Genomic DNA, 115343 nt, shown 5'->3' on the forward strand with positions numbered 1-115343 from the left:
TGCTCTTCAAAATATCCCCAGATTTGTTCATCACTTAATGTTAAAACCTCTGGGTCAAACCAAGAAACAGCTTCACTAACTTGTGCATATAAAGAACTAGCTCTGGCATATAAAGCTTGGTAAGCTGTATTTGTAGTGTCTTGATCATTTTTTAAATGAGAATAGACATATAATGTTTCCACTTTTCGATAGACATCTAAAACGTATTCTAACGCAGCTAGAAAAGCTTCTGCACCATTCCCTAAGGTACCTTTAAATGATTCTGCTTGATTTAGCTCTTCTATCAACTGATTATACGCAACATCAAAAGCAGCATCATCTTTAAAAATTTTGGTTAAATCCCAAGTCAATGGAGTTGGAACTTCATCACGTGTTGGTAATTGTTTAATTTCGCTCATAGTTTACTCTCCTTTAAGAAACGTTTTACTCATTATACTATCATAATTTAACACGTGTGACTAAAAAAATGTTGTTTTTTCACTTTTTTTAGCCAATGAATGAGCTTTTCAGGATCTTCTCTTAGGAAAATACTAGTTATTAGGTACTTATTGTTTACTTTAATTAACACATAACATTCTTGTAACCATCTCAATAAGTTATTTCCCACAATTTTAAAAAGCTTTTTTAAGCCAATATTCGGCAGTGGCTGCCAAACAAAGTTCCCTTCTTCCAAAAAAATAGCTTCCAAGATACGCCATAGTTCCTGTTTGGTCACTAAACGCTCTTCTTCGGTTTTTAGTGCTTCCCAAACAAGCATTTTTAAATGAATATCTTCTTCAGAAGAAGGTATTAGCTTCAATCCAGGATAGTAAAACCAAGGAGGTAACTGGAGAAGGTGACAACCTTTCGTGTATAAAAAGCTTTGTGTTCTAAGCAACTGAGCATTTCTGTAACCAAGTTGTTGCGTCAATTTTTGATAATAATCATGCATCAATTGGCCAGTGTGCCGTCTATCTGGCAGTAAATTTAAATTAGCGGTCGGTAGTCGGAAGATTTCTAGTAATTGTTTTTCGTAAAAATCCCATGATTGTTTTCTTCTATAAAATTGTTGACATTGACTCTCTTCAATATGACAAAGTAATTCTATTCGTTCTTGCTTCTTATTGGCCGACCATAAATAAAATCCCAAGGACTCCGAAAAGTAAAGAAATTGTTTCGTTAATTGCGTGAGCTTGTCTTTAGGCACTAATCGTTCACCTAAAATCCAAACAACTTGATAGCCATGAGTTTGATAAGTCTCCGTCCGTTCTACCAAACGTTTAATTGGCAATGGACTACATTGAATTTCAATGGCTATCTTCCCAATGAGTAAATCTGGGCGTTGCTTCAAGGTGGGTAAGTATGCCTCAACTTGGAAGGACAGCTTTTCGCGTAAACACTTTTCCGCAAAAAGCTGCTTCAAGCGGAGGTGTTCTTCTGTTTCAGCTTCTGCTTCGTACCAACAACTATTCTTTTTACGATGAGCAAAATGGGGTATTTTAATGGGGCCTGCCTTCAAAATGACCGATTGATGACACATTGGACACACAAAAGCTTGTTCGCTTCGTATCTGTGTTAATTCATCAATCGAGCAATCGATTAAAGAAAATAATTCTTGGTTGTCTGCCGTTAAAGCTGTTAACATGATTTTCACCTCTCATAAATAAACTACGCAAAGTTTCTTAATTTTCATCCAAAAAAAAAGCAAAAACTCGAAAGTTTTTGCTTTTTTGCTTAATCATTAAAGTAATAACGTGTTAATTCCAATGCACTGCGTTCCATAATACAAGTGCCATATTCGACTAAAGTATCCTGAGTGACAGTTGTTTTATGAGCAAATTCTAAAATCTGTGCAATTTCATTGTCAACATTTGTTTTTTCTAATTCATCGGTTAAGAACAAAACTTGTAAGTAATAACGATCGTTGTACGTGTATAAGTTAGTCAAAACAGATTGCATGAAGACTTCTTTGGATAATTGGATCATCGCTTCAAAATTATCTAATTCAAAGATTACATTTCTGTTTGTTTCATCTGTGGCTTCCATCTCGTCAAGTTCATCGGCGGCTGCTTTGTCTGCTTCAATTTGTTTGCGAATCAATTCGCTAACATCTGCATTGACTTCGCTCAGACCTTCTAAGGAAGACAAGTCGTCCATAGCGACATTTTTACTAATAAACAGTTCTAAACCATCGTTTTTAGGCAAGACTTGGAAAGTGACTGCTTCACTGCCTTGGAACTCATCTTCGACATCAACTTCTTCTAAAATACTATAAAAGAAATTTTCAACATCTTTGTGGTTTCCTAGTAAGTCAAGAAAAGTAATCCCTCTATCCGCCAGGTCTTCGTTGCCAATTAACACACGAATCGTATTTTCATTAATATGTTCCATTTCCATAGCGCTACACCTCTCTTTGCTTCAATCAGGAAACTTCTTACGTTCATTGTAGCGAAAACTACACAAAAGTAAAGTGGAAAGTCTGTAAATCCTCGAAAACTAGCGAACGTTTTATAAACTTTGAATTTTTTTAACGATTGGTTTTTCGCTCCTTCTACCTCTTCATCTTAACGCAGTCTCTCCAAAAAAGATACTATTTTTCCTTGACCACGTTCTGCCAAATCAAATGAATACAAGTTCTAAATATGTATTAAAAAGCCAGAGATAAAAATCCCTGGCCCTAAATTCATATGAATCGTTCTTTATTACAATTAACAAATAAAGAACAAAATTTTATATTTTTTATAAACCTGCCATTAATTGTGCTTGGCGCAATTCCAGTTGTCGAACATCTCTTGGTAAGAATCGGCGAATTTCATCTTCGTTAAAACCGACTTGTAATCTTTTCTCATCAATCATAATTGGCCGACGCAACAATCCAGGGTTTTCTTGAACCAACTCTAATAAATCTTGAAGTGGAAGCTCGTCCAAATCCATATTTAATTTTTGGAAAACTTTAGAGCGAGTAGAGATAATCTCTTCTGTTCCATCTTCTGTCATGATTAAAATTGCTTTTAATTCCTCAATATTTAAAGGTTCAGAAAAAATATTTCTTTCTTTAAAAGGAATTTCGTGCTCTTGCAACCAGGCTCTAGCCTTACGACATGACGTGCAACTTGGGGAAGTATAAAGTGTCAACATTGTGCATCACTCCTTTTCGCGAATCATCGCGTTTCTGAAACAGGGAACTTTACTGTTCCTCTATTTAAAACCAGTATACCTAATTTCTAATAAAAATACTAGGGGTTTTTAAACATTTTTTATTAACTTTGTTTATTTTTCCTTCATTACATCCGTGTAAAATTAGGGTTAATTTTTATGAAATTTTATGGATATTCGTTATGATTCTGTAAAAAAGTAATACAGTTTTCTATTTTTATGGTTGCTGTTATAATTTACTTCTCTTGGTGATTTTTTCAAGAAGTTCCCATGTATTTTTTTCTAATAAAATGTATAATAGAACTATTCACTATCTTAAGTCTAAAGTCAGGTGGTTATTTAATGAAAACAATTTTTTCTGGTATTCAGCCCAGTGGTACTCCGACAATCGGAAATTACATTGGTGCAATGAAACAATTTATCGAATTACAAAATGAATACAATTGTTATTTTTGTATTGTGGATGAACATGCCATTACCGTTCCCCAAGAACCGCAAAAGCTACGCCAGCAAATTCGTAGTTTAGCAGCTCTTTACCTAGCGGTTGGTTTAGACCCACAAAAAGCAACAATTTTCATACAGTCTGAAGTTAGTGCCCATGCAGAAGCTGGTTGGATCATTCAGTGCAATACTTCTATTGGTGAGTTAGAGCGAATGACACAATTTAAAGATAAATCGCAAAAAAATGGTCGTGCTGGCGTAAGCGCTGGTCTTTTAACATACCCTCCATTAATGGTTGGTGATATCGTGTTGTACAACGCTGACTTAGTGCCAGTCGGAGATGATCAAAAACAACACTTAGAATTAACACGTGATTTTGTGGAACGCTTCAACAAACGTTACGCCCAAAAAAATCAAGAAATTTTAACGATTCCTGAAGTAAAAATCGCTGAGCAAGGTAGTCGAATTATGAGCTTACAAGAACCAACGAAAAAGATGAGTAAGTCCGATACAAATGTGAAGGGCTTTATTTCAATGCTTGATGAGCCAGCAGTGATTCGCAAAAAAATCCGCTCTGCTGTAACTGATTCAACTGGTGTAATTGAATATAATAAAGAAGAAAAGCCTGGTATTACTAACTTACTAAATATTTATTCTGCTGCGACAGGTCAAACTGTTGAGGAACTTGTTCAAGCATACGAAGGCAAAGGCTATGGAGACTTCAAAGCAGATTTAGCAGAAGCAGTAGTTGCCTTATTAGAACCTATTCAAGTGCGCTACCAAGAGCTTCTAGCTTCAGAAGAATTAGATATGATTTTAGATGAGGGCGCAGAAAACGCTCGCCTGGTAGCCAACAAAACACTTCAACGAATGAAAAATGCTGTTGGTTTGGGAAGAAAAGTTCGGCGCTAACTAAACATAATAAAAACCCGCGAAGTTTTATTCGCGGGTTTTTTATGTTCTAAATTGAGCATCGTACAAGCGACGATAGTGGCCTCTTTGCGCGTACAAAGTTTCATGTGTTCCATCTTCTAAAATTCCTTGGTCACTCACTACGATTATTCGATCAGCATGTTTAATCGTTGCCAGTCTGTGGGCAATAATTAATGTTGTTCGCCCGTCAGCTAACGAGTTTAATGACTCTTGAATCACTTGCTCTGTTTCTGTATCTAATGCAGAAGTCGCTTCATCTAGAATTAAAATCGGCGGGTTCTTCAAGAACATTCGCGCAATTGCCACTCGCTGCTTTTGACCGCCCGATAATTTCACGCCACGTTCGCCAATAATTGTGTCCAAGCCATCTGGCATTAGCTGAATTACATGTTCTAAATGTGCTAATTTCACCGCTTGTTGAATGTCTATTTCTGTAGCATTTAAATTCCCATAAGCAATATTTTCTCGTAATGTTCCAGGGAATAAAAACACATCTTGTTGAACAATTCCAATCTGCTTACGTAATGAAGCCAAGGTCATTTTCTGGATATTTCTACCGTCAATCGTAATTTCACCACTACTGACTTCATAAAAACGAGGCAACAGATTGCACAAGGTCGTTTTTCCTGAACCACTTTGTCCAACGAAAGCAACGGTTTCACCAGGTTGAATTTTTAAATTGATATGGTCTAAAACTTTTGTGCCATCTTCATAAGCAAATGAAACATCCTTATAGGCAATCGTTCCTTCTAAATGTGAAACAGCAACAGCTCCTGGCAAATCTTTGATGGACGGTTGTTTGTCCATTTCTTCCGTAAAACGTTTAAAGCCAGCAAATCCTTTGGGATAGCTTTCAATCATATTGTTGACTTTTTCAATCGGCCGAATAAAAATATTGGCTAATAAAATAAATCCTACAAACTGACCTTCTGTAATTTCTCCTTTAATTGTATAATACGCACCAAAAATTAATGAAAATAAATTTATCAGACGAATTAATAAGTAATTATAGGCGGAACTGACACCCATCACCTTATAAAAATATAATTTCGATTTTCGATACATTTGATTTAAATAATTAAACTGTTTTCGTTCAAACGGTTCATTTGCAAAAGATTGCGTGACACGTATCCCACTTACTGACGCTTCAATCCCAGCATTAAATTCACCTAAATTATCGTAAATATCCGTATTCGCTTTTGTCATTTTTTTATTAAAATAGCCTAGCGCAATCGTGATAAATGGCAATAAAATAAACGTAGCGATGGCTAATTTCACGTGAATGGTTAACATTAATAAAAAAGAACCTGCTAACGTCATAATCGTAATAAAGACGTCTTCTGGACCATGATGCGCCACTTCCGAAATTTCAAAAAGATCAGTGGTCAAACGGCTCATTAATTTCCCTGTTTTTTGATTATCATAATACTCAAACGGTTGTGTTTGCAGATGTTGATATAATTCTTCACGCATATCTGTTTCAATATTCACGCCTAACATATGACCAAAATAAACCACAATAAATTGTAAAAACGTATTGATTATATAAAATGCAAATAAGCCCGCACTAGCTAATGCAATGAGGCGAAAATCTCCTTTTGGCATAATCTTATCAATTACTTGGTTGACTGCTACTGGAAAAGCCAACTCTAACAGCCCCGCAAAAACGGCACACCCAAAATCCAAAATAAATAATCGACGATACGGCCGATAATACCCAAAAAAACGCTTTAACATAACTCCCTAACTCTCCCCCTTCATTCTCATTCATTATACGGAAAAAGACTGTCTCTTGCAAAATTCTAACTTCTATCAGAACATGTGTTATTTAAGTAACTTTGACTCAAAATCATTTTCACAAACTTTTCATTATCAGAATATTTTTTCATTTATCGTTTCCATTTTTTCGGTAAAAATAACTATAATTGTCTTTTCCCGCAAGGCTTTGATTTCTGTACAAAACCTTGAAATACAGTGAAAAATACTCTATTTATTTGTGAAAATATCGGCTACAATATAACATATGAAAAGTTTTGTAAAAAAGTTAAGAGGTGCACTTGTTAAATGAGAACCATTGTTTTTGATGTTGATGACACGCTGTACGATCAGCAACAACCCTTTCGAAATGCGATGACTAAAATTTTCCCAAACGTTGCGACAGAGGATATGCATGAATTGTATCTTCGTTTTAGACACCACAGCGATGAAACGTTTCCGAAAGTTTTAGCCAATGAATGGTCCCTAGATTTCATGCGGTTTTTCCGGATGAATGAAACATTAAAGGATCTAAACTATCCAGGAATTTCACAAGAAGAAGGAAAAATTTTCCAACAAGTTTATGAAGAAGAATTGGATAATATTACGATGCATCCAGAAGTTACTAAGCTTCTTGATACTTTACAAGAGAAAGAAATTCCGATGGGGATTATTACAAATGGTCCAACAGACCATCAATTTAAAAAAGTTAAACAATTGAATATTGAAAAATGGGTTCCAAGCCAAAATATCATTATTTCTCAAAGTACGGGTTTTCAAAAACCTGAAAAGGAAATTTTTGATTTAGCCTGTAATCAATTTTGTATGGAACCTGAACATACTTTATATGTTGGTGATAGTTATGACAATGATATTGTAGGCGCACGTAATGGTGGCTGGCATTCTCTTTGGTTTAACCACCGCTCTCGTGAACTACCAAGTTGCCAACCTGCATCACACCTTGCAGAAGTCACTTGTTTCACCGAACTTTGTCCGACTGTGGAGAAATTATTTAATCTTTAAAAAAAAGCCGCTCTTCAAATTGAAGAACGGCTTTTTTTTATTTATTTTTTTGTTTTTTCAGACGTAAAATGATGAACAGGCAGATTATCAGTAAAAGGATCAATAAACCGATTAAGAGATAAATAAGTTTAGATTCCGTTTTTTTGACGGTTACATCTTTCTCATTAAATGTTTTTGCTTCCTCTTTTGAGATCGTAAATTCTTTCGTAAATTGCCATTTTTTTCCTGAGCCTTCCACAGTCATTGCCAATACATACGTCCCAGCTTCCATTTCATTTTCTTCATAAGGAATAGGGAAATTAAAAATTGAATTGGGCGCCATTTGCATATCTTCTTGTTCTTTCTCTAAAATAACGTTATTTGTTTTCTTATTTTTAACATTTGCCGTTACTTTCATTGATTGAAGATAGGCTGCTTCATGGTTTAACAGTGTTGCAGAAATAACACTGCGCGCATTTCTTTGTGTCGGTTCAACTTTCTCTAAAGACAATTCTGGTTGTACAACTGTTTCATTTTCTCGAAGTAAAACAGCTACTGTATAGGCATAGCGATTTTCAATTGCTAAGCCGTTTGTATTTTCTTTTTGCTTGTCTTTCGTTTCATCGACTTTTTCACTAAACGTGATCCCGCCCGCTAGTTGCCCTGAAAACTCTTCTTTAGGCATCTTCACTCGCAATTCAACTGCTTTTTCACTTTTAGCAGGCAATTCAACACTCTCACCGCCGTCTTTCAGTTGAATGATTTCTGATAAATCTGCTGGTGCAGATTTATCTAAAGCTGTCAACGACTCACCATATTCAATCACTCCGTTGCTGTTTGTTGTGGCCGACTTCACACTAACATCAATCACTAAATTTTCATCTGTACTATTGGCCGCTCGAACTTTCAAAATTTGTTCTTGGTCTGGTTTCATCATTAAATCAAAATATGTTTTTGTTTTATCTATTTGGTTTTCTGGAATTTCTGTTTCAACACTAAATCGTAATTCTGCTGCTGAGGTTTCAATCCCAAAAGCAAAGAAATAAAAACTTAGGATCATCAGAATAAAATATCTATTTTTCATTTCGCTCTACACTCCATTTCTATGTAAAGGAGAAAGGCTGAGTTCCCCTCTTCCTTTCTCAAAAAAGGTTCTTTTTATACTGGCGTATTAGCTAATGTCCAAGTAATTGTTGTTTTGTAGGCATCGTTTAATTTAACTGATTTACCTGGCACTTTTAATTGAACATCTTTCATTACTTGACGGCCGTCAACTTCAGCAATTGAACTAGCATTGCCGTATAAGTATGACCATTTCCCAGCACCTTGATCTGTTGCGGCTACCATCACGTTATGACTTTCACCAACTGTACCAAAAGTTACGCTCGCTAAACTTGTTGGTGCAGCGCTTTGTCCTGCTGTCACAGCTGAAGCGTTTTGAAAGACAATTTCAGTTCCTTCAAGTGTCTGACCTTTTGTAGCAGAAGTAAATGCAGAATTTTGTTTTGCAGATAAAGTCCAGCCTTCTAAAGTTCCACGATTATCTGTAATTTGAGCAAATAATGGACCCGTTTTTTCAACATTATTTTTATCTTTTAAAACTTGTGCTGATGCAAAATAGATTTCATCTTTTGTGCTGATGATATTTTCACCAAAGTTTAAACTTGAAGCATAGTCCAAGGTTAAGGGGCCTGTAGAACCTTCATCAACTGGTTTGTCAGGATTTACTGGGTCGATAGGTGTCACAGGATCTTTGCCGTCTTTGTCTTCTGGATCCACTACAGGATTTTTGCTGTTAGGATCTTTTTCATCTGGTGCTTTAAATTTTACAATAGCATCTGTGTCGCGATTAGCCACTTCCTCTGCTTGAACTGGTAGTGTGCCTACCGCGATGGTTGCTAAAATTAAGCTGCTTGCGATGGTCATTTTTTTCATGTTAGTGCTCCTTCTCTTCTATTGTTATAGTTTCAATAATTATACGCTTGGTAAATCAGCGATTGTCCATGTTAAAACAGTTTTGTATTGAACAGCATCTTTTGGTGTTGCTCCTGGTACAGTTAATGTGATCGCTGTATTTTTATCTACGCTTTCACCGTCAACTTCCACTTTTTCAATCCCACCGAACGCACTAAGCCAAGTTCCAGAACCTTGACCTTCAGCGGCAGACATCACATTTGATGAATCGCCAGCTACTAAAGTTACTTCATGCGCAGTTGGTGTGACTGCTTTGGAATTAGACACTGCTTTGTTTTGACTTAATTTAATTTCTGAACCGTCTAAAACTTTATTTAATGTTTCTTTTGTCGCTGTTAATTGTGTTTCTTGTTTAACTGTTAAGGCCCAACCGGCATTCGTTCCGCGTTTGTCGGAAATTTGTACATAATTTGGTTTAGGATTAGTCAAATCAGGACCAGAACCGTCTGCCAAGAAAAAGTATTGTGGATTTGCATAATATTTTTCATCTTTATTTGAAATTTTATTTTTGCCAAAGTCTAAACTAGAAGCATAATCGATACTTAGTGGACCAGTTGTTCCTTCATTTGGCTTATTGCCTGTGTCTGGTGTCGTTGGGTCAAAGGGTTCAACAGGTTTTTCGGTATCTGGATTCACTGGATCGACTGGTTTGTTGATAGAGGCATCCGGTGTAAATTCAACGATAGCATTTGATTCATAGTTTTTTTCTTCTGCATTCACTTCTGGTGCAATAGCTACGCCTAAAGTGATAGCTGGGATTGTTGATAAGATAATTTTTTTCATTTTATTGTTCCTTCTTTCTTTTTTTTAAAATAAAACTAGCCATAAAGATGACTATTATTCCGAGATAATTAAACATTTGTTGCTGTTTAGTACCAGTTCGAGGTAAGAAGCCTGAGCCTTTTTGATCAACCGTTTTACTTGTTGAATGCTTCAATGATTCTCCACTCACTGCTGGTATTGCTTCCGACTGCTTGGGGAAACGCTGTGGTATCTTACCATCTGGTTTTTCTTTGTTGGCTGGTGGTTCATACTCGCCATAAAAAGAAACTTCTGCATTTGTCGGATAGGCATTTGTTTCAGCAAATACATCAACTGATGAAATCAATCCTAATAGCAATACACCGCTAACTATTTTTTTGATAAGACTCACCCCCTATTTTGCACTGCCATCAGGTACGTCCATCAAGTGCCAAGTTAGTTTTGCTTCGTATTCTTCTGCTTTGGCCGTCCCTCCAGGAACAGATAATAACAACTCTTGGTCATTTTCTTTCCATTGATCAGAAATATTTGTTTCTTGATGTCCATTGGCTTGGTTGTGAACAAGAATCGATTGGCCTTCTGGAATGTCCTGTAAGCGATGGTTGGTTCTAAATTTTAAAATATTCGGCAACGTAGCACCTGATTCAGATTTGAAATCTGAAGTAACGGTTAGTGCAAGCGACCAATTATTCCCCGTTTGACGAGTATCCCGTATCACTAATGGTTGATCCATGGAAACAATTGGATATTGGGTCGTGCTACTAGCGATTTGCAGCTCATTCCCAAAGGAAATCGCTGTGGGTACCGTTTTGAACCTGACAGAGCCAACCACAGTGACTGTTAGCGCTAATTCGTCAATCTTGTAGCCTTTATCATAGACTTCCACGACCAACTGCTGTTTTCCATAAGTTAGTTCTGGTAATAACAAGGCTTTTTCCTTAAATGTTTTAGAATTAGTGGTTGTTTCATCTGCTAATTTCTGGATTTCTTGACCCTCTTTTTTGACAATAAATTGTAATCTATTCCCAGCATCGACATCTTGCCAATAAAAAGGCAGGGCTGTTTTTTGAAAGTCATCAATATCGATTGTTTTTTCCATCGACTTTTCTATACGCTCTTTTGACCAAGATAGTTTCGTTTCACTTAAGAAAACTTCTTTGACAGGTTGGACGACTGTTCCAGAAAAGTTCCCTAAGTATGCTTTATCTGTTGATTCCCAGATATAAGAAACGCCTTCATGAGCTTTGGGTAAATTCCATTCAAACAGTCCTTTTGTAGCATCGTAACTTCCATAAGGGCTAATCGTCAGCGGTGGAAATAGTTGACCATCACGAGATACCACCTTATTTTTTAATTGCAGTGGTTTCCCAGCAATATAATCGACAGAAGATAAGATAATCATTTGATTAGATACATCTAGCCCTGTAATGGCCGTTAAGCCTTTTAACGGACTGATATCTGAAATTTGATTTTCTCCCACATCTAAAACTGTTAGATTGAGTGTTTTCTCTAACGGTGACAAGGAAGAAATTTGATTGTTTCTTGCATACAGTACACGCAGATTAGGAACAGTGCTTAAAGCTTCCAGACTAGCAATCGTTTGATTCATAATACTCAACTCTTCTAGACGTGGCTTATTCGCCAAGGGCGCAATTGTTTTTAATTGATTATTTTCCACATAAAGACGGAGTAGGTTATTTGCTTCCGTAAGCCCATCTAAAGTAGCAATCTGATTATTGGCAGCCCAAATGGTTTCTAAATTACGAAGAGAACGAAGCGGGTCGAAGGAAGTTACTCGATTATTCGGCGTGATTTTTGACGGATGATCTGTCGTATTTTGGATACTTAAATTTTTTAAAGCAGCCATTCCTTCAAGTCCATTTAATGTCGTTAATTGATTGTTCTCAACATACAAGCCTTCTAAATTAATTAATCCTGCTTGACCTAACGGACTAAGATCAGCTATTTTATTGTTTCTCATATATAAAAAACGTAATAGCTTAAATTCACCTTTAGCAAAAGGACTCAAATCTGTTACATTGAGTGAATCTTGAAAAGATAATTCTTCTAAGTTTCTTAGGTATTGAACTCCTTCCACATTAGAAACAACGACATTTTCTAAAATAACTTTATTCAGTTTATCCAATTCTGCTTGGGTGACAGTATTAGAGATCCGAGATTTGCTTAACTGTTTTCTGATATTTTCCGCAAAGGCTGGATCAGGAAATAGTGTACTGATAGGCGTCGCTTTATCTAAGACAGCACCTGCGTATAATTGGGGCATCATCAGTTGTGCTTCCGTTATCGCTAGTGCTTCATTTGGCGGCTCTTCACTTGTTTCAACAGTCGTTAACTCTTCTGATTGGGGAATCTCCGAACTACTGGTTGCTGAATTTTGCTCTTCTGCCGATGAAGTTTCTGGAATCTTTTCTTCTGAAACAGATGAAACATTTTCTTCACTGGAGGATGCGATTGTTTCGGTCGTTTCGGCGAAAGTTGTTACAGGAAGTAATAAACTATTAGCCAAAAGTAAGGCACTAACTGCGGAGATGCACATTTTTTTCATAAACTTCACCTCCTGATATTTTCTTAATTATAGTGAATATCAACTGAAAATGGGTTCAATTACGACAAACTGTCCAAATTAATTTGTATAGACAAGACAAAGAGCGCCAAATAGGGTTTTCTACCCCTATTTGGCGCTCTTTGTCGCTAAACACAACCAGAATGTATTATGACAAATTCTCAATTATGCCTAGTTTTCTTTTATTTCTTTTAAACTATCCTCTATTTTTTCCAATTGCCCAGCAAAAAATTCTTGTTTGGCTTTTGGTAAAAACAATGTGATAGATAAGAGGATTTGTTCTTTAAAGATTGACCAATCTGCGAATATTTCTTCATTGGTTAAAATCATTTCTATTTTTTCTGCTATTTTTTTCCAGAGGATCATTCGCCAGTTATTTTCACCCACTTCATATTCTTTAAACATGCTTAATACATGAAGAATATGGGGAACATTTTGGCTGACAATCGCCGCAAATAAAAAATCAATAATTACTTGCTCGATAATTTCTAGCGAGCGAATATCAATAATTTCCCGCTCATTGACAGATTGTAGTACACGAAAAAGTAACGAAGTTGGAAACGGCTGCAAGCCAACGTTTTTTTGTAATGCTAAAAATTTCAAATTAAAAATAGTATACACATCGGCATTAATTAATCGTTCCAGAATCTGATTTTCTAATGCAATAATCTCTTCTTTTGTCACAACTGTTTGAGGGTTAAAAAGATATTCCAACGCCAACATCGAATACATTACTTCTTGCTTTCCTAAAGCAAAAGACGATTTCTCATAATACGCCCGATAATCTGCAACGATTCGACTACTTTCTTGAAAATTTTTACTAAAGATTGCTTGATTAAACTGCTCCTTAGCTAAAACTGTTTTGGACATTGGCGTTAATTTTTCTGTCATTTCCATCGGCGAAATAGACAAGATTTCGACAATAATGGCTAAATCCGAAATACGCAATTCACTATTTCCTTGGACAAAGCGTTGATAACTTCGACTAGAAACACCATTTTCATCAAAGACACGCAGAGGAATATTTTTTCCTTTACGAATCCGTTCAATTTCTTCACCTAGCGGCCGATATTCCATATATTCTTTTTGTTTCAAACGAATTACTCCATTTCTCTTTAAATAAGATAGCAACTAAGTTGAACGGCTATTCTCCAATGCTTAAAATTGTGCGAATATCTTCTTCCGTCATTTTCGCTAATTGCTCTTCATTTCCTTGAATCACTTTTTGGAACAGCTCGCGTTTTTCTTGCTGTAAGGAATTCATTTTTTCTTCAACCGTTCCTTCTGCAATCATCCGCCACACTTCAACAACCTTTTTTTGTCCCATGCGGTGTGCCCGACCAGCCGCTTGTTCTTCGACTGCGGGATTCCACCATAAATCGTATAAAATAACTGTATCTGCACCAGTTAAATTTAGTCCAGTTCCCCCTGCTTTCAATGAAATTAAGAAGACATCTTTTTCTCCTTCATTGAAGGCATTCGCCATCGTTAACCGATCTTGAGGCTTCGTACTTCCTCGTAAATAGAACGTCTCTAAACCTAATTCATTCAATTCTTTTTCTAAGATAGAAAGCATACTTGTGAACTGAGAAAATAATAGGACACGACGATTGTTTTCTTTGGCAGCCACTAAAAAGTCTTTGACTTGTTCCACTTTGCCAGAACCTCCCGTGTAATCCTCAATAAACAAACGTGGATCGCAACAGATTTGTCGTAAACGGGTCAAGCCTGCTAAAATACTCATGCGATTTTTCTTGAAGGTCGCCTGATCCATTTGACTGACATCTGCTTGCATTTGTTTTAGATAGGCCAAATAAACCGTTTTTTGTTCTTCTGTTAAGACACTGTACATATTATTTTCAATTTTTTCTGGTAAGTCTGCGAGCACCGTTTTCTTGTCTCGTCGTAAAATGAATGGTTGAATCATTTTGGCAATTTCTTCCGGCTTAATTTCTCGAAAGGCTTTTTTGCCTGGGAACAATCCCGGTAAGATCATTTGAAAAATTGACCACAGTTCATCTAAATTATTTTCAATTGGTGTGCCACTTAATGCAAAACGTTGCGGTACTTTTAAACTTTTTAAGGCTTGCGCCGTTTTAGTTCCACTATTTTTAACCATTTGGGCCTCATCTAAAATCAAATAGCCGACACGCATTTCCTGATAAAGCTGAACATCTTGTCGCATACTTGCATAAGAAGTAATCAGAATATCTTCGGTGCTATTTTGTAAAAGCGCTGCTCGTTCTTGGCGGTTGCCAGAAACCACTTGAACATTTAAGGTTGGCGCAAAACGTTTGACTTCGGCTAACCAGTTATAGGTTAAACTTGCAGGTGCGACAATCAAAGCTGTCCCTTTCAAGCGCTCTTCTTCTTTTTCCGAAAGTAAATAGGTAATGGTTTGCAGTGTCTTCCCTAAACCCATTTCATCAGCTAAAATACCGCCAAATTGATAATGGCTAAGCATTTTCAGCCATTTATAACCTGTTTCTTGGTAATGGCGTAACGTTGCTTGTAAGGTTTTGGGGACTTGCGCTTCAAAGTTTTCTGGATGCGTTAAATCCGTGACCATTTTTTTAAAGGAATCTGAAAAATGTGCCCGCTCGTTGTCTTCTAATAAACTTTCGATCATGAGGCCTTGGTTTTTGGGCACATGAATAACATTGTCTTCTTGATGCATATTTTTTCGCAGCTTCGTTAAAATTGCACTTGTATGGAAAAATTCCTCTGAATCAAAAGCAAGAATTTCACCACTTTTTAACGTATAAAAAGCATCATTACGTAGCAGACTAGTCAATACTGCATCGATTTCGGTCTCATCAATGCCAGTGACATCAAACCGAATATCTAACCAAGAATCCCCTTCCGCAACTTCAATCGTTGGTTGATGATGCTGGGCATCTAAATACAATTCCCGTAATTTCCGTCCCATCCGAACTTCTCCTAATTGACGGAAAGCTGGAACTTCGGCTTTAAAGAAATAATACAAGGACTCTCCAGCAGGTAAGACTTTTTCAAAGCCTGTGGTTGTTTGCTGATAGGCAAACTGTTGAAATTGTTGCTTAATTGCTGTTTCTTTTGCTTTATCTCGAACGATTTCTTGATTGACTTCAGGTAATTGAGCATATTTCGGGTTTGTCGAGAAAATGACTTCTCCATAGTGATAGTCAATTCGAGCATTAATCCGACCTTTAATTTTCTTAAAAATAAAGACTGCTTTTAAAGGATGATGGACGACTAATTCTTCAACTGATTCTTCAACAGACACTCGACCAATTTTTTCCAATAATGGTAACACTTCACTAAATAAATCAGAAACTGTTTCTTTTTCATAAATAATTGACGGCTCTTCCAAGCGTTTCATTAATTGAAGTAACGTGGTGTAGATGGCTTCCTGCTCTTCTGTTAGTAAATAAACCGTTTGATCCGCAATCGCCCAGTGATAGTGGGCTAGAAACGTTGTAATAGGATTTTGAATAGTTAATTTGAAGCTTTGTTCCTCGGTTTTTTGCACTGTAAACGTAAGTGGCAAACTGGTTTCTTTGAACGTTAGATAGCGATACTTATGAGTTTGATTGGTCAATATAAACTGACCCGTTCGATTCATTTTTTCAACTAACGATTGACTGCGATCAATTGGTAATAATAGATAACGTTTGTCGATTTTCCCTTTAACTTGAATACCGTTTGCACCTAATAATTGGCTGGTATGATAAATTGCCGCAAGTTCTGTTAAAATTTCTTGAATCTCCATTGAAAAAGAATCATGTAGCAAGGTAAATTGGTGTTGTTTATTCACCATAAAGGTCATTTCTTTTTCATATGCTTGTAAAAAATCACCAATATTTTTCACAATATATGTTTTAGGTTTGGTGCCTTCCAAACCAATTTTTAAAGAAAGACCAATCGTTGATAATTCTGGATAGTAATTATTCGTTTCAATCACATCTAAATGAAATTCTAAACGTAAAGGCTGCAAGGGAACTTCGGCAGAAGCTTTGCTTAATTTGGCAAAGCCTTTGGTAAACATTTCAGCTGTTGATCGATTTGTTTTCTCAAAACTGACTGTTTGATTCGTTTGAATAATTCTTGACACGCCTCGTTGTTTCAGTGCCAGTTCAACTGCCACTGTATGCTTGCAATAGCCATGTTCCATCCAATATTGACATTCACAAACATCTTGTTCTTTGGCGGTACCATCCAATTCAACAAGATAAAGTTCTTCCCCTAAAACCTCAGACAACCAGATCCTTTTTTCTGGATTTTGAACGATAGATAAGACCCGGCCTTCTTGCATATATTCGCGCCCTTGTTCAACGATTCGCTCTGGAATACTCCATTTCATCGACTCACCTCCTCTTCTACTAAGCTAGCTGATAGTGAACGGTACTTTGACCATTCCCATTGCTTTTTATTTGTAATTGTTGTGGAATTCGTGCTTTTAATTCGCCAATATGACTAATAATCCCAATCATGCGGCCTTCATTTTCAATCGTTTCTAACGCCTCCATTGCCATTTCCAATGCTTCTTCATCTAAGGAACCAAAGCCTTCATCAATAAACAACGCATCAATTAAGACTCCGCCTGCTTGTTCTTGAATCACTTCTGCTAAAGAAAGTGCCAAAGCTAACGCTGCTATAAAACTTTCCCCGCCTGATAACGTGTGAGCGCTGCGCACCGTCCCTGAATTGTCATCATAAATATTGATTTCTAGCCCCGTTTGATTCCGATAACTACCTGCTTCGTGATTCAATTCAAATTGATAACGACTATTGGTCAGGCGGTCTAAACGCTGATTAGCGACTGTCAGCACTCTTTCTAAATACGTTTGTAACATATACCGTTCAAAACTAATTTTTTTAGGATTATTGCCATTCACCGTATCTGCCAACTGTTGTAGTGCAGCAACTTCCTCAAACTTGTCTTCAATTGTTGTTCTTTGCACATTAATTTCTTGAACCAACTGTTGGTTGTTCAGCATTTTTTCATGCAGTTGATAGTATTTTTTTTCTTGTTCTTCAATTTGTTGTGTTATTTGTTCAATTTCTGTGGTGATTAAAGATAATTCTGGGAACGTATCACTAGATAATTTTTTCTCAATTTCAGCGAGTTGGATAGTCAGTTGGGTTTGCTCTTGTTCAAATAAAGAAATTTGTTCTTGCTGACTTTCTAGTGTCGGTACCTCTTTCAGCCACTCCGTCAATTGGTCCTCTGTCACGCCTTGTTCCGTTAAAACTGCCTTTAACTGACTCTCAAGTTGTGCGACTGTTTGTTGAAGTGTTTGTTGTTCTTTCTCCAAATGCGTCAACGTACTTTCAAGGATCATTTCTTCTTTCTTCAAGGTTTCTCCTTGTGTCGTCACGTTTTCTTTTTGACGTTCAAATGCAGAGAGTTCTTCTTGAAGCAAAGCTTGTCGTTTAGTCATTTCTTCGTATGTGACGGTTGCATCCAATAATTGGCTAGCAATCATTTGCTGCTGGATAGTGATTCTTTCCAGACTTTGTTGCATTGTTTCTACTTGTTGTCGGAGCACTTCAAAGCGTTGAGAATTTTCAGCTACTTGTTCTTCTAGTTCCGCCAGACGGTCCTTTTCGACTGAAATTTCCGTTAGTTTTTGTGCTATTTGTTGTTTTTCTTTAGCTAATTGCGACTCAACTTCCGCAATTTCTGCAGGTGTTACTTGTGAAAAAGTTAGTCCTGTTAACGGCAACTGCAAGTCAGCAAACTGCGCTGCTAATTGTTCTTGTTCCTCAGTATACGCAGCTTCCTGTTCTTGTAATTGGCTTTCTTTCTGTTGCTTTTCCGCCCCTAATGCAGAGAGCGTTTCAGTAAATCGTTGAACCGTTTTTTCAACTTCCGTTAATTCCCGTTCCGCTTGATCAATCTCTTCTAAGGAAACTTCTTGATGAGTTTGTTGTTTTGGATGTTCTAAAGAGCCACAAACTGGGCAAGGTTCCCCCTCTTCAAGTAACAAGCTTAATCGTTGGATTTGTAAAGAGGCCCATTGACTTTTCTTTGTCTGCAACTTCGCTTCTTCGACGCTTTTTTGTTGCTGTTCAACAGCAAACCGTTGTGTCAACTCGTGCAATTCCCCTTGGTTTTGACTAATTTTTTGCCAAGCTTTTTGATTTTTTTGCCAACGTTCTACAAAATTTTGCCAATGATCTGCTACACTAGAACATTCAAAATTTGCTTTTTCAAGTGTTCCTTCTTGTTCAATAAATTGTTTGGCTGTCGCCACTTTATCCGCTAATGTTATTTTTTCCTGTTGGCAAGATTCATACTCTTTTTGAATGGCTTGATAATTGGCTTGTTCTGCTATTTGTTGTTGGGCTAACTGTTCATATTCTTGGTATTGTGGTAATTGACGTTGAATCGTTTGAAGACGTTCTTGTTTTTCAGCAATCAATGGTTGTTGTTCTTCCAACTCACTCATGATTGCTTGCCAATCTGTCAATGCTTGTTGCGTTTCCATAAGAGCTTGTTGTTTGGACTTTGTTTCTTGCTCTTTTTGTTGTTTTTCGCTTCGTTTTTCAAAGACTTTTTCAGCTAAAGATTGCTGTTTTTGGCTCCATTTTAATTGCTGAATCTGTTCCTTTAACCGCTCAATGACGGTTTCCTGTTCAGCTTGTTTTGCTTTCTTTTCCAGTAATTCTTCTTTTTGCTGTTGCAAGTTTTGCCGTTCTTCAATGGCATAACGAACTTGCTCTTTTGCTTGTTTGGCTTGTTTTAAGGTTGCAATTTGTTCTCTTTCAACTAATAGTTGTTGCTGAGCCTCTTGTTGTTGGCTTTCTAATAATTGAAGTTTTTCAAAAAGTGTCATTGTCGGTTCAGGTTCTTCTGACCAATGCAACTGTTCTGTTTTCAGTTCAATTTTTTGCTGGGTTTCTTGAATCTCTTGATTGGCAATTTTTAAGCGTTCTTTTAAATTTTCGCTGAACAACTGATACAATTCTGTTCCGAATAAATTACGCAAAACCTTTTCTTTTTCATCACTTTTAGCAATTAAAAAAGTCCGAAACTCTCCTTGTGGTAACAATACAATTTGAGCAAATTGATTGGCATTCAAATGCAATAATTCTTGAATGAGTTCGTCCACTTCACGTCTTTTAGAATAGGCTCGTAGTTCTTTCCCTTGAGCATCTTTGACAATTAAAGAAATTTTGGCACTTTGTTTACGGACTCCTGTGCCACGTTTTTTAAAAAGTTCTTGTTCGGGAAGGCGGTTCAGTTCATAGAGAAACTCGTTATGTTTAAAAAGCAAAGTAACTTCAGTGGCTTCTGAGGGGTCAGCAAATGTGGAACGCATTTCTTTGCCTAAACGTAATTTCCCAGAACTTTCACCAAACAAAGCATAGCTCATTCCATCAAAAATCGTTGTTTTCCCAGACCCTGTTTTTCCACTAATTAGAAAAAGTGAAGAATCTTCAAACTTCGTAAAATCAATGGTTTCATTAATATACGGTCCGAAGTTTTTCAATGTTAAAGATAATGGTTTCATCCTATTACTTCCCTCTTTCTAATTGATTAAGTGTACTCAGTTCTTCTTGGACCCATTGTGCTTGTTGTTCTGTCAAGGACTCTCCTGTCACATCGTTAAAAAAGTCATGCAGATGTTCTTCTGGTGAACGTTGTTCTATTTGTACCACTTTTTTCTGATTTCCGTTGCTTGTTTCTCGACCATTCAAACGTTCCAGCCCAATAATTTTGGGGTAAATTTTTCGCAATTGATTCATCATGTTGGGGATAATCGCTCGGTCGGTTAATTGGACATGTAAATAATTTTCCCGATTCACTTCTTGATAAAAAGCGGGATCTGTTAACTGCTGAAACGAGCCCGTCAATTGTTGAATGTCTCGCAATGGTTTCAAAGCACGGAATTGAAAATGAACTTCAGCTTCTGTTTCAACAAGCCAAACACCCTTTTCTTGTGTCATTTCTGATAAAGAAAATTTTACAGGCGAGCCACTGTATCGAGCATTAGGTGCCTGCAACGCATTTTTTCCATGTAAGTGGCCCAACGCGACGTAATCAAAAGGCTCTAACAAAGCCGTCGGTACAACATCCAAACCACCCACTGTTAATTTTGTTTCAGAATCAGTTTTTTCACTGCCAGCGACAAAAAAATGACTAACTAACACCTGTTTTTTGTTGGGAAGAAAAGATTCCTGCATTTTCGCGACAACTTTTTCCATCGCCGCCTGAATCGTTCGAATCGTTTCATCTTCAAAATATAAGCGAGCCGCAATCGGTTCAAAATAAGGCAACAAATAAAATTGGGTATTGTCGATTTCAATTGGTTGAAAGGCTTGTTCTAAACGCGTATTCAAATGAAATTGCGTTTGGTTAAACCAAGGGCCTCCTGTTTCTAAACGAGTGCTGCTATCATGGTTTCCCGAAATAGCTAACACGGGTAAATGCTCTTTGAGATTCATTTGAATCATCATTTCATTAAAAATCTCGACTGCTTCAACCGCTGGAACAGAGCGATCATACAAATCTCCAGCGATCACAACAGCATCCACTTGCTCTTCTTTCGCAATTGCTAAGATTTGTTTAAAGGCTTCCCTTTGTTCTGCCAATAAATCAAAACCATGTAATTTTTTGCCAATATGCCAATCTGCTGTATGTAAAAATTTCATTTTTTCACCGCCTAAAAAAGTCCTTCTTATTATTATAACAAATTTCTGGTATTTTTTAAGAAAATCGGACAGAAGAATTAGATTTTTAACAAACTTTTTTCTTAACACAAGAAAAAAGACAGGGAGCATCATCTTTTGATGAGACTACCTGCCAGTAACATTCCTATTTTGTAGCGGTTTGTTTTATTCTTTTTCTGTTGATTCATATTTAAAAGTTGGATCAATTTCTTTATCTAACTGATCAAATGCTTCTTGCATCCGACGTTCCACTTCAGCTAAACCGTCTTTATCCATTTTTTTAATATCGCTAATATCGATTGGCTCCCCAAAACGAACCGTTACTTTTTTACGTTTAAACAACTCTTTTAAAGTTAACGGACCTTGATAAACAGATGGCACGATAGGTACTCGCCCCATTTTAGCAATCAAGGCTACCCCACCTTTTAATTCTGAGGAATGACGCGTGCCACTGGGGAACATAATCAAACTTAAATCAGAATTTTTTAAAATTTTGACAGGTGTTTTAATCGCGCTGGGACCGGGCTTCTCACGATCCACTGGAAACGCATTCGCATGTTTTAAAATGAAACGTAAAACAGGATTTTTAAACAACTCTTTTTTTGCCATAAAACTAAACTTCTTAGGACTGCCAGCAACAGCTAAATACAGCGGTTCCCACCATGTTCGATGCGGCGCAACTAAGACATAGTTTTGGTCTTTTGGTAATTTTTCTTTATTTTCATAATGTGCATTTCCATTAATCACAAATAAAATGACGCGAACCACGCCACGCATAAATGTAAAAAACATAATTTTCTTCCTTTCTTCTCTCCGCTTTCTAGTATGCCGAAAGCTCTACCTTTTGACAAGCTTTTTTTACGTCTATCAATTAGAGAAATAACATGTCCCTACTAATCTAGGGAACAGATTTTGTCATACGGGTTTAAAAGTAGTATAATACATGAACAATCAGATGAAAAGTTGGAGGTTCTTAATCTATGTTATTATCCGGCGAACGGATTGATCAATTATATGCGGATGATATTCAAATTATTCAAAGCAAAGAAGTCTTTTCTTTTTCCATTGATGCAGTCTTATTGGCTAATTTTCCGCAACTACCAAAAAAAGGCAAGATTGTCGATTTGTGTGCTGGCAATGGCGCGGTCGGCCTCTTCGTTAGTCGGAAAACAGCTGCAAAGATCGACCAAATCGAATTACAACCTCGTTTGGCAGATATGGGTCAACGAAGTATTCTATTAAATAAATTGGAAAAACAAGTAACGATGTATGAACGTGATTTAAAACAAGCGACAGAGGTCATCAAAAAAGATTCTGTCGATTTAGTACTATGTAATCCCCCATACTTTAAAGAACGACCAACTAGCCAAAAAAATCCAAACCCGCATTTAGCGATTGCCCGTCATGAAATTCACACGTCTCTTCAAGAAGTGGTCACTGTGTCAGCGGATTTATTAAAAACAAATGGTCGCCTCGCAATGGTTCATCGACCTGATCGTTTCCTTGATATTTTACATGCCATGGAAAACGCCAATATTGCGCCGAAAAAAGCTCGGTTTGTTTATCCGAAGCCAGGCAAAGAAGCCAATGTTTTACTAATTGAAGGCATTAAACAAGGCAAAAAAGACGGTTTTCGTGTGTTACCACCTCTTTTTACATACAATGAAAAGAACGAATACGAAGCTGAAATGAAGGCTATGCTGTATGGAGAATAAGAAATCCCATTATTTTTATGTTTTACTTTGCCAAGATGGTTCCTTTTACGGTGGCTATACAACTGAGCCAGAACGTCGATTAACCGAACATAATAGCGGAACTGGTGCAAAATATACACGATTAGCCAAACGACGGCCAGTCAAAATGATTCATACAGAGAAATTTGAAACACGTAGCGCGGCCACTAAAGCCGAAGCCGCCTTTAAAAAATTAACGCGCAAACAAAAAGAGCAGTATTTAAAAACCTTTCATTAAATGACAACAAGCAAAAAGAAACAGCCATCATTTCATTGATGAAATGATGGCTGTTTCTTTCTCTTTTTAAACTAAGTTCTCGACAAAATGAATAACCATTTCGGCTGATTTTTTCCCAGCTTCATCGATGAATTCGTCAAAGCTTTGAGTTGCTTCGCCATCTGCTGTATCACTCATTGCCCGTACAACTAAGAATGGAATATTGAACTGTGAAGCCGCTTGGCCAATTGCTGCGCCTTCCATTTCGCAAGCTAGGGCTTCAGGAAACTCTTTCTTAATTTTGGCGATTTTCTCAGCGCTATCCACAAAAGTATCTCCAGTAACAATCAATCCTTTACGAATAGCTAAACCAGTTTTTTCAGCGGCTTTCGCAATTTCCATCCGCAAGTATTCACTTGTTTCAAAATACAAAGGCACACCACCAGGCAATTGTCCATAGGCATAACCAAAACCAGTGACATCAACATCAAAGTAAGCTAATTTGTCTGCAATGACTAAATCGCCGACTTTTAGTCCTTCACCGATACCACCAGCAGAACCTGTATTAATCACCATATTTACGCCATATTGATGAATCAATAAAGTCGTGGTCACAGCTGAGGCCACTTTACCAATTCCTGAACGAACCACAATCACCTCGTGTCTTCCTAACGAACCAGAAACAAATAAAGCGCCTGCTCGTTCCCATGACATCGTGTCTGTCAATTTTTCTTTTAGAATTTTGACCTCTTGATCCATTGCTCCAATAATTCCAATTTTCATAGTGATTCCTCTTTTCTATAAATTCAAAACGATATACGCCACAACGGCTAATAAAATCGCTACAATAATAATTGCCTTGTTTAACCAAGTACTCCGTTCTCGACGCTTCGAGTATTCTCCTACTCGTGACTTGTTGATCGGTTTTTGTTTTTTCTTTTCTTTACGATAAAACGTCGAAATTTCTTTTTCTTTTCGCTTATACGCTTTTTCCGCCAGCTTCTGCTCTTCCTGCTGACGACGTTCCGCTTCTTTTTCTTCTGCTTCTCTGCGTTTGCGAAGCTCTGTCCGAGTGACTAACGGACCTTTGCTCATTGCGTGTCCTCCTTAAACTGTCTCTGCAGTAAATACAATTCCCAGTATTGTATAGCAAAAAGTGTTTTGGCATCACAAATCGTGCCTTTTGCCACCTCTGCTTTGGCTTCAGCTATTGTTAGCTCGTAAAGTTCCAAGATTTCATCTTCATCTTGAGGACGCGGATTTTCGACTTTCTGCAAATCCGTTGCCAAATAGAGAGCCAATTTTTCATTAGCAAATCCTGGTGACAGATACATTGAATTTATGTAGGTGAGCTGACCTGCACGATACCCAGTTTCTTCTTCCAATTCCCGCATAGCCGTCGTTTCCAGTTGGTTTTCTTCTCCAGGATCAATTTTTCCCGCTGGAATTTCTAAAATCACTTGTTCCAAGGGTTTTCTAAATTGTTTAACTAAGACGATTTTTCCTTCTGCGGTTAACGGAATCATAGCTACTGCGCCTGAATGAAAAACCAATTCGCGTTTAGCAGTGCCGCCTGTCGGTAAAGCCACGTCATCCAAAAAAACATCAATAATCTTTCCTTTAAAAATTTCTCGACGTTGAAGTGTTTTTTCTTCGAAGTCCTCATAATTTAACATATCTTTCACCAACCTTTCTTGTTTATCATACCCTAAAATGATAAAAATCGCACCCCTTCTTCTCTAGTTAAACCCTTTTCAAAGAAAAAAATTTATTGCTTTAGAAAAAAATTACATTTTCGAAAAAAAATAGACATAAAAAATTCACAACTTCCTTGTATTATTTAAGCATACCAACAAACAACCCTAACAAAACACTTTTTCATTTTTAACTCCTTTCCCGTCCTACCCCCAATTAGGACGGGTCTTTTTTTGCATTTTATACTTTTTTTCTTAGGATTTCACTAAATCATAAAATACATCTTCCGCTGTATGTCTTTTCTCTCACAGAGTATGCTAAAATAACTATTGTAACGAGAGCTGACTCTTTCGAGGATTAGATAGATAGGAGGAACTATATAAATGAACAAATTAAATACAAAATTACTGATTGGCTATATTCTTTTAGGAGCCTTAATCATTGCTGTCGCTAGAGAATATGGCTTCTTCGCTTTTGTGATTCTGGTAGGCTTTTTAGTATTCGTTCTCTATCGAAAAAAGAAAAATGCCGCCGACAAGAGCGATCAAATGCCTTACTTAACAAAAGATAAAGAAGCCCATTATCGTGAGTTGGGGTTATCTCCACAAGAAATTGATTTTTTCAGAAGTACAATGAGCACAGCCAAAAAACAAATCATACAATTACAAGAAAACATGAATCGTTCAACTAAATTACGGGCGATTGACTTACGTAATGATACAACGAAGGTTTCTAAAGCTCTGTTTAAAGAGTTAGTGAAAGAACCTAAAAAGTTACACTTAGCCAATCACTTTCTCTATACACATTTACCAAATATCGTTGACTTAACAAGTAAGCATTTAGAAATCGAACAACATGAAGTAAAAAACAAACAAACGTATGAAAAATTAGAAGAAAGCGCACAAATCATTGACCAATTGTCAAAATTAGTTAAAAATGATTATGAGGAAATCGTTTCCGATGACTTAGACGATTTAGATGTCGAAATGTCGATCGCTAAAAGCAGCTTGTCGCAAAAAGCTGCAACTGAGGAATCACCTCAAGTAAACGAAGACCAGCAATAATCATTAGGGAGGAAAAAAAATGACTGAGCAACAACCCAAAGAAACAACATCTGTAACCAATACATTGGACGATTTATTAAGTAATCCATTTTCATCAATGGATGAACTAACACCAACGCAACAAAATGAACTATCTGAGTTAAAAGAACAGCAAGCAGCTCCTCGTTTAATTGATAAATTACCACAAGAACGTCAAGCCCAAGCAAAAGAATTAGCTTCAAAAATTGATGTCCAAGATCCACAAGCAGTAATTACCTATGGTTCAAATGCCCAAATCAAACTCGGCGAATTTTCGCAAGCGATGTTAAACCACGTTCAAGCACAAGACATTGGTCCTGTTGGTGATTCACTGACCGATCTAATGTTTCGTTTAAATGAAGCCAATCCCAATGAATTACGTGCTGGCGAAGGCAACTTTATTCAAAAAATGTTAGGTAAAGTCAAACAATCCGTTTACGAAATTACCGCCAAATATCAAAAAATTGGTGCGCAAATTGACAAAATTGCTGTCAAATTAACCCATGAAAAAGATGGTCTTTTAAAAGATAATGCCATGTTAGATCAATTGTATCAAAAAAATAAAGATTATTTTGATGCCTTAAACATCTATATTGCCGCTGGGGAATTAAAAGCAGAAGAACTACGGACGCAAATTATTCCTGAAGCCATGAAAAAAGCGGAAGAATCTGGAGATCAAATGGATGTCCAAATTGTTAATGATTATAACCAATTCCTAGACCGTTTAGAAAAAAGAACCCATGATTTACGCTTGGCTCGTCAAATTACGATTCAACAAGCCCCACAAATTCGTTTAATTCAAAATACTAACCAAGCTTTGGCTGAGAAAATTCAATCATCGGTGAATACGGCGATTCCGTTATGGAAAAACCAAGTAGTCATCGCCTTGACCTTACTCCGTCAAAAAGATGCTGTGACTGCTCAACGTCAAGTCTCTGAAACCACCAATGACTTACTGAAGAAAAATTCAGAAATGCTAAAAATTTCTGCAATTGAAACAGCAAAAGAAAACGAACGTGGCCTAGTCGATATTGAAACATTACAAAAAACACAAAATGATTTAATTGAAACTATCCAAGAAACATTACGTATTCAACAAGAAGGAAAAGAAAAACGCCAAGCTGCCGAAATCGAACTTGGCCATATGGAAGAAGATTTGAAAAATAAATTATTAGAATTAACACAATAAATAACGTCTAGAACAAACTTCTTATAGTACAAGCCTGGGACAAAAATCCAAAGTGATTTTTGTCCCAGGCTTGCTTTTCTTTTTACGCTTGAATATTGTATTTCAGCCACTTAATGATACAATAAAAGAAAACCATGTTTCTTTTTGAAAGGAGGAGCAATTGTGCCACAATTTGCTTCTAAAGCGGAAGAAAAAAATTATTATGAACGCCAAGCTAGCTTAGCAGAGTTTTTAACTTGGTATCATCAACAAGAATTACCTGAATATGAAAAACCCTCTTTAACCGTTGATATGGTTCTTCTTTGTTACAACAAGGAAGCTGATCAATTAAAAGTCTTACTGATTCAACGTAAAGGTCACCCCTTTAGAAACTCATGGGCGCTTCCTGGCGGTTTTGTTAATCGCAACGAATCTACTGAAGATAGTGTTTTAAGAGAAACAAAAGAGGAAACTGGTGTGGTGATTTCTCAAGAAAATATTGAACAATTACACAGCTTTAGTCGCCCAGATCGTGATCCTCGTGGCTGGGTCGTGACAGTCAGCTATTTAGCCTTTATTGGTGAAGAACCTTTAATTGCTGGCGACGATGCCAAAGAAGTCCATTGGTTCAATCTTGAACGGCATGGTCAACATATCACGTTATCTCATGAAGATGTGGAAATTACTTTAGACTTGAAAACAGCGGCCTCTCTTGGTAAAGATACATTAGCCTTCGACCATAGTGAAATTATAATTAAGGCGTTTAATCGTGTTGTTGATAAAATGGAACATGAACCGCAAGTGCTTCAAGTCTTAGGAAAAGATTTCACCATTACGGAAGCCCGTAAAGTTTTTGCGAAGTTCCTCGGCGTTGATTATCGCAGCATTGACCATTCAAATTTTAAAAAAGCCATGACACAATATTTTGAAGAGTTAGGTGAACGTCCCGTTGGCATTGGCCGCCCTTCAAAAATTTACCAATTGAAAACAACAACAGGTTTCTAAGAGGAGGGAATATTTTTTGACTGTTTACTTAAGAAAAGCAGAACCTTCTGATTTGCCTGACATCCTTGCTATCATTGAAGATGGACGCCGCACCTTACAAAAAAGTGGCATTCCCCAATGGCAAAACGGTGATGGCCCGAATCAAGAAATTTTAGCAAAAGATATCGACCAGCAAACTTGCTATATTTTAATGGTTGAGGATACCTTGGCAGGCGTTGGTGTTTTATGTTCGGAGATTGATCCTGCTTATGAAGCGATTTTTAATGGTTCTTGGCAACCTCATTCTCAAACTACGTATACGGCAATTCATCGTGTTGCTTTAAAAAGTTCCTTTCAAGGTCAAGGACTGGCCTTGGTGCTTTTGCGCTCACTGGTTACAGCCGCTCGTTTGCAAGGTGCTACTGATATTCGAATCGATACACATCCACAAAATCTCGCCATGCAGCACCTGATTAAAAAAGCTGGCTTTGTTTATCAAGGTGACGTGATTTTAGATGTTAACGATGGCGAACGTTATGCTTATCAGATGATATTGAAATAAAAAAGTTAGGGATAACTGCCAGATTGACAGCTATCCCTAACTTTTTACATCTTATGAACACTATGAGCGCTTTGAATGCCCTCACAGGCTTCTTTACAAGCTTGATTAATTAATAAATAAGAGGATTCTTTTTGGCGGATTCCTAATTGATATTTCAATTCATCTGTCACTTGGCAAGATTCACTTAATGCCTCTAACCAGAAAAATACTCCTTCTTTATACGTATCTAATCCTTCTAGCAAGATTTTCGTTGCTTCTTTATCATAATACGGCTCTAAATTTTTACGAAACATCATTTCTTCTGTAAAAAAACGATTCACATTATTTCGGCAAAACATATAAGTGTCACGGCCTCTCCGATGTGCAGCCTGATTACAACCGTATTCTTGAACTTCTTTAGAGATGGCTTTGAAAATTTCGTTGTATACTTCAATTCTTTGCATAATTGACAAAATGGTATCTGTATAACTAAACATAACTCCTTGCTCCCTTCCCCTTCTAAGTAACAAAAATTTGCTTGTTACTTTCATTATAAAGGGAATGTTGGGTTTATATCAAATGATACGCTGTTTCCTTGCTAAAATCCTTCGTTTTTTCCTTAGAAGAATAATAAGTAAGCGGATTATTTAATCTGTTATGTTCGGATTTTCTACACTTGGAAAATAAATTATTTTATAAAGCCATTTTCCGTTTTAACTGATGGCAACGGACCGGTCTGTGTATTACCAGGAACACCAATATACGTATTGCCGTTGATGGAAGTCATTTCGTTTTCCTCAGCTGCTTCATCTTGAACGGTATAATCACTTTGATATAAAAATTCACCGTTCGTATGGAAGACATAGCCGTCTTGATCTCGTTCATCTGGCTTTTCTAAATTTAAAGACACACGTAATTGATGACGGACATTTTCAATACTATCTGGATATAGTTCAACCATACTGCGCCCTTCATTACTAAAAGTGCGCCAGTCAAAAGAAAGCTGTTGTTTATCATAATTGGTCCAAGTCAAACCTTCTTTGACTAAATGAGTCAATTCATTGGAATCCACATCAGTTTGAATGTTTCCATTTAACGAATCAATAATGTCCATTATTTTCATGATTGATTGACCAGATTTCAACTTGTCTTCAACTGCTTGAATAATTTCTTGTTGTCGGAATCCACGCATAATATCGTTATCGCTATGTCTTTCACGGGCATAAGATAAAGCTTTCGTACCATCTAAATGCTGTTTCCCTGCATCAAAATGAATGGATCCTGGCCCGTCTTTGGTGACACCATCAAACGCCTGCTTGACATTGACATCTATGCCGCCAACTGCATCAATTAACTTAATAAAAGATAAAAAGTTAAACACAACGTAATGATTGATTGGAATATTCAATAATTTCTCAACTGTGTTAACAGAAGCTGTTGGTCCATCGTAGGTATAGGCGGCTTCAATTCGCTGCATCCCTTGGTAATTTTTCGCATCAATTTGCACAAAACTATCCCGTGGCAAACTTAAATAGGTTATTTTCTTCGTCTTGTTATTCACGGTAATCACCATCATAGCATCAGTCCTAGTTGTGCCTAATTTCCGTTCAATTGTATTGTCTAGCCCCATAATCAAAAACGATTGACTATCTTTATTTTGCGCTTCATTATAATCATTTTTTATGGGAACATAGCCTTTATCAATTGTTTTCTTTAAATAGCTACCCGCTACAGCAAAGTATGCTGAGCCGACTGTGACAAAAACCAAAATGATGACTAAACTAATTAAGCTGATTTTTCGCTTCCTACTCATTGGCTGTACTTCCTCTCTCTTAAAAAGTCTCCACCATCATTACTACTCCTCTAAGCAGACAAGAGACAAGTCTATCTTACCAGTCCCCTTCAAAACTAAACATAGCAGAATTTATATAGGGGTATAACCTAGAGGAAACAAAAAAAAGGGGCTTGTTTGTTTAAAAGCCTCTCTTTTTTGTTATTTATTTTTGTGTTCTTTTTTGAACAATTCCACCATTTTTTGCTGTGGTTTTGGAAAAACATAGTCCGAAAATTGTTGTGCTGCTACCCATCGCTGCGACTCTAGTGTGGCTAATTCGCCTGTATTTCGGCCATAAAAGACTAAGATATGCCATTTTAAATGACTGAAAATGTGAACGACTTCGCCTAAGGCACGTTTTTGCCAGACAACTGTTTCATAGTCCGTAAAAAAGTTGACAGGTTCTTCAGCGACCAAAGGCTCTGTTACAGGCTCTAACTCTAAAGTTAATTGTTTTTCCGTTTCTGCTGGTTGCGCCAGTTTTTGCAATTGTTGAAATTGTTTTTTGCTAATTTCTTCAATCGGAAACAGCCACATATTGGCTAACAAACCGGTTTCAGGGCGTTGTTCTAATAAAAATTCTTGCTTGTTATTTTCAATAATAGTGCCGACATAATACACATCTTTCGGCTTAACTTTTTTTGATTTGACTGGATAAGCGGTCATTTTATCTGCCTGATAGGCCGCACAATATTGCTGAAGCGGACAGCTTTCACACTTAGGTGAAGTTGGGGTACAGACGGCTGAGCCTAGATCCATTAAGGCTTGATTAAAATCCCCTGGACGCTCACGATCGATGATTTTAAGCATCGCCGCTTCAAATACTTTACGACTACTCGCTTTTGCAATATCTGCATCAATTTCAAATAAACGGCTCACTACCCGCATGACGTTACCGTCAATTGCTGGTTCGGGGAGATTAAAGGCAATACTGCCAATCGCACCAGCCGTATAGGGACCGATTCCTTTTAAACTCCGAATATCTTCGATTGTGTCAGGCATTTTCCCACCAAATTCTGAAACAATCTGTTGCGCTGCCACTTTTAAATTACGCGCTCGTGAATAGTAGCCTAACCCTTCCCAAGCTTTCAACAACTTATCATCTGGCGCTTCCGCTAAATCTTGAATCGTCGGAAACCATTCCATAAATCGATAAAAATAATCAATGACTGTATCTACGCGAGTTTGTTGTAGCATAATTTCAGAAATCCAAATACGATATGCATCTGTATTCGCTCGCCAAGGTAAATTGCGTTTTTCTCGTTCATACCAAGCTAAAAAATCTTCCTGGAATGAACTAACTTTTTCGGGACTCCACGCCTCCCAAGGCTCTTTATTCGTCATGTTCTACTTCCTTTTCGCTAATAAATTGCTGAATCAAATCATAGTCAAACCCTTTTTGAAATAAGCTTTGTTTGACTTTTTGGACTTTTTTAGAAAAATCAAATCGCTGATTGGCACGCCATAAACGTTCGCCTTCCTTGTCTAACGCTTGTTGTTCTTGTTCTTCGTCCTTTTCAAAAGCTAAAGATTCCAAAGCTAGATCAATGATTTCATTTGTAAAGCCCTTTTGCATCAGATGCAGACGCGTTTTCTGAAGTGCATCTTTAAAACTTTTAGTTCGATAGCGTTTCATGGCTTTTTCTGCAGTTGCTGTGGCAACATTAAGCTGTTCATCTAACGTATAAAAGGTCAAGCCATGCTGAATATCTTCTTCACTAATGCCTTTTTGCTTTAATTGTTGTGCCACATTTCGTGGTCCTTTATCACTGGTTCGCATAGCTGTCCGTACGTAACTTTCACTAAAAATTGCATCATCCAACAACCGCAGCTCTTCTAAACGTTGAACGATTTTTACTCGATCTTCAGGTACAATTTCTTTCTCTTTTAAATAAGTAAAAATCTCTTTCTTTGAACGTAATTGATAGCTTAAATAATTCATCGCCATTTGTAACCCGACATCATAAGAACTGGCTTTTTTTATTTCTTCTATTAAAGTATCTGATAACTCTTGGCCTTTTAGCAGACGCTGCCGTACTAAAATATCTTCCGAGACACGCAGTTTTTCGCCTGAAGATAGCCAAAGTAGATAAAATTCACCTTTATCTTTACTAATTCGTGTGATTGTTGTCATCTTATTCTCCTGCCCCTCTAAATCAGAACATATATTCTACTATACCATAGAATCCTTGGAAGCCAAATAAATAAAAATGTGCTAAAATGGGAGGAAGTGAAAAATGTGAGATGACTAAAGGATGAAAGAATATGACCCAACAACTAGTAAAAAAAGGCCAACAAATTTCTTTAAAAATTAAACGATTAGGAATTAATGGCGAAGGTATCGGCTATTATAAAAAATTAATTGTTTTCGTTCCTGGGGGGCTACCCAAAGAAGAAGTGACTGCCACGATCACAAATGTTACACCCAAATTTGCTGAAGGAACCCTTCAATCTGTCAAAAAAGCTGCTAAAGATCGCGTGGTCCCTCCTTGTCCTGTCTATGAAACATGTGGCGGCTGCCAACTACAACATTTAGCCTACAAAGCACAATTAGACTTTAAAAAAGATTTATTAAAGCAGGCGCTTAACAAATTTAAGCCAGTCAATTATCAAAACTATGAACTACGAAAAACAATTGGGATGGAGAATCCTTGGAATTATCGAAATAAAGCCCAATTCCAATTACGCCAAATCGATGGCCAAGTAGAAGCTGGTCTCTATCAAGCTGATTCACATCAATTAGTACCGATTGATAACTGTTTGGTCCAACAGCCTGCGACAACCAAGGTGATGAATACATTAGTTGATTTATTGAATGACTTTCAATTACCAATTTATGATGAACGTAAAAATAGTGGTATCTTTCGAACATTAATGGTTCGAGTGGGCATCCAAACTGGCGAAGTCCAAGTAGTGTTCATTACACAATCGAAGAAATTTCCACAAAAAGAAAAAATGGTTCGCGCAATTAATGAACAATTACCAGAAGTTGTTTCTATTATGCAAAATGTCCAAAATAAAAAAACCTCTCTAGTAATGGGTGATGATACCCTTCACTTATGGGGCAAAGAAAGCATTGAAGAACACATTAACGACGTTGTCTTTGATTTATCGCCGCGAGCATTTTTCCAATTGAATCCAGAACAAACGGAAGTTTTATATAATGAAGGAATCAAGGCCTTAGATTTACAACCAAACGAAACTGTTGTTGATGCTTATTGTGGCGTCGGGACCATTGGCTTAAGTTTAGCGAAACAAGCGCATCAAGTTCGTGGTATGGATACCATTCCCGCCGCAATTGACGATGCTAGATTCAATGCAAAACGACTTGGTGTTACGAACACACATTATGCTGTTGGAACAGCTGAAGACTTATTACCTAAATGGTTCAAAGAAGGCTTTAAACCTGATGCCATTGTAGTTGATCCCCCACGGACTGGTTTGGATCGTAAATTATTAACGGCCCTTTTGAAACAACCACCTAAGAAAATGGTGTATATTTCTTGTAATGTATCCACGTTAGCACGTGATTTAGTTCAATTAGCCAAAGTATATCAAGTAGACTATTTACAATCTGTTGATATGTTTCCACAAACCGCTCGTTGTGAAGTTGTCGTAAAATTAACGAGAAAATAAAAAAAGGCACCAAGTTTCACGAAATTCGTGAGACTTGGTGCCTTTAACTAATTAAACAATTATTTACTTAATTAGCTATTTTTTCGTCCGAAGAAGAATGAAACCACAGCAACTAAAATTACTGCCCCAATAATTGATGGCACAATTGCCATACCTGCTACGTGAGGACCCCAGCTACCTAAGATTTTTTCTCCGATAAATGAACCAACTAAACCGGCAACGATATTCGCAATCCAACCCATTGATTGACCTTTGCTTGTAAGCGCGCCAGCGATAGCACCGATAACAGCACCAACGATTAAAACCCATAAAGTATGCATAAAATAATTCCTCCTAAATGCTTTATCTAGCGAATAATTCGCTATGTTACTATTATGAACTACTTTTATTAGATAACAAAATAGTTTGCTTATTTCCATGAAAAAAAAGCAATAATTTCTGATAATTTCATTAAAAAAACTCAGAACAGGAGACCGAAGTGCACTGTTCTGAGCTTTTATTTAAGAAATTGTTGGTCGTTTTACTCGTTCATGTGCGACATCCGCTGCTTGAATCTCTTTATTATTAAAAGGTGTTAAGCGGAATGCCAATTGGAATTCTTCAAACGTAGTTCGGTATTTTTCTAATTGCCACTGGCCACAAGAGTAGCTACCTAGGGCGTTTTGTTTGTAATCGATATTTAAAACAACATACTCACTTTCTTGTAATTCATTGGTATGCTTAGCAACATCTAGCGCTTGTTCTTCAAAATAAGAAACACTAAAATTATATGAATCAGCCGCTGTTGCTACTACCCCTTGGCCGCGATCATCCGTGAATGCGGACCATTTAGTCGCCATGTGGTTGCCATTGGCTTGTGGAACAACATAATTAGTGAACATTTCCGCCACTGTAGCATCATAAACGCCAAGTAAACCAGCTTCTTGTGAATCTACATAGTTTTCTCTCGGCCCTTTACCGAAATATTTTACTTCTGATAGAGACTTGTCTAAATGGAGAGTCACACCCAAACGTGGTAACATATCTGGTGCATTTTCAATTTTACCGGCAGGACTACCTTTTAAGTCGAAGAAAATTTCGCCATTTGGTGCAATTAAATACTGATAGGTACATTGATAATGCCAAGCACTGTTAGTCGTTCCGTTAATTGTTTTTACGATGACTTGGATAAAATCATCAACTTTTTTCCACTCAAAAGAACGGACAATTTCATGCTCTAAATGTAAGAAATATTTCTTCTTCATTTCATCAATAATTTCCATATCATTACTGATCGGTGCCCGCCAAAATGTAAATTTCGGCCCTTTATGCAATAATTTTTTACCATCTCGTGTCACATTCGTTAAGGCACCCTTCACTTTATCAAAATTAATTGAAAAGTTTGGTCCTTCAATGTATAAATGAGGGCCAATTTCCTTTGCCATTAGCGAGCCAACTGGTGTGATCTCAATCCCTGGTGTTGCAATTGGCAATTCAAACTGTGCGGTAGCTAATTCATGACCAGCAGATGCATAGGCGGTCGTTTCTTTCAATTGATATGAAAGAGTTAAATAATAGGCGGCTCCTGCCTTTTTAGGAAAATCTAAATGATAAGGTAAGTGCAGTCTTCCTTCTGCTCTAGCAGCAATTGCTGGCACTGATACTGTCCCTGATTGAATCACTGTTTGATCTTCAGTAATTGTATAAACCAGATTAAAGATAGCCAAGTTTTCAAAGTCAAACCGACTCAATAATGAGAATTCACCTGACAGAACGTCAATAGCGCTAGTTGTAATGGGTTCAATGACTTTTTTGTATTCATACAAGCTAGGAGATGGCGTACGGTCAGGCATCAACATCCCGTCAATACAAAAATCTTTGTTACTTGGATCATCGCCGAAATCGCCGCCATAACGATAATAAACTTCACCGTTATCTGTTACAGATTCAATGCCATGGTCAAACCATTCCCAAATAAAGCCACCTTGTAATTTATCATGAGCATAAAATAGCTCTTGGTATTCTTTTAAATTCCCAGGGCCATTCCCCATCGCATGACAATATTCACATAAAATATGCGGTTTTTTTGAATTTTCAATAATCGTATTCATCAGTAATTCTCTAGTTGGGTGTTCCAACCACGTATACATTGTAGAATAGACATCCGTGACCTCTGCCTCAAAATCACCTTCATAATGAACCAAACGTGTTGGATCCATTTCTTTGGCAATACGGGCCATTTCAATAAAGTTATGACCAAACGCAGATTCATTTCCTAACGACCAAAAGAGAATTGATGGATGATTTTTATCCCGTTGAATCATCCGTACCATTCGAGAAACATAAGCCGTTTCCCATTCTGGATCGTTGCTAATCCAATCATATTCTCCGGTTAATTCAAAGCCGTGACATTCCAAATCAGTTTCATCAATCACATACATTCCATATTCATCGCATAAATCATAGAAATAAGCAGATGCTGGATAATGACTGGTTCGAATGGCATTAATATTAAATTGTTTCATTAAACGAATATCTTTTTCAATTTCTTCACGACTAACCACTCGACCATTTTTCGGATTATAATCATGACGATTCATTCCTTTTAGTTTAATGGCCACACCATTGACTAAGAAAGTCTCACCAGATACATGAATATTTCTGAAACCAACTTTTTGCGGAATAACTTCGACGACTTCCCCTTCAAAAAAAATAGTGATAAATAGTTGATACAAGTATGGTTTCTCCGCTGACCAAGCAGTGACAGACGGCAAACTTGCTGAAAATTCAACCGTACCTTGATTTCCTGCGACAGTCTCTTTAAGAACCGTTTTTCCCTGCTGATCCATCAACTCCAATTGAACTTGTTGTCCTTTGTCTTGCCAAAATTTACCCGTAATTGCCAAGTGTCCATTTTGATACGAATCATCTAAATCGGAAATAATAAAGAAATCTTCCAGCCCATTTTCTGGTACACCGAGTAATTCAACATCACGAAAAATACCACTTAACCACCACATATCTTGATCCTCTAAATACGTACCATCTGACCATTGATAGACTCGCACCGTTAAATCATTTGTTTCACCAATTTTAGCGTAAGGCGTAATGTCAAATTCTGCTTCATTTCGTGCACCTTTACTGTAGCCAACTTCATGGCCGTTCACCCAAACATGATAAGCTGAATCTACGCCACAAAAACGTAAAATGATTTTTTTATCGTGAAATGTTTCATCTATAGCAAATGTCCGTTTGTAAATACCTGTTGGGTTTTCCGTTGGTACATACGGCGGATTAATGGGAAAATTGTACCATAAATCAGAGTAATGCATTTTGCCATATCCTTGGACTTGCCAATTTCCAGGAACAGTGATTTGATCCATTTGGCTTGTATCAAAGTCCGTCGCAAAAAAGTTTTCTGGGCTGTATTCTGGCGCTTCTAAAAAGAGAAAATGCCAGCGTCCGTTTAAATTTTTGTATGCTTGTGTATATTTATTTTCATTTAATAACGCTGTTTCTTTCGAAGGAAAGCTCGAAAAATGTGCTCGTCCAGGCAACCGATTAATACTATCTACTTTATAATTTTCCCAAGTCTTCATAATCCATTTCTCCTTTACCAACTTCATTTTTTTCTTTTGTTTCATATCGTTTCCAACAAATCCAAGCAAAGCCCATAAAGACAATTAACCCAATAATGTTATACGCCAACATGCCCAGTGGACTAGCGGTTCCTTTCGGTAACGTGCCATTGATTTCTTCCATGATTAATTTTGGATCCGGCACAGTTGACATAAAGAATACAAAGATAAAAATGGCTAATAAGAAAATTCCCGCAATTAAGCCAAAGGTTCGATTACCAAAGCGGAAACTTCTCGGCATTGTTTCTTTTTTCCAACGAAGCCCAATATAGGCGATTAACAAGAACAAGACAGGCACTAATGACGTAGAAGCTGTCATATTAATTAACGTTTCTAAAAAGCTATCCATATTTCCAATTCCTAATGCTGGAATGGCAACTAAAATCGTCACAATAATTCCTTGAACTAACAAAGCATTGGTTGGATTTCCCTCTTCGTTCGTTTTCACTAGCCACTTACCGAAGACCCCATCTGGAATTTCTGAGAAAAATACTTTAACTGGTGCTGCCGTCCACAGAGCCAAAGAACCAAGACTTCCGACAAATAAGATAATTCCTACTAAGCGCACCATCATTGCTGCGGGAATATGGAAATACGTACCTAAAATTTTAAAGATATCAAAAATACCATTTGAAAAATTTCCTTTTAAGACGTCCGTTGGCACTACCAAACCTACAGCAACGGCACCAAGAATATACATGATACCGACCGCAATCGTTGCACCAATCATCGTGCGGACAAACGTTTTATTGCCGCCTTTAACATCCTTAATATATACACCGATACTTTCACCACCGCCAACAGCTTGTAAAATCCACGCCATCGTCATGAAAAAAGTCCAATTAAAAGTTGGCATAATTGACGTCGTGGTAAACTCTTGTGCTGGTTCATTGCCAAAACCAAACACGACGACAAAGGCTAAAACCACAAAAGCTACGCCCATAAATAAACGAGCACCACCCGCTAAGCTAGTCACTTTCGAAATCCACGAAACCCCTTTAATACAAACCCATGTCATTAACCAAAATAACAGGATAGAAATCACTGCAATTATTTTAGTACTATGGTTTCCTTGAAAAACGTTTTGACCTAAAAAAGCGTATGAACCATAAATCAATGTATTCGGTAGTAATGAACAGAAGAAAAACAAGTTGACAAAGAAATACGACCAAGCGCCTAAAAATGCCCATTTAGGTCCTAGCACAGATTCCAACCAACTGTGAACACCTGATTCATTTTCAGAATTAGCAGAAGCAAATTCTGCAATCATTAGAATAAATGGTAAAAAGTAAAAAATAGAGCCGAATAAATAGCCTGGAATAGTTGCTAGGCCAATCTGAATACTGTTGTTAACAATGCTGGGAAAGGCAAAAACCGCTGAAAAAGTCATGAGCATCAATGCGACAGAACCTAATCGTTCCCGTGAATGTGTTGCCATTTTACTACATCCTCTCTTTATCAAATTAATTAGTACTCACACATTGTAAAACGCTTACAGTTTTTTAAAAATAAAAAATGTTGCCTATTTCTTGTAAAGATGTTGACTTTTAGAAAGCCTTTACATACTCTTATAAAGAGGTGATAGCATGCAAAATGTTTTTACAAATAATGTCAGCATCCTGATTAATGATCAACCTATTAGCCAAGAATTTCATCTTTATGAAGCTGGCTATGAAAAATGCCGTCCGACAAAACCAACTGAGTTTGCCCCCATTAATTATTGGGTTTTGCATTATTGTAGCGATGGTGAAGGCTATTTTTCAACACCCTTTATGGAAAAACAACACATTACCGCTGGCGATTTGTTTATGATTCCAGCCAATTGTCGCAATATTTATTATCCTAATCGGCAAAATCCTTGGACCTATCATTGGGTTGGTTTTGTTGGAGATCTTTCGTCTCAGTATTTAGAAAAAATAGGCCTGACTACCGAAAATTGTATTTTAAAAGGAACTGTTGATAAGAAATTAGAAAGTTTATTTAAAAATATTTACCAAGAAGCGAAGAAACATAATCATTTTGGCAGTTTAAGTGAAAGCTTTCAATTGTTGAATTATCTAGAGCATCATTCCGTTACACAGCACGAAAATCAAAGCCAACAATTATTTAACCAAATTAAAATGGCTATTCACGAAAATTTTTCAAACAATCTTTCAATTAGTCAATTAGCTTCTGAGTATAACATTGATCGTAGCTATTTATTTAAGCTGTTTCAGCGTTATGAACAAACAAATCCTAGTATTTATGTACAAAACTTAAAATTGCAAAAAGCCTGTTCTCTGTTAAGAAAAAGTTCCTTAACCATCACGGAAATCAGTTTTGAAGCAGGTTTTTCTTCACCTTCTTATTTTTCAAAATTTTTCTTCCAGAAAAAAGAGATGACACCTCGACAATATCGTCAACAGTTTTTGACTTAAAATAAATTGTTGCTTATCTGTAGTTAAAGAAAAAAACAATTTATTTAATAATTAATTAGGGTTTTATTATAGGTGGGAGTGTGATATATAGATTAATCAAAACCAATAAATAATTTACAAGTTTTAGCAAATAAACAATATTGGAGAGAAAAATGAAACATTTTATTAAAGAAAACAAAGGTTTAGCCATCTACAGCTTTTTAATTGTCTTTGCCACTTATGGTATTAAACTATTTAACAATACTTACGCTATTGATACTATGCACTTAATGACTAATTACAGAGGCTATTTAAAACATTGGGTTTCCATTGGTAGACCAGGATTAGTAGCTTTAAAGCTTTTAACATACAACTATGTAAATGTTTATTTTTTAAATTTGTTAGCTATTATTTTCTTTGCTATCGCCACTATCTTGTTGTGCTATTATGTTGATCTTTCAACTAAGCAGATTTATAACAAAAAGTATTTATATATTATCCCAAGTATTTTTCCAACCAGTCAATTATTTAGCGAACAATTTTACTTCGTCCTACAAAATTTTGAATTTTCATTAGGTATCTGTTTGGTTATACTTTCTCTCATTGCTATTTACCATATTCCCAATAAAATTTTTAAATTATTTGGCTTTTTGTTACTGACGTTTACACTTACTATGTACCAATCATTCTTTGTATTTGCGTGTACCTTAATTTTATTCAAGATTTTAATGACATTGTATTTTGCTCAGTTGAATGACCTTAAAATTTCTTTTAAAGACTATGCCTTCAAAATTGGTCATTTTATTCTACTAGCTATTTCATCTCTCGTTCTATCTCAACTAATGGCGATGTTAGCGAAAAAAGTTTTAAACGTTGAAAGCTCCTATCTAGATAATATGATTCTTTGGGGTAAACGTCCCTTGATAGATTCTATCAATGATATTAAAGATTACGCCAAAGAACTATTTTTCCCTACAGTCGGAGACACTTTTTTTACACCGCTGTTTTTGATATGTGTTCTTTTACTGGTCATTGTATTAATTAATATGTCCTATCTAAAACGCAAAAATATTTTCTTCATCTTTATTACCTTGTTAGGTATTCTAATCACTCCACTCATGTTTACAATTTTAGGTGGAAAACGTCCGGCAATTAGAGGTGAAGTACCTAACTTCCCTGCTGTTTTAGCATTATTACTCATCTTTATTATGATTTACTGGGGATACAACTTTGTGCTTAAACATTTATTAGTTGGCATAGTAATTCTCTTTACTTTTATTCAAGTCCGGGAAACAACCAACCTAGAATATTCTGAGTATCTAACAGCGGAAGAAGATTTACGTACTGCGGAAATGATTACAAATAATATTTATTCAATGGAAATTGAGAATCCAGAATCCTATAAACTTTTAATGTATGGAAATCGTTCTCCTCGGAATGTTTCAAATATAAAAGGTGAAACAAACGGTGTCTCATTATTTGAATTCATGCCTAACTCGGTGCATACTAGTTTAAATACTTTACTCTATATGAAAACATTTGGATTAAATTTTAATGATCCTACACCAGAAGATTTTGAAAAACACAAAGCTTTACAAGCAGAAATGAATGTCTGGCCTAGCAAAGATTCTATCCGAGTGGTAGATGATTGTATTGTTGTTAATTTGTCAAAGTAGACAATTAAATTTTATAGATATTTTACTAGCGGTAGTTGTTTTAGCAAAAGACAACTACCGTTTGCTATAAAAAAAGAACCCTTGCAACACAAGGGTTCTCGAACATTCAAAAGTTGAATGAATTATTTTACTGTTACTGAAGCGCCAACTTCTTCTAAAGCAGCTTTTAAAGCTTCTGCTTCTTCTTTAGAAACAGCTTCTTTAACTGGTGCAGGAGCGCCATCAACTACAGCTTTAGCTTCTTTCAAGCCTAAGCCAGTTGCTTCACGAACTGCTTTGATAACTTTAACTTTTTGATCGCCAGCTGCTGTTAATTCAACAGTGAATTCAGTTTGTTCTTCTGCTGCTCCACCTGCTGCTGGTCCAGCTACTGCTACAGGAGCTGCTGCTGATACGTCAAATTTTTCTTCGATAGCTTTAACTAATTCGCTTAGTTCTAAGATAGTTGCTGTTTCTAACTCAGCAACGATGTTTTCAATGTTTAATGCCATTTTGAATTTCCTCCATTTAAATTAAAATTGTTTGTTTTTTATTTGTTTGAATTAGACTGCAATTAAGCAACTTCTTCGTTTTTCTCTGCCACTGCTTTGACAGCGTAAGCCACGTTGCGGACTGGCGCTTGTAATACAGATAATAGCATAGATAGTAAACCTTCGCGGTTTGGTAGTTTTGCCAACGCAGTAATTTGTTCCACTGAAGAAACTTTTCCTTCGATGACGCCACCTTTGATTTCTAATGCTTTTGCATCTTTAGCAAATTCGTCGATGATTTTAGCTGGTGCTACTACATCGTCGTTGCTGAATGCGACAGCAGTTGGGCCTGTAAAGACTTCGTCTAAGCCGTCTAAACCAACTTTTTTAGCTGCACGAGAAAGGATTGAGTTTTTGATGACTTTCATTTCTACGCCTGCATCACGTAATTGTTTACGTAAGTTAGTGACTTCTTCAACTGTTAAACCACGGTAGTCCACGATTACAACTGATGCTGCTGATTCAAATTTCTCAGCGGCTGCTTGAACTAGGGTTTCTTTTTTAGCGATTGCTGCTTCACTCATTTATTTCACCTCCTGATTTTGATGGTGGAGTTGGACTTGGTTTACGATATGTAAAGTAGAAGAATCAAATGAAACTTCGCTCACTTCGTTCGCCAAGTATTGTTTTACATCGGCTTTTTTTCAAAAAGTCGTGTAAAACAACAAAACTCCATGCCACCGTAGACATAGAGGGACCGAATTGTATATAACTCAACAATTGTCCTCGGTAGGAAATTAAGACTTGCGTCACCTACTGTCTTCGGTACAGTTAATTATTAACCTCACTCACTTTACCATAGGGTAAGTGAGTGAGTCAAGAATTTTTTAATTATTTTCTTTCAAATTAGAAAGAAGCTTGGTCAACGTGGATTCCAGGTCCAAATGTTGTTGTTACTGAAATGTTTTTGATGTATTGACCTTTAGCAGTTGATGGTTTAGCTTTCAATAATACGTCGTTAATTGTGTTGAAGTTTTCAACCAATTTTTCGTTATCAAATGAAACTTTACCGATTGGTACGTGGATGTTACCAGCTTTGTCAACGCGGTAAGTTACTTTACCAGCTTTAACTTCTTCAACAGCTTTTGTAACGTCCATTGTTACAGTACCAGTTTTAGGGTTTGGCATTAAACCTTTTGGTCCTAAGACACGGCCTAATTTACCAACTGTAGCCATCATGTCAGGAGTCGCAACAACTACGTCAAAGTCGAACCATCCACCTTGGATTTTTGCAACCATGTCGTCGTCGCCTACGAAATCTGCACCAGCAGCTTCAGCTTCTTTAGCTTTTTCGCCTTTAGCGAATACTAAAACAGTTTGTGTTTTACCAGTTCCGTTTGGAAGCACAACTGCTCCACGGATTTGTTGGTCTGCTTTTTTAGGGTCAACGTTCAATTTGTAAGCAACTTCAACTGTTGCGTCAAATTTCGCGATGTTTGTATCTTTTGCTAAAGCTACTGCTTCTTCAACTGAGTAAGCTTTTGTAGCATCAACTTTTTTCAATGCTTCTTGCATTTTTTTGCTCTTTTTAGCCATTTTGTTTCCTCCTTGATTGTGGTTATAACGGTTGTACCTCCCACGTCTTTCATATCTTTAAATATGAAACGAACTGAGAAGCTACTTCTTTGAGTAAGTGTGGAATAAAAATTATTCTACGATGATACCCATGCTTCGTGCAGTTCCTGCAACCATGCGCATTGCTGCTTCAACGTCAGCGGCGTTTAGGTCTGCCATTTTAAGTTCAGCGATTTCTTTCACTTGATCGCTTGAAACTGTTGCAACTTTAGTTTTGTTTGGTTCACCTGAACCTTTTTCGATTTTTGCAGCTTTTTTCAATAAGACTGCAGCAGGTGGTGTTTTAGTAATGAATGTAAATGAACGATCTTCATATACAGAGATTACTACTGGAATAATCAAGCCTGCTTGGTCAGCTGTACGAGCATTGAATTCTTTAGTGAATCCCATGATGTTGATACCTGCTTGACCTAACGCTGGACCTACTGGTGGAGCTGGTGTTGCTTTCCCCGCAGGAATTTGTAATTTAACGATTTTTTCTACTTTTTTAGCCACGAAAATACCTCCTTAAGTTCTCGTGCGTGGTTAATGGGGTTGAGATTTCCCCTCCCACTCAACGTACATTTAAAACATACCCTATTACTATACAGGATTCCCTTTACTTTTTCAAGATGTTTTTATGATTTCAAGACAATTTTTTTATCCGTTATTTTCTTCATGAAATGCGCATCATGCTCAATCACTAGCATTGCAGGCTTCACAGATAAGATTAGCGCTTCTAATTGTTGATGATTAAACACATCCAAGTAATTAAGGGGTTCATCCCAAATATAAAGCTCTGCTGATTGAGACAATGATTTGGCTACTTCGACTTTTTTCCGTTGCCCCATACTCATTTGTTCAATTCGATTAGTGAAAACGGCACGCTCCATCCCAAGTTTTCGTAAGTTATTTAAAAATTGGGTGTAATCTAACTGATTTTTCTCTGCAAATTCGGATAAAGTTCCTTGATTGTCTTCATAATCTTGGCGCACATAAGAAATGGTTAATTGGTGAGCCAAAGTGGCTTCGCCTTCTGAATCTCCAGAAAAATCCCCCAACAAATACTGAATCAAGCTCGATTTTCCTGAGCCATTTTTTCCTGTTATTCCAACAATTTCTCCCGCGTTTATTGAAAAAGAAAGTGGCGCAAATAGCCAATTTTTCTCGTAGCCTAGACGAAGCTCTTCCACCGTCAATAATGTTTTGTGATGCGTTGGCTGATAATCCATTGACAAAGGATCAATATACTCAAGATCTTTTAATAGTTTTTCTTTTTCTGCTAATTGTGTTTCGGCGCGTTGTTGAATGTGTTTCGAGCGCTTCATTACGCGCGCTGCCCGGGCACCAATGGCTCCTGTATCAAAAATCGCCCCGCTCCCTTTTTCTTTAGCGTTGCCGTACTTATCACCTTCACGGTTCATCGACCATTCCGCTTTTTTACGAGCGGTTTCTTTCAAGCGATTGACTTCTTTTTTGATTTTTTCATTTTCTGCTAGTTCAAAAGCATCTCTTAATTTTTTTTGCTCTTCATAAATAGAAAAATTCCCTTGATACAGCGTCAATTGACTTTTTTCAATCGCCAAAATATGATCAACCACTTCATCAACAAATGCCCGATCGTGGCTGACTAAAATAAACCCGTGTTTCTTTTTTTTCAAATATTCAGCCACTTGTTGTCTGCCAGCTAGATCTAAATGATTTGTTGGCTCGTCAATTAAAGGAAAGGCATTTTCTTCAATAAAAAGAAGACCTAATAAAACTTTCGTCTTTTCGCCGCCTGATAAAGAAGAAAAGGGCCGCCATAAAACTTCAGGATCAACGTTTAAAAGCGTTAATTCTCGTTCTAATTCCCACTGTTCAAAAGAAGTCACCTCTTGTAAGACATAATAAGTGAGCTGTTGTTCTTCTGCAACTGTTTGTGGAAAATAGACGAAATCGACTTGATGAAGAATCTCTCCTTGGTAATCCAACTGCTTTTGTAACAATCTTAATAAGGTTGTTTTCCCACGGCCATTGCGGCCAATCAATCCTAATTTCCAATTGGTATCCATCGTGATATTTGCCTGATCAAAAAGCAATACTTCTTGATTATCATAGGCAAAAGATAGTTGTTTTAGTTCAATTTTCGACATAAATATACCTCCATAAAGCAAAATTGATGCAGCTTTACGGAAATCAGCGGCATCAATCCAAGGTATACAAAAAGACCCGTGGCTGAATTCTTTAAGCTAATTTCCGAAAATCCGCACACTCCACCCGTTATAATCAGGCAAAGTTATACAGTTTCTCTAAAAAATTAACTTAAATTTTCAACGCACGAATCCCTCTTTTCGTCTTTTATTATCTAGAATTTAGCATCTCTTCACTGATTTGTCAACGAAGGCCCCTTGCTTTCATTCTGATAAAAATTTAAATTATTCGCTAAAACACAAGCGATTGCCTAGTTCCCCGCCATTTTTTGTGTTAGACTTCCAATGAAAACATATTCTAATGAAGAAGGTGCTGAAATGGAAGAGTTACGCTTTAATAGTGTTTTTGATATTATCGGACCCGTTATGATTGGTCCAAGCAGTTCTCATACAGCTGGAGCGGCAAGAATTGGAAAAGTGGTTCGCAGTATTTTTGGACAGCAACCTGATAGCGTTGACATTTATTTATATGAGTCTTTTGCCAAAACTTATCGTGGTCACGGAACAGATATCGCCTTAGTTGGCGGCCTTTTAGGTATGGAACCAGATGATGAGCAATTAGCCAATTCTTTGGAAATTGCTTATGAACAAGGAATGGAAGTTTGTTTTATTCCTAAAAGTGAAAAAGCAGACCACCCTAATTCCGTTAAAATTGTGGTTTCTTCTGGCGACCGAAAACTATCTGTGACAGGAATTTCAATTGGTGGTGGAAACATTCAAATTTCTGAATTAAATGGCTTCAAATTGTCTTTAAGTATGGGCACGCCAACATTTATCGTTGTTCATCAAGATGTTCCTGGCATGATTGCTAAGGTGACCAACATCCTTTCAGCTAGCGATATCAATATTAGTACAATGACCGTTACCCGAGAATCTAAAGGGGAAAAAGCGATTATGATTATTGAAGTTGATCAAGCCGAAGTCGGTGACATTGTCATGCAATTAGCTGAAATCCCTCATATATATAGCGTTAACTATTTTGACTAAATGAACGTAAAGGAGTAATACGATGTTTTATTCAATTGAAGATTTGGTAGCTCAAGCGAAAGATTACCCTTCTGTGAGCGAATTAATGATTGCAACAGAAATGGCTCATGGCGGGTATTCTCGTGAACGAATTATTGAAACAATGGAAAAAAATCTAGCCGTTATGAAACAATCCGTCGCTGAAGGAATCGCTGGTGTTACCTCAGTAACAGGGCTAACTGGTGGCGATGCAACCCGCTTAAATGATTACATACATTCAGGCAACTTTTTAAGCGGTGAGACCATTTTACAAGCCGTGCGAAATGCGATTGCTGTTAATGAAGTTAATGCAAAAATGGGCTTGATTTGTGCTACACCAACCGCAGGCAGTGCCGGAGTAGTTTCTGGCGTCTTGTTGGCAGTTATTGACCGCTTAAAGTTAACGCATCAGCAACAATTGGATTTTCTATTTACCGCTGGGGCTTTTGGCTTAGTGATTGCCAATAATGCCTCAATCAGTGGTGCCGAAGGTGGTTGTCAAGCTGAAGTCGGTTCTGCTAGTGCAATGGCAAGTGCCGCTTTAGTTGCGGCTTCTGGCGGTACGCCTGATCAATCTGCTCAAGCTGTAGCCATTACGATAAAAAATATGATGGGTCTCATTTGTGATCCTGTTGCGGGACTTGTTGAAGTTCCTTGCGTGAAGCGAAATGCATTAGGTTCTTCTCAAGCCTTCATCTCAGCTGATATGGCTTTAGCGGGGATTCGAAGTGTCATTCCACCAGACGAAGTCATCCACGCAATGTACCAAGTGGGTCGCCAAATGCCACAAATTTTCAAGGAAACAGCTGAAGGCGGTCTTGCGGTGACACCAACTGCACAACGTTTAAGCAAAGAAATTCTAGAGAAACAAAAATAGAAATAACTATAGCAAGAAGCTTACAGAAAAAAACGTCCATTCGTTTTTTCCGTAAGCTTCTTCTTTAATAACTTGTTCCGCCTAAACCAACCACAGCGACAATTCCATTCATGACATCTTTCATCGTTTCACCCACAAATGAAACAGTTCTACCATCAACGCGTTTAATCATTGGTAACATTTCAATACGATCTGCTTGTGCTGTCGTCACACATTGCAATTTTACAGTTGCTGGTGTTTGCAAGGTATATCGGGGTAATTCAGACAACGCAAAGGAAGTTAACACCTGACTTGTAGTCGCTACGATAGCTTCCCGAACTTGTTGCATGGGTCTATTTTTGATTGCATAACGTCCCAGAGAGTCTTTGGTGGAAACAAAGGGAACTTCGGGCATCATTTTTTCTTGAAAAAGTTGTTCCTCTAAGCCTGATTCACCGATAATTAAACCAACAGGGACACCTAATTCGCTAGCGTAAGCTGCATTAATTGTCGTTTCATTCATCGCTAAGTCGTTTATTTTTAAACCATAAGCAACACTAGCGCTATACCCATGATCCATATTCCCTTTTTGTTTACCAATACCGGCATGATAACCTAAGAAAAAGACTACATCATAGCTACTATCCAAGCCACTCATCATATAATCCATGCGAGGAAAGCCGCTCACTAAGGAAATTCGTTCATCCATTTCTGCCAAGCGCGCATAAGCTAAATTCAATCCACGGCTATGCGAATCGGCAATAGTAATTTCTGTAATTTGTTCATTTTTAGCACTCTTTTGAATCCCTTCAATCAACCAAGCCACATGTTGGTGATATAATTCTCGGAATAAAACGGTGTCCTCTTTTTCCATATCAAATGTCGCAATACCTGCTAATCCTTCAATATCGCATGATACATAAATCTTCATTTGTTCCACTCCTTTGACAATGGCTGAACCAGTGCTTGAATTTTGTCAGCATCTAAATTTTTGATTAATTGAATGACTAATTCTTTCGCCGCTTGGTAATCTTGAAAGTCCACATAGCAATGGGGTGTGTGAGCGTAACGGACAGGAATTCCTACAACAATCGTCGGGGCTCCTTGAACTTGTGTAATCGCCATGCCATTGGTTCCACCACCACTTCGAACAGAAACTTGAACAGGAATTTTGTGTATTTTAGCAATCTCTAGTGCATACTCTTGAAATTCTGGATTCGTAATCATAGAAACATCAAAATAACGTAACATCGGTCCTTTTCCCATTGCTGATTGAATCATCTCTGGCGTTTCTGCCGTATCATCAGCCGGGCAGCCTTCGAAAACAATAGCTAAATCAGGATTGACTTGTTTTGCGGCAATAAGTGCTCCTCTTTCGCCAACTTCTTCTTGTGCAGTTACTGTCGCAACTAACTTGAATGGAAGTGTCTCTTCTTTCAACTCCTCCATGACGTCCACTAAGCAAGCACAGCCAATGCGACAATCAAAAGCTTTTCCTAAAAAAAGATCTGTCTGTTCGTTGTAACAACACGTCACATCTGGAATGACCGGTGCACCAAGATCGATTTTGTACGTTTCAATTACTTCTTCTTTTGAGGTAGCACCAATGTCGATCGTCAAATCAGCAATGGTTAATGGCCGCTGACGTTCCTCTGGTGTCATAAAATGAGGGGGCCGACTAGTAACTACGCCTGGCAGATAGGTGCCTTCCCGGTTACGAATCCGAACTTTTTGTGCAGAAATCGTATTAGGGACCCAGCCACCTAACGGAAGAAAACGCAACAAGCCGTTTTCTTTAATTGCTTGAATCATAAAACCCACTTCGTCACTATGGGCATCAAAAAGCACAACTGGACCTTCACTTAGATTATTTTTCTTCTCAAGATATAAATTTTTAATGGCATCTAGCCGTTGAATAGTAAAATCCGCAGTTGCATGTTGAAGGATTCTAACGACTTCTGTTTCAAAGCCTGAAACACCATTAGCATTTGAAAGTTCCTGAATTAATTGAACAGCTTGACTTTTTTTCATTTTTTCCCAACCTTTACTTGTCACTGATAGAGACTGATTTGTAATAGCCTGAACCTAATGGACCATAGACTAAATTTTGGACAGAATCGGCCACTAAGCGTGCTTCTGTTAATTGATAAAGAGGAACTAGGGGTGCTTCTTCCGCAACCAATTGATCCGCTTTTTGTAATGTTTTCCAACGTTCTTCATATTTATTTGCATAAGTTACGTTTGCTTCTTGAAGCAACTGATCAAAGGTCTTATTAGACCATTTACCAAAATTATTGGAATTTTTTGATTGCAATAGGTTTAAGAAGTCGATTGGATCAGCATATACTGGCGTCCAGCCACCAACCACAATGTCGAAATCTCCGCTGCGACTTTTTTCTAAACGATTATTAAAAGGAACTGGCGAAACATTGACTGTTAAATTTTCTAAATTATCTGCTAAAGCTCCTTGAACATACTCACTGATTTTTTTAGCATTTTCTGTATCCGAACTTAAAATCGTTAGCTCCGCTTTTTCAATTCCTAATTCTTTTTTAGCCGTTTGCCATAACTCTTTCGCTTTTTCTGGTTCACTAGGATTTAAATCTCCTAATTCCTCTGCAAAATCTTTTTGCGTTTCTTGATTAGTGAAACCTGTTGGCACGAAGCCAAGTGCTTTTTTTGAGCCATCATTTAAAACATTTTTAGCTAAACGCTCAGAATTCAATGATAATGCTATTGCTCGACGTGCATTCTTATTTGCCAAAAGATCTTTTTGCGTATTTAATTGGATATAATACGTTCCAGGAATTTCACGAATTTTCAAAGCTGCATTGCCTTGTTCTTGTGCAACAATTTCTCCAGAAATTTTTACAACATCTAATTCTTTCCCTTCGAAAAGATTTTTCCCAGTATTGACTTCTTTAACTACTTGGACATCCACCTTATCTAGCGAAACATTCGCTTGATCCCAATAATTTTTATTCTTCACATAGGACCAAGTATTATTCGTGCCATCCCAACCTTCTAATGTGAAGGCGCCATTGTAAAGTGTTGACTCAGCTGATGTACCATAGTTTTTGCCCGTTTTTTCGACAAATGCTTCATTTAAAGGATAAAAAGCTGGTACCGCCAATAATTGTTGAAAATAACTCATAGGATAGCTTAGCTCTACTTCCAAGGTATGGTCATCAATGGCTGTTACTCCTAACTCTTCTTTAGATTTGCCACCGTCAACAATAGCACGATAATTTTTTAGCCCTTCAAAGTAATACGCTTGCGGGGAAGCTGTTTTTGGGTCCACTGTGCGCTTCCAAGAGTATTCAAAATCATTGGCTGTGATTGGCTCGCCGTTACTCCATTTTGCATCTTTTCGAATCGTAAAAGTATAGCTTAAACCATCATTGGAGGGCTGTACTTTTTCAGTTGCCAATGCTGGTTTCGCTTCTCCTTTTTCGTCAAAGGAGAAAAGTCCCTCTCCTACTTGACTCATTACATCTGCTGCGGTATTATCCATTGCCAACGACACGTCTGCCGTTGATAATTCCGAATCAATCCCGACCCGTAATACCTGTTGTTCTTGCTTTTTGGTTTCTTTCCCAACACTTCCACAGCCCGAGAGAAGTAGAACCATGATTGCTGCCAAAGACAGCCTTTGCTTTGTTGCCCTTTTCATAAAAACACCTCATTTTTTTATTTTTTGATACCTTTTTCCCACAAAATTATTTATAATCTGATAAAGGAGGTTTGCTCATGAACTTAGATTACTTAAAAGAAACGTATCATTTAACGAAAACAGAAAGTCAGATTTTGTATTATTTGGATCAACAAAGTACGAATGCGGCCGATTTGAGTATTCGGGAAGTTGCCAAACACTGCTTTTCTTCGCCTAGTTCCATCATTCGTTTAGCCAAAAAATTAAATTTATCAGGTTATAATGAACTTATTTACAAATTAAAAGAAGCCCATTTTTCTCAGCCAATCCCTTTTGAAACAGCGCCTTCATTTGAAACAACCAACGAGTTTTGTCAACTGCTTGCCAAACACAAGAGTCATTTATTTGTTATTTTAGGTCATGACTTTTCACGACATTTGGCGGCTTACATTAGTGAAGTTTTCAATTTTCATGGCATCCCCAGTATCACAACAGCCTATACTCATTCGATAAATAGTCAAAATAATCAGAATTTTCTTTTCATCATTCTGTCACATTCTGGTGAAGAAAAATACCTAAAAGAAACAGCTCTGCTTGCGAAAGAGAAAAAACATCCTATCATTTCTTTTGTTGGCGCCAAAAATTCAACTCTTGGTCGACTGGCAGATCTCGTTTTTTCAACTGACTCTTACAGCCCGTTTTCAACAAGTGTCGCTCAGCCACAAATGTTTTTTGGCCAAACATTAATCACCTTTGAAGCCTTGATTTGTGCTTATTTAAATCATGAGGATTCCATTCCAATATCTCCTAAAAATAAATAATTTTATTTATTATAGCTGAAAAAAGCTATTTCGCTAGCCAAAGTATAGAAATTCGATTAGCAATTGATCTACTTCAGGATTTTCATGTAATTGACTATGTTGTGCATTTTCTCCTTTAATAATCTGGCTAGTGACTTGAGTTCCTCGCTGTTTTAGCAAGGCGTTGACTGCTAAGGCACTAGATAACGGCACCGTTCCATCACTTAAATCTGTTGCACTTAATTGACCACCAATTAATAAAATGGGCAGTTTTTCTGGAACAACATTAATCATCTCTTGATAATCCAAATAGCGGCTACTTTTTTCTGTGGGGCCGTTTTCTAGTTCCGTTTCGATGGTTTGCTGTTGACTCGTATCAATAAAATCATTGAAGGGTGCTCCAATGCTGACGAATTTTTCAATTTTAGGTAACGATGCGTCTTGCCCATAGGTTCCTAAATAACGTAAGCCACTAACACCGCCCATAGAGTGCCCGACAATATTGGCTTTGTTCACTTGATAATTTTTTTGTAAATAGAGTAATGTGTTTTTTATCCATTCTGTTTGATTCCATTCATTGTTTTTATTATCTTCAAATAGAACTTGAACACTGGGATTCGTCGCTTTGCCACTTAAAGCTCCTCGCTCTTTAACCACGGTCCCATCAGGTTTAACGAGTAGCACTAATTCTTGAGTTGTGGCACCTTGTTTCTCCAAGCGATGCAGTAACGAGCCAAACGAATTTTTAGTTCCTGCGTAACCATGAAAAAAAAGTGTTGGTGTTGTTGTGCGGTTTAACTCAACAGTTGCTTCTTTTGTGGCGGCTTGATTGTCATTCTTCGTGGTTGCCCCAATTTGGCAAGCACTTAATAATAGAACAAGACCCATTAGCAAAGAAAAATAACGATATTTTTGGGCATGTTTCATTTTTTTCATTCCTTTCTGCGATGAACTAAAAAAGGGCTTGGAAAAGAAGTCAGTTGACTGCTTTTCCAGACCCTACAATCTGTATCAATCAGCTGAACAATAGTTTGTCAGCTTGTTTATTAATCAATGTTATCGACTTGTTCAAAGTCTAATTCTGTACTTGTTTCACGACCAAACATATCGATGTTTACTTTTAATTTTTGTTTTTCTTCATCGATTTCTGTCACAACACCTTCAAGACCAGAAAAGGCACCTTCGATAATTTTCACTGTATCGCCTAGCGCTACTTCTAAGTCTGATTGACGGGTGCTCATGCCAATTGAACGTAAAATGTGGTTAATTTCTTCTTGTAATAAAGGAGCGGGTTTACTACCGGCACCATGTGAGCCTACAAAACCAGTTACGCCTGGCGTGTTACGAACAATATACCAAGAATCATCGGTCATAATCATTTCCACTAACACATAACCAGGGAAAGTTTTATGAACGATTTCTTTTTCTTTACCATTTTTGACTTCTTTTTCTGTTTCTTCTGGTACAACGACACGAAAAATATAATCGCCCATCCCCATGCTTTGTGCACGTGATTCAATGTTTGCTTTTACTTTATTTTCATAGCCTGAATAGGTGTGCAATACGTACCAATTTCTTTCAAAAGTTTCCATTACTGATTCGGCTCCTTTAAATGTTTTAGTTTATTTTTTTCGAGCAAATAAAAAAAGCTCAGTTTCCCGAAGCTTTTTCTCGAATACTATTATAGCACCCCTCGTCGGGAAATACTAGAATTAATTATTTTAAAATCCAGCCAAATGCCGTTTGGATAACAGTATCCATGATAAAGAACAATGCTGCAAATAAAATAGATGTTTCAATTACAACTAATGTATCTTTACGCAATTGTTTTTTTGTTGGCCAAGTTACTTGCTTCATCTCATCAGCAACGCTGCGGAAAAATTTCATGTTGATACCCTCCTCTAAATCTATTTCGTTTCTTTATGTAACGTGTATTGATTACAATATTTACAGAATTTATTGATTTCTAAGCGTTCGCCACGTTTACCTTCACTAACGGATTTAGAATAGTTGCGAGAGCCACAAACGGAACAAGCAAGAGCTGCTTTCTTTGTTGCCATGTTCTTCGACCTCCTCTATTCACAAATTTACTTCTTAACAGTACCATTATTCGAAAAAGTTGTCAAAGTTTAATTTACTTTTTAAAGAAGCGCTGTGCCGATTCTTACGTAATTTTTTACCATTATCGCGAATACGTGCTTGATTTCTTTTATAAAATATCTGATTTTTCTTTATTTTCTATTTATTTTAACAAAATTGCTTTTATTCTGAGGTCTCAGCTATTGTTTTCTGCTAAGTTATGATATGATAAATTTATTAAAAATGAACCCTTAGGAGGCCTGTTTATGTTATTAAAATCTGTAGTTATTAAAAAAGATAATTTAACAACCGTCAATGAATCTTGTACTCTAGAAGAAGCTCTTTCTATTTTAGAAGACTCAGGTTACCGTTGTGTCCCAATTTTAGACGAATCTGGAAAAATTTTCCGAGGAAATATCTATAAAATGCATATTTACCGCCATAAAGCAAACGGTGGCGATATGAGTTTACCTGTTACCTATTTGTTAAAAAATGCCACAAAATTTATTTATGTCAACACTTCATTTTTCAAGGTATTTTTTACTATTAAAGAACTACCTTACATTGCTGTTTTAGATGAAAATAATTATTTTTACGGCATTTTAACACACAGCACCTTATTAAATATTTTAGCGCAATCTTGGAATGTAAAACAAGGGAGCTACGTTTTAACAATTGCTTCAGTTGGTCAACAAGGCGACTTAGCAGCCATTTCAAAAATCATTGCCAAATATAGCAGCATCGCCAGCTGTATTACATTGGATGTCGATAGTGAAGAATTTGTTCGTCGCACACTTATTACTTTACCAGCCGGCACAACTGCCGAAACGTGTACAGCCATTGTAGAACATTTAGAGCGGAAAAACTTTAAAGTTGTAGAATTGGAAAATTTAGAAGACGAGTAAAATTTACGACCTTTATCTTAGGATTTAAAGCTAGGGAGGCAAGTCAAAATGACTTACCTCCCTAGCTTATTTTTTAGACTTCTTCACCAATAATTCGAACTTCCGTTTGTAATTCAACATCAAATTTTTCTTTAATCACTTCTTGGATATGTGCAATTAATTCCACATAATCTGTTGCGGTTGCATGATCGATGTTAACAATAAATCCCGCATGCTTTTCGGAAATTTGAGCACCGCCCCATTTTAAGCCTTGTAAGCCAGCGTCTTGGATTAATTTCCCTGTAAAGTGACCAACAGGGCGTTTAAAGACACTGCCACAAGAGGGATACTCTAGCGGTTGCTTCAGTTCACGAAGTTCCGTTAATTCATCCATTTGGGCTTTAATTTCTGCATGGTTTCCTTTTTCTAAAGCAAACGTTGCTTGCAAGACAATACAATGTAATTCTTGAATTTCACTATGACGATAACGGAAATTCAGGTCTTCTTTCGTCATTGTTTGGATAGTTCCATCTGCCAACAGCACTTCTGCAGATTGGAAAACATCTTTAATTTCCCCGCCGTATGCTCCAGCATTCATATAAACAGCACCACCGACACTTCCCGGAATGCCACAAGCAAATTCAAAACCAGTTAAATCAGCTGCTAAGGCTTCGTAGGTTGTATCAATCAGCTTGGCACCAGCATCCACAATCATGGTGGTACCGGCTACTTTGATTTCTTTCATTTCTGTTAGCATAATCACGACATCGCGAATACCGCCATCACGAACAATCAAGTTGCTAGCATTGCCTAATACTAACCATGAAAGTCCTTGTTCTCGGCAATACGCCACAATCTCTTCGACTTCTTTTTTTGTTTTGGGTAAGGCCAACACGTCAGCTGGGCCGCCTGTTTTGGTAAAGGTTACGTTTTTTAATGGTTCATCTACTAATAAAGTAATTTCGTTTAATGTTTCTAACATAGCTTTAGTGTTCACGAAAGTTAGTCCTTTCTTTTCAAAATATCTGTCTTATTCTAGCATGATAGAAAGAAAGTTGCTAGTCCTCTTTAAAGAACATGCCGTTGTTGTTGGCGTAGCATTTCTTCACATAACGCATGACTTTCATAGACTTTTTCTTGTTTTAACTCTTGCTCTTGCGGTTTTTGAATGGCCTGGATGAAAGCAGTAACCATTTGGTAAAAACCTCTTTTTTCCAATGTTGGCGTCCAATCCCCCATCTCTTTTACTTGGTATTCTTCTTCTGTTTGGATGGTCAAATGCGTTAAATTTTCCAAGCGATAAGTACCTGTGGGGCTGGTGACTTCAAAAGTTTCTGTATTGGCCCCAGAGTGTAAATCCATAGAACAAACAATTGTTGTCTGTTCGGTTTCTAATTGTAAAATTGCTCGTTTTAAATGACCGTTTTCTTCCACTAATTTTGACTGCACCACGTGGAGCGGTCCTTCCGCTAAATAAACGGCGGTATCAACGACATGTAAAAATAAATCATACATCATAAAACTTGTTTCTCTCGTTGTATTGATGCGGTTCTTTTTAATAAAAATTGTTTGTTTTTCAGGAATATTTTTCAATACTTCCGTATAAGGGGCAAAACGACGATTGAAGCCAACCATCAGGCGCAGATTTTTGGCTGCTGCCAATGCTTGTAATTCTTTGACTTCAGCAAGCTCTTCACTTAAAGGTTTGTCCACAAAGACGTGAATACCAGCCTGTAATAATTGGCGAACGACTGCACCATGCACTTTTGTGGCTACATGGACAAAACAAGCATCAATCTTTGCTTCAATCAATTCTTCTATGGTCCCAACGGTTTCTGTAAAGCCATACTGATCAGCGATTTTTTGTCGTGTTTCTGGGTTTCTAGTTGCTAATACAAACTCTGCCAAGTGGCGGCATTCACTATAAGTTGGCAAATACGCTTTTTGTGCAATATTTCCTAAACCAATGACTCCAATTTTCATTCGTTTGTCCTCATTTCTGCTCTTTTTACTATTTTATCATAGACTACTTCTTTCCAAAAATCAGTCATTTTCTCTTTTTCTTTTCAAGTATTTAAAACTTCTTTAAAAAGTATTAGAATAGAAGAAAGCACCAAGCGACCTTTTCTTTGGTTCTGGTTTGCACTGAAACGAGCAAAAGCGTTTCTTATTTGAAAGGAGTTTCAACAATGAAATGTATTTCTTGGAATGTCAACGGCTTACGAGCGGTTGTTAAAAAGAATTTTATGGATGTTTTTAATGAATTAGATGCAGATTTTTTCTGTTTACAAGAAACAAAATTACAAGCTGGGCAAATTGATTTAGAACTTCCTGGCTATCATCAGTATTGGAATTATGCCGAAAAAAAAGGCTATTCTGGCACAGCAATTTTCGCTAAAGAAGAAGCGTTAAGTGTTCGCTATGGCTTAGGTATCGAGGCTCTCGATCAAGAAGGCCGCGTGATCACTTTAGAATATCCAGAATTTTTCATGGTCACTTGCTACACACCAAACTCACAAGCTGAACTAAAGCGTTTAGCTTATCGAATGACATGGGAAGATGCTTTTCGTGCCTATTTAAACGAATTAAATCAAGAAAAACCCGTCATTCTTTGCGGTGATTTAAACGTAGCTCATCAAAAGATTGATTTAAAAAATTGGAAAACCAATCAAAAAAATGCGGGGTTCACGCCTGAAGAACGGCAAAAATTTACTGAGTTGTTAGACAGTGGCTTCACTGATACATTCCGTTATTTTTATCCAGAAGCTGAAGGCATCTACTCATGGTGGAGTTATCGCTTTAACGCACGAAAAAATAACGCAGGTTGGCGGATTGACTATTTCGTTGTGTCAGAATCCTTGAATGAACGTTTAGTCAGTGCTAAAATCCATACAGATATTCTTGGTAGTGATCATTGTCCAGTGGAAGTTGTACTTGATTTTTAAGTGTTACTCAACGCGTTGAAAGGAGTTTTTTTAATGAACTTTTACGCTTTTGACTTTGAAACAGCTAGTTATGATAAACATAGTGCCTGTTCCATTGCAATTGTTAAAGTAGAAAATAGTCGGATTGTGGATGAATTTTACACGTTAATCAAACCAGAAACACCTTTTTTCTGGCGAAATACGCAAATTCACGGCATTCATGAATCAGATGTTGTCAATGCGCCCAAATTCCCTGAAGTCTGGCAACAAATTCAGCATTGTTTTCAACCAAATCGGTTAGTGGTCGCTCACAATGCAAGTTTTGATTGTAGTGTTTTGGCTGGCTGTTTAGATTACTATGGCTTAGAACAACCTAATTACCTTTCTTTATGTACAGTCAAAACGAGTCGCAAACTGTTTCCTGAATTTCCTAATCATAAATTAAATACCGTTTGTGAAAACCTCAATATCACTTTAAATAATCATCATGATGCTTTAGAAGATAGCCGAGCTTGTGCCGAAATTCTTTTACAGCAAGAACAACGATTTGGGGTTGAACCTTTAAAAAAATTAGTATTGGTGAAATAATCCAGTTCTTGTTTCCAGCGAAGGCGTTATCTCTTTCAGTGGCTAGTTGGCAGGAGATAACGTCTTTTCTTTTACATAACTTTTCCTCTAGACCAAAAATTTTTCTGAAAGGACGCGATGATGTATTCGATTCTTTACTTATTCACAGACTCTCTTAAAAATACGTGGCGCTCAAAAAACCAATTTAGTACGTTGATTCTTATCTTTATTATTAGTTTTCTGACTTTTTCTGCTCTATTATTGACTTTGTTGTTTTCTCGATGGCTTTCACAAATGATTCTTCTTGATAATTATGCAGTGATTCCTCCCTTGAAAATTTTCAGAGGTTTGGCTGGAATCAGCGCTGGAACACTCTTTTTCTTCCTGATTAGTTATATTTGCCGAACTTTCTTCCTAACTTTTTTAGAGCAAAAAAACGACTTACTGATCTTAGCTCTTTTAGGTACGACAAAATTACAAATTTTAATTAACTATGCCTTACAACCCATCTATTATTTGATTTTTATTTTGCCTTTAGCTGCTTTTCTAGCCAATAAGCTCATTCAACAGTTTATCCATGATTTTTTCAGCGAGGTACCTGGTTTAATGCATATCGATAGCTACATGCAAGGTATCTTTTTACCACTAACAGGAAGCCTATTGTTCATTTGCTGTTGTGTCTTTTTAATTCTTTTTAGGAAACTCAATCGCTTAATCAAAAAAGGTACTTGACTAACTATGCGAAAAAAGTGAGAAATACGTCATCTCGACGTATTTCTCACTTTTTTGAATGACTTAGGTTCTTTAGGTTAATTACTTTTTTCCGCCTCTTTTAAGCCAAGGCTTCAATAATTTCGGTCATTGTTTTTGAACCAAAAATCATTTGTTCTCCATCAATCAGCATTGCTGGAACGCTCATAATTTTCTTTTCTTTTTTCAACTCTGGAAATAGACTAATGTCCACCATTTCTGCTTCCACATGAGGATTAATTGATGCAATACGTTGGCAAGCCGCCACGACATCGGGACAGAAATGACATGTTAGTGAAACAAAGATTTCTATTTTTCTTTTTGGCAATGCAAGTATGTTCTTTTGCAGACTTGCTTCTAACGGCTGCCCCTCGCTGCCGACATTATAAACCGCCAAAACCAACGAGTTTACTTCATGGCCACTAGGAATACCACTAAATTTAATTCCTGTATAGTTTCCTGCCGCATCTAAGAGCACAACGCTAGGCATTTTTTCAATCCCATACAGCAATTCTTTGGCTGGCTCAGTATCTTTCAAAATCGTTTCTAAAGTAATCTTCTGATCCAGACTTGCAAATTCTGTTAAGAATGACTGAAGTTCCAATGATTTTTCATCACTTGCATCCAAAAACTGAAGCAATGTCACTTTTTTGGTTAGTTTAGCGAAAATACCGTTTAATTGTTGGCGCATACTTTCTGGGAACCACTGATGCTTACCAGTAACTTTCGCTGGCTGTTTTTCTTTTGGTTGCTGACTGTTTATTTCAGGGACAGATTGATTAGCTAATCGTTCAGTCATTCGCTTCGTTACAATCGGTTGACCTGCCTGTGTTTTTTGTTCTGTCACGTAACGTTGCGCATGAGTGGCGGCAATTGCACCGTCTGCAACCGCCGTCACAATTTGACGTAATTCTTTTATTCGTAAATCTCCTGCTGCATAAACTCCGGGAATATTGGTTTCCATATTCTCAGTTGTTGGCACATACCCACGGTCTAAGGCAATTTTCCCTTCAAAAATTTCTGTACTTGGTTTATTTCCAGCAAAAACAAACAGACCAAATGTACTGTCTTTTGGTGCTTCATAAACCGTTTCTTCTCCCGTCTGGTTATTGACAAACACAGCTTTTCGGACAAAATCATCTCCCGTAATTTCTTTCACTTCTGTGTTATAAACAATCTTAATTTTCGGGTGATTTTTAGCCGCCTCCGCAGTTAATTTTGCACATGTAAAATCGGGTTCTCGGATAATCATCGTTACTGATTTACCGTAACGTGTCAAATAAACGGCCTCTTCCGCTGCTGCATAACCGCCACCAATCACAAAAATATCTAGGCCTTGGAAAAACTCCCCATCACAAGTAGAACAATAGGCCACGCCGCGTCCTGTAAATTCACTTTCACCAGGGAAACCAATTTTACGAGCAGAGGCCCCTGTCGCAATCAATACTGCATATGCTTGATAGGTTTGACTCGCTGATTGAACAGTTTTTATCGTTTGACTAAAATCAACATCAATAATCTCGTCGTTTGTAAAAGCTACACCGAAGTCTTGTGCTTGAATGCGCATTTCTTCCATTAGTTCTGGACCTGTTGTGTGACGAATCGCTGGATAGTTCACAATTTCAGAAGTCGTCGTTACTTGTCCGCCAATTTTGTCTTTTTCAATAATTAAGGTATCCATCATTGCGCGACCTGCATAGATACCTGCAGATAAAGCAGCTGAGCCGCCACCAATAATAATCAAATCGTAGATTTCTTCTGTCACTTGCTTCTCCTCTTTCTTCTGTGTTTCAGAAAAAGAGCTGAACAAAACATTTTCTCTGTTTTATCCAACTCTTTGACCTCTATTTACAAAGCGAATTTAAATTTTACCAACTAAATCTAAGCTTGGCGCAATTGTTTCTTCTCCTGGTTGCCAATTGGCTGGACAAACTTTATCACCATGTTCTGCTACAAATTGAGAAGCTTCTAATTTACGAACAAGTTCTTCAGCATTACGACCAATACCCATGTCGTTGATTTCATAAGATTTGATGTCCCCTTCTGGACTCACAATAAATGAAGCACGGTAAGCCATTCCAGAAGCTTCATCTAAAACGCCAAAGAAACGAGCAAGTTGACCGTTGGGATCGGCTAACATTGGATATTTAATTTTTCCAATCGTTTCTGTAGCGTCAGCCCATGCTTTATGCACATAATGACTATCTTCTGAAACAGAGTAAACCTCACAATTTAATTCCTGTAAATGCGCATAATGCTCTTGCATATCCCCTAATTCCGTAGGACACACGAAAGAAAAATCAGCTGGATAAAAGAAGAAAATACTCCATTTTCCTAAAATATCTTCTGTTGATACTCGTGTAAATTCACCATCGTGATAGGCATCACATTCAAAGTCAAAAAGTTTTTGATTAATTAAATTCATTGTCGTTCCTCCTCTGTTTTTTTACTCTTTAAGGATAACAGTTTATAATTATTCCGTCAATAGAATAATTATAAATAAAAGAGGTTTTATTAACACATAATACTGTCATATTGAGAATTTTATGATTATCATTCTCAATTAGAAATAGCGAGATAACTTTTTAAATAACATAAAAAAGAAAGCGAATCATTAAAAGAACTTGCTTTTTAATGATTCGCTTTCTTTTTGTGAAGACATTCTTTAACTATCTAAAATAATCGTTTCTTTCTCTTTGGTAATTAAAATAACTCCATCACCAAGAGGAACTAAAGTAGAAGTTAAATCAGGGTGAGCCATGACTACATCTAAAAATTGGTTTAATTTACGATGAATCGCTCGATTTTTTTTCGGTACTTCCTCAGCAGGGTCTAAAATTGTCCCAGCTTGAAATACATCATCCACCATCAAAACGCCGCCAACTGGTAGCAATCGTAAACATTCAGGTAAAAATTCAATGTATTTTGATTTGGCACTATCCATAAAAATAAAGTCATAAGGTCCTTCCAACGTTGGTAGAATCTCAGCTGCTTGTCCTTCTAAAAGAGTGACCTTTTCTTCTAAGTCTAGGCGTTGGTAGGTTTTCTTCGCTTTTTTTATCATTACGTCAAAACGATCAATCGTGGTCACGTGACCATCTTCACCGACAAATTGGGCCATCAAGCTTGAAGAAAAACCAATTGCTGCCCCGATTTCTAAAATATTTTTGGGCTTTAGTTGTCCTAGCAAAAATTGTAGAAAAACTACTGTTTCGTGTGGAATAATCGGCACTCCTGCTTCATTGGCTTCCGCCTCCACTGCCCCTAATTCTCCGGGAAGTTTCTTTTGTTTTGTACGCATATACTCAACCAATTCTGGTTTAACGACTGGTCGATGCATCATTTCGTTTCTCATCACTTTCGCTCCTTTTCGTCCCTTTATTATACGAAGTCCTTGTTCCTATGTAAAGGATTGAAATAGGATTCTTATTATTTGTTTGAAAATAACATGCACATTCTTAACTTCCTAGCTAAGTGCGGATTACTTCTTGTAAGTACATTTTTTCTTTGTTTCTGCTATTTTTTATTAAGTTTTATTCAGAAAACGTCAAAAAGTAGCCCTCAAGAACATACCTATTGATTTTTTCTCGTTATTTCTTATAAAAATATTTCTACATATGTTAATATTTTCCCTTAAATCACTATTAATTCTTGCTATTTCAAGCCCCAAAACAAGCCTATAACCTTGCCAAAATAAGAAACGTCAAATTTTACTACTTTGTCTGTAAAAATTTGATATCACAAAAGAAAGGAAATCTTGTATACTCTTTACAGATAGTGATTTATAGTGAAGCACATAACCAAATTCCCGGACTTGACTTGGTTCAAGTACATATGCAGGCGAGCTATTTGATAGTTCCCTGATAAAAATCGTTTCGACGATTTTGCACATAGCACTACCTTTCTAAAAGCTAAAAATTATTTTTAGCTAGAAAAAAGACAACCGTTTGAAACGGCTGTCTTTTTTTTTAATAAATTAACCCAAGCAAATCTTCTTTTTCGATATTGCCAAAGTATTTTTTAACGTCAATTTGATCAATGGCTTCTTCTAAAGAAGCTTTATCATATTTCACGCCGGTTAAAATATCTTCAACATCTTTAATTTCACCAAGCCCAAAGAAGTCCCCAAAGATTTTAATTTCTTGAATGGCACCATCCGCCACGTTCATTTTCATTTCAATTGAACCAATTGGAAAACGATGGCGACGTTCTAAGTTAAATGCAGGTGATTTACCATAATTCCAATCCCAATTGCGATAGTATTGCTCTGAAATTTTGTTAATAGCCGCCCAGTCTTGATCAGTTAATTCATACGTTTTAACTTGGTCGATCGAATCTACGCCGAAAATTTTCAAAAGAATTTCTTGGCGGAATTCTTCCGTTGTCATCTCTTGTTTATCTTCAGATAAAAATGGTTTAATGTTTGTTACCCGTGAACGAACAGACTTGATACCTTTAGATTCGATTTTATCTTTCCGTACTTTCAATGTATTTACAACTTCATCAATATCACTATCAAACATTAAGGTTCCATGTGCAAACATGCGGCCGTTGGTAGCGTACATCGCATTTCCTGAAAACTTCATATCATTAATCACTAGGTCATTGCGCCCTTTTAATTCGGCACCTTCAACGCCTAAGTCGTGCAATGCTTGGATAATTGGTTGGGTAACTTTCGCAAAATCACGGAAAGAGTTGCCGTCATCTGGCATAATAAAACTAAAATTCAAATTACCATGATCATGATAAACGGCGCCGCCGCCACTTAAGCGACGAACAACATGAATGCCGTGCTCATCTACATATTCTTTGTTAATTTCTTCAATTGTATTTTGGTTACGGCCAATAATGATTGACGGCTCGTTAATGTAAAATAAAAGAATGGGCTCATCTAAAGGCATTTCTGTTAACAAATATGTTTCAATTGCTAAGTTCACTCGTGGGTCATTATTTTCATTCGGTACAAAAATCACAATCGGTTCTCTCCCTTGGTATAGTTACTTTTTTAAATCTCAACTGTTAAATCTGGTTGGGCTAATGTCACTGGAATTTCCGTTCCAGCATAGTTTTGCGCTTCTTCCCGTAGTTGTTCCAATGACCCATGCTGTGGTAAATGGGTCAACATCAATTGTTTGACTTGTGCTGCTTTGGCAATTTCACCCGCTTCTCTTGACGTAAAGTGTGCATGATGTCGTTCATTACCTTCAAATAAGTACGTATCCGCTAAGAATAAATCAGCGTCTTTTGCAAAGTCTTCAAAACTTGCTAAGTAACCAGAGTCTCCTGTAAAGACAAAGACTTTGCCAGTCGCTTTTTCAACAATCCGCATCGCGTAACAAGTGACAGGATGAATCGTTTCCATGAAAGTAATTAAAAATGGTCCTACTGCCAACTCTTCTGCTTCAAAATACTCTTTCCCTTCGGAAACGTTAGGAAGCGTTAGTTCTTTGAAATGCATTTGATCTTGTGTATGGCCATATATTGGCAAAATAGGCGTCGGTTCCAGCGTTGGATAAAGCTGACGATAATATTGTAAAACACCTAAATCTGCGATATGGTCATGATGGTAATGCGACAGAATGACAGCATCTAATTTCAATGGATCTAGATAGTTTTCTAAACGCACTAATGTCGTACTGCCTGCATCAATAAGCAAATGAAAGCCTTCAGATTCTAACAAATAGGAACTCGTTCCTTCTCCTTTGTATGGATAAGCACCTAAACAGCCTAAGACAGTCAATTTCATGTGTGGACAACCTCCTTCAATACGATACTTCCATGTTACCATAAAATAACGGAAAAACGAGGTTAAAACGCTTAAATTTTCACAAAAAGACCAAAGAAAAAACCTGAACCCTTTGTCGAGATAACGAAGGATTCAAGCTTCTTTTTTATTCTTCGGCTAAACCTTTTTCTTCTAAGGCAGTTTGATAAAAACTAGCTAACGATACATAGTTATAAGGAATCACCCATAATAGACCGATACCAATAGCTAAAAAGCCCACAATATACCAACCAATAAAAGAAAATTGTAAACATAAATATTGCCAAAAACGATTTTTCATTAAATATAACGCCTGTTTCAATGCCATCATAATTGGCAGTTCTGGATTATCAAAACGTAGCCACACAGCAAATTGAAAAACGCCACTCACAAATAAACCAATTAAAAAGATCAAGATAGTGGCAACGCCAAATGCTAGGAAAAAGGAAAAATCATTTAAGAAAAAGGCTTGGATTTCCTCTGGTGTAACTGTATTAAACATCAATTTGAAATACAAGGTTGTCCCTGCCCCAAATAAAATTGGTAACAAAAATAACAAACCAATTACACGTTCAAGTACTTTTTGAAGTAGGTTGACCACAAATAGCGGACCATAATATTTTCCTTGAAAAACACTCATTAAAATATTGACCCGCACCTTTTCACCACGCAACACCTTCAAGGCTGCGTAATATAGCGCATAACTTAACGCGAATAAAACAAAAATTTGCAGTAATACTGCGGCAAAACTACTTTGAAAAACTTGATTTTCACCAGAAAATAAATTTTGCACAATCGATGTTAAGAAGCTCTGTAAAACCACTCCTAAGAAAGTTAACCAAGCCATGATCCCCCATTGCCCATCAAGGGCTCTGCGAGCATTGGCACGATGTTGCGAATTTGTTACTAAACTTTTCATTCATTCCATCCTTTCTGAAACTAATAACTAGTCAATTTAGCGACTGTTTCTTTATCTAGACGTTTCACCACTTCTGTGACTAATTTGACTGTGTTGAAATAATCATCTTCATGAATAACTGAGGTATGTGAATGCAGATATCTAACAGGCACCGTGATGGCTAATGATGGAATCCCATTGCGCGTTAAATGCATGCGACCAGCATCCGTACCTCCCCCTGTAATCACTGTATATTGGAAGGGAATGTTATTTTCTTCCGCCACTTGAATAACAAAATCACGTAATTTTTTATGCGGAATCATTGATGCATCATAAATCAAAATTTGTGGCCCTTCACCTAAAACAGAGTCAGCTTCTTTAGGTGTCATTCCTGGTGTGTCACCAGCTGTTCCTGTGTCTAAAGCAAACGCTATGTCTGGATTCACAAGATGCGTACTTGTTTGCGCACCGCGTAGCCCGACTTCTTCTTGCACATCACTGCCTGCAAATAAAATATTGGGGTGCCCTGCTGTCGCTAAATTTTCTAAAACTTTTAATGAAACGGCCGTACCAATTCGGTTATCCCACGCTTTTGCCAATAAAAATTTTGTATCATTCATGCGACGATAGTCAATATATGGTGTCACCATATCCCCTGGATGAATCCCCCATTCTGCAACTTGTTGATCGCTACTTGCACCAATATCAATAAACATATCTGCAATCTCATAGGGTTTGTTACGAACTTCCGCTGTTAACACATGCGGTGGTTTAGACCCAATGACACCATGGTAAACCTTACCAGTCGTAGTTTTAATCTGAACTTGTTGGGCCAACATCACTTGCCCCCACCAACCACCAACGGTTTGAAATTTTAAAAAGCCTTTTTCTGTGATTTGGGTAACCATGAAACCGACTTCATCCATATGCCCAGAAATGTAGACTTTTGGTCCTTCTTTATCACCAACATTTTTTGCAATAATACTGCCAAGGCCATCATATAAAAATTTATCCGCATACGGTGCTGCATACTTTTTAAATAACGAACGTACTTCGTCTTCATTCCCAGCAATCCCTTTAGCACTTGTTAAATCAATTAACATTTTTTCTTCTTTTGCATCCATAAAAATAACTCCCCTCAAAAACCAATTTTATCCATTATACCACGAACTAAAAAAATACTTACAAAAAATAAATTGAGCAACGTTCTCCACTAAAAATAAACGAAAAAACAGCCTGCACGCTCGTTATTCAACGGCAGGTACAGGCTATTTTCATTGTTACGAAGCGTTTCTAGTCCGCTTCAGATAATTGGTACTTGATCCATCTTGCCTTCTTAAAATTGAGGTAAGACCAATGGATTTTGTTGTTGCCAATCTGTCTGATAAAAACGATCATCAATTTGATACGCTAACTTTTTAGACGCAGGTTGTTTCATAAATTCATCTACTTGACGATCAACAGCAAGCCAACCACGCCAACCTAAATGAATCGTGTCCGCCATAAAGTAGCGTTCATTACTACATGTTGAGAAGTCAGCAATGTTAGTAAAGCCTTGCTCTTGAAGTTGATATTTCAGCTTGCGTGCTACTTGTTGCAACATATCTTGTGACAAGCCCGTATAGTCCGACCAACGTTTGTTAACAGGTGGGATTACAAATAAAACATCGACATTTTTTTCTGCTAACTGTTCTAACGCAGCTTGGAAATCACCATATTCTGGAGAAAAACGATAATCCCATTTCTTTTGTGAATGAGCTAATTTCGGTAAAACTGGTTTAATCCGTTGGCGATAAAAGCCGTTACTAATTTCAAATTTATTATTATTAATGGCTTTTGCCGCAATTTTTCCAGCTAGCTGATCTAATTCATTAAAATTATAAGTAGCAGGTAATTGTTTCATATCTTTTTCAACAATTGGTTCTCTGCTAACCATGCCAATTTGGCTAAACAATTCATCTTCACGATTCAAGAAACGGAGATTCATTATAAAATAATCTCGTTGAGAGCGTTGGGGAAGTTGCCCTGCCTGCAGATTTGCCAAGGTTTCCATTAAGACTTTGTCTTTTTGAACAACTGGAAATTTGGTCAAACGTTGTGCTAGATATTGGTCACCGCTGGTTAATTCGGTTAAATTAGCTAACCATTGATAGGTTTGTAATTGTGAATAGTGTGCACCAAAACTATCATTAGGTACACCCTTTTTGACAAACCATTGCGGAGATAAAATAAAGACCGCTTTCTTATTGGCAATCGCATCGCCCATCGAATGAATGACCATTGCTTGGGTTAATGACTGTGTGCCCGCTTCTCCTAGTAAAAACGGTCGGTAGTTCCGTTGATACTTTTCAGAGAGCACACTAGGGTGGAAAGCACTAAATCGACTTAATTCAGAAGAGCCAAAAAAAGGAACATATTTACCAGAAGCCACTGCTTTGTTTTTAATCACATTGCCTTTTAAAACGTTCGGTGCCATTGACGTTGATGCTTCCTTCAACGTTTTTTCGGAAGTTAAATTGATTCTGAACGGTGCAAAAAAGAACACTGCAACCAAGACCGCTGAACAAAGCACTGGACCTAAGATTCTGATTAGTCGTTTTTTTCTAGACATTATTGTAAAGCTTCCACTTGTTGAATGATTTGTTTTGGTGTTCCCCATACTTCACGGTCAAAGTCTGATACAGGAACTTGGATTCCTAATTGTCCTTCAATTTCTACTAATAATTGAACCGTTGCTAAAGAGTCCAATAATCCTTCTTCAAATAATTGAATATCTTGATTGTTCACAACTTCGTCTGTTCCTGTAATATCTTCTAAAATGTTTAATACTGTTTCTTGAATGTTCATTGTAAATTGCCCCTTTATATTTTTATTTTTGTTTATTTAAACCATAGTTTGTCTAAAAATCCTGAGAAAATCAGGAAGCTGACACAAACCGCTTGGAAAGTTAAAAAGACTGCAAATGCATGTGTAAATTTGTTTGATGGTATCTTGTCTTTATGTTTTTTCTTAAAACGTAGCCAAGCATCTGTTACACAAATTAGTGTTGCATGGTAGAGCCCATAAGCGATGTAGAACCACGTTAATCCATGCCAAATGCCCATGATTAAGAACAACGCAAAGTAACCAATATTAGAAGTCACAATCCGACTTTTAAAGACTTTCTTTTTCATTAAGAAAAACATTAAGCGCATGTAAATGTAATCACGGAACCAAAAAGATAAGGTCATGTGCCAACGATTCCAGAATTCTTTAATATTCCAACTTAGGAACGGTTTGTTAAAGTTCATTGGTGTATCATAGCCCATTAAATAACTTGTGCCAACGGCCAGTAAACTATAGCCTGCGAAATCAAAGAATAGATACAAACTGTAATTATACATATAGCCGACTGTCCACCAGGATAAACCACCTTGTGCCAAGGCCATTTTTTCCACATGTGGTAAAAAGACACCACCAAGATAATGACTGATAATAAACTTATATAAAAATCCTAGAAATAAATAAAAAATTCCTTTTTCTAAAAAGTCTAAATATTTCTCCGCACTCGGCGGGTTTTTCAAATCTTTTTCAAAGCGCCGATAACGATCGATGGGTCCTGAAGAAATAGTCGGGAAAAACAAGAGAAACTGAATGTAACGAAACGGATGATATTCTTTCATTACGCCATCCCGTAAATCCATGACCACTTGGACCGCTTTAAAGGTTAAATAAGAAATCCCTAAAAAGCCAAGTAAGGTTGTTTTGCCTGTCATGAAGGGAGAAACTTTCACCCAAACAAGCGGTAATATAGCTAAAAAGACAGCCAGATAAAAGACCCAACCTGCATTTTTATTTTTTCGATAAGCCGCATAGCCCCACGTTAGTAACGTCTGATAAATAACATATACAATCAGAGCGACTCCTTGTTGCCAAAATTCGCCACCAAAACTGATATATAGAAAGACCAGTGTCACGAGCGTTTGGTACCAAGGCCAACGTGTCCCTTTAATGGCTAAAGTTAAAATCATTGGCAACAAGGCCGCAATTAGCAGAACAAAGTAATACGGTGCATTATAGGGAATCATATGAGGAAAATTCATCATGTGGCATTCACCTCATTCATCAACCCTTTCCGATCAATTTTGCCATTACTTGTCAAAGGTAATTGTTCAACATATACAAATTTTTGCGGAATCATATAGTCCATTGTCAACGTGGCTAATTCTTGTTTAATTGCCTTAGTTAATTGAAAATCACTTGAAAATTCATGTGCTTGCGGAACGACATAGGCAATTAATTGTTGGACTTTATTTCCTTGATATTTCGGCACAACGACTGCTTGTTTCACGTAGGAAACATTCGTTAAGTGATGATCCACTTCTTCTAACTCAATGCGGTAGCCATGCAATTTAATTTGAAAATCTAAGCGTCCCTCATACTGCAATAGGTTATCGACTAACTTTCCAGCATCGCCTGTGCGATAAGCTGGTACGCCATCTAATTGGAAAAAAGCTTCAGCTGTTTTCGCAGGATTATTTAGATAGCCTTTGGAAACACTTGGTCCAGCAATGACGATTTCACCAATTTCACCTGCAGGTAATTTTGACATGCCTTCCATAATATAAATTTGCGTATCCTCTTTCACATACCCGATTGGTAAACGTTGAACACTTTTTAAAACTTCTTGAGTGATTTCAATGGCACTAATCGCTACAGTCGCTTCTGTCGGCCCATACGTATTATAAATATGCGCAGTTGGGAAACGAGCGGCTAATTTCTCAGCCGTTGGTTTTGGTAATTCTTCTCCACAGAATAAAAACGTGCGCAGTGCTGGTAGATGTTCACCATCGAAGCTTGGTTCCATTAGACACAATTCAATAAAGGACGGTGTTGAAACCCAGACGTCGATTGTTAATTGTGGCAAACGCGTAAATAATTGTTTAAAATCGTTAATGATTTCATTGGGTAACGGAGTTAATGAGCCGCCTAACGCCAATGCGGGATAAATAGACATCACCGATAAATCAAACGAATAAGGTGCCTGTGCTAAAAAGCGGGCCCCTTCTTCTAAACCAAAATCTTGCAACAACCAATTCGTAAAGCTAACTAAATTATCATGGCTGATTTGCACACCCTTTGGTACGCCAGTTGTCCCTGAAGTGAAAATGATATAGTAATTACTTGCTCCTGTGACAGGTATTAACGCAGGCGCATGCCGGGGTGCATGTATCATCATTTCTGTTAATTCTTCCGCCGTAATTACTGGCACTTCAGTGGCTAACTCAGGCCATTCATGCACAGCAATCACTGCGGTTGGTTTGGCTACGTTTAGAATTAGTTCAATGCGTTCTTTTGGTGTATGTGCATCAATGGGGATATAGCTAAAACCAGCTTTCGATGCGCCTAAAAAACTCACAATCATTTCAAAATCTAATTCTCCGTATACGACAATCGCTGACTTGTCCGTTTTCAGCTCAGCTAAATAAGCGGCTAGATTGTCTGACTTTTCTTTTAACTCTCCATACGTAGAGACTTTTTCTTCGGTTAAATAAACAGGACGTTGGGGTTCTTTACGTGCCCATTCATCAATCGTTTGAATCATATTAATTACTTTTTCCATATATAGCCGCCTCCTTAAAACTCGTTATAAATGAAGGTTCCTCCATTGATATTCTTGTAATGATAAAGATAAATTAATGCAATGACAATGAAAGAATAAAATAACGTTTTACCGATGAATTTAAGACTTTCGTTATTGAGAATTTTCTGAAAAGTTGTTTTCATTATCATTCACCTCCTAAGGTTAATCGCTATCCATTATTTTATGCTATATTTCAGCAAAGTCCATTGAAATTTCTTACAATTTAATAAAAAAACTAACAATTTCGTCACTTCTTAAATTTTCATGATTTTCATAAACGGAACTCTCATAATTTTTTCGCATAAAGAAACTGTAAAAACCGCTTCACAACGGCTTTTACAGTTTTTTAAAAATGGATGTGTCGAATCATCCGCGCATAAATGGCAGACGTTAAAATATAAAAAATTAGATAAACAATTATTAAGATTCCACAAGAAAGATATACTAACAAATATCCTGGACTCTTAATAAATTGGCTTAGCAAATAAATGGCAAAGGTAGTATGCAAAATCCCAATGACCATCGGCGGAAAGAAAATCAAACTATTCTGTCGATAAATTTGCTTAGTTATCGCTTTACTAGAAACACCCATCCGTTTTAAAGTCACGTAATCTTGACGCTCACTTACAGCTGAAAACAGTTGTCGTAACATCAAAATACTGCCCGTAATAAACAACGCTAAAATTGCCACAAACATGGAGACATATAAAGTCAAGCCGTTAATTTTTCGTTCATAGCGTAAAGAGGCGTAGCGATCATTCATATTTAGCCGCCAAGTTTCTGTGACATCATCTTGCGTATTCTTTACCTCTTCGTTAGGCATTTGTTTGGCAAAACCACTCAACTGCTGGTTATTTTTTTCATACTTATACAAAATTGGCGCTTGCCATTCTGTGGCAATCTGTTTATTTACGGCTTCATAAAGTTTTTCACGGCTTTTCGTGTCAACATTTACGGCGTTAATCTGATACTGAATGGAATTTTTTGTCACTTTCTGATAAAGGGCATCGGAAACGACAATCGTTGGTAAGGAATATTGCAATAAAAAATTGCCTAGATAGTTAGGCAGCACTTGTTGCAGTTGTGCCTTCTCCCCTTCAACAAATTGCAGTTTCGATTCATAACGAGACATACCACTTAAAATATTGGTAAAGCTATCCATATAGATAACACTTTGGTCATTTTTTAAATGTAAATCGTTTAAATAAGGATTAATTTTTTGATAGTTGCGGTAGTTGGAGAAAGATAAAACATTAACTGCTTCAATCGTTTCTTGTTCCTCTTGCGCTTGACCAATTCGCAAACTGCGTTCAATTCCAGTAATTTTATAAGAAAGTGTCACTTCATTTTTTATTTTGGTGTCCTTCGCTTCATCAAGAACTTTCTTCAATTTAGGATAGCTTTCCTGTGAAACTAAAAAGTCCACGGGGCCATCACTGTTGACCGTGTGCATACTAATCGTATACACAAAAACCATCACGCCGATCCCACTCAAGGCCGTCGCAATTAACAAGGTCAAACCAGTGAGTGTTTTGCTACTTTTAAATAAGTAGCGTTTGGCATTGCCTAAAGTAATCATGCGTAAATCTTGGTAATACCATTTTTTTCTATGATTAAATAAGCGAATGATAAAATACATGGTATAACGGAAAAATAAATACGTTCCCACCACACATAGACCCAAAATGATAAAAGGCGTCAATGTAATAATCATCGGAATCGAGATATCCAATGAATCATTTAATTGTTTATACACAATACCTGTCGCTAAATTCCGAAAATCAAACGCAATAAAATAACCAGCCAGTAAACAAATAGGTCCTAAAATACCTAGAAACTGCCGCCGTTTCGTTAAACGACTATAATTAATTTGACCAATTTTTTCTTGGTGCATAAGCTGCGACAATGGATAACGATAAATCATCCAAATACTTCTTAAGCAGACAATCAAAATCATAAATGCAAAAGCTACACCGGTTTCAATAACGGAACGCCAAGAAATATAGAAGAAACTGGGGACTTCTAAAAACATAACTTTGGCTAAAATCATTGAAAACAACTTGGTGAAAATCACTCCTAAAATAATTCCATTAATTAGTGAAACAAAGCCTAAAACTAAATTTTCCACTAAAAAAATTAGTGAAACTTGGCTCTTTCTCAAGCCAATTAATCGATACAATCCAATTTCTTGGCTACGTTTTCCTATAAAAAAACGATTTGCTGCCAACATAAAGCCCAAAATAATAATGGTGACTAAGGTACTACCAAGTCCTAAAGATCGCTTAATTTCGATATCACGGCCTGCACCTGCGACAAGAGGCTGGTTGTAAGCAATCGCACGGAAACAATAATAAACGACCGCTGCAAAAGTCATACTAATGTAATAAACCAGATAATTAGGTACATGAGCTTTTAAATTTTTTAATGATAGTTTAAAAATCATTTGCGCGCCCGCCTCCACCAATCGTTGCTTGCATATCTATCACACGATTAAAAAATTCCTTACGTGATCCTTGACGAACAACTTCTGAGAAAATCGCACCGTCTTTAATGAACAAGATGCGATTGCAAAAACTGGCCGTGTACGGGTCATGTGTCACCATCAAAATTGTGGCATCATCATGTAGATTAATTTCAGCTAAATATTTCAACAATTCTGTTGCTGATTTTGAATCCAGTGAGCCAGTTGGTTCATCTGCAAAAATAATTTTAGGGTTCGTAATCAAAGCACGAGCAGCTGCTACCCGTTGTTTTTGTCCCACAGATATCTCTGGTGGATAAGCAGATAAAAGCTCCTGAATCCCCAAAATCGAAGTCACATGTAACAAACGTTTATCCATTTCTTCTAATGAAACTTTTTCTACAGCTAAAGGCAACAGAATATTGTCCTTCACATTTAACGTATCAATTAGGTTAAACGATTGAAAAATAAACCCCATTTCGTTTCTCCGAAAATCACTTAATTGATTATCTCGCATTTTTAAAATATCTTGTCCGGCGATACGCACGATTCCTGCGGTTGGCAAAATAATCGAGGATAAGACATTCAACAGTGTCGATTTCCCAGCACCGCTGGGACCCATAATCCCCACAAATTCGCCTTCATCAACGGTAAACGAAATATTATCTAATACTTCTGTTTTATTATTTAAACGACCATATGTCTTGCTGACATGGTTTACTTCTACAATTTTTTTCATTTTTCTCGCTCCAACGTTTTGTTATTACTCTTATTTTACCAAGAAAAAATCTGAATGAACATCGTTTTATCTTACAATATCGTTCGGTAGTCAAAGAATAATTGGCATTTCGTGAATAAATCCGCAAACAATTATTATTTAATAATTGTTATTTTTTAGTGTTGCTTTTAGCAATTTGGCAAAAAACTCTTTGCTGTTTTTTAATTTGGACAAAGAATTTTTTTCACACAAAAAAATTTGCTCAATCCTTTTCTTCATTTGTTTTCATATTTTTTCAAAACAGCGCAAGCACAATATATAGTGTTTGTCTAGTGATATTTTACTAAAAATACGCAATATATCGATTGAATTTAGCCGAACTTTGTATTAGGATAGTTACTAACGAGATATAAGGAGCTGGATAAAATGATGAAGATTACTGATGAAAAAGCCGAGGATGTTAATCTCTCAACAATTAAAGTCGTCAAACGAGATGGTCGTTTAGTGACTTTCGATGATCAAAAAATATACGATGCTTTGATCAAAGCTGAACAAAAAATACATGACCAAGTCACTCCTTTGACACATCAAAAAGTCCAATCGATTGTTGCCGATGTCAATCGAGAAATTGCCGAACGTTTTACCAATAACGTAAAAATTTATGAAATTCAAAATATTGTGGAACATACTCTGCTATCCAACAATGAATATGCCTTAGCCGAAGAATACATTCATTACAGAACCCAACGTGATTTTGAGCGTAGTAAAGCAACTGATATTAATGTATCTATCGGCAAATTAATTAATAAAGATCAGACTGTCGTGAACGAAAATGCCAACAAAGACAGTGACGTTTTTAATACGCAACGTGATCTAACCGCTGGGATTGTTGGAAAATCAATTGGTTTAAAGATGTTGCCTTCACACGTGGCTAATGCCCATCAAAAAGGCGACATTCATTACCACGATTTAGATTATCATCCATATACGCCCATGACAAACTGCTGTTTAATTGATTTTAAAGGCATGCTAAACAATGGCTTTAAAATTGGGAACGCTGATGTCGAATCACCAAAATCAATTCAAACGGCCACTGCACAAATTTCTCAAATTATTGCCAATGTAGCTTCCAGTCAATATGGTGGTTGCTCTGCCGATCGGATTGATGAATTATTAGCGCCTTTTGCGGAACGTAATTATGAAAAACATTTAGCAGATGCGCAAGAATGGATTGAAGGAGAAGAACGCCAAAAAGCATTCGCTCGGAAGAAAACGAAAAAAGATATTTTTGATGCCATGCAAAGTCTTGAGTATGAAATTAATACTTTATTTACTTCCAATGGACAAACCCCTTTTACTTCTCTGGGATTTGGTTTAGGTACCAACTGGTTTGAGCGAGAAATTCAACGGGCGATTTTACAAATCCGAATTAATGGCTTAGGGATTGAAAAACGAACAGCTATTTTCCCAAAACTGATTTTCACAATTAAACGCGGCGTCAATGCGCAACCTACTGATCCAAACTACGATATTAAACAACTGGCACTGGAATGCGCAACGAAACGCATGTATCCTGATGTTTTAAACTATGATAAAATCGTTGAACTAACAGGTAGTTTTAAGGTACCAATGGGCTGTCGTTCCTTTTTACAAGGCTGGAAAGACGAACAAGGTGAAGAAGTAAATGTTGGCCGAATGAATTTAGGCGTTGTGACCTTGAACTTACCAAGAATCGCTTTAGAAGCGCAAGGAAGCCAAGAAAAGTTCTGGCAAATTTTAAATGAACGTTTGGCGATCGTTAAAGATGCTTTGGTTTATCGGGTTGAACGTGTTAAAGAAGCTAAACCAGCGAATGCACCGATTTTATACATGTATGGTGCATTTGGAAAACGTTTAGCTACACAGGATGCCGTAGATGAACTGTTTAAAAACAAACGTGCCACGGTTTCGCTTGGCTATATTGGCTTGTATGAAGTGGCTTCTGCCTTTTACGGCGGTGCTTGGGAGGACAATCAAGAGGCCAAAAACTTTACACTGGATATTTTAAAAGAACTGAAAAAAAATGCCGACAACTGGGGCAACGAATACGGCTATCATTTTAGTGTCTACTCTACACCGAGCGAAAGCTTGACTGACCGTTTTTGCCGTTTAGATACTGAAAAATTTGGCATCGTCGAAAATATTACAGATAAAGAATATTACACAAATAGTTTCCATTATGATGTACGCAAAAATCCAACGCCTTTTGAAAAACTTGATTTTGAAAAAGATTATCCAAAATACTGTTCTGGTGGTTTTATCCACTACTGTGAATACCCCATGTTACAGCAAAATCCCAAAGCACTTGAAGCTGTCTGGGATTACGCTTATGACAAAGTTGGCTATTTAGGAACCAATACGCCAATTGATCATTGTTATGCCTGTGGTTTTGAAGGGGACTTCCATCCAACTGAACGTGGCTTTGAATGTCCAGAATGTGGCAATCATGATCCTAAGACTTGTGATGTCGTTAAACGGACTTGTGGTTATTTAGGTAACCCGCAAGCTCGCCCAATGGTACATGGTCGTCACAAAGAAATTTCCTCTCGTGTGAAACATTTAAAAAATTAAACTCGATTATTCTATAGAAAGAAGTTTTGCTGATGCGTAATCCGAAACCACAAGAATGGAAAACCGAAGACTACAGCCAAAAAAAGATTGCCGATTACAAAGCGTTCAACTTTGTTGATGGCGAAGGTGTACGCAATAGTTTATATGTGAGTGGCTGTCTCTTTGCTTGTGAAGGTTGTTTTAACAAAGCTGTCCAAAATTTCAATTACGGTACGCCGTTTACAGAATCTTTAATGAATCAAATTATTGAAGATTTGTCCCATGACTATGTCCAAGGTTTGACTCTTTTGGGTGGTGAACCTTTTCTGAATACAGATGTTTGTCTTAGTGTAGTCAAACGTGTGCGGGAAACATTTGGCTCAGCCAAAGATATCTGGTCTTGGTCTGGGTATACCTTTGAAGAACTACTTTTAGAAACGCCTGATAAGCTTGAACTACTCCATTCAATTGACATTTTAGTTGATGGGCGCTTTGAACTGGCAAAACGTAATTTAAATTTACAATTTCGTGGCAGTAGTAATCAACGGATTATTGATGTACCCAAATCACTTGCTGCTGGCAAAGCTGTTATTTGGGAAAAATGTCATGACGCCGAAACGTCTTATGAACAAATCAAAAAATCAATTTAAAAAAGTTAGCCCTTTAGCCATCTCTTGAGGATGTGTCTAAAGGGCTAACTTTTTTCCCATAAAGGTAAAACAATGTTTTCATACGCTAGTGGATCTAAATTCGTTAAAGTAATGCCTAATAAACGGATTCCTTGTTCTAAACCTAAAATATCTTCCCAAATTAAATTCGCTTGATAGAAAAGTTCTTCTTTTTTAGAAATATATTCAGGTAATGTCACACGTTTCGTAATCGTCGTATAGTCAGTATAACGAACTTTCAGGACTACTGTTTTGCCATGCTTTTGCACTCGTTGCAATGCACGCTCAACCCCTGCTGCTAATTGTCTCAATTGAGCCGTAACCTGCTCTTCCGTCGTTAAAGGGGTGCCGTAAGTATGTTCCTTGCCTACCGACTTACGATCTCTAGTCACTTGAACTGGCGCATCATGGATACCGCGGACTTTACGATACAATGAATAACCCATTTTACCGAATAACCGAATCAACGTCATCTCATCTTGCTTGTATAAATCTGCTCCAGTAAAAATCCCTAGTTCATGCATTTTAGGCACTGTTTTTTTCCCGATTCCGTGGAAATCTTCAATCGGTAATGCTTTCAAAAAATCTTCGGCCTCTTCTGGTAAGACAACCGTCAGGCCCTTTGGTTTCTGGAAATCTGATGCTAACTTGGCTAAAAACTTATTGTAACTAACACCTGCCGAGCAAGTTAACTGCAATTCATGCCAAATATCATATTGGATCATTTTCGCAATTTTAATAGCCGACTTACTGTTGACCTTATTTTCAGTTACATCTAAATACGCTTCGTCAATAGATACTGGTTCAATCACATCTGTATAGCGGCGAAAAATTTCACGGATTTCTTGAGAAATTTCACTATATTTCTGATAATTACCTGGCTTAAAAATGGCACTTGGACATAGTTCATACGCCTTTTGAGCACTCATAGCCGAGTGAATACCGTACTGTCGAGCAATATAATTCGCTGTGGTCACCACTCCTTTGCCCCCAGTATCACTTGGATGGCGCGCAATAACTAACGGATGTCCTACTAGCTCTGGATGATCTCGTTCTTCAACTGAAGCAAAAAACGCATCCATATCTATATGTATAATTTTTCTCGACGTATCTTTTTTTAAGGGAAAACGTAATTCGCTCATCATTTTGATTCGCCTCCTCCCTCCATTATATACGAACATCCGTTCTTTTTCAAATTGAAACTTCTTTATTTCAACCAGAAAAAGCTGAAAATCCGTGAAGTTATAAACACAGATTTCCAGCTTTTTAATTAAACAACCAATTGTTTTTGTTGATTATAGTAGCCTTTATAGGCAAGATAAGTTGCAATTACTGAACCAATACTTGTTGCTGATAGCAACATAAAGGTCACCATAATCTGATATTTTATCGCATGGACCGGATCAACGCCCGCAAAAATTAAGCCTGACATCATCCCAGGTAAACTAACAATTCCGACAGTTTTGGCAGAATCAATCGTCGGCGCCATCCCGGTTTTCACACTTTGTTGGATGATTGGTAAAGAGGCGAGTTTGATAGTTGCACCTAATGCTAGTTTCTCCATTACCGCTTGCCGTTGGTTTTGAAAAAGAGTATCTAAATTGCGATAGCATAAACCAATTGCCACCATCGAATTGCTGGCAATCATCCCACTGATAGGAATGATTTGAGAAGGAATAAATTTAATAGAACCAGAAAAAATCAAAATACCAATGGTAATTCCTGTACTACAACCAATTGCAATGAAAGAAATCAAAAAGCCCTTTTGTAATTGCTGGCTGCGTTTTTTTGCATTAAAGGCTGCGTTGGAAACAATCACCAAAACCATGATGAGCGTTAAAATCAGGTTATTGACTTGAAAAACATATTTTAATAAATAGCCGACTGCGACTAATTGAATGACTGCTCGAATCACACTAATAATAATATCTTTGGTAAAACCTAATTTTTCTTTAGTACTAATAATTAATGCGACCACCACTAGCATGGCTGAAAAAAATAAGGATAAATTATTAACTGCTAAATCCATCTGTCGGCGCCACCTTTCCTGCTACAATACGAATCACTTGCTGTGCTTGCTGAATTTCTTCGGTATCATGCGTGACACGAACCAGCGTGACTCCTTGCTCTTTGTTTAATTGGTTTAACAATTGATTGACAATCTGTTTGCTTTCTTCATCTAATCCCGTTGTAACTTCGTCTAATAATAAAACATCTGGTACAAAAATAATGTTTCGTAGCAAAGCAACCCGTTGTCGCTCACCACCAGAGAGTTCGGCTATTTTCTTTTCAAGATAAGCAGCGGGCAATTTCACTTGTTGGAGCAATGCCACGACTTTTTCCTGATTAAACGCTTCTTGTCTGACGGTAAATGGAAATAACAAATTATCATACACGGTTTCACCAAATAAAGTTGGCTGCTGAAAACAATAAGAAACCTTTTGGCGGTATGTTTCGATTGGCATTGTAGTAATTGGCGCTTCTTGATAAAAAATTTCGCCTTCTGTAGGATTTAATAATGAAGATAAAATTTTTAAAAATGTACTTTTCCCGCTACCTGAAGGACCAACAATTGTTGTATTGCTGCCTGTTTCAAATGACAAATCAATATCAGAAAGAATGCTACGACCATTTACTTGATAAGACACGCCTTCTGCTCGCAATAAATTACTCATGTTTCTCTCCTTTTTTAAATGGAATGATATTCTTTATATACTTCTTGTTTTTTTACATTTCTCAATTTGGCCACTTCTTTGATTGCCTCTTTGGAACTCCGTCCCTCTTCCTCCATTAAAACTTGTACATGTTCCTTGAGGGAAATAGCCGGCATTGCTGCTATTGTCTCTTTCTCACCAGCAAATCCGCTAACTAATAAACAACACTCGCCTTTTAGCGTATTTTCTGCTAAATATTCTGTTAGTTCTCCTAAGGTACCTCGTAAATACTCTTCGTGAAGTTTCGTTAATTCTCGACAAATCACAGCGGGGCGTTCTTGACCATAGACTTCAGCAAACGTTGCTACCGTTTTAGCAATCCGATAGGGAGACTCATAAAAAATCTGTGTCGGCCGTTCTTCTTTTAATGCTGATAACACGTCTTTCTGTTCTTTTTTCTTTCTTGGTAAAAAACCATAAAACGTAAATGGCTGTGGTAAAAGACCCGAGGCAATCAAGGCGGTCATTCCTGCCGTAGGTCCTGGCAAGGCAATCACTGCCAGTTCTTCTTCAAGACATGCTGTAACCAATTCATGACCAGGATCACTAATTGAAGGCATACCTGCATCGCTAACTTGGGCAATCGTTTCACCATTCAGCAATCGTGTAATCAGTTGAGGAATTCGCTCTTTGTAATTATGTTCGTGTAAACTAATTTGTGGTGTTGTAATCTCAAAATGATTTAGCAATTTTTGTGTGTTTCTTGTGTCCTCACTAGCAATCACCGTTGCTTCTTTCAATATGTTTAAACAACGAATACTCATATCTTCTAAATTGCCGATCGGTGTTGGGACAAGATACAATTTTCCTTTTGTTGTTTGCTTATCAAAACTTTTCTGTTTTTGCATAGCGCATCCCTCATTTTCCTTTTTCGTTCTATAAATAGATAAAGGTTTGATTTGACAATCGATTGACTGTCAAACCAAACCTTTCCTTTTTATTTGCAGTGTCCACTAGACTTAACGCGTACGTTCCCCATAAATAACATCAAGACAAAAGGCACATTCTTCATCATTTTCACGTCTTGAACCATATAAAATATTGCAGACATGGAAGCCCTCTTCATAAAGTTTTTCCAAATTCATACGTGATTTTGATAGCTCTTGTTTTTCAGTTTCAGTTGTATTTCCTGCTAACTTATTCAGTTCTTGGAGATGCTCCCGTAAGCGTTGGTTTTCGATTTCCAACGTGGTATTTTTTTCTACCAACTCATGGAGTGCTGCTTTAATTTCTCTTAATTGTGTCACTGAACTGTCTAAATCAGTTTCCAACGAATTTAATCCATCATAGAGCGAACGTTTATCCATTTTGATCACCTTTTTCAGCAGCAACTTTCGCAGTAGCTTCTTTGATTTCTTCGTAATCATAATCCGCTGCGATTTCACGACCATGCAGACGAACTTTGACAATCCGACTTAATAGATTCAACCCGACGACTTTGCCTTTGCCATCTGGTGTTATTACTTCTTTTCCATAATCTGGTAATTCTTTTTTAGCGGCTTCATATTCGTCGTTTTCGTATTTCAAACAACACATTAAGCGGCCACATAATCCCGAAATTTTGACAGGATTTAAAGATAACCCTTGATCTTTAGCCATTTTGATTGAAACTGGCATAAAATCTCCTAGAAATGTTGAGCAACATAGTTGTCTGCCACAAGGGCCAATGCCACCTAATATTTTCGCTTCATCTCGGACACCAATTTGACGTAACTCAATTCGCGTCCGGAAAATAGCCGCTAAGTCTTTGACTAATTCACGAAAATCAATTCGCCCATCTGCCGTAAAGTAAAAAATCATTTTGCTACGATCGAAGGTATATTCTACTCGCACTAATTTCATTTTTAAGTCATGAGCTCGAATTTTTTCATTGGCAATGCTTTTGGCAGCTTCTGCATCAGCCAAATTTTTTTGTTCTTTTTCTAAATCATTGGCTGTTGCTTTATTTAAAATGGGTTTTAGGTCCTCTGGTAAATCGTCTGAATCGACTGTTTTTTTAGGAATAGCAACAGTAGCTAATTGTTTTGACTGTTGAGATTCAACGAGTACTTTCTCATTATAAATATACTCAGATTTTCCAGGAGCAAAATAATAGATATGACCGGCTTCACGGAAGCGAACTCCTACTACTTCTACCATTTTATTCCTCCTAATCTAGTTCAAGTGAACGTCGCTTCAATCGGTTAAGGAACTTGCTGAAACAACTAAGTTCCTACTATATTATGAAACTGAATGCCACTTGGCACTTTTTTCCTTTATGATTTAGGGTGAATCATTTGGATAACTAATTGTTCACAAACATTTTGCCAACTAACATTGGCAGTCCATTTTTGGCGTGCTTTCAAAATTAGCGCCAACCGTTCCGCCTGCTCTTCCGTTACTTTTTTGGCTTGCTGTGTCGCAACACTTTCTTCCAATAATTGACGGTAATAAACCATGAGCAAGTCAAAGCTAAGCGCTTGTTGTTCTTTTTCCTTAAATACTTTGACCATTTTCTTCTGAACGTAGATAAATGCCTGTAAATCATTACTTTTTAGATAATTAAACCATTGCAAAATGATTTCCCTAGCTTCATTAAACCATTCATCTTGAGAGATTTCAACTGCTTTCTCAAAACTATTTGTCAGCTCAGCTAAAAGGGTTGCAGTCTTTTCACCAATCCCCTGTTTGATTAAGCGATCAATTAATGTTTTTTTGACTAATGGTTGAAAATGTAAGGTTTGGCATCGTGATTGAATCGTTGGTAAAATTCGAGAAAGCGAAGTGGTTTCTAAAATAGCTAAAATTTGTCCTTCTGGTTCTTCTAAAAATTTTAAGAGACTATTAGCTGCGCCGGTACTCATTTTATCTGCTTCTTGAATTAAGAAAACTTTTTTAGCAGTCTCGACCCCACTTTTAGAAAACTCCGCTTTTAATTCACGGATTTGGTTCACTTTGATGGTTTGCCCATCTGGCGCAATTCTTAAAACATCTGGATGTTCATTTTCATTAATCCGCACACAATTATGGCATTCGTTACAAGGCTGTTGATTTACTAAATTCGTACAAAAGACATGTTTCGCCATCCATAAGCCAAATTCTTGTTTTCCAGTTCCTGTATCTCCTTCAAAAAGATAAGCATGGGCAAGACGACCATGCTCAAAACTTTTTTGGAGTTGCTTGTACAGCAAAGGTTGCATTTGCTGTAGCTGTTGTGCTTCATTCATCTTAATATTGATGGAATCCTTCAACTGGTAAGACGAAGCAAGTAGCGCCGCCTACTTCAACTTCCACAGGATAAGGAATTTGGCCATCCATTGTGATATCTAAAGTCACAGGTGTTGAAACATATTGTTTTCTTGATTGACATGTTTCTTTAATTAAAGCTAATGTTTCGTCGACACGTTCATCATCAATCCCAATAATAAATGTGCTGTTTCCCGCTTTTAAGAACCCACCTGTTGAGGATAATTTTGTAGCACGAATATTGGCATCAATAAATTCGTTGGCTAATCGGTTACTATCTTTGTCTTGTACAATGGCTAAAATAATCTTCATGGTCTACACCTTCCTATAATTAAAAGTTTTCTGGATAACGTTCAATAATCGCCTGATACGTTGCTTCTACGACAAGTTCTAAACTCATCCGTGCATCAATCTTTTTGATACGTTGTGGATTTTCTTCTGCTAATTTCAAATATTCATGACGAACACGTTGATGAAATTCTAATCCTTCTGAATCTAAGCGATCAATTTGCTGTGTTCGATTTTCTTGAATCCGCCGTAAGCCAGTATCTGAGTCAACGTCTAAATAAATTGTAAAATCTGGTGAGACACCTTCTGTCGCAAACGCATTAATTGAAGCAATGGGGGCAATCCCAATTCTACGCCCAGCGCCTTGGTAGGCTAATGAGCTGTCAACAAAACGATCACATAGGACTAAATGACCCGCTTCCAAAGCTGGCAAGATTTTTTCCACTAAATGTTGACGACGAGCAGCTGCGTAAAGTAAAGCTTCTGTTCGCTCATCCATTCTGTCATTTCTTGGATCTAAAATAACTGTTCGAATCTTTTCGGCAATCGGTATGCCGCCTGGTTCTCTTGTAGTGACAATTTTTCGTTTTGACTCTTTAGCTAATCTTTCAGAAACTTCCTTCAAAACACTGGTTTTACCAGCGCCATCTGGACCTTCAAATGTGATAAAAATACCCTGCACGTGCGAAAACTCCAATCAATTTTTACTTGTATCTATTATACTTCATCTTGCTCTATCAGTCTAATTGAAATCCTTATGTCCTATTTAAAGTGATGCATCTGCTGAAAAAAAGAAACTGAAAAAGAAGTACGGAAAAGCTTGAACTGCGACATTTTCTCACAGAAACGACCTACTTCGATTTCAACCTCTTTTTCCAACGATGTTTCTTTTAAATTTCTCGACGTCCTTCGACTGCTTTTAGCAAGGTTATTTCGTCTGCATATTCAATATCGCTGCCGACAGACAAGCCGTGTGCCAAACGAGTAACGGTGATTCCAGCTGGTTTAATGAGCCGTGATAAATACATCGCCGTCGCTTCTCCTTCAGTGGTAGCGTTGGTTGCTATAATGACCTCTTTCACTTCATCATCGTGCAATCGTTTGATCAAAGAGGCAATATTAATATCTTCTGGTCCTGTTCCTTCCATCGGTGAAAGCACCCCGTGGAGTACGTGATACAAGCCTTGATATTCACGCATTTTTTCCATTGCCATAACGTCTTTTGGTTCTTCCACTACTAAAATAATACTACGGTCACGATTTTTATCTTGGCAAATTTCACAAGGATCTTCTTCAGTAATATTTCCGCAAATACTACAGAAATGGAGATCTCTCTTGACACTAATTAGCGCTTTTGCAAAAGCATTAGCATCTTCTTCTTTCATATCAATTGTATAAAAAGCAAGCCGTGTCGCTGTTTTTTGACCAATTCCTGGTAATTTCATATAACTTTCAATCAATTTTGCAATCGGTTCTGGATAATTCATGAGGCTTCTACAGTCCTTTCTTAGCAAGGCGTTTCTGTTATTACTGAGCGAGTTACAACAGATTTTGCGTCACTGAATATCTTATCACGCCCTGTCAAAAAAGCAACTGACAATTACTGCTTTCTAATACAAAAACAAGTCGTTAGTTACGAGCACTAAACGACTTGCTTTTGTATTAACCAATCCAGGTTTCGTGTGTATAGGCCATTTCCCAAAAAGCGTATTCCATCTCACTGCTGATAACAAAAGCGGTGATCATAGCTGCTTGTTCTTGTGGTGAACTTTCTTCATATAATTGGTCTAACAGTTGGCGTTCCTCTTGGACGTGTTGGTACGCTTCCTCCCCAGCATAGGTTTCAATCCAACGTTGGTACAGTGGCTCTGGTGAGTGTTGTTTGACTAACTGTGCACCAATTTCTTGATAGAGCCAAGAACAAGGCAACATACTTGCTGCGGCCGTCTTAGGCGTTCCTTCAATAAGTTGGCGATACATATGAGAAACATAGTGATAAGCGGTTGGTGCAATCGGTGTCGCTGCAACTTCTTCTTCCGTAATCGCTAGTTCTTCAAAAAAAGTTTCACGAATAGCTAATTCGCCCAACGCGAGATTTTCCGCATTTGTTAAGAGTAATTTTTTCAATCGAGGTTGTTGCGTTTGTGCCGCAATCAAGCGATAAAGTTGACTAAAGTGTTTTAAATAGTAATGATCTTGAATTAAATAGTAGCGAAAAATCGTTGGACTCAAGGTTCCTTCATGTAACTCTGTGATAAAAGGATGCTGAAAACTTCCTTGCCAAGAAGCTTGCGCTTGTTCTTTGGCTTGTTCTGTAAATGTCATAGGTTTCTCCTTTACGTTAGAAAAATAAACAAATTGGTAAAAATGATGATCAAAATAGCAAGCACAAGACTGACTTTTGCTGACACAAAATGCTCTTTTCGACTTCTGGTGGCTCCTTCTTCATAGCCATGGGCAGACATTGCTTCCGTATATTTATCTCGCCAAGAAACAGCAACGAGCAGTGTTTTAACATAAAGCATCGGCGACCAAAAATGAAACGTTTTGCCACGGAGTAGGCTTGCTTCTTTTAAATCATTAATTTCTCTTTTCACTTCCGGTAAGGCGTGAACCACCACTAAAATTCCATAAACAAAGTTTGGTGCTAGCCCCTTTTGTTCCAATAATAACAATAATTCTTCAAAATCAACGCCTACAGCAAAAGCTAGTCCTAAACCGGCAAAGGCATACGTTCGACTAAACAAAAGCCAGGCTTGTTGACTACTCGTACCATGCAAATAAATAGACCAAAACGTCCCGATTGCTGGTAAAAGTGGCAAGAAAAATAACCAAAGCAGTAAGCGGGATTTTCGCTGGCCTATTAAAAAAATGATACAACCCATAAAAACCGCCAAATTTGCCAAAATTGACTGAGAAAAAGATAATTCAAAGGTCAAAATAAGAATCAAAGAAGCATAAATTGCTGCATTTGTTTGCTTTATTTGCATGTGGTTCCCTCCTGCCAGATATTCAGTTGTTGCTGCAGCAATTCTATTCGGTAATTGCTCACGCCAGAGAGAGGTTCTAGCCGATGCGTGACGATTAGAAAATCTTGTTGCGCACTTTTTTCTTTGATCCATTCAACAAAATAATTGCATGCTCGCTCATCTAATCCAGCAAAAGGTTCATCTAAAAGTAAACAGTCCAAATCTAAGCTCAGCAAACTAATTAATTGCACCATCTTTTTTTGCCCTTCACTTAGTTGAAAAACACTGTGCTCTAGTTTTTCTTTTAAACCTAAAAAAGTTAAGGCTTCCTCTTGTTTTCTTCTTTTTTCTGCTGTCATGTTCTGACCAAACAAAAGCTCTTCTCGTAAAGTCAACGTGACAAACTGACGATTGGCTTGTTGCACCGCTAATGTCATGTGTTGATACAATTTTTTTGAAGCCCGCAAGCGGCGGCCTGCCAAGAACATTTTCCCTTGATATTTTTGTCTCTGAACGATGGCTTTTAATAAGGTGGATTTTCCCGCCCCATTTGGCCCCGTCAACGTGGTAATTCCTTTAAACAAAAGCGCTTCTTTTTCTTCAAGTAGCACTCGTTTTCCCTGAGACAAACGAAAATTTTTCAATTGGAGCATTGGTTGTTTTACCACAGAAGTTGTAAGCTGAAATGTCTGCGGTTTTGTTTTGATAAACGTCAACGGTTGTTTTTCAAACTGGCCGTTTTTCAACGTGACGACTTGGTCCACAACATCAGCGTAATCGTTGAAATCGTGGTCGCACACCAAAATCGTTTTGCCTGCTTGATGGAGTCTTGCTAAAATTTGAATAAATTGTTTTCGAGAGGTTGGATCAATACTTGCAAAAGGTTCATCTAATAAAAGAATATCTGGGTTCATTGCTAGCAGAACTGTCAACGCCGCTTTTTGTTTTTCACCACCAGATAACGTCGCTAATTCTCGTGTGAATAAGGTTTGAGTCTGAACAAGTTGAAGCGCTGTTTGGATTTTTCGGTTCATTTCTTCAGGCGAGATTCCTAAATTTTCTAAAGCAAAAATCAGTTCTCGTTCCAAGGTTTTCATTGTAAATTGTTGACTGGGGTTTTGAAACAGCATGCCAATTTTTTGCGTCTTTTCACGAGTTGATAATTGTCGGCGTTCCATTCCTTCAATCAAAATTTCTCCTTGGTAATCAAGCGGAGCAAATCCGGCAATCAATCGTAAGAGCGTTGATTTTCCACTACCACTATCGCCAATTAATAAGGAAAACGTTCCTTGAGGAATTGCTAAATTTGTCTTTTCAAACAAGGGTTGTTCTCGTGAAAAGGACACAGCTTTTAATTGGATACTATTCATTTTGCCTTCACAGCTAACCCTTGCGCAGACTGATACATTCGTAAAATAACCTTCGTTAAGAAAATACCAAAGAAACAAATAGAAACGAATCGAACGCTAATTAAAGCAATGTTCATCCCCAGACCGTAATTGCCATAACCAAACTTAAAGTATTCATACACATAACTAAAAATAGTCGTCCCAATCGCACTATAAAATAACGTTAGTGTATCGTACCGTTTGTAGCGTGTCACAAAAAAGCCACTTTCACTACCTAGGCCTTGAATCACACCAGAAATTAATACACTAGGTCCGAAATACGAACCATAAAGCATTTCTGCCAAAGCGGCTAAAACTTCCGCCAAAACAGCACTTCCCGCTCGTGGAATCAGCATCGCTGCAATTGGTGCCACCATGGTCCACATTCCAAATAAAAGCTCATTGGCAAATGGACTCAGGCCTAATGGTAACAGCGCAGCATTCAATAACGCATAGAGGAACCCTGCCCCCATAAAAACACCGCCAAACAAAAAGGCTAAAAAAGCGAGTAAGACGACTTGTTGCAATGACCATTTTTTCAATAAAAAAACTCCTTTCTCTTAACAAAAAGCAAAAGGAGTGACTTAAATAAACCCTGATAAAAGAAAACACACTCATCCTAGGACAGAATGAGTGCGTGAAAAATCAAAGTAAATCGGCATTTCCCTGCGACAGTACTAACTGCATCAGGTTCAATGGGTATCATCTCAGCCATAACAGCACCCCAAATGTTTTTTATTAAAATGTACTTTTACTATAGCATAGAATAACTATAAAAACTAGTCTTGGCACTTTTTTTCTTTCATCAAAAGCTGAAGAAATCAAACAATTTTGTAAGATAACTGTTAGGCAAATAAATGGTTGGTTTTTCTGGACTTTGTTATATTGTTCTTTATGAAAGAGAGGCGTTTATACTATGGGTAAAACATTAACTGGCTTTCACTTGAAAGTCATTGGGGTTATTTCAATGGTCTTTGACCATCTATTGCAATTTTTTAGTTTTTTAGGCGTGCCTGGTTGGTTCGGATGGATTGGACGAATTGCTGCACCTATTTTCTTATTTGAAAGTTCTGAAGGCTTCATTCACACAAGCAATCGGCGAAAATACATGTTCCGGTTATTGTTAGGCTTCTGGATTATGGGGATTCTGAACGGCATTTTAAATGCGTATTTTTCAACAGGTGGCTTAATTATCAATAATATTTTTGGGACGTTATTTTTAGGTACGGTCTACATGCAGTCTATGGACTATTTTAAACAAAAACAAATTGGTAAAGGGCTTCTTTGGTTTATTGTGCCTTTATTAATCAGTGCTCTACCTCTCGTTGTTTTTAGTTCTCCAGACATATTAAGCAACCCTGCTATCTTAATTGGTTTCCAAATTTTCAATCTGATTGTGCCATCACTAATGGTGACAGAAGGTGGGTTTTTATTTGTTCTCTTGGCCGTGGCTTTTTATTTATTCCATGGCAAAAAGTGGTTACAAATTTCAGCAATTGGCGTTGTTGCGTTGATTTCAGCAGCCAGCTATAATTTCCAAGAACTATTCGGGGTGAACCACCAATGGATGATGATTTTAGCAGCGATTCCAATTGTTCTTTATAATGGTGAAAAAGGCCGTGGCATGCGGAATTTCTTTTATATTTTCTATCCAGCTCACATTGCTATTTTTGCAATTATTAGTTTCTTCATGCAACGTTAATTATTTTCTGCTTGACGATTGCCTAAAAACTGTTTACAATGCAACATGTAAACAAATCGTACAGATAACACGCAAGTTGCGTGTCGAGAGAGAGGCGGTTTCTATTCTTATAGAAACTGCTTCTATTTTTTTACGAAAAAATGAAAACTATAGAGGTGATTAAATGGAACAAAAAAACGTACGATTATTCCCTGCCGTTTTAGCGACAGGAATTATGTCTTTTGCTGGCGTATTAATTGAAACAGCAATGAATGTAACCTTTCCGACATTAACAAAGGAATTTGGTGTTTCCACCGGTACCGTGCAGTGGGTGACAACGATTTATTTATTAGTTATTTCTATCATGGTACCCTTATCCAATTATTTATTAAAAACCTATTCACTAAGACGCTTATTTATCGTTGCAAATCTTTTCTTTTTGATTGGTTTAGCGATTGATGTCTATTCGCCATCTTTCAGTATCTTGTTATTAGGCCGACTCTTCCAAGGGGCTAGCACTGGGATTGCTTTGCCACTGATGTTTCATATTATTTTGAACTTTACCCCGCTGGAAAAACGGGGAACGATGATGGGGGTAGGCACATTGACCACTTCAATTGCTCCAGCCATTGGTCCAACGTATGGTGGAATCTTAACATCTTCCCTGTCTTGGCACGCCATCTTTTTATTCTTAATTCCTATTTTACTGCTTTCTTTGTTTATGGGCTTATCTGCTATTCCAGAAATACCTGTTAAAAAAACCACCACTCTTGATTTGGTTAGTTTAATTGGTATTGCCCTGTTATTTAGTGGTTTGTTGATGTTTTTAAGTAAAATTGGCACATTGTTTGGCTGGCTTTCACTTCTGGCAGCCGTTATTGGCTTTGTTATTTTTTATAAACGAGCAACGACCGCTGAACAGCCACTAGTACGTTTGACAATTTTAAAAAATCCCTCCTTCGTTTTATTTTTATGTGGCTTTTTAGTTTGTCAATTCTTATTGTTAGGTATTTCCTTTGTCTTACCAAACTTTGTTCAAATCGTCCTTGGAAAAAATGCGTTTGTAGCTGGGCTAGTCATGCTGCCAGGTGCTACAGTTGGGGCCATTTTGGCACCACTTTCTGGACGAGTGTTGGATCAATACGGCGCTAAAAAACCTATATTATTTGGCTTAAGTTTGGCGACAATCGGTTGGCTAGCTTTAACAATTTTACTAGAGATGCCTGTTTTATTAGGATTCGTCGCTGGACATGTTACCTATATGATTGGTCTAGGTTTTGCATACAGTAATATGATGACGACTGGTATGAGCTTGTTAGAGGAGAAAGATTTTGGCGACGGCAATACGTTATTTAATACACTTCAACAATTTTCTGGCGCTATTGCGACGGCCATTGTAGCGACGATTATTAATATCGCTCAAGACCACGCAGATAATTTTGCTCAGGGGACAACGATGGGCTCCCTCATTTCTCTGATTTTCTTGTTAACCTTATTAGTAATTGTTTTAATTGCTTGCTGGAATTATTTCCGCAAAAAAGCTTAAAAAAAAGCAGCTGGTCAGTTCCATAGTAACCAGCTGCTTTTTTTAGTTTTCTAAAGATAGTTGTTTTTTTGTTCTTCTTGCTTCCGAATATAAAGTACGAACAAGACAGCAATTAGTACGATAAAACCACCAAAAATCGGTGTATATGTTACTGATAAATGATCTGTGACCACCCCACCTGTCATTGAGCCAACGGTAATCCCAATATTAAAGGCTGCAATATTAAAAGCTGAGGCCAAAGTGATATCTTCTGGAACATACTTTTCCGCTAATTCTACAACATATAGTTGTAAACCAGGTACATTCATAAAGGCAAATAGACCCAACATCAAACTTGCTAATAAGCCTAGAAGACTGTTATCCATTAAAACAGTAATGAATAAAAAGACTAAGGACAGAATTAATAAGCTAAACATTTTTACTAACGAATCTAAAGGTTTTTTATTTGCCCAGTGACCACCTACTGTATTGCCAATTGCGACCATTACGCCATAAACAACTAAAATAATCACTACCGCGTTGGCTGAAAAGCCTAAATTTTCCAATAACGGTGACAAGTACGTATATGCAGCAAACGTTCCACCATAACCAAAAGCAGTAATTAGAAAAGAGAAAACGAGGGGTTTGTTCGTAAAAATCCGCGTGATTCCTTTTAAGTCAACCTTCCCTGGTATCGGTAAATTTTTGGGAACTAAAAAATAACTAGCAATCAGTCCCACCAAGCCAATACTGGCTATAAAAAGAAAGGACATATGCCAAGCTGTTTGTTGCCCAATAAACGTCCCTAAAGGTACGCCAGTCACTGTTGCAACCGTTAACCCCGTAAACATAATAGCAATGGCACTGGCTCGACGTGATGGCGGCACAACATCTGCGGCGATGACAGTCGAAACAGACATGAAAATGCCATGCGCCAATGCAGAAAGTATCCGCCCTACCAATAAAATAATAAACGTTGGCGCAAACGCAGCAATTAAATTCCCACTAATGAAAAGAAGCATAATCCCCAGCATTAATGAGCGACGATTCCATTTTCCTGTCAAAATTGTTAATAACGGCGCCCCAATCGTCACACCTAAAGCGTACAAAGAAACAGTCAAACCTGCTTGGGAAAGACTAATATGAAAACTTTTAACAATCATTGGTAATAAACCCACACTAATAAATTCTGTTGAACCGATTGCGAAAGCATTGATAGCTAATGCAAAGAGCGTTAAATTTGGTGAAATTTTCTTTTCCATTCTCTTCCTCCTAAAAAACATTTGAATTTCAACAAAAATTACTATATACTAAGATTGAAATTTTGATAAGTACCTACTTTTTTGTATCATAGGTACCTTTTAGTAACTTTTGGTTATTATCAACCTATTAAGGAGGAATGTTTTTTGGAAACTCGTACATATGCGATTGGTGTCGAAGCAACGATGGATGTTATTGGCGGCAAATGGAAACCAATTATTCTGTGTAATTTACGGCACGGCGCCATGCGCCCCAGCGATTTAAAACGCGGCATTACTGGCATTAGTCAAAAAATGCTGACACAACAATTACGGGAACTCGAAGAAGACAACATTATCGAGCGGAAAGTTTACAACCAAGTTCCACCAAAAGTCGAATATTATTTAAGCGATTATGGTCAAAGCCTCTCTGCTGTCTTAGATAACTTATGTAATTGGGGAGAATCCCACGTGGCTCATTTGCAAGAACAAGGCCAAGAAATTTATTTAAAATGTGAAGATTAGTGAACAAAACGTTTATAAACTATATTAAGAGGGAGCTTTAAGCTATTTAGAGCCTGGGGAAAAATCATTTTAGATTTTTCCCCAGGCTCTTCTTATGCTTTAATAACTTGAATATCTTGCGTTAATTGGGCCCAATGATTAGTAGGTCCGTGACCATGTCCAACAGAAATTGCTTGGCTAATGGCCCCTTGTATAAACTGTTTGCCAATCACAATCGCCGCTTCTAACGGCGTACCTTTTGCTAATTCGGCTGCGATACACGCTGAAAAAGTATCTCCTGTTCCATGAGTATTTTTCGTTACAATTCGTGGTGCACTTAGCCAAAAGCTCGAACCGTCTTCCATTAACACATAATCAGCCGCTTGTTGATTTGTGCTATGTCCGCCTTTCATAATAATATTTTTTGTGCCCAATTGCTGTAATTTTTTTGCTGCGGTCTGCATTTCTTGTTCTGTCTTGATGGTCGTCTCTAGTAAAACTTCCGCTTCTGGTAAATTAGGTGTCACGACCGTTGCTAATGGCAACAGTTGCTCTTTAATCGTTTGAACTGCCTCGGCTTCTAACAAATGATGTCCACCTTTAGCCACCATTACAGGATCGACAATCAACGGACCAAAATCAACTTTCTGCAAATTGCGAACAACAGCTTCGACACGCTCACTATCTGCTAACATCCCCGTTTTCGCTGCCCCAATTTTAAAATCAGCCGCCAGTGATTGAAATTGTGCATCAATAAATGAACTAGGAATCGGTAAGCTATCTTGCACGCCATACGTATTTTGTGCCGTCAATGCAATGACAATATTTAAGCCAAATGCCTGCCGCGCTTGAAATGTTTTTAAATCTGCTTGCATGCCAGCTCCCCCACCAGAATCAGAACCAGCAATCGTGACTACTTGTGGGGTCAAATTATATTCGGTCATTTTCTCGCCTCCAACATTCGCTCCGTTACACGCATCAACCCTTGAACTTTCTCGGCTATCTGTTCAGCCAGCATAATTTCACTGACCAGTGAAACACCAGCCACTCTCGTTCCCATAAGTTGTTCTATATTTTCTTCTTTGATTCCACCAATCGCTACAACAGGAATCGTGACTGCTGCGGCAATTTCAGAAAGTGTCTGCAAAGAAGTTAACGGACTGTCCTTAGTCGTTGTGGGGAAAATTGCGCCCACGCCTAAATAATCGGCGCCCTCGTTTTCCGCTTCAACTCCTCGTGCCACCGTTTTGGCTGAAACACCTACGATTTTTGTGGACCCAACCAGTTTTCGCACAAGAGCAACCGGTAATTCATCATCCCCTATATGCACACCTGCCGCATCCACTGCCAAGCAAATATCGACACGATCATTAATAATCAACGGAATCTGATACGCATCTGTTACCGCTTTAACTTTCACTGCTAATTCGTAAAAGCGCCGTGTTGACACTTCCTTTTCGCGCAGTTGGACCAATGTCACTCCACTGCGACAAGCAGTTTCAATTCGTTTTAAAAATTCAGTATCACTAAAATCATACCGTCCTGTCACCAAATAAACTTTCAATTGCTCTCTCATAGCACTCGTCCTTTCACCGCCTCAAACCAATCCTTCTCCTTCATTAAAAGAGATAACTGATTTAACGTATTTTGGCGAAAATCGGCCAGCCCTTGGCTCTTAGTCTTGGCTTTTTCTCCGCAAAGATTAAAATAGCTCACTGCGGCTACTGCCGCAGTCATTGGCGCGTTGCCTTCACCTAATAAAGCGGCAACTAATGCGCCGACTAAATCGCCCGTGCCAGTGAAACAATCCAACTCAGGAACGCCATTTTGTAAGACAATCACTTGCTCTTGGCTAACCAAAACATCTTGAATCCCTGTTGCTAAAAATACCGTCTGGGGAAACTTTTGTGTTTGTTGACGTAAAGCTTGAATCAGCTCCTCAATTGCTTCTTCACTTTGATCCAAAGGGCTGCCATCCACTCCTCGGCCATGACTCACCAACTGGCAAAAAGTCCGCATTTCTGAAAGATTCCCTTTCACAACGGTTGGCTGATTGTGCACCAGCTTTTCCCCGACTTCACTCCGAATATCACTGGCGCCATAACCGACTAAATCGACTACGGTCGGTTTATTCACTTGCCGAGCATAATCACTAGCTGCTAACAAGCTTTGCTCTCGTTCTTGTGATAAATGGCCTAAATTCAAAACCAAGGCACTGGTTTGCTGAAACAACTGCGGAAATTCCCGGGGATCATCTGCCATAATGGGCTTAGCATCAATATAAAGTAATGCATTCGCCATAGACTCACACGTAATTTCATTCGTAATGCACTGAATTAATGGTGCCGTTGTCAGTGGAAAAATCGTTTCAAACTTAACGCTTGTTTTCATAAAAGTACCCTCCCAAAAATAATTCCTGTGTTTGTTTAAATACTCGAGTTTCTTTCAGTTTTACTAAGACAAGCCAAGCAATCACTGAACCAATCAGTGTGGCACCAATAAATCGTGGTGTATAAATGAACCAATAAAAATTCTGCTTACTGCCAGTAAACCAAACCATTACAGGATAGGACAATAACGAGCCAATGATGCCTGTACCCAAAATTTCCCCTAGCATCGACCAGCCTAATTTTTGTCCCCATTGATAAAATAAACCAGCAAAAAACGCGCCAAAGACGGCACCTGTTAACGCTAATGGCGGAATACCTAAGAATGTCATACGGATTAAGCCGCAGACAAGTGCCATGAGCGTTCCATAAAGAGGACCTAATAAAACTCCGGCAATAATGTTCATGACACTGGACATAGGGGCCATTCCCTCAATTCGCATTAATGGTGATAATACGACGTCCATCGCAATCATTAAAGCTAGTAACGTAACTCTGTGGATTCGATTTTTTTCCACGTAAAAAAACTCCTTTCTGCGAGAAGCAAAAGGAGGCGCGACTGAAAAAGACAGAAAAACCCAACCACAAATAAACGTAGTTGGGTGCAATAATCGGTCAAAATTTCAAGACATTTCCCTGCGCCAGTCCTAACTGTTTCAGGTTCCATGGGTATAATCTCAGCTAATAGCACCCCAAATGTTTCTCTTCAATTGGCTTTAGTATAGCATAGTTTTTTGGAAGCGACTACTAAAATTGCCAAAGAGTTTTCCCACAAAAACAGAAAAAACATCATGCCCAAAAAGTTCGATTTTTTGGGCATGACGTTTTTCATACTTTCGTTGGTCTTATTATTTAGAATCCTGGCATTCCTTTGGTGTATTTACCTAAAGTTGCTTCGGTTTCTTTTTCAATTTTTACTAACGCATCGTTGACAGCCATAATGACTAAATCTTGTAACATATCAACGTCTTCAGGATCAACCACGTCCTCTTTAATGGTCAAATCTTTCATTGTGCGATCACCAGTAAAGGTCGCTGTCACAAGTTGATTGGTGGCTTCACCGATAAATTCTTTTTCATTTAGCGCTTCTTGCGCTTTGGCCATTTCTTTTTGCATTTTTTGTACTTGTTTCATCATGCCTTGCATGTTGCCCATTCCTCGCATCATAATTCCTCTACTCCTTCATATTAATCATCTAGTACTTCGACAAGCTCTTCACCAAACATAGCGATTGCTTCATCTACTACTGGATTTTCTTGTGAATGTTCATTTGTTACAGGCGGTTCGTCCGCTAGACGAGCCATTTCATTTTCAGGTTCAGAATGATTCAAACTGCCCTGATTTTGGTTAATAAAACTTTGTCTTAGTTTTGGCCAGCTTTCTCTAGTAATGCAGACCATCTCTGGTGTATAGTCCATCAAACGGCTTAAATTATTATTGAAAGCTAACTGCATCTCTTCATCGTCTGTTGCACGAGCACAAACAATCTCATAGTCAAATGCCACCACGATGCCCTTAGGACTCGCTGCGACAGGTTCACTAGCTTTGAGCATCGCTCGTTGAGTCACAGATAATGTTTGCAGTAAGTCTTCCCAGACATTTTTCACATTCATTAAATGTGTTCTAGTCGCTTCGTTTAGGACTTGATATACGCGTTCTGTGGGTACACGGAACGAACTTTTTGGCGCTTGTGGTCGTGCTTGTTGACGTGGCGCATCTGCTTCTTTGGCAGTTACACCGTGTTTCTTTAATTCAGCCAGTTCTTTCTTCAGTTGCCCGATTTGATTTTGTAAATCTGCTAATTCTGGATTTCCCTCTGCACTACCATCTTGATTAGCTGTTTCTGGCGTGTTGTGTTTATTGGGTTGCACCGTTTTAGCTAATTTGACAGTGGCTACTTCCAGATAGATATTCGCATTGTTGGTAAAGCGGATCTCATTTTGTGTGTCACTTAAAATTTGGATTAGTTGGTAGATTTTTTCAGCAGGTGTTTGTGTAGCTAGTTCCTTAAATGCTTCTGTCAAAGTTCCTGCTTTTTCTGCTAATAACTTCGGTGCTTGCTGATACATCAGCAAATCTCGACAATATAATAACAAATCTTCTAAGAAACGGCGCGCTTCTTTACCTTCGCCTAAAATACTTTCCAAGCCTTCTAATGCTCGTTCAACATCACCGGCGACACAACACTGAATATAATGATCCATCATTTCATAGGTTAGGCTGCCTGTCACTTGCATTGCATCTTCCAGTGTTACTTTTTCATCACTAAATGAAATCGTTTGATCCAAGATACTCAAGGCATCTCGCATCCCACCTTCCGCAGCACGCCCAATCACATAAAGGGCTTGTTCCTCATAATCAAGAGCCATTTCCTGCATGATATGGGCCATATGATCGACGATATCTTGCGTACTAATTCGCTTAAAATCAAAGCGTTGCGTCCGTGAGATAATCGTTAACGGAATCTTGTGTGGTTCAGTCGTTGCTAAGATAAAAATAACATTTTGTGGCGGTTCTTCCAAGGTTTTTAAAAGTGCATTGAACGCGCCTGTTGATAGCATATGAACTTCATCAATAATATAAACTTTGTACTCGGCTTGTGTCGGTGCATACTTTGCTTTATCACGAATATCACGGATTTCTTCCACACCATTATTACTCGCCGCATCAATTTCAATGACATCATTTAAACGACCTTCCGTAATGGCTACACAGGTTTCACAAACATTACAAGGTTCACCATCTTGACTATGTTTACAGTTAATCGCTTTAGCGAAAATTTTTGCGGCACTGGTTTTACCTGTACCACGAGGGCCAGTAAATAAATAGGCATGAGATGTTTTCTTTTGCACTATCGCATTTTTCAGTGTCTGAGTAATTGCTTTTTGTCCTACTACGTCATCGAAACGTTGTGAACGCCAGACCCGATAAAGTGCTTGATAAGCCATTTTTTACCCTCCCTTATTTTTCATTCTTATCTATTATACGTGATTTTTAGTCATTCGGCATCTTTTTTCTTTTAATGAGTCACTGGCGCAACCATTGCTAAAAAAGCCGCTTTTCCTTCACTTGTTTCTGCAAACGCACTGGCTTCTTTTAGTCGCTGTTGATACGCTGAAGCGACAGTTTCAAGCGCCTGCGTTTTCTGGTTGCTCCAAGTCGTTAAACCTTGGACTTCCGCTAACGTTAACGAAGGCTTTGCTTGAGGTCGACTAAAAATTAAGTCCATGACATATAAAAGTTCTTTTCGTCGTGCAACGATTTGTATCTCATCCGTTGGCAGTTTCAGCATTTGCCATTGCTCAAAAATATCATTTGCGGCTTGGGCAACTTCTGACGCATTCGGTCCCTCTAGGCGAAATGTCGCAACTGGCCAATTCACCATTCCTGCGTTGATTAAAGGATAGTTAGCTAACTCAACATATTCTGAAATGCTCGCTTCGGCTAATGGAAATTGTTGCAAACCCGTTTGATAATAGACATGCTCATTTTGTTCAAAGTCAGCATCAATCCCAGCAAAATAATGAGGAAAGACCTCAACAATTTTCAACAATTGCTGAAAAGTCTTAATTGAACGTTTCGCTGACTGATGTTTTTCAAACGCAATCACACCTTGTTGCTGATATTGTGCCTGTTTTACAAAGGAAAATCCCCAGCTTTCGCCATCTAAGTTCATTCGAATCACTCGATGGTTCGTAGTCGCAGGAAATTGCTGACTTCCCTGGTAGCCTTCTGTGGCCATGCACCATTCACAGCGGGGATAGCTTTGTGCAGAGAGCGTTGCTTTTGACGCCTCACTGTGGACCTTATTTGCTAAAAAATCACCATAGACTGTTGAAAAAACAACAGGTTCTTCCTGTTCAATGACCGTACCGTTTTTTTGACAAAGTTGGTAAAAATACTCGGTAGCCTCTTGTGGCTCTTTGGCATAATGTTGTGCAAAAAAAGCATTAACCACAGAAGGTGGCGGTGTTAACAAATCCATCAATTGCACCATGAACTGTTCTTTTTGTTGCTCTGTTTTTACAAGTTGGTTGGCACTCGCAACTTGACACAATTGTTCCGCCAAATCAGCGGCGGGTGTTGCCACAGGCCGTATGTCTACTTCGCCTAATTCTTGTTCACCAATCATTGATAATAAACGGTTCTGAAGATATAAGCGATCCAATTCCATCCAACCACCTGCTTGAATAGCAAGTGTGGTAAAATCGGCAATCATTTGACTCGTGGTCATCGATTCATTCCTCCTATTACTTTTCTTGATATCCATGTGGATGAGCTTGATGCCATTGCCAAGCGGTGGCGATAATATCCTTGACCTCAGTTACTTCTGGTTGCCAGCCTAAAACTCGTTTGGCTTTTTCACTAGAAGCAATTAACGTACTAGGATCCCCTGCTCGGCGTGGCGCGATTGTTGCAGGAATTTCTTGGCCTGTCACTTCGCGAGCAGCATCTAACATTTCTTTAACAGAATAGCCGTTGTTGCTTCCCAAGTTAAAGACGTCACTTTCGCCGCCATTTTTCAAATATTCTAAAGCCAAAATATGTGCTGCAATCAAGTCTTCAATATAAACATAATCTCGAATGCACGTGCCATCTGGTGTATCATAATCATCCCCAAAAATACTTAGCTCTGCTCGTTGGCCCAATGCCACTTGTAAAATAATTGGCACAATATGCGTTTCTGGCGTGTGATCCTCACCAATTGAGGCATCTTTTTTTGCTCCTGCAACATTAAAATAACGCAAAGCAACATATTTCATTCCATAAGCGTTGTCGCACCATTTCATGATTTTTTCCATCATTAATTTACTTTCCCCATACGGATTTTTAGGATTCGTTGGGGTTTCTTCTGTAATAGGCATTGCTTTTGGTTCGCCATAAGTGGCCGCTGTGGAAGAAAAAACAATATGTTTCACTCCGAATTCTTGCATGACTTCCAAGGCAATTTGAGTGCCGTGAACATTGTTATTGAAATACATTAACGGTTTCTCCACGGATTCTCCTACTAAAGAATTGGCCGCAAAGTGCAACACCCCTTCAATTGATTCTTTTTCAAAGACACTACGTAAAAAAGCTTTATCACGAATATCGCCTTCATAGAAAGCCGCTTGTTCATGAACTGCTGAACGATGCCCCGTTAATAAATTATCAACAACAACAACGGCATATCCTTTTGAAATTAATTGATCGACGGCATGTGAGCCAATGTAGCCTGCGCCACCTAATACTAAAATAGACATAAATACGCTCCTTTTACTCCCTAATTTCTTTTTCTATTGTACCATTAAATAAGGTTTACTTCTGAATTATTTCATTTTGTAAACAGGATTTAATTTGGCCATTTCTCCTTATTCATTTTTCCTATAAAAATACAGAAAAGACTTGGTAAATTTTAACAAATCTCTAAATTAGTCGTAGAGTTTATGAAAAATCATTGTAACTATTGGATTTTTTTGCTTTTTTCCGTCATAATAGAAACAAATACAATTTGAAAGAAGGAATGAACGATGAAAAAATTTGTATCAGGTATGTTAGTCGGTACTGCTATCACAGTTGCTGCTTTAGCCGGTGTGGCTACAACTATTAAAAAAACAGTCATTGATCCAATTGAAGAAAAAGAAGATATGATTGAAGAAAACCGTAAAAAAGCGATGCGTAAACGTATTGCACGTTAAAAAATAGCTGTGACGTTGAGATAAAAAATCTAACGCCAAGAAATCAACAGAAGCGCTTCTGGCTCTGTTGATTCTCTTAAGCATAACAAGTGGTCATCCATCGCTTTGATGGATGACCACTTGTTATGCTTTCTTTTTTACCAAAGGAGCTGACTATTTTTCTTAACTATTAAAAATAGTAGCAGCAATCCGATCCATATCGCGCATATTCCAAGGATCCACACCAGGACGAGCTGCAGCGGCTGTTAACCAATGAATACCTTCTGTTGGAATACCACAACTAAAAAGGCCTGTCGCCACCTGTCCATCTTTTGTGATGACTTGATTCGTGGCAGGTAGAATCAAGAGTGCACCTGTTTTGACTATTTGACCATCAGCTAATGCCAGTTGATGGAGCGTAGCTAGCTTATCGGCTAACAACTGCCTCGTTAAAGGATTCAAACTTTTTTCATTATTAACTTTGGGAATGCGTGCTTCAATTAAAAAGTGACTATTATACCGATTTTCCGGAAACAAATTAGCATAAGTAATAAATTGACCCGCTTTCATTTCGACACGCATTTCTGGCCCCAGAATCGTGACTAATCCCAGTTCAACTAACGCCTGTAGCTCTTCTGTTCTTTCAACAGAAGGTCCCACTGACAAAAAGGTATTCAACGGGGTAAACCAATGCCACAACCACTTTTGACTCTCGTCATTCGTTAATAACCCTTCATCCAAAACAAAGCGAATCTGATCTCTTAAATCTTTTAAACTGTCTAAAGCAGTGGTCAAAGGACCGCTAAGATTGCCTTTCTCTGCTTCTTGAATATCCCATTTTAAATACTCTAGTAAAAACGAACGAAAACGTTCATGAGTGGTTTTCTTTGTTTCAGGATGTTCTAACACTTGCCAATCAAACCAATCTTGTTTTTCAAAGTGGACTAAGCTTTCTGGCGCTCCCTTGGTTTGAATAAACAGCTGTTGAAAGGCCTCTTTAGAAAGATGCGGATATTTTTCTTCGATTAAGCAAGTGTAATACACATATTCCACTTCTTTTTTTAAATACCCAAAAAACTCTGCGCCTGTAACCTGTCCTTTTTTACGACATTCAGCTAAATACGTTTCGGTTAAAAAAACAGGCTGATAGGCTTCCCCGTAGCCTTTTTGATTAATCCCTCGAGGATGAGAAGGAAAACCGCGACCAGAACCAGCAATAATAATAGGCTCTCTTCCAGAAGGTTCATAACGTAAGCGGCCATTTTGACGAGAAAAAACACCCCCGCGGCCAATCGTCAAGGCAGATAAATAGTCAAAAAATGCCAAACCTAAGCCTTTTAACACAACGGGTTGTTTTGCGGGTATATTGGCAAGTGCCAATAAAGCATCCGCCGCATTTTTAGGAGAAGAATAAAACAAACGATGCTCCTTGGCGTAGTCCGCAAGCTCTTGTTCAACAGTCGTTAATTCATTTTCTTGGTGACCCAAAGCTAAAATTACTTTGTCTGCCGTAAACTCAATGGATTGAGTATACACATAATAGTTATCCTCTCCTGCCCGCACAGCAGTTACTGGCTCTTTAAAAAACGTCAGCGATGTTTGTTCGTTACACCGCGTGGCTAAATACGTATAAAACCATTTTTGGTACATGCCATAAAAAGCCCTCGAGCAGTGATCATTCGGTCCAAGGCGATGACATTCTTTCAACAACTCAAGATAATTATAGGGTTGTTGCTGTTGAATGTACTGCGCAGCTTCTGTTTGGGTCCATTCATAGAGAGTGGGGCCCTTGACAATTGGTCCTTCGCCACTAAAAGATTCATCTGTAAATAAAGTGACTTGACTAATCACGGTGTTCATTAATAAATAATTAGGTTGCTCTGCTCGCCAAATTTTCCCACCTGGACCGTATGGATCAAACAACGTGAGCTGAACATTTATTTCCGTTTTACGAGCCCATTCAATGACTCGTTCTGCAGCTGATAAGCCTCTGGGTCCAGCACCTACAATTGCAATTTTCATCCAATCACCTACTCTATTTTTCTAATAATTCTTTTAAGACAACCGCTTGATTATGCACTGTATCTTTCGCTCCATAGACCAGCGTGACTACTGGCTGATTTTTTACAATCGTCTGTAACTGCTTAAACGCTGTGGCAGTTGGCTCATGTTTCAATTCTTCTTGGTATTTTTGTTTAAACTCAGGATATTTATTTGCTTCATGATTAAACCATTTCCGTAGCTCTGTACTTGGGGCCACTTCTTTGAGCCATTCATCTAACTTTTCAGATTCCTTGGATTTTCCTCGTGGCCAAATACGGTCAACTAAAACACGGTAGCCATCTTGCTCTGTCGGTGCTTCATATGCTCGCTTGATTTGAATCATCTGCCTTCACCTCTTCTCTTTATTGTAGCTCAAAAAGTGAGGACTGACAAAAAGCAACATCTCTATTAAGCTTTCCTATACAAAAAGAGTTGGTCTCAATGAAGACCAACTCTTTTTGTTATTAACTATTTCTCTTTTTCACTTTCCCAGTCCAGCCATCATAGCCGCCTTTTAAAATATAAATATCAGTATAGCCATTTTTGCGTAATAAATTAGCTGCTCGGATACTTAAAGCTTTCTTCTGATCATAAAGATAAACAGGTTGATCCTTACGAAGAGAACCAATTGTTGTTTTTAACATGCTGTATGGCATGCTGCGCGCCCCTAAAATATGCCCAGCATCAAATGTATCTTTCTCACGAACGTCAATCACTTGTGCTTTACGCATTGTTTCTTTAAATTCTTCTTCCGTCAGCATTTTTGCTGAACGTTTCACCATAATTTTCAAATATAATTCATTGAATACCATCGCTAGTACAATAACTAGCAAAATGCCATTGATTACCCATAAAATACTCATTCTAAAAAGCCCTCTCTATTTCTCTTTTGAAAATTGTAATGCTAGTGAAGCGGCACCAATGACGCCGGCCTCATTACCTAGCTCTGCTAATTTGATTTTTGTACTATTTCGAACTTGCGGGAAAGTAAATTCTTGGAAATATTTTTCGACACGACTACGTAAAAATTCTCCTGCTGCAGAAACACCTCCACCGATAACCACGCTATCTGGATTTAACGTGTTACCTAAGTTTCCTGTGGCTAAGCCTAAATAGAAACAAACACGATCCACAACCATTAATGCAAAATGATCGCCTTTTTCAGCAAATTCAAAAACATCTTTACTCGAAACATCTTGTCCATCATCAATCGCTTGTTTCAGTTCAGAGTCACCTGCAAACTCTTCTGATAAATGACGTGCAACACGAACGACACCAGTAGCGCTAGAAACAGTTTCTAAACAGCCACGTTTCCCACAGGTACAGTCAAAGCCGTTAGGATCAACCGTCACATGCCCAACTTCACCAGCGCAGCCAGCAACACCGTGGAGCAATTCTCCCGCTGCAACAATGCCTCCGCCGACACCTGTTCCTAAAGTAATAAAAATCACGTCGGGATTGTTTTCCCCCGCGCCCTTCCAACGCTCACCTAAAGCGGCAACATTGGCATCATTATCTAAGGCAAACGGAATTCCTAAAGCAGATTCGATTTGTTCTTTGACAGGCTGTACAGTCGTCCAGTTTAAATTATAGGCACCTACAACAGTTCCTTTTTCAATGTCGACACTTCCTGGTGTTCCCATACCAATTCCTACAAAATCTTCTTTTTTCATATTATAAAGATCTATACGGTGACGAATACTTTCAATAATTGATGGCACAATATGCTTGCCATCTTCTAAAATATTCGTTTCAATACTCCATTTTTGTTGAACAACGCCATCGGTTGTTAAAATAGCAAATTTGATGGTCGTTCCACCTAAATCAATCCCAATAATCTTCTTATCCATTTAGTCGATTCCTTTCTGCTTCCCTCTAGATTCTTCTATTCGATGCTCTCTTTGCAAAATATGCCGGGCCTGTAAATACGTATCTCGGTCTACCAATTGACCTTCATACAATTTTTTTAATTCAATCATCATTAACTCAATATCATAAATCCGTGCACCGACATAAATATACATCCCAAACTGTTTAAAAAGTTGTTGTACATCATATAACGTTTCCATACGAAAACACTTCCTTATTATACAGGTAAACCGTATTTTTTAAAACCCAATAACAGACAAATTACGACAAGAAAAATAAAAATTAACGTGGCCATAATTCGCTCGTGCTTATTAAATGCTTCTTCACGATTTGGAACAGCAAAAGCCGTCGCGACTAATAGTCCACCGATTAGACCGCCAACATGACCCATCATATCTACAGAGCTACTAAACAAGTTAAATAACAAATTAATCACAATAAACATTGAATAGCGTTGCACCATATACATAATCGCTGGATTGTCTCTAAAATGGCGTCCTAAAATAACAAATGCGCCGAACAAACCAAAAAGCGCTGTACTAGCACCCGCTGAGACACTGTTGGGTGTCCCAAAGGCAAAACTGGCGATATTTCCAGCAATCCCACTCAATAAATAAATTCCCAAATAGCGCCAATGCCCATAAATTGCCTCAACCTGTGCGCCGATATAATAAAGAGTAACCATATTCAAAATAATATGCATAAACCCAATGTGAAGAAACATTGGCGTGATAAACCGCCAGTATTCATGATTTTGAGCTACCAGTGGACGAACCATTGCTCCCCAATTAACTAAGTTTAAAATATTTTCTGATCCTCCAGTTAATTCCAATCCAAGGAAAACAATGATTGAAATACCTAAAAGGGCATACGTAATGAACGGCTGATTTTTTAGCCGTTTCAATTTCATTTCTGTTTGATAATTCATTCCATTCCTCCTATTGTATAAATAATTGTTCGATTGGCTGATCAAACGCTTCTGGTTGCCATTGCTCATGGAGTTGTTCACTAAAAACTAAACTACATGAATGGCCCGAAAAATGTTCCAAATAACGATCATAAAAACCACCGCCGAAGCCTATTCGATAGCCAGCACGATTGAAAACAATCCCTGGCACAATCAATAAATCAATCGCTGTAGCTGTTATTTCTGCCGCTGTTAACGGAGGTTCTTCCACGCCAAATGCACTGGTGTCATAAACCGTCTCTGGAAAAACTTGATAAAAGTGCATTTTGCCTCCTTTAAATGTTCGCGGCACCGCCACTTGCTTGCCCTCTTGCATGGCCCGTTCGAAAATTGGCTGTGTTGATAATTCTAGCGGTAACGACCGAATCATTCCGATTGTTTGTGCTTGTTGCCATTGCTGACTAGCAAACAACTGTTCATAGAGACTTGATTCTTTATGTTGTTTAATTTCTGGATGTTGTTTTAGCCATTCCAGGGCAGTTAAGCCCACTTTTCTCAACTTATTTTTCTCCATGTACACCTTCAACCCCTTTTCTGTTAAGTTTATAGAAAGTGTTCTTAAAAAACAAGCTGATTCCCCTTTTCTCTTTGAAAAATCCCGTTATTTTTCTAACGTTTTTGACGCTTCTTTAAAAAAGTCAACAACCAAATCCATTGTTTCTCCTTTCACTAAATGCCGCTCACCGATTTCCGTTATAAATTGCGTATTTCTCGCATACGTTTTCCCAGACACTAATTGTTCAAAATCAGCCATGTCTTCATAGGGAATTTTTTCATCTTCCGTTCCATGCCAAAACAGCATCGGTCGTTCTTGTAGTCTTTCTGGCGTTTGTGATAAATCGTATTGATGTACCCAACTTAGCAACAGTGGCAAGTCTTTAGGTACAAAAATAGCAAATTCTTTCGCCCGTTGAATCACTCGCTGAATATAGCGCGCCGGATAGGGTGTTCCCATTAAGCAAGCGGCAGCTTGAATCTCAGGATGTTGGGTCATAAGAGCGCTGGTAGTAATACCGCCCATGGATACACCACCCACGCCAATCCAATTTTCTTTAATCAACCCTAATTTATGAAAATGATGGATAATTACTGGAAATTCAATCAAATTATATTGAATGCTACTCCAAAATGTAATCGATGGAATCGTGGAAATAGGTCCTGTTTTTCTTTCTCCATGGTTCATGGCATCTGGTAAAATGACCCGAAACCCCTCGTGTGCTAATTTTCTTGCTTGTGTTAAAGATAATTCTTTAGCTGATTGCCAACCATGATAGTAAACAATTAAAGGTAATGCTTCGTTTTTTTGCTCTTCTGTTGTCACTTCTAATGCTGGAATTTTTGCTATGTAGCGATGTCTAATACTGATTTTCATTCATGATTCCTCCATTATAAAATATCTTCTCTTATTTTACCGTTTTTTGATAAAACCTGCTCTTTATATGATTTATCAAAAAAACCACAAAATATGCGAATTCGCATTTTCCTATTTTATTACTTTCCGTTATAATCATTTTATTAAATACAAAGGGGTGTTTTTATGGTTAAAATTGAGGAAAAAGGTAAAGTAACATTTGGACAAGCTTTTAAAGATTATTTTCGTGGATATGTTGATTTTAAAGGTCGGACCACACGTGCTGGTTATTGGTGGATGACATTGGTATTAAGCATTTTAGCACTTATTTTTTATATTGCCATTGTCGGCAAAGCCGTGTCAGCAATTTTAGCAGCTGAATATTTTGAAACCTATGATTTTGGAAACTTATTACCGTTGATGCTTTTTGCACTTGTTTTATGGTTAGCTTTATTATTACCAACGTGGGCAATGTGTGTACGTCGTTATCGTGATGCTGGGATGACAGGTTGGGGCGTGCTTGTTTTATATCTACTTTCTATTGCCTGTAGCTATACACAAGTTTTCTCTGTTATGTCAACTTTTAAATATGACGTTCAAACAGATACTGTGATAACAGGTGGCAGTCCCGTCTTCTTATTTTTCACTCTTGTGATTAGTCTGTTTTTCTTCTTACTAACAGTCTTACCGACAGATAAACTAACAACAACTAGCCAAAATAGCGTCTTACGCTTCTTCTTCCGTTACAAAGAAGTGAAGTAAGGAAAAGTTTTAAGCCTTTCTTTTAAAAGAAGGGCTTTTTTCTTATTTTAAAATCTTTATGATAAAATAAGAACTAGTCTAGCTAAAAAAATGGAAGGAGAAAATATGGCTACTTTTAAACGGATTCTGAATCTAGAAAATTATATTTTTACTTTTTTTATTTTATTTGTCTTTTACGGCGCAATTAACTCTCCCTATTCGCTGGTAAAAATTCTTTGGGAAAAGCCTAAGCACTTGCTTGTTTTACTTCCTCTATTAATTATTCTATTGTTGATTATTTATAAAAACAAAAAATTTCTTTACACTAAGATTCAAGCGCTCTGGCACTTAATAAAAACCCATGATCGTGTGGTTATTATTGGTAGTTTGATCAGTTTATTTTTACTACAACTTTTACTCCTGACGCAGATTACTGTGCCGATTGGCTGGGATGTTTTTGACAACTTTCATAGTATTACCACTGAAAATAAGGATTATTCAAAAATCGTACTTTCTTTAAACCCCAATAACGAATTTTTCTTTTTCATGATGTATTACCTTAATAAATTTTTGCGTTTCATTGATGTAACAGGGAGCTGGAGCAATACTTGGTTTAGTTGGCAAGTGGTTAATTGCTTGTTTATTAATAGCAGTTTATTTCTCTTTTATCATGCCTCTAAGCGTGTCTTTAATCCATTAACGGCCTTCGTTGCTTACAGTTTATTTTTTCTTTCTTTCGGATTGTCTCCATGGTTACTCACGCCTTATACAGATACGGCCGTCTTATTGTTCATCAACCTAGTCTTTTTTGCATATAGCCTTTTTGACCAAGTTTCCCCTCCCTTCGTAAAATATTGTTTATTACTGTTTATTGGGATTGGCCTAGCTTGGTGTTTTTTAATGAAACCTTCGTCTATTATCTTTTTTATTGCATTTAGTTGTATCAAAGTGCTGCAACTTCTTTTAGTAAATCGGAACAAACAGTCTATCGTAAAATTAACCGTGGTTGCTCTCTTTTTACTGACTGGTTTCGCCAGCGCATATTATAGTTTTCAATTTTTTGTGGAAAAACAAACGATTACGGAAATCGATAAAGAACAAGCCAAACCTTGGACACTTTTTGTAATGATGGGTTTGACTGGAACTGGCGGTTACAATGATGCAGATACACAAGCAGTAAATCAGTTGCCTACACAAGAAGCCAAAAAAGCTTATACTATAAAAATGATTCAAGACCGTTTAAAAAATAAAGGATTCTTCGGTTATCTCCGTTTTCTGGCTCAAAAAAATCGTCATAATACTGCCAATGGTGATTTTGACTGGGGTTGGGATGGCGGTGATTTAATTCCAGAAACACCTTCTAAAAATCGTTGGCAAGAACACTTGCGGTCACTGTATTATCCGCAAAATCAAAAAAGTAACTATCTACGAATTTATATGCATTTTTTCTATTTACTCACATTACTAGGTCTATTGTTCAGTATCCCTCTAAAAGATTCAAAAAATAACTACGCGATTTTAAAATTAGCTTTCATTGGAGCTATTCTGTATTTATTGCTCTTTGAAGGCGGCCGCTCTCGCTATTTAATCCAGTTTATGCCGTTTTGGTACTTGTTATCAGCGAGTGGTTGGCTGGGATTGAGAGATACGCTGGACAAAAATTAAGTAAAGATAAGTTATTTATATATTTCAAACTACTTAAATGATATTTTTCAATCAAAAAAATATTCATTTTGTACAGTGAATTAGTATTTTTCATTTATTAATAGTATAACTTTTCGAGATATAGTAACTATATGATTTTAGTCTAGTTCATTCATTTATCTAAAAAAGGGCTTTAATCATTATTCCAAACGTTTTTCCAACCAGTCAATTATTTAGTGAACCATTTTACTTCGTTCTAAAAAATTTTCTAATCATTTGGATTTTTGTTACTGATATTTACGTTTACTATGTACCAATCATTTTTTTGTATTTGCGTGTACCTTAATTTTATTCAAGATTTTAATGGCATTGTATTTTGCTCAGTTAAATAATCTTAAAATTTCTTTTACAGACTATGCATTCAAAATTGACCATTTTATTCTATTCCTATATTCTTTTGTTTTCGAAACTACTATAATATAGCAGTTCTATTATCATCAAAAAATTCAGCTACCGTTTCACACTATTCAGCTTCTCTTTCAAATGAATTTTCTTCAGATATATATTCTTCACTTCTCCTAGCGAAATTATAAATCTGAATTGTATTATGTCCTAGAAATCGACTTCATTTTCGCCAATCAGGGCAACGTCTTTTTTTATTTTAGATATTAGTCTAGTAAACTCCTTTAATCTTTAGTAATTAATATGTTCAAGTTTATTTACATCACACTTACCTACTTTCATACCTACGGAAAAAAATGAGTCAAACTATGCTTGTCAACTTAAATACGATAGTTCATCCATTCTTTTTCATCAAAAAAAAGAGCCCCCATATCCGAGCATAACTGTGCTTTCGGATATGGAGGCATTGCTGTCTATTAATTACAATATACTATTTAGAAAATACATCGACCATAAAAAAATTGAATAATAAGCCAGCGCGCACAAGATATTGTGCTTAAAAAAACTTAAATTACAACTTAAGTAAATTTGTTGAATAGAACTTAAATAACTTTATCAAAATTGTTTTACTCAATTATTTAGAATTTTTGTAAGATGGGAAAATGTTAATTAATTTTTCGTATTCAGCAGTATTAATATCATCATTGATTGGTTTAATTTTACCTTGTGATTCCATCAATCTTAATTTTTGATAAACAATGTTATAGTCTCCCGTATTTCCACCTACGATAAATCGACCATTATATAGATAGCCTTTTGTTCCCTTATATAGTCCTTCTACAACTGTTAATTTAATCATTTCGTCTTCCTCCTCTGTATTTAGTATCGAACTAGAATCTTCATTACTCACTGGTTTATTAAATAAGTTAATTTCTTCTTGACGACGTCGCCGCAATCCTTCCTCATATTCAGTTCCTTTATTAATATAATTTGCAAATGATTCAGTGATATAGCTATTAGAAGCATTTCTATCCCAATTCCAATTTGCAAATACTCCCGTACCATTGTTATAAGTAAAACTTACCATTGCGTCAAATTGATTTTGATTAAAAGAACGGATAAAGTAGCTATTTACTGCACTTTCATAAACTTTTATATCTTTCCAAAACTGACTATCTGCTTGCGCTTGTGACCATCTAGTTACTCCTGGGATTAAACTTGTTTGCCCTTTTGGTTCAGCGTGCCCCCAACCAATAGTAATCATACCATCGCCAAGATCATAGGCTGTAAGTCGACAATCTTCAAATTTTTTAATTAGCGCTTCCCCATTTGATCCTAAGGTCGTAGCTTTTTCTTCATCAATCGGATTACTACCTGTTGAAATCCATTGATCTAAATTTAAAATGTCTGTAATAGGATCTTCACCAACATTTTTCTTTACGGGTCTGCCAGCCCAATTTGCTTGCCAACTATCAGAACCAATTTTTACCCAAACGTGTCCGTATCCGCTACCGCCATAGCGATTAACTGCTATATTTAGTGTTCCTAAGCCTGTTTTCGCAATACCTTGAGGAACATACGTAGACGGAATATCTTTTGCATGTCCTCTTGCAGCATATGGATTAGGCGCTCCGAGAAATTCTAGTAAATTCTTAATTAAACTTACGCATTGGCCATCAAGAGAACGGTCTGACTTATCAATAGTTATTGTTCCAATAAGACTATCTAGATAACTCCGTACTTCTCCAATTGTTTTTACCACTTATATTTACCTCCTTAAATCATTATTCCGTGCGTCCACGGCGAACATATGTTCATAAACCTAGTATAGTTGAATTGACCTGTTTCGTTTTGTCAAATTTCGTACCAACCCAGTCGATAAGCAATTTCATGGATAAATTCTGTATCTCGTCGAGCAATTGTAGACTCGCTCAAAAACGTCTCACAAGCAACAAATTCATTCTTTTTATATGGATAACCATTTTTATATTTCACTAAAAAGATATCCTGTACATCCCTTGTAGAATCAGCTAAGATATCTTCTACCGTTTGTAAAAATAATTTATGAAATGCAATTTGACTGATAGTTATTTTTTCAGTTGGTTGCTCTACAGGGTATTCTAAAAAAGGATTACGATTCATTAACATAACATCCTCGTACTCTTGTAATTTTTTTTCAATATGTTGATAATCCCATAATAATTGTCGAATATGTTTTTTTATTCCAGCTTTCATTGTACCTCTCCTCTAACCACTTAATATTTTATTTGTAGAACTTTTACAGATAATAGAAATAGTATGTTCATCCTCCATGTATTCCTTTTATCCATCTACTCTTATTTTTGATCACATTCATTTTCAAAATCTAACTTATTCGTTTCTACCCCTCCTTTTTTTCCCATTTATCAATAACTGTCCACCTCCTAGATTATTTTATATACAAAAATAGACCACTCCTTAAGCGATCTATAATGACAAAACTTATTTTTTTCTTAGATTTAAGCGATTCTATTTTTCCACTTAAATATACTTAACTTGATTTAAAGATATTGAACATTCTATTTTTTAAAACTTAGCTATATAAACAAGCATCTATAGCATTGATAATTCATTTTTAGCGATTCTTCATACTACTAATTTATCATGTTGACTATACTAAAATTTCCCAATAAATTCCCAATATGAAGTTACTTCTACTTATCTTCCAAAAATACAATTTTACTACGTAACTTGTGTTCACTGAATTCATTTGTTTATATCCTACTTTATCCTTACCTATACTATCCTTACCTATACTATCCTTACCTATACTATCCTTATCTATACTATCCTGTGTAGCCATTTGGTAGCCAAATTAGTAACCAGCTTCTGCCATTTTTAAACTCTTATTTACAAAAAATATAGTCAATGATTCTATTTAAAAATAAAAGGAGCCTAACATTCTTTCAAGAAAGAATGTTAGGCTCCTTTTATTCAGACAATTTCAGCCACTCCTTACGATTGCAATAGGACATAGTTTTTACAAAGACAAAATGATAAAGCAAACCGTAAGCTAGTCCCAACATATTTAACAAAATTCTTAAGTAAAGACTTGTTTCTAGCCCAAATATCATAGAGGCTGCCATGATAGCACCAACACAATTAAAAATCGTTTTACTTTTATAAGATGTGCATAAGCCTAAACAAAGTCCTCCTAAAATACCAAGTAGGTTCGTTGGTATATAAAATAACAAGATAGCCGATACTAGAGAACCAATAACGACCCCTATTATTCGTTCTTTTGCTCGTTCAGACAATTTAAACGTATCATACCCAGAAAATAATGACGAACTAGCAAATGTTGCCCACATAAAGCGGTCAATCTGAAGGTGCGTTCCTATAAAAAGTAATAAGCTAATGCCTAAAGCGTAATAACCAAACCAAATATTTCTTTGATTAAAAAAACCATTTTCTGTAACCATCTGTATAAAAGTAATCTCTTGATCCAATTTTTTATGTTTCACATGATAAACAAAAGCTAAAAGTAGATAAGCAAACACTAATACAAAGAAAGTTTGTTCTAATTGCTGAAACGATTGATAGTGAACCGTGCCAACTAAATATAAGTAGGAGAACGTATACAAGCCAGGATTACCCATTTTAGGGTTTTTACCAGTTAAGAAAAACAATGCCAGCAAGCAGATAAAATGAAGGCCCAATTGTAAAAATGATACAGAAATCAGTGAAATTAATGGACTAACACCTAGAATTGTTAACACGATTCCTAAACTAAGCAAGGCCTGTTTTTCCCTGTAGCCATATGAGACGAAACGGATACTCAACAGCAAACAAAATAATACAATTGAAAAAGGCGCTACAGCTTTTCCAAAGAAAAAAGTAATCGTCGACACCCATAAAATCGCAAACGAAACTAATAAGATATCCCTTATTAACAAGGCGCGCCAAAAATATCTCCGCTGTTTTTTAGTATCCGCTTGATGAATTTTTTGTTTTAAAATAAATGGATCTAACTGCAATAATTGATAAAAAGTCACCTAAAATCATCTCCTAAAAATCGACTCTTCTCAATTCATTATTCCAACTTTTCCTTCTATGAAATCAGAAGAAAAGTAGTTGTGACGAACATTTTACTACAACTTTTTTTCTGAATCAATACATGCTTTATTTCTTAATTCAATACCTCTCCCGATACGATTTGCTTACTTCATAAAAAATAAGCCTAGAAAAAATCAAAACGATTAATTCTAGACTCAAAATTAAATAACTGTTGAACAAAAGCTAGCGCTTTTTTACATAAACTTTTCCAACAGATCCATTTCTTTTTCTAATTCTTTTTCATCATACTTGTCATACTTACCAGCTTCGTGTGCAATTTTTTTAATCTCATGAATGGCTTTTTTTTCAACAATCCAT

The 115343-nt window shown here is 37.3% G+C and carries 114 protein-coding genes, 1 pseudogene, 2 riboswitches and 1 other annotated feature (2 of these 118 only partly in view); of the genes and pseudogenes, 27 read left to right on the forward strand and 88 right to left on the reverse strand.

Annotation, left to right across the window (positions count from 1 at the left end):
• The 4 genes from pepF to spxA all read right to left on the reverse strand — a co-directional run.
• Positions 1-398, reverse strand: partial view of an oligoendopeptidase F gene (gene pepF, locus IGK82_RS10350; protein ID WP_016622211.1) — the start only. The gene continues 1414 nt to the left of window position 1, outside the view; the window shows 398 of its 1812 coding nt (coding positions 1-398); it begins with the start codon at positions 396-398; its stop codon lies beyond the left edge, outside the window.
• Between the two features lie 47 nt (positions 399-445).
• Entirely contained in the window at positions 446-1624 is a 1179-nt protein-coding gene (locus IGK82_RS10355; RefSeq protein ID WP_002387170.1) for a competence protein CoiA, read from the reverse strand.
• A gap of 89 nt (positions 1625-1713) precedes the next feature.
• Entirely contained in the window at positions 1714-2376 is a 663-nt protein-coding gene (locus IGK82_RS10360) for an adaptor protein MecA (RefSeq protein WP_002356478.1), read from the reverse strand.
• A 342-nt stretch (positions 2377-2718) separates the two neighbouring features.
• Positions 2719-3117 (reverse strand): transcriptional regulator SpxA, encoded by a 399-nt coding sequence (gene spxA / locus IGK82_RS10365; RefSeq protein WP_002356477.1) that lies wholly within the window; start codon positions 3115-3117, stop codon positions 2719-2721.
• Positions 3118-3477: 360 nt separating this feature from the next.
• On the opposite strand from spxA, the gene trpS reads away from it, so the two are divergent.
• Entirely contained in the window at positions 3478-4488 is a 1011-nt protein-coding gene (gene trpS / locus IGK82_RS10370; RefSeq protein WP_002378619.1) for a tryptophan--tRNA ligase, read from the forward strand.
• 42 nt (positions 4489-4530) lie between these two features.
• Here the strand turns inward: trpS and IGK82_RS10375 are convergent, their stop codons facing one another.
• On the reverse strand, positions 4531-6246 hold the full coding sequence (locus IGK82_RS10375; RefSeq protein WP_002387172.1) for an ABC transporter ATP-binding protein: 1716 nt from the start codon (positions 6244-6246) through the stop codon (positions 4531-4533).
• A 327-nt stretch (positions 6247-6573) separates the two neighbouring features.
• On the opposite strand from IGK82_RS10375, the gene IGK82_RS10380 reads away from it, so the two are divergent.
• Positions 6574-7287 carry an HAD family hydrolase gene (locus IGK82_RS10380; RefSeq protein ID WP_002387173.1) on the forward strand — a complete coding sequence of 238 codons (714 nt, stop codon included), beginning with the start codon at positions 6574-6576 and terminating at the stop codon, positions 7285-7287.
• 37 nt (positions 7288-7324) lie between these two features.
• Here the strand turns inward: IGK82_RS10380 and elrE are convergent, their stop codons facing one another.
• From elrE to IGK82_RS10430, 10 genes are all read right to left on the reverse strand, one after another.
• Positions 7325-8350, reverse strand: a complete 1026-nt coding sequence (elrE, locus tag IGK82_RS10385; protein WP_002387174.1) for a transmembrane protein ElrE — start codon at positions 8348-8350, stop codon at positions 7325-7327.
• Positions 8351-8424: 74 nt separating this feature from the next.
• Positions 8425-9201: a WxL domain-containing protein ElrD gene (gene elrD / locus IGK82_RS10390; protein ID WP_002362542.1), complete on the reverse strand. Its 777-nt coding sequence runs from the start codon at positions 9199-9201 to the stop codon at positions 8425-8427.
• A gap of 39 nt (positions 9202-9240) precedes the next feature.
• On the reverse strand, positions 9241-10023 hold the full coding sequence (gene elrC / locus IGK82_RS10395) for a WxL domain-containing protein ElrC (protein WP_002384097.1): 783 nt from the start codon (positions 10021-10023) through the stop codon (positions 9241-9243).
• 1 nt (position 10024) lies between these two features.
• Positions 10025-10393: an LPXTG anchor domain-containing protein ElrB gene (gene elrB, locus IGK82_RS10400; protein ID WP_002356469.1), complete on the reverse strand. Its 369-nt coding sequence runs from the start codon at positions 10391-10393 to the stop codon at positions 10025-10027.
• Between the two features lie 3 nt (positions 10394-10396).
• A complete protein-coding gene (gene elrA, locus IGK82_RS10405; protein WP_002387175.1) occupies positions 10397-12568 on the reverse strand; it encodes an enterococcal leucine-rich protein ElrA in 2172 nt (723 codons plus the stop codon).
• A gap of 189 nt (positions 12569-12757) precedes the next feature.
• Positions 12758-13663 (reverse strand): Rgg family transcriptional regulator ElrR, encoded by a 906-nt coding sequence (elrR, locus tag IGK82_RS10410; protein WP_002385708.1) that lies wholly within the window; start codon positions 13661-13663, stop codon positions 12758-12760.
• Positions 13664-13730: 67 nt separating this feature from the next.
• Positions 13731-16928 carry an SNF2 helicase associated domain-containing protein gene (locus tag IGK82_RS10415; RefSeq protein WP_430605090.1) on the reverse strand — a complete coding sequence of 1066 codons (3198 nt, stop codon included), beginning with the start codon at positions 16926-16928 and terminating at the stop codon, positions 13731-13733.
• Positions 16929-16947: 19 nt separating this feature from the next.
• Entirely contained in the window at positions 16948-20085 is a 3138-nt protein-coding gene (locus IGK82_RS10420; RefSeq protein WP_016622213.1) for an SbcC/MukB-like Walker B domain-containing protein, read from the reverse strand.
• A gap of 4 nt (positions 20086-20089) precedes the next feature.
• Positions 20090-21358, reverse strand: coding sequence for an exonuclease SbcCD subunit D (locus tag IGK82_RS10425; protein WP_016622214.1), 1269 nt, complete (start codon positions 21356-21358; stop codon positions 20090-20092).
• A 51-nt stretch (positions 21359-21409) separates the two neighbouring features.
• The gene (locus IGK82_RS10430; RefSeq protein WP_002356461.1) at positions 21410-22036 is read right to left on the reverse strand and encodes a lysophospholipid acyltransferase family protein; all 627 of its coding nucleotides are present in this window, start codon (positions 22034-22036) and stop codon (positions 21410-21412) included.
• A 188-nt stretch (positions 22037-22224) separates the two neighbouring features.
• Here IGK82_RS10430 and IGK82_RS10435 point away from each other — a divergent pair, with 188 nt between their 5' ends.
• On the forward strand, positions 22225-22959 hold the full coding sequence (locus IGK82_RS10435) for a tRNA1(Val) (adenine(37)-N6)-methyltransferase (RefSeq protein ID WP_002356457.1): 735 nt from the start codon (positions 22225-22227) through the stop codon (positions 22957-22959).
• Positions 22949-23215: a GIY-YIG nuclease family protein gene (locus IGK82_RS10440; RefSeq protein ID WP_002356455.1), complete on the forward strand. Its 267-nt coding sequence runs from the start codon at positions 22949-22951 to the stop codon at positions 23213-23215. The genes IGK82_RS10435 and IGK82_RS10440 overlap by 11 nt, the downstream gene beginning before the upstream one ends.
• 66 nt (positions 23216-23281) lie before the next feature.
• Here IGK82_RS10440 and IGK82_RS10445 read toward each other — a convergent pair whose 3' ends face one another.
• The 3 genes from IGK82_RS10445 to IGK82_RS10455 are packed head-to-tail and all read right to left on the reverse strand — an operon-like array spanning position 23282 to position 24870.
• Positions 23282-23977, reverse strand: coding sequence for a 5'-methylthioadenosine/adenosylhomocysteine nucleosidase (locus IGK82_RS10445; protein ID WP_002356454.1), 696 nt, complete (start codon positions 23975-23977; stop codon positions 23282-23284).
• Positions 23978-23992: 15 nt separating this feature from the next.
• A complete protein-coding gene (gene macP / locus IGK82_RS10450; protein ID WP_002356451.1) occupies positions 23993-24289 on the reverse strand; it encodes a cell wall synthase accessory phosphoprotein MacP in 297 nt (98 codons plus the stop codon).
• Entirely contained in the window at positions 24286-24870 is a 585-nt protein-coding gene (locus IGK82_RS10455) for an NUDIX hydrolase (RefSeq protein WP_002356449.1), read from the reverse strand. The genes macP and IGK82_RS10455 overlap by 4 nt, the downstream gene beginning before the upstream one ends.
• 402 nt (positions 24871-25272) lie before the next feature.
• On the opposite strand from IGK82_RS10455, the gene IGK82_RS10460 reads away from it, so the two are divergent.
• From IGK82_RS10460 to IGK82_RS10475, 4 genes are all read left to right on the forward strand, one after another.
• Positions 25273-25953, forward strand: a complete 681-nt coding sequence (locus IGK82_RS10460; RefSeq protein WP_002356448.1) for a 5-bromo-4-chloroindolyl phosphate hydrolysis family protein — start codon at positions 25273-25275, stop codon at positions 25951-25953.
• 19 nt (positions 25954-25972) lie between these two features.
• Positions 25973-27160 carry a toxic anion resistance protein gene (locus IGK82_RS10465; RefSeq protein ID WP_430605091.1) on the forward strand — a complete coding sequence of 396 codons (1188 nt, stop codon included), beginning with the start codon at positions 25973-25975 and terminating at the stop codon, positions 27158-27160.
• Between the two features lie 144 nt (positions 27161-27304).
• Positions 27305-28144: an NUDIX domain-containing protein gene (locus IGK82_RS10470; protein WP_002384084.1), complete on the forward strand. Its 840-nt coding sequence runs from the start codon at positions 27305-27307 to the stop codon at positions 28142-28144.
• Between the two features lie 16 nt (positions 28145-28160).
• A complete protein-coding gene (locus IGK82_RS10475) occupies positions 28161-28685 on the forward strand; it encodes a GNAT family N-acetyltransferase (RefSeq protein WP_002356445.1) in 525 nt (174 codons plus the stop codon).
• Between the two features lie 44 nt (positions 28686-28729).
• Here IGK82_RS10475 and IGK82_RS10480 read toward each other — a convergent pair whose 3' ends face one another.
• The 4 genes from IGK82_RS10480 to recX all read right to left on the reverse strand — a co-directional run bounded on the left by IGK82_RS10480 (position 28730) and on the right by recX (position 32632).
• Positions 28730-29215: a hypothetical protein gene (locus IGK82_RS10480; RefSeq protein WP_002356444.1), complete on the reverse strand. Its 486-nt coding sequence runs from the start codon at positions 29213-29215 to the stop codon at positions 28730-28732.
• Between the two features lie 137 nt (positions 29216-29352).
• Positions 29353-30477: an LCP family protein gene (locus IGK82_RS10485; RefSeq protein WP_002356443.1), complete on the reverse strand. Its 1125-nt coding sequence runs from the start codon at positions 30475-30477 to the stop codon at positions 29353-29355.
• A gap of 180 nt (positions 30478-30657) precedes the next feature.
• Entirely contained in the window at positions 30658-31842 is a 1185-nt protein-coding gene (mutY, locus tag IGK82_RS10490; RefSeq protein ID WP_002359468.1) for an A/G-specific adenine glycosylase, read from the reverse strand.
• Entirely contained in the window at positions 31832-32632 is an 801-nt protein-coding gene (recX, locus tag IGK82_RS10495) for a recombination regulator RecX (protein WP_002379756.1), read from the reverse strand. The genes mutY and recX overlap by 11 nt, the downstream gene beginning before the upstream one ends.
• 131 nt (positions 32633-32763) lie before the next feature.
• Between recX and rlmD the strand changes: the two genes are divergently transcribed.
• Complete coding sequence (gene rlmD, locus IGK82_RS10500) at positions 32764-34134, forward strand: 23S rRNA (uracil(1939)-C(5))-methyltransferase RlmD (protein ID WP_002414068.1); 1371 nt, start codon at positions 32764-32766, stop codon at positions 34132-34134.
• 71 nt (positions 34135-34205) lie between these two features.
• Here the strand turns inward: rlmD and IGK82_RS10505 are convergent, their stop codons facing one another.
• The 3 genes from IGK82_RS10505 to IGK82_RS10515 form a co-directional block, all read right to left on the reverse strand.
• Complete coding sequence (locus IGK82_RS10505; protein WP_002356434.1) at positions 34206-34454, reverse strand: GlsB/YeaQ/YmgE family stress response membrane protein; 249 nt, start codon at positions 34452-34454, stop codon at positions 34206-34208.
• A 180-nt stretch (positions 34455-34634) separates the two neighbouring features.
• A complete protein-coding gene (gene ebgA / locus IGK82_RS10510) occupies positions 34635-37757 on the reverse strand; it encodes a beta-galactosidase subunit alpha (protein ID WP_016622217.1) in 3123 nt (1040 codons plus the stop codon).
• On the reverse strand, positions 37690-39189 hold the full coding sequence (locus IGK82_RS10515) for an amino acid permease (RefSeq protein WP_002359464.1): 1500 nt from the start codon (positions 39187-39189) through the stop codon (positions 37690-37692). The genes ebgA and IGK82_RS10515 overlap by 68 nt, the downstream gene beginning before the upstream one ends.
• 148 nt (positions 39190-39337) lie before the next feature.
• Here IGK82_RS10515 and IGK82_RS10520 point away from each other — a divergent pair, with 148 nt between their 5' ends.
• Entirely contained in the window at positions 39338-40168 is an 831-nt protein-coding gene (locus IGK82_RS10520) for an AraC family transcriptional regulator (RefSeq protein WP_002356429.1), read from the forward strand.
• A 152-nt stretch (positions 40169-40320) separates the two neighbouring features.
• Entirely contained in the window at positions 40321-41823 is a 1503-nt protein-coding gene (locus tag IGK82_RS10525; protein ID WP_010709871.1) for a glucosyltransferase domain-containing protein, read from the forward strand.
• A gap of 122 nt (positions 41824-41945) precedes the next feature.
• Here IGK82_RS10525 and rplL read toward each other — a convergent pair whose 3' ends face one another.
• The 5 genes from rplL to lsa(A) form a co-directional block, all read right to left on the reverse strand.
• On the reverse strand, positions 41946-42314 hold the full coding sequence (gene rplL / locus IGK82_RS10530; protein ID WP_002356427.1) for a 50S ribosomal protein L7/L12: 369 nt from the start codon (positions 42312-42314) through the stop codon (positions 41946-41948).
• A gap of 62 nt (positions 42315-42376) precedes the next feature.
• Positions 42377-42877 carry a 50S ribosomal protein L10 gene (rplJ, locus tag IGK82_RS10535; RefSeq protein ID WP_002356426.1) on the reverse strand — a complete coding sequence of 167 codons (501 nt, stop codon included), beginning with the start codon at positions 42875-42877 and terminating at the stop codon, positions 42377-42379.
• A 130-nt stretch (positions 42878-43007) separates the two neighbouring features.
• Positions 43008-43137: a sequence feature (ribosomal protein L10 leader region), on the reverse strand.
• Between the two features lie 62 nt (positions 43138-43199).
• Complete coding sequence (gene rplA, locus IGK82_RS10540; RefSeq protein ID WP_002356425.1) at positions 43200-43889, reverse strand: 50S ribosomal protein L1; 690 nt, start codon at positions 43887-43889, stop codon at positions 43200-43202.
• 111 nt (positions 43890-44000) lie between these two features.
• Positions 44001-44423 carry a 50S ribosomal protein L11 gene (gene rplK, locus IGK82_RS10545; RefSeq protein ID WP_002356424.1) on the reverse strand — a complete coding sequence of 141 codons (423 nt, stop codon included), beginning with the start codon at positions 44421-44423 and terminating at the stop codon, positions 44001-44003.
• 122 nt (positions 44424-44545) lie between these two features.
• Positions 44546-46042 carry an ABC-F type ribosomal protection protein Lsa(A) gene (gene lsa(A) / locus IGK82_RS10550; protein WP_010709872.1) on the reverse strand — a complete coding sequence of 499 codons (1497 nt, stop codon included), beginning with the start codon at positions 46040-46042 and terminating at the stop codon, positions 44546-44548.
• Between the two features lie 375 nt (positions 46043-46417).
• On the opposite strand from lsa(A), the gene sdaAB reads away from it, so the two are divergent.
• Positions 46418-47086: an L-serine ammonia-lyase, iron-sulfur-dependent subunit beta gene (sdaAB, locus tag IGK82_RS10555; protein WP_002414070.1), complete on the forward strand. Its 669-nt coding sequence runs from the start codon at positions 46418-46420 to the stop codon at positions 47084-47086.
• Positions 47087-47108: 22 nt separating this feature from the next.
• Complete coding sequence (gene sdaAA / locus IGK82_RS10560; RefSeq protein WP_002362308.1) at positions 47109-47981, forward strand: L-serine ammonia-lyase, iron-sulfur-dependent, subunit alpha; 873 nt, start codon at positions 47109-47111, stop codon at positions 47979-47981.
• 64 nt (positions 47982-48045) lie between these two features.
• On the opposite strand, the gene IGK82_RS10565 is transcribed toward sdaAA, so the two are convergent.
• The 3 genes from IGK82_RS10565 to IGK82_RS10575 are packed head-to-tail and all read right to left on the reverse strand — an operon-like array spanning position 48046 to position 51633.
• Positions 48046-48891: a M55 family metallopeptidase gene (locus tag IGK82_RS10565; RefSeq protein ID WP_010709873.1), complete on the reverse strand. Its 846-nt coding sequence runs from the start codon at positions 48889-48891 to the stop codon at positions 48046-48048.
• On the reverse strand, positions 48888-49991 hold the full coding sequence (locus IGK82_RS10570) for a M42 family metallopeptidase (protein WP_002356417.1): 1104 nt from the start codon (positions 49989-49991) through the stop codon (positions 48888-48890). The genes IGK82_RS10565 and IGK82_RS10570 overlap by 4 nt, the downstream gene beginning before the upstream one ends.
• A gap of 13 nt (positions 49992-50004) precedes the next feature.
• Positions 50005-51633 (reverse strand): peptide ABC transporter substrate-binding protein, encoded by a 1629-nt coding sequence (locus IGK82_RS10575; RefSeq protein ID WP_002362523.1) that lies wholly within the window; start codon positions 51631-51633, stop codon positions 50005-50007.
• 77 nt (positions 51634-51710) lie between these two features.
• Here IGK82_RS10575 and IGK82_RS10580 point away from each other — a divergent pair, with 77 nt between their 5' ends.
• Complete coding sequence (locus IGK82_RS10580) at positions 51711-52433, forward strand: MurR/RpiR family transcriptional regulator (RefSeq protein ID WP_002374063.1); 723 nt, start codon at positions 51711-51713, stop codon at positions 52431-52433.
• A gap of 33 nt (positions 52434-52466) precedes the next feature.
• On the opposite strand, the gene IGK82_RS10585 is transcribed toward IGK82_RS10580, so the two are convergent.
• The 4 genes from IGK82_RS10585 to rpmG all read right to left on the reverse strand — a co-directional run bounded on the left by IGK82_RS10585 (position 52467) and on the right by rpmG (position 54472).
• Complete coding sequence (locus IGK82_RS10585) at positions 52467-53348, reverse strand: alpha/beta hydrolase (protein WP_430605092.1); 882 nt, start codon at positions 53346-53348, stop codon at positions 52467-52469.
• 110 nt (positions 53349-53458) lie between these two features.
• Positions 53459-54004, reverse strand: coding sequence for a transcription termination/antitermination protein NusG (nusG, locus tag IGK82_RS10590; protein ID WP_002384070.1), 546 nt, complete (start codon positions 54002-54004; stop codon positions 53459-53461).
• Between the two features lie 124 nt (positions 54005-54128).
• Positions 54129-54299: a preprotein translocase subunit SecE gene (secE, locus tag IGK82_RS10595; protein WP_002356409.1), complete on the reverse strand. Its 171-nt coding sequence runs from the start codon at positions 54297-54299 to the stop codon at positions 54129-54131.
• Between the two features lie 20 nt (positions 54300-54319).
• Positions 54320-54472 carry a 50S ribosomal protein L33 gene (rpmG, locus tag IGK82_RS10600; protein ID WP_002356408.1) on the reverse strand — a complete coding sequence of 51 codons (153 nt, stop codon included), beginning with the start codon at positions 54470-54472 and terminating at the stop codon, positions 54320-54322.
• Between the two features lie 285 nt (positions 54473-54757).
• Between rpmG and cbpA the strand changes: the two genes are divergently transcribed.
• Positions 54758-55396, forward strand: coding sequence for a cyclic di-AMP binding protein CbpA (gene cbpA / locus IGK82_RS10605; RefSeq protein WP_002365057.1), 639 nt, complete (start codon positions 54758-54760; stop codon positions 55394-55396).
• Positions 55397-55469: 73 nt separating this feature from the next.
• On the opposite strand, the gene murB is transcribed toward cbpA, so the two are convergent.
• Together murB and IGK82_RS10615 are read right to left on the reverse strand one after the other, a co-directional pair.
• Complete coding sequence (gene murB, locus IGK82_RS10610; RefSeq protein WP_002387193.1) at positions 55470-56357, reverse strand: UDP-N-acetylmuramate dehydrogenase; 888 nt, start codon at positions 56355-56357, stop codon at positions 55470-55472.
• Positions 56358-56443: 86 nt separating this feature from the next.
• Positions 56444-57358 (reverse strand): Gfo/Idh/MocA family protein, encoded by a 915-nt coding sequence (locus IGK82_RS10615; protein ID WP_002359452.1) that lies wholly within the window; start codon positions 57356-57358, stop codon positions 56444-56446.
• Positions 57359-57564: 206 nt separating this feature from the next.
• On the opposite strand from IGK82_RS10615, the gene IGK82_RS10620 reads away from it, so the two are divergent.
• The 3 genes from IGK82_RS10620 (at position 57565) to IGK82_RS10630 (ending at position 59598) form a co-directional block, all read left to right on the forward strand.
• On the forward strand, positions 57565-58320 hold the full coding sequence (locus IGK82_RS10620; RefSeq protein ID WP_010709876.1) for an exodeoxyribonuclease III: 756 nt from the start codon (positions 57565-57567) through the stop codon (positions 58318-58320).
• A 33-nt stretch (positions 58321-58353) separates the two neighbouring features.
• A complete protein-coding gene (locus IGK82_RS10625; protein ID WP_002356400.1) occupies positions 58354-58887 on the forward strand; it encodes a 3'-5' exonuclease in 534 nt (177 codons plus the stop codon).
• Between the two features lie 120 nt (positions 58888-59007).
• Complete coding sequence (locus IGK82_RS10630; protein WP_010709877.1) at positions 59008-59598, forward strand: hypothetical protein; 591 nt, start codon at positions 59008-59010, stop codon at positions 59596-59598.
• Between the two features lie 100 nt (positions 59599-59698).
• Here IGK82_RS10630 and IGK82_RS10635 read toward each other — a convergent pair whose 3' ends face one another.
• The 14 genes from IGK82_RS10635 to IGK82_RS10700 form a co-directional block, all read right to left on the reverse strand.
• Entirely contained in the window at positions 59699-61381 is a 1683-nt protein-coding gene (locus IGK82_RS10635) for an FAD-dependent oxidoreductase (RefSeq protein WP_010709878.1), read from the reverse strand.
• Between the two features lie 96 nt (positions 61382-61477).
• Entirely contained in the window at positions 61478-62041 is a 564-nt protein-coding gene (ahpC, locus tag IGK82_RS10640) for an alkyl hydroperoxide reductase subunit C (protein ID WP_002367212.1), read from the reverse strand.
• A 240-nt stretch (positions 62042-62281) separates the two neighbouring features.
• Positions 62282-62971, reverse strand: coding sequence for an O-methyltransferase (locus tag IGK82_RS10645; RefSeq protein WP_002381418.1), 690 nt, complete (start codon positions 62969-62971; stop codon positions 62282-62284).
• Between the two features lie 613 nt (positions 62972-63584).
• Positions 63585-64589: a lipoate--protein ligase gene (locus IGK82_RS10650; protein WP_002356394.1), complete on the reverse strand. Its 1005-nt coding sequence runs from the start codon at positions 64587-64589 to the stop codon at positions 63585-63587.
• Between the two features lie 32 nt (positions 64590-64621).
• Complete coding sequence (locus IGK82_RS10655; RefSeq protein WP_002356393.1) at positions 64622-65362, reverse strand: MBL fold metallo-hydrolase; 741 nt, start codon at positions 65360-65362, stop codon at positions 64622-64624.
• A 145-nt stretch (positions 65363-65507) separates the two neighbouring features.
• Positions 65508-66299: a DUF975 family protein gene (locus IGK82_RS10660; protein WP_016622222.1), complete on the reverse strand. Its 792-nt coding sequence runs from the start codon at positions 66297-66299 to the stop codon at positions 65508-65510.
• A 20-nt stretch (positions 66300-66319) separates the two neighbouring features.
• Positions 66320-67402: a M42 family metallopeptidase gene (locus tag IGK82_RS10665; RefSeq protein ID WP_002362323.1), complete on the reverse strand. Its 1083-nt coding sequence runs from the start codon at positions 67400-67402 to the stop codon at positions 66320-66322.
• 212 nt (positions 67403-67614) lie between these two features.
• The gene (dltD, locus tag IGK82_RS10670; protein ID WP_002356390.1) at positions 67615-68889 is read right to left on the reverse strand and encodes a D-alanyl-lipoteichoic acid biosynthesis protein DltD; all 1275 of its coding nucleotides are present in this window, start codon (positions 68887-68889) and stop codon (positions 67615-67617) included.
• Positions 68889-69125, reverse strand: coding sequence for a D-alanine--poly(phosphoribitol) ligase subunit DltC (gene dltC, locus IGK82_RS10675; protein WP_002356389.1), 237 nt, complete (start codon positions 69123-69125; stop codon positions 68889-68891). The genes dltD and dltC overlap by 1 nt, the downstream gene beginning before the upstream one ends.
• A 32-nt stretch (positions 69126-69157) precedes the next feature.
• On the reverse strand, positions 69158-70363 hold the full coding sequence (dltB, locus tag IGK82_RS10680) for a D-alanyl-lipoteichoic acid biosynthesis protein DltB (protein WP_002382500.1): 1206 nt from the start codon (positions 70361-70363) through the stop codon (positions 69158-69160).
• A complete protein-coding gene (dltA, locus tag IGK82_RS10685) occupies positions 70360-71880 on the reverse strand; it encodes a D-alanine--poly(phosphoribitol) ligase subunit DltA (protein ID WP_002365063.1) in 1521 nt (506 codons plus the stop codon). Before dltA ends, dltB begins: the two co-directional genes overlap by 4 nt.
• Positions 71881-71894: 14 nt before the next feature.
• Positions 71895-72044, reverse strand: coding sequence for a teichoic acid D-Ala incorporation-associated protein DltX (locus IGK82_RS10690; protein ID WP_002356384.1), 150 nt, complete (start codon positions 72042-72044; stop codon positions 71895-71897).
• A gap of 203 nt (positions 72045-72247) precedes the next feature.
• Positions 72248-74344 carry an ABC transporter permease gene (locus IGK82_RS10695; protein ID WP_002384061.1) on the reverse strand — a complete coding sequence of 699 codons (2097 nt, stop codon included), beginning with the start codon at positions 74342-74344 and terminating at the stop codon, positions 72248-72250.
• The gene (locus IGK82_RS10700; RefSeq protein WP_002356382.1) at positions 74334-75101 is read right to left on the reverse strand and encodes an ABC transporter ATP-binding protein; all 768 of its coding nucleotides are present in this window, start codon (positions 75099-75101) and stop codon (positions 74334-74336) included. Before IGK82_RS10700 ends, IGK82_RS10695 begins: the two co-directional genes overlap by 11 nt.
• Positions 75102-75506: 405 nt before the next feature.
• Here IGK82_RS10700 and nrdD point away from each other — a divergent pair, with 405 nt between their 5' ends.
• Together nrdD and nrdG are read left to right on the forward strand one after the other, a co-directional pair.
• Positions 75507-77690 carry an anaerobic ribonucleoside-triphosphate reductase gene (gene nrdD, locus IGK82_RS10705; RefSeq protein ID WP_002385686.1) on the forward strand — a complete coding sequence of 728 codons (2184 nt, stop codon included), beginning with the start codon at positions 75507-75509 and terminating at the stop codon, positions 77688-77690.
• Between the two features lie 32 nt (positions 77691-77722).
• Complete coding sequence (gene nrdG / locus IGK82_RS10710) at positions 77723-78319, forward strand: anaerobic ribonucleoside-triphosphate reductase activating protein (protein ID WP_002356379.1); 597 nt, start codon at positions 77723-77725, stop codon at positions 78317-78319.
• A 44-nt stretch (positions 78320-78363) separates the two neighbouring features.
• On the opposite strand, the gene dinB is transcribed toward nrdG, so the two are convergent.
• The 14 genes from dinB to IGK82_RS10780 all read right to left on the reverse strand — a co-directional run bounded on the left by dinB (position 78364) and on the right by IGK82_RS10780 (position 89463).
• Positions 78364-79479, reverse strand: coding sequence for a DNA polymerase IV (gene dinB, locus IGK82_RS10715; protein WP_023894966.1), 1116 nt, complete (start codon positions 79477-79479; stop codon positions 78364-78366).
• A gap of 128 nt (positions 79480-79607) precedes the next feature.
• Complete coding sequence (locus tag IGK82_RS10720; protein ID WP_002356377.1) at positions 79608-80366, reverse strand: ABC transporter permease; 759 nt, start codon at positions 80364-80366, stop codon at positions 79608-79610.
• The gene (locus IGK82_RS10725; RefSeq protein ID WP_430605093.1) at positions 80350-81012 is read right to left on the reverse strand and encodes an ABC transporter ATP-binding protein; all 663 of its coding nucleotides are present in this window, start codon (positions 81010-81012) and stop codon (positions 80350-80352) included. The genes IGK82_RS10720 and IGK82_RS10725 overlap by 17 nt, the downstream gene beginning before the upstream one ends.
• Before the next feature lie 14 nt (positions 81013-81026).
• Entirely contained in the window at positions 81027-81899 is an 873-nt protein-coding gene (gene rsmI / locus IGK82_RS10730; RefSeq protein WP_010709879.1) for a 16S rRNA (cytidine(1402)-2'-O)-methyltransferase, read from the reverse strand.
• 111 nt (positions 81900-82010) lie between these two features.
• The gene (locus tag IGK82_RS10735; protein WP_002356372.1) at positions 82011-82358 is read right to left on the reverse strand and encodes a DNA replication initiation control protein YabA; all 348 of its coding nucleotides are present in this window, start codon (positions 82356-82358) and stop codon (positions 82011-82013) included.
• The gene (locus IGK82_RS10740) at positions 82351-83190 is read right to left on the reverse strand and encodes a PSP1 domain-containing protein (protein WP_002356371.1); all 840 of its coding nucleotides are present in this window, start codon (positions 83188-83190) and stop codon (positions 82351-82353) included. Before IGK82_RS10740 ends, IGK82_RS10735 begins: the two co-directional genes overlap by 8 nt.
• A 116-nt stretch (positions 83191-83306) precedes the next feature.
• Positions 83307-84257 carry a DNA polymerase III subunit delta' gene (holB, locus tag IGK82_RS10745; RefSeq protein ID WP_002384059.1) on the reverse strand — a complete coding sequence of 317 codons (951 nt, stop codon included), beginning with the start codon at positions 84255-84257 and terminating at the stop codon, positions 83307-83309.
• Position 84258: 1 nt separating this feature from the next.
• On the reverse strand, positions 84259-84588 hold the full coding sequence (locus IGK82_RS10750; RefSeq protein WP_002356367.1) for a cyclic-di-AMP receptor: 330 nt from the start codon (positions 84586-84588) through the stop codon (positions 84259-84261).
• Between the two features lie 19 nt (positions 84589-84607).
• A complete protein-coding gene (gene tmk / locus IGK82_RS10755) occupies positions 84608-85246 on the reverse strand; it encodes a dTMP kinase (RefSeq protein WP_002356366.1) in 639 nt (212 codons plus the stop codon).
• A gap of 208 nt (positions 85247-85454) precedes the next feature.
• A complete protein-coding gene (gene recR / locus IGK82_RS10760; protein ID WP_002356363.1) occupies positions 85455-86051 on the reverse strand; it encodes a recombination mediator RecR in 597 nt (198 codons plus the stop codon).
• A gap of 175 nt (positions 86052-86226) precedes the next feature.
• A complete protein-coding gene (tenA, locus tag IGK82_RS10765) occupies positions 86227-86889 on the reverse strand; it encodes a thiaminase II (RefSeq protein ID WP_002362330.1) in 663 nt (220 codons plus the stop codon).
• Positions 86890-86900: 11 nt separating this feature from the next.
• Positions 86901-87554 carry a CbiQ family ECF transporter T component gene (locus IGK82_RS10770; protein WP_010709880.1) on the reverse strand — a complete coding sequence of 218 codons (654 nt, stop codon included), beginning with the start codon at positions 87552-87554 and terminating at the stop codon, positions 86901-86903.
• Positions 87545-88903 carry an ABC transporter ATP-binding protein gene (locus tag IGK82_RS10775; protein WP_002411316.1) on the reverse strand — a complete coding sequence of 453 codons (1359 nt, stop codon included), beginning with the start codon at positions 88901-88903 and terminating at the stop codon, positions 87545-87547. Before IGK82_RS10775 ends, IGK82_RS10770 begins: the two co-directional genes overlap by 10 nt.
• Complete coding sequence (locus IGK82_RS10780) at positions 88900-89463, reverse strand: ECF transporter S component (protein WP_002359429.1); 564 nt, start codon at positions 89461-89463, stop codon at positions 88900-88902. Before IGK82_RS10780 ends, IGK82_RS10775 begins: the two co-directional genes overlap by 4 nt.
• Before the next feature lie 104 nt (positions 89464-89567).
• Positions 89568-89658: riboswitch (TPP riboswitch) on the reverse strand.
• Positions 89659-89837: 179 nt separating this feature from the next.
• Between IGK82_RS10780 and IGK82_RS10785 the strand changes: the two genes are divergently transcribed.
• Together IGK82_RS10785 and IGK82_RS10790 are read left to right on the forward strand one after the other, a co-directional pair.
• Positions 89838-90623: a TraX family protein gene (locus tag IGK82_RS10785; RefSeq protein ID WP_002394147.1), complete on the forward strand. Its 786-nt coding sequence runs from the start codon at positions 89838-89840 to the stop codon at positions 90621-90623.
• 163 nt (positions 90624-90786) lie between these two features.
• Positions 90787-92148 (forward strand): MFS transporter, encoded by a 1362-nt coding sequence (locus tag IGK82_RS10790; protein ID WP_002359427.1) that lies wholly within the window; start codon positions 90787-90789, stop codon positions 92146-92148.
• A 50-nt stretch (positions 92149-92198) separates the two neighbouring features.
• Here the strand turns inward: IGK82_RS10790 and IGK82_RS10795 are convergent, their stop codons facing one another.
• Complete coding sequence (locus tag IGK82_RS10795) at positions 92199-93389, reverse strand: MFS transporter (protein WP_002359426.1); 1191 nt, start codon at positions 93387-93389, stop codon at positions 92199-92201.
• A gap of 144 nt (positions 93390-93533) precedes the next feature.
• Between IGK82_RS10795 and IGK82_RS10800 the strand changes: the two genes are divergently transcribed.
• Positions 93534-93890, forward strand: coding sequence for a winged helix-turn-helix transcriptional regulator (locus IGK82_RS10800; RefSeq protein ID WP_002356348.1), 357 nt, complete (start codon positions 93534-93536; stop codon positions 93888-93890).
• 92 nt (positions 93891-93982) lie between these two features.
• Here IGK82_RS10800 and thiD read toward each other — a convergent pair whose 3' ends face one another.
• From thiD to galE, 8 genes are all read right to left on the reverse strand, one after another.
• Entirely contained in the window at positions 93983-94813 is an 831-nt protein-coding gene (thiD, locus tag IGK82_RS10805) for a bifunctional hydroxymethylpyrimidine kinase/phosphomethylpyrimidine kinase (protein WP_002362487.1), read from the reverse strand.
• Positions 94810-95445 (reverse strand): thiamine phosphate synthase, encoded by a 636-nt coding sequence (gene thiE, locus IGK82_RS10810; protein WP_010709882.1) that lies wholly within the window; start codon positions 95443-95445, stop codon positions 94810-94812. The genes thiD and thiE overlap by 4 nt, the downstream gene beginning before the upstream one ends.
• The gene (locus tag IGK82_RS10815) at positions 95442-96260 is read right to left on the reverse strand and encodes a hydroxyethylthiazole kinase (protein WP_002359422.1); all 819 of its coding nucleotides are present in this window, start codon (positions 96258-96260) and stop codon (positions 95442-95444) included. Before IGK82_RS10815 ends, thiE begins: the two co-directional genes overlap by 4 nt.
• The gene (thiW, locus tag IGK82_RS10820) at positions 96244-96732 is read right to left on the reverse strand and encodes an energy coupling factor transporter S component ThiW (RefSeq protein WP_016622225.1); all 489 of its coding nucleotides are present in this window, start codon (positions 96730-96732) and stop codon (positions 96244-96246) included. The genes IGK82_RS10815 and thiW overlap by 17 nt, the downstream gene beginning before the upstream one ends.
• Positions 96733-96872: 140 nt before the next feature.
• Positions 96873-96961: riboswitch (TPP riboswitch) on the reverse strand.
• A 147-nt stretch (positions 96962-97108) separates the two neighbouring features.
• Entirely contained in the window at positions 97109-97423 is a 315-nt protein-coding gene (locus tag IGK82_RS10825; protein WP_002382484.1) for a YbaB/EbfC family nucleoid-associated protein, read from the reverse strand.
• Between the two features lie 20 nt (positions 97424-97443).
• Complete coding sequence (gene dnaX / locus IGK82_RS10830; protein WP_010709884.1) at positions 97444-99204, reverse strand: DNA polymerase III subunit gamma/tau; 1761 nt, start codon at positions 99202-99204, stop codon at positions 97444-97446.
• A 71-nt stretch (positions 99205-99275) separates the two neighbouring features.
• A complete protein-coding gene (locus IGK82_RS10835; protein WP_025186864.1) occupies positions 99276-100526 on the reverse strand; it encodes a UDP-glucose--hexose-1-phosphate uridylyltransferase in 1251 nt (416 codons plus the stop codon).
• Complete coding sequence (gene galE / locus IGK82_RS10840) at positions 100507-101499, reverse strand: UDP-glucose 4-epimerase GalE (RefSeq protein WP_010819595.1); 993 nt, start codon at positions 101497-101499, stop codon at positions 100507-100509. Before galE ends, IGK82_RS10835 begins: the two co-directional genes overlap by 20 nt.
• A 267-nt stretch (positions 101500-101766) precedes the next feature.
• Between galE and IGK82_RS10845 the strand changes: the two genes are divergently transcribed.
• The gene (locus tag IGK82_RS10845; RefSeq protein ID WP_002356337.1) at positions 101767-101934 is read left to right on the forward strand and encodes a DUF3042 family protein; all 168 of its coding nucleotides are present in this window, start codon (positions 101767-101769) and stop codon (positions 101932-101934) included.
• Between the two features lie 162 nt (positions 101935-102096).
• Here IGK82_RS10845 and IGK82_RS10850 read toward each other — a convergent pair whose 3' ends face one another.
• From IGK82_RS10850 to IGK82_RS10885, 8 genes are all read right to left on the reverse strand, one after another.
• Positions 102097-103935 (reverse strand): FAD/NAD(P)-binding protein, encoded by a 1839-nt coding sequence (locus tag IGK82_RS10850; RefSeq protein WP_113843870.1) that lies wholly within the window; start codon positions 103933-103935, stop codon positions 102097-102099.
• 13 nt (positions 103936-103948) lie between these two features.
• Positions 103949-104299 carry a DUF488 domain-containing protein gene (locus tag IGK82_RS10855; protein ID WP_002359411.1) on the reverse strand — a complete coding sequence of 117 codons (351 nt, stop codon included), beginning with the start codon at positions 104297-104299 and terminating at the stop codon, positions 103949-103951.
• Between the two features lie 121 nt (positions 104300-104420).
• A complete protein-coding gene (locus IGK82_RS10860) occupies positions 104421-104819 on the reverse strand; it encodes a rhodanese-like domain-containing protein (protein WP_002356334.1) in 399 nt (132 codons plus the stop codon).
• Between the two features lie 15 nt (positions 104820-104834).
• The gene (locus tag IGK82_RS10865; protein ID WP_002356333.1) at positions 104835-105806 is read right to left on the reverse strand and encodes an ROK family glucokinase; all 972 of its coding nucleotides are present in this window, start codon (positions 105804-105806) and stop codon (positions 104835-104837) included.
• The gene (locus IGK82_RS10870; protein WP_002356332.1) at positions 105807-106025 is read right to left on the reverse strand and encodes a YqgQ family protein; all 219 of its coding nucleotides are present in this window, start codon (positions 106023-106025) and stop codon (positions 105807-105809) included.
• Positions 106026-106042: 17 nt separating this feature from the next.
• Positions 106043-106753: a rhomboid family intramembrane serine protease gene (locus tag IGK82_RS10875; protein ID WP_002362481.1), complete on the reverse strand. Its 711-nt coding sequence runs from the start codon at positions 106751-106753 to the stop codon at positions 106043-106045.
• A 10-nt stretch (positions 106754-106763) separates the two neighbouring features.
• Positions 106764-107306: a 5-formyltetrahydrofolate cyclo-ligase gene (locus IGK82_RS10880; RefSeq protein ID WP_002394065.1), complete on the reverse strand. Its 543-nt coding sequence runs from the start codon at positions 107304-107306 to the stop codon at positions 106764-106766.
• 87 nt (positions 107307-107393) lie between these two features.
• Positions 107394-108164: an alpha/beta fold hydrolase gene (locus IGK82_RS10885; protein ID WP_002356329.1), complete on the reverse strand. Its 771-nt coding sequence runs from the start codon at positions 108162-108164 to the stop codon at positions 107394-107396.
• 165 nt (positions 108165-108329) lie between these two features.
• On the opposite strand from IGK82_RS10885, the gene IGK82_RS10890 reads away from it, so the two are divergent.
• From IGK82_RS10890 to IGK82_RS10900, 3 genes and pseudogenes are all read left to right on the forward strand, one after another.
• A complete protein-coding gene (locus IGK82_RS10890) occupies positions 108330-108905 on the forward strand; it encodes a DUF805 domain-containing protein (RefSeq protein WP_002379789.1) in 576 nt (191 codons plus the stop codon).
• Between the two features lie 90 nt (positions 108906-108995).
• Positions 108996-110549 carry a membrane protein gene (locus IGK82_RS10895; protein ID WP_016622318.1) on the forward strand — a complete coding sequence of 518 codons (1554 nt, stop codon included), beginning with the start codon at positions 108996-108998 and terminating at the stop codon, positions 110547-110549.
• Positions 110550-110803: 254 nt separating this feature from the next.
• Positions 110804-110984: pseudogene (locus IGK82_RS10900) on the forward strand (glucosyltransferase domain-containing protein); the annotation flags it as partial.
• 580 nt (positions 110985-111564) lie between these two features.
• Here IGK82_RS10900 and IGK82_RS10905 read toward each other — a convergent pair.
• The 4 genes from IGK82_RS10905 to IGK82_RS10920 all read right to left on the reverse strand — a co-directional run.
• A complete protein-coding gene (locus IGK82_RS10905) occupies positions 111565-112692 on the reverse strand; it encodes a lysozyme (RefSeq protein WP_002362348.1) in 1128 nt (375 codons plus the stop codon).
• Between the two features lie 92 nt (positions 112693-112784).
• Positions 112785-113165 (reverse strand): hypothetical protein, encoded by a 381-nt coding sequence (locus IGK82_RS10910; protein WP_002362349.1) that lies wholly within the window; start codon positions 113163-113165, stop codon positions 112785-112787.
• 734 nt (positions 113166-113899) lie between these two features.
• Entirely contained in the window at positions 113900-114964 is a 1065-nt protein-coding gene (locus IGK82_RS10915; protein ID WP_002356323.1) for an FUSC family protein, read from the reverse strand.
• A 255-nt stretch (positions 114965-115219) separates the two neighbouring features.
• Positions 115220-115343: the 3' end of a hypothetical protein gene (locus IGK82_RS10920; RefSeq protein WP_002398678.1), read on the reverse strand. Its footprint extends 128 nt past the window's final position; 124 of the gene's 252 nt are visible here — the last part of the coding sequence; its start codon lies beyond the right edge, outside the window; its stop codon occupies positions 115220-115222.

It is taken from the genome of Enterococcus sp. AZ197 (genome assembly GCF_050556405.1).
Classification (GTDB): Bacteria; Bacillota; Bacilli; order Lactobacillales; family Enterococcaceae; genus Enterococcus; species Enterococcus faecalis.

Excerpts from the sequence above, each read along its gene's own strand:
- elrR (WP_002385708.1), bottom strand. The coding sequence starts at position 13,663 with ATGGAATATCGGCCGCTAGGTGAAGAAATTGAACGGATTCGTAAAGGA.
- IGK82_RS10775 (WP_002411316.1), bottom strand. The coding sequence starts at position 88,903 with ATGAATAGTATCCAATTAAAAGCTGTGTCCTTTTCACGAGAACAACCC.
- IGK82_RS10460 (WP_002356448.1), top strand. The coding sequence starts at position 25,273 with ATGAACAAATTAAATACAAAATTACTGATTGGCTATATTCTTTTAGGA.
- dinB (WP_023894966.1), bottom strand. The coding sequence starts at position 79,479 with ATGAGCGAATTACGTTTTCCCTTAAAAAAAGATACGTCGAGAAAAATT.
- recR (WP_002356363.1), bottom strand. The coding sequence starts at position 86,051 with ATGAATTATCCAGAACCGATTGCAAAATTGATTGAAAGTTATATGAAA.
- IGK82_RS10525 (WP_010709871.1), top strand. The coding sequence starts at position 40,321 with ATGAAACATTTTATTAAAGAAAACAAAGGTTTAGCCATCTACAGCTTT.
- IGK82_RS10690 (WP_002356384.1), bottom strand. The coding sequence starts at position 72,044 with ATGAAAACAACTTTTCAGAAAATTCTCAATAACGAAAGTCTTAAATTC.
- IGK82_RS10440 (WP_002356455.1), top strand. The coding sequence starts at position 22,949 with ATGGAGAATAAGAAATCCCATTATTTTTATGTTTTACTTTGCCAAGAT.
- trpS (WP_002378619.1), top strand. The coding sequence starts at position 3,478 with ATGAAAACAATTTTTTCTGGTATTCAGCCCAGTGGTACTCCGACAATC.
- rsmI (WP_010709879.1), bottom strand. The coding sequence starts at position 81,899 with ATGCAAAAACAGAAAAGTTTTGATAAGCAAACAACAAAAGGAAAATTG.
- IGK82_RS10770 (WP_010709880.1), bottom strand. The coding sequence starts at position 87,554 with ATGCAAATAAAGCAAACAAATGCAGCAATTTATGCTTCTTTGATTCTT.
- dltA (WP_002365063.1), bottom strand. The coding sequence starts at position 71,880 with ATGGAAAAAGTAATTAATATGATTCAAACGATTGATGAATGGGCACGT.
- tenA (WP_002362330.1), bottom strand. The coding sequence starts at position 86,889 with ATGACATTTACAGAACAAGCCAAAGAACAAGCGCAAGCTTCTTGGCAA.
- IGK82_RS10850 (WP_113843870.1), bottom strand. The coding sequence starts at position 103,935 with ATGAAAATTGCAATTGTAGGTGCTGGACCCAGAGGCTTATCAGCTGCA.
- IGK82_RS10445 (WP_002356454.1), bottom strand. The coding sequence starts at position 23,977 with ATGAAAATTGGAATTATTGGAGCAATGGATCAAGAGGTCAAAATTCTA.
- IGK82_RS10360 (WP_002356478.1), bottom strand. The coding sequence starts at position 2,376 with ATGGAAATGGAACATATTAATGAAAATACGATTCGTGTGTTAATTGGC.
- IGK82_RS10785 (WP_002394147.1), top strand. The coding sequence starts at position 89,838 with ATGGGTAAAACATTAACTGGCTTTCACTTGAAAGTCATTGGGGTTATT.
- ahpC (WP_002367212.1), bottom strand. The coding sequence starts at position 62,041 with ATGAATTTAATTAATCAAAAACTTTTTGACTTTGAATGTGATGCCTAT.
- IGK82_RS10825 (WP_002382484.1), bottom strand. The coding sequence starts at position 97,423 with ATGATGCGAGGAATGGGCAACATGCAAGGCATGATGAAACAAGTACAA.
- IGK82_RS10665 (WP_002362323.1), bottom strand. The coding sequence starts at position 67,402 with ATGGATGCAAAAGAAGAAAAAATGTTAATTGATTTAACAAGTGCTAAA.
- nrdG (WP_002356379.1), top strand. The coding sequence starts at position 77,723 with ATGCGTAATCCGAAACCACAAGAATGGAAAACCGAAGACTACAGCCAA.
- IGK82_RS10415 (WP_430605090.1), bottom strand. The coding sequence starts at position 16,928 with ATGAAATGGAGTATTCCAGAGCGAATCGTTGAACAAGGGCGCGAATAT.
- IGK82_RS10485 (WP_002356443.1), bottom strand. The coding sequence starts at position 30,477 with ATGAGTAGGAAGCGAAAAATCAGCTTAATTAGTTTAGTCATCATTTTG.
- IGK82_RS10790 (WP_002359427.1), top strand. The coding sequence starts at position 90,787 with ATGGAACAAAAAAACGTACGATTATTCCCTGCCGTTTTAGCGACAGGA.
- rpmG (WP_002356408.1), bottom strand. The coding sequence starts at position 54,472 with ATGGCAACAAAGAAAGCAGCTCTTGCTTGTTCCGTTTGTGGCTCTCGC.
- ebgA (WP_016622217.1), bottom strand. The coding sequence starts at position 37,757 with ATGAAACAAAAGAAAAAAATGAAGTTGGTAAAGGAGAAATGGATTATG.
- IGK82_RS10570 (WP_002356417.1), bottom strand. The coding sequence starts at position 49,991 with ATGAAAAAAAGTCAAGCTGTTCAATTAATTCAGGAACTTTCAAATGCT.
- dltB (WP_002382500.1), bottom strand. The coding sequence starts at position 70,363 with ATGATGAATTTTCCTCATATGATTCCCTATAATGCACCGTATTACTTT.
- murB (WP_002387193.1), bottom strand. The coding sequence starts at position 56,357 with ATGTTAGAAACATTAAACGAAATTACTTTATTAGTAGATGAACCATTA.
- rplJ (WP_002356426.1), bottom strand. The coding sequence starts at position 42,877 with ATGAGTGAAGCAGCAATCGCTAAAAAAGAAACCCTAGTTCAAGCAGCC.
- IGK82_RS10885 (WP_002356329.1), bottom strand. The coding sequence starts at position 108,164 with ATGAAAATCAGTATTAGACATCGCTACATAGCAAAAATTCCAGCATTA.
- IGK82_RS10420 (WP_016622213.1), bottom strand. The coding sequence starts at position 20,085 with ATGAAACCATTATCTTTAACATTGAAAAACTTCGGACCGTATATTAAT.
- rplA (WP_002356425.1), bottom strand. The coding sequence starts at position 43,889 with ATGGCTAAAAAGAGCAAAAAAATGCAAGAAGCATTGAAAAAAGTTGAT.
- holB (WP_002384059.1), bottom strand. The coding sequence starts at position 84,257 with ATGAATGAAGCACAACAGCTACAGCAAATGCAACCTTTGCTGTACAAG.
- thiE (WP_010709882.1), bottom strand. The coding sequence starts at position 95,445 with ATGAGAGAGCAATTGAAAGTTTATTTGGTGACAGGACGGTATGATTTT.
- IGK82_RS10795 (WP_002359426.1), bottom strand. The coding sequence starts at position 93,389 with ATGGAAAAGAAAATTTCACCAAATTTAACGCTCTTTGCATTAGCTATC.
- IGK82_RS10430 (WP_002356461.1), bottom strand. The coding sequence starts at position 22,036 with ATGTTTTTTACATTTATGCGTGGCGTGGTTCGCGTCATTTTATTTGTG.
- IGK82_RS10870 (WP_002356332.1), bottom strand. The coding sequence starts at position 106,025 with ATGGAAACGTTATATGATGTACAACAACTTTTTAAACAGTTTGGGATG.
- IGK82_RS10615 (WP_002359452.1), bottom strand. The coding sequence starts at position 57,358 with ATGAAAATTGGAGTCATTGGTTTAGGAAATATTGCACAAAAAGCGTAT.
- IGK82_RS10655 (WP_002356393.1), bottom strand. The coding sequence starts at position 65,362 with ATGAAATTGACTGTCTTAGGCTGTTTAGGTGCTTATCCATACAAAGGA.
- IGK82_RS10865 (WP_002356333.1), bottom strand. The coding sequence starts at position 105,806 with ATGGATAAGAAGATTATTGGGATTGATTTAGGTGGAACGACCATCAAA.
- macP (WP_002356451.1), bottom strand. The coding sequence starts at position 24,289 with ATGAGCAAAGGTCCGTTAGTCACTCGGACAGAGCTTCGCAAACGCAGA.
- elrE (WP_002387174.1), bottom strand. The coding sequence starts at position 8,350 with ATGAAAAATAGATATTTTATTCTGATGATCCTAAGTTTTTATTTCTTT.
- IGK82_RS10835 (WP_025186864.1), bottom strand. The coding sequence starts at position 100,526 with ATGGATATCAAGAAAAGTAATAGGAGGAATGAATCGATGACCACGAGT.
- IGK82_RS10880 (WP_002394065.1), bottom strand. The coding sequence starts at position 107,306 with ATGGAGAAAAATAAGTTGAGAAAAGTGGGCTTAACTGCCCTGGAATGG.
- IGK82_RS10375 (WP_002387172.1), bottom strand. The coding sequence starts at position 6,246 with ATGTTAAAGCGTTTTTTTGGGTATTATCGGCCGTATCGTCGATTATTT.
- elrC (WP_002384097.1), bottom strand. The coding sequence starts at position 10,023 with ATGAAAAAAATTATCTTATCAACAATCCCAGCTATCACTTTAGGCGTA.
- IGK82_RS10815 (WP_002359422.1), bottom strand. The coding sequence starts at position 96,260 with ATGAAAACAAGCGTTAAGTTTGAAACGATTTTTCCACTGACAACGGCA.
- rplL (WP_002356427.1), bottom strand. The coding sequence starts at position 42,314 with ATGGCATTAAACATTGAAAACATCGTTGCTGAGTTAGAAACAGCAACT.
- IGK82_RS10720 (WP_002356377.1), bottom strand. The coding sequence starts at position 80,366 with ATGGATTTAGCAGTTAATAATTTATCCTTATTTTTTTCAGCCATGCTA.
- cbpA (WP_002365057.1), top strand. The coding sequence starts at position 54,758 with ATGTTATTAAAATCTGTAGTTATTAAAAAAGATAATTTAACAACCGTC.
- IGK82_RS10505 (WP_002356434.1), bottom strand. The coding sequence starts at position 34,454 with ATGCATACTTTATGGGTTTTAATCGTTGGTGCTGTTATCGGTGCTATC.
- IGK82_RS10860 (WP_002356334.1), bottom strand. The coding sequence starts at position 104,819 with ATGAGTATTTTATGGGTAATCAATGGCATTTTGCTAGTTATTGTACTA.
- IGK82_RS10660 (WP_016622222.1), bottom strand. The coding sequence starts at position 66,299 with ATGAAAAGTTTAGTAACAAATTCGCAACATCGTGCCAATGCTCGCAGA.
- secE (WP_002356409.1), bottom strand. The coding sequence starts at position 54,299 with ATGAAATTTTTCCGCAGCGTTGCTGATGAGATGAAGCAAGTAACTTGG.
- dltC (WP_002356389.1), bottom strand. The coding sequence starts at position 69,125 with ATGAACATTCAAGAAACAGTATTAAACATTTTAGAAGATATTACAGGA.
- IGK82_RS10855 (WP_002359411.1), bottom strand. The coding sequence starts at position 104,299 with ATGATTCAAATCAAGCGAGCATATGAAGCACCGACAGAGCAAGATGGC.
- IGK82_RS10380 (WP_002387173.1), top strand. The coding sequence starts at position 6,574 with ATGAGAACCATTGTTTTTGATGTTGATGACACGCTGTACGATCAGCAA.
- thiW (WP_016622225.1), bottom strand. The coding sequence starts at position 96,732 with ATGATTGCGATGGACGTCGTATTATCACCATTAATGCGAATTGAGGGA.
- IGK82_RS10875 (WP_002362481.1), bottom strand. The coding sequence starts at position 106,753 with ATGAATTATCAAACAGAAATGAAATTGAAACGGCTAAAAAATCAGCCG.
- IGK82_RS10565 (WP_010709873.1), bottom strand. The coding sequence starts at position 48,891 with ATGAAGATTTATGTATCATGCGATATTGAAGGATTAGCAGGTATTGCG.
- IGK82_RS10890 (WP_002379789.1), top strand. The coding sequence starts at position 108,330 with ATGGTTAAAATTGAGGAAAAAGGTAAAGTAACATTTGGACAAGCTTTT.
- IGK82_RS10435 (WP_002356457.1), top strand. The coding sequence starts at position 22,225 with ATGTTATTATCCGGCGAACGGATTGATCAATTATATGCGGATGATATT.
- IGK82_RS10515 (WP_002359464.1), bottom strand. The coding sequence starts at position 39,189 with ATGGCAACACATTCACGGGAACGATTAGGTTCTGTCGCATTGATGCTC.
- IGK82_RS10695 (WP_002384061.1), bottom strand. The coding sequence starts at position 74,344 with ATGATTTTTAAACTATCATTAAAAAATTTAAAAGCTCATGTACCTAAT.
- nusG (WP_002384070.1), bottom strand. The coding sequence starts at position 54,004 with ATGGAAACTTTTGAAAGAAATTGGTACGTATTGCACACCTATTCAGGC.
- elrA (WP_002387175.1), bottom strand. The coding sequence starts at position 12,568 with ATGAAAAAAATGTGCATCTCCGCAGTTAGTGCCTTACTTTTGGCTAAT.
- mutY (WP_002359468.1), bottom strand. The coding sequence starts at position 31,842 with ATGACGAATAAAGAGCCTTGGGAGGCGTGGAGTCCCGAAAAAGTTAGT.
- rlmD (WP_002414068.1), top strand. The coding sequence starts at position 32,764 with ATGACCCAACAACTAGTAAAAAAAGGCCAACAAATTTCTTTAAAAATT.
- IGK82_RS10910 (WP_002362349.1), bottom strand. The coding sequence starts at position 113,165 with ATGAAAGCTGGAATAAAAAAACATATTCGACAATTATTATGGGATTAT.
- IGK82_RS10585 (WP_430605092.1), bottom strand. The coding sequence starts at position 53,348 with ATGAAAAAAATGAAACATGCCCAAAAATATCGTTATTTTTCTTTGCTA.
- spxA (WP_002356477.1), bottom strand. The coding sequence starts at position 3,117 with ATGTTGACACTTTATACTTCCCCAAGTTGCACGTCATGTCGTAAGGCT.
- sdaAA (WP_002362308.1), top strand. The coding sequence starts at position 47,109 with ATGTTTTATTCAATTGAAGATTTGGTAGCTCAAGCGAAAGATTACCCT.
- IGK82_RS10620 (WP_010709876.1), top strand. The coding sequence starts at position 57,565 with ATGAAATGTATTTCTTGGAATGTCAACGGCTTACGAGCGGTTGTTAAA.
- dltD (WP_002356390.1), bottom strand. The coding sequence starts at position 68,889 with ATGTCTAGAAAAAAACGACTAATCAGAATCTTAGGTCCAGTGCTTTGT.
- thiD (WP_002362487.1), bottom strand. The coding sequence starts at position 94,813 with ATGACCGAATATAATTTGACCCCACAAGTAGTCACGATTGCTGGTTCT.
- IGK82_RS10355 (WP_002387170.1), bottom strand. The coding sequence starts at position 1,624 with ATGTTAACAGCTTTAACGGCAGACAACCAAGAATTATTTTCTTTAATC.
- IGK82_RS10465 (WP_430605091.1), top strand. The coding sequence starts at position 25,973 with ATGACTGAGCAACAACCCAAAGAAACAACATCTGTAACCAATACATTG.
- elrD (WP_002362542.1), bottom strand. The coding sequence starts at position 9,201 with ATGAAAAAAATGACCATCGCAAGCAGCTTAATTTTAGCAACCATCGCG.
- IGK82_RS10700 (WP_002356382.1), bottom strand. The coding sequence starts at position 75,101 with ATGAAAAAAATTGTAGAAGTAAACCATGTCAGCAAGACATATGGTCGT.
- IGK82_RS10740 (WP_002356371.1), bottom strand. The coding sequence starts at position 83,190 with ATGGTAGAAGTAGTAGGAGTTCGCTTCCGTGAAGCCGGTCATATCTAT.
- IGK82_RS10645 (WP_002381418.1), bottom strand. The coding sequence starts at position 62,971 with ATGAGAAACGAAATGATGCATCGACCAGTCGTTAAACCAGAATTGGTT.
- IGK82_RS10580 (WP_002374063.1), top strand. The coding sequence starts at position 51,711 with ATGAACTTAGATTACTTAAAAGAAACGTATCATTTAACGAAAACAGAA.
- IGK82_RS10895 (WP_016622318.1), top strand. The coding sequence starts at position 108,996 with ATGGAAGGAGAAAATATGGCTACTTTTAAACGGATTCTGAATCTAGAA.
- IGK82_RS10480 (WP_002356444.1), bottom strand. The coding sequence starts at position 29,215 with ATGAAAGTAACAAGCAAATTTTTGTTACTTAGAAGGGGAAGGGAGCAA.
- recX (WP_002379756.1), bottom strand. The coding sequence starts at position 32,632 with ATGACAACAATCACACGAATTAGTAAAGATAAAGGTGAATTTTATCTA.
- IGK82_RS10630 (WP_010709877.1), top strand. The coding sequence starts at position 59,008 with ATGTATTCGATTCTTTACTTATTCACAGACTCTCTTAAAAATACGTGG.
- IGK82_RS10725 (WP_430605093.1), bottom strand. The coding sequence starts at position 81,012 with ATGAGTAATTTATTGCGAGCAGAAGGCGTGTCTTATCAAGTAAATGGT.
- IGK82_RS10845 (WP_002356337.1), top strand. The coding sequence starts at position 101,767 with ATGAAAAAATTTGTATCAGGTATGTTAGTCGGTACTGCTATCACAGTT.
- IGK82_RS10750 (WP_002356367.1), bottom strand. The coding sequence starts at position 84,588 with ATGAAGATTATTTTAGCCATTGTACAAGACAAAGATAGTAACCGATTA.
- IGK82_RS10425 (WP_016622214.1), bottom strand. The coding sequence starts at position 21,358 with ATGATGCTCCCTGTCTTTTTTCTTGTGTTAAGAAAAAAGTTTGTTAAA.
- sdaAB (WP_002414070.1), top strand. The coding sequence starts at position 46,418 with ATGGAAGAGTTACGCTTTAATAGTGTTTTTGATATTATCGGACCCGTT.
- IGK82_RS10735 (WP_002356372.1), bottom strand. The coding sequence starts at position 82,358 with ATGGATAAACGTTCGCTCTATGATGGATTAAATTCGTTGGAAACTGAT.
- IGK82_RS10520 (WP_002356429.1), top strand. The coding sequence starts at position 39,338 with ATGCAAAATGTTTTTACAAATAATGTCAGCATCCTGATTAATGATCAA.
- dnaX (WP_010709884.1), bottom strand. The coding sequence starts at position 99,204 with ATGGCTTATCAAGCACTTTATCGGGTCTGGCGTTCACAACGTTTCGAT.
- nrdD (WP_002385686.1), top strand. The coding sequence starts at position 75,507 with ATGATGAAGATTACTGATGAAAAAGCCGAGGATGTTAATCTCTCAACA.
- galE (WP_010819595.1), bottom strand. The coding sequence starts at position 101,499 with ATGTCTATTTTAGTATTAGGTGGCGCAGGCTACATTGGCTCACATGCC.
- IGK82_RS10575 (WP_002362523.1), bottom strand. The coding sequence starts at position 51,633 with ATGAAAAGGGCAACAAAGCAAAGGCTGTCTTTGGCAGCAATCATGGTT.
- IGK82_RS10625 (WP_002356400.1), top strand. The coding sequence starts at position 58,354 with ATGAACTTTTACGCTTTTGACTTTGAAACAGCTAGTTATGATAAACAT.
- IGK82_RS10455 (WP_002356449.1), bottom strand. The coding sequence starts at position 24,870 with ATGTTAAATTATGAGGACTTCGAAGAAAAAACACTTCAACGTCGAGAA.